The following is a 112,574-nucleotide window of genomic DNA, read 5'->3' on the forward strand; positions in this document are numbered from 1 at the left end:
CATGAACAAATTTTCCCCATTTGAGCCAATGACTTATTCAATAGGCGCGGTTGAAATGGGCAATCAATTTAATCAAATACCTGATAAATTAAGGTTTAAGGGTAGTGTTAGATTTTTTGACCGTAAAGAAGTAGGTTATAAATTTTACAGAGAATTCCAATCCCTTATTATAAATAAGGTAAAATCTCACAATTGTAGGGTGGTTTTTAATGAATACACCAGACCACATTTTCCAATAATTAATGATGAAAAATTGGCAAATCTTGCTAAAAATGTAATGACAGATGAGCTGGGTGAAGATTATATAGCAAATGCAAATCCATCTATGGGTTCAGATTCCTTTGCCATTTATACGGCCCAATGGCCAGGACTTTACCTGATGCTTGGAATAAAAAATGAAGAATTTGGATCAGGAGCAGCTCTTCACAGCAGCAAATTTGATTTGGATGAAAACGCATTAAAAAACGGAGTGGCAGCTACTGTTAGGTATGTGGTAGAATATCTAAATAGTGATATAAAACTAGAATATGGTCCTTATAAGAATAATATTAAAGGCTTATTTATAGAAGAAAATAGGTCACAAGAAGAAATTGAGGAGATTTATGACGACATCGCGTAAACGCACTTATGACTACAAATCAATAATTTATGCCATCATGGGTGGTGTAATGGTTGGTTTTGGTGGAACAGTTTTATTATCTGTAGATAACCCTTACTTAGGAGCGTTTTTATTTGCTGGAGCTCTTTTTATAATTTTAAGTTTAAAATATAGTTTATTTACAGGAATGGTAGGATATCTTTTCTACTATGATAAAAAAGAGTACACTAAAAAATTATTTATAGCTCTAATAGGAAATTTGATAGGAACCTTTGTAATAGCTATGCTCATTCGCCAGACAAGGTTTGGCCCGGCCTTAATAGCCCAGGCCCAGCTAAAAACCGGGGTAAAGTTAAACGATAGCCCCCAATCATTATTTATACTGGCATTTTTCTGTAATATGTTTGTTACAAACGCAGTTCACCAATTTAAATACAACCGCTACCAGGTAGGAAAATACTTAGCGATATTTATTTCAATCATGACCTTTGTACTATCAGGATTTGAACATAGTATTGCAGATAGCTTTTTCTTCTTTTTAGCAGGAGAATTTAACCTACTAGCCCTAAGAAATTTCTTTTTAATCCTATTAGCAAATATCCTAGGTGGCCTAGTCATACCGACCCTGTCACTTATGTATGATGAACCATTTAGCCTTGCTGGTTAGAAACAATTATTGAATAAAAATGCAAATAAAACTCATAGGTTAGAAATTAATCCTATGAGTTTTTTGTTTTTTATAATATTTTATAAACATCATATATAGTATGAAATCGCAGCTTGGTATGTGGATGAAAATCTATAAAGTATAGAGAAGAAAATTTATTTTAAGAAAATTGATTGACAAAGTTGATTTTTGGAGTATATCGTGTTATACTTTAATAAGTCAAGTATGGAAGGGAGTGTTATGCACTCCCTTTCATTATCTAAAATTAGTAAAAATTTTTAAAATTTGAAAAAGTTTGACAAAAAAGGAGTTAAGATGAGTGATGTAAGAGTAAGATTTGCTCCATCTCCAACCGGTTACCTACACATCGGTGGACTTAGAACTGCATTATTTAACTATTTATATGCAAGACACACAGATGGAACAATGATTTTAAGAATAGAAGATACCGATAGAACTAGATTTGTAGAAGGTGCTTTGGAAAATTTATTAAAGGCTCTTGACTGGTCAGGTGTCGAAATTGATGAAGGTGTAATGCTAGATGAGAATGGCAAAGTAACTGAAAAAGGTGAATACGGTCCATATATCCAATCTGAAAGGGTTGAAGCTGGCATTTACAACGAATACATTGAAAAATTAATCGAAGAAGACAAGGCTTACTACTGCTTCTGCTCTCAAGAAAGAGTTGATAAAGTACGTGACCAACAAAAAGCTGACGGTCTTACACCAAAATACGATGGACTTTGCAGATCTATACCACTAGAAGAAGCAAAACAAAGAGTTGCAAATGGTGAAGAGTACACAGTAAGACTAAAACTACCAAAAAATCGTGACATCTCTTTTGAAGATAGAATTAAGGGAAAAATTACCTTTAACACTGACGATATGGATGATCAAGTTCTTATCAAACGTGATGGATATCCAACATATCACTTTGCAGTAGTTGTAGATGACAATGCAATGAAAATCACTCACGTAGTACGTGGAGATGAATGGATCTCATCAACTCCAAAACACGTTTACCTATACGAAGCCTTTGGCTGGGATGCACCAGAATATATCCACCTACCAACAGTACTAAATGAAAATCACAAAAAATATTCAAAACGTAATGGGGATGGAATGGTAGAAGACTTCATAGAAGAAGGATATACACCAGAAGGACTTATAAACTTTTTGAGCTTATTAGGATGGTCACCAGACAGTGAAGAAGAAATATTCTCAATTGAAGAATTAGCAAAACAATTTGACTTTGATAGGGTAAATAAAACTGGTGCAGTTTTTGATAAAAGAAAATTAGACTGGGTAAACGGCCACTACGTTCGTGATCTATCAGTAGAAGAATTAGCTGAAAGAATCAAACCATTTATGGAAAAATCTGGACTAATTGATGAAAGTTATCCAGAAGAAGACTTAAAATTACTTGCAGAAACATGGCAATCAGCAGTTGATAAATTCTCAGATGCACCAAAACTATCTAAAAATTATTTCTTAGATGAAAGTGAAATAGAATGGGATGAAGAAGCAAGCCAAGTATTAAAAGAAGAAAATACTAAAAAATTAGTTGATGCATATTTAGAGAAACTAGGCGAAGCTGATGAAATCGACGAAGAATTTGCAAAAACTATTATGAAAACCCTACAAAAAGAAACAGGCATCAAGGGTAAAAACCTTTGGTTCCCAATCAGAGCAGCTATCACAGGATCAGTACACGGCCCAGACTTATCAAATGTAATGATTTTAATGGGAAAAGAAAAAATAGAAGAAAGATTAAATTACGTAAAGGAAAATTTTTAAATGAAAATTCATAACACGCTCACAAGAAAAACAGAAGAATTTGTACCAATAGAAGCAAATAAAATCAAAATGTATGTCTGTGGGCCCACTGTTTATGATTATATGCACATTGGAAATGCTAGACCTTTAGTAGTTTTTGATACCTTTAGAAGATATGTAAGATACCGTGGCTATGACATAACTTATGTAGTAAATTTTACAGATGTTGATGATAAAATTATCAAAAAATCTATTGAAGAAAATATATCTACAAAAGAAGTGACAGAAAGATATATAGCTGCATATATGGAAGATGCCAATGATTTAAACATCGATGAAGCAAACACAATTCACCCACGTGCCACAGAAGTGATGGATGATATTATCGAATTTGTAAGTGATCTTATAGAAAAAGGCGCAGCTTATGAATCAGACGGAGATGTGTACTTTAGAGTCGAAAAAGCGGATGATTATGGCAAACTTTCTGGCAAAAATGTAGAAGACTTAGTACACGGAGCAAGCAACAGATTAGATAGCAAAGAGGCTAGCAAAAAAGAAAACCCATTAGATTTTGCCCTTTGGAAAAAAACAAAGATTGATGGGGAAGTATCTTGGGATTCTCCATGGGGAGCAGGCCGACCAGGTTGGCATATAGAATGCTCAACTATGAATAAAAAAATACTCGGAGAAACAATCGACATTCACGCTGGTGGAGAAGACTTAGAATTTCCTCACCACGAAAATGAAATTGCCCAATCAGAAACACTAAACGAAAAAACTTTTGCAAATTATTGGATGCATAACGGCATGATCCAAGTAGACGGTACAAAAATGAGTAAGTCACTTGGAAACTTCTTTACCCTACACGATATTAAAAAAGAATATGACCTAATGGTAATTCGTTTTTGGCTACTAACAACAAATTACCGCCAGCCAATCAATTTTACTCGTCAGATCATAGAAGGTGCCAAAAATTCCTTGGATAGGATAAATACTGCTGTCTTTAGACTAGAAGATTTATTAGAAAATGCTAGTGAAAATGAATTGTTTGATGATGAAGAAAATCTATTAAATGAGCTAGCTGACTTTGAAAATAAATTTATCCAAGTAATGGATGATGATTTAAATACAGCAGATGCCATTACAGTTTTATTTGAATTAGTAAAATTTGCCAATACAAAAGTTTCATCTGAAAATACCAAGCAACTTATAAAAGCAGTTTTAGATAAAATTTTGGAACTAGAAGAAGTTTTAGGTATAGAAAACCGCCAAAAAGTAAATGCAGATGTTGATGAAGCAAAAATTTTAGAACTAATCGAGCAAAGAAATGCTGCCAAAAAAGAAAAAAACTTCGCAAAAGCAGATGCTATCCGTGATCAGCTAGCTGAAATGGGAGTAGCAATCAAAGATACCCGCGAAGGTGTAAAATGGGAGCTAATCTAATGGATAAGATATATGGCAGAAAACCAGTTTTAGAAACAATTGATGCTGGTCTTACCATTCATAAGGCCTACATCATGGATCAAAAAACTCCAATTGTAGGGAAAATTGTTGAAAAGCTTAGTAAAAATAATGTGCCTATTAAATACGTAGATAAAACTTTTTTTGAACATGTAGATATGAACCACCAAGGTGTTATGATTGAGGTGGATACCTACAAATATGCCAATCTCAATGATTTAGAAAATGCCAACAGGCTTATAATTTTAGATAAAATCGAAGACCCACACAATCTGGGAGCGATAATTCGTTCTGCAGAAAGCTTTGGATTTGACGGAGTAATCATCCCAGAGCACCGTTCAGCAAAGGTAAACCCAACGGTTTATAAAACAAGTGCCGGGGCTATAAATAATATAAAAGTAGTCATGGTAACAAATTTAAACCAAACTATGGCAAGCTTAAAAGAAAATGGTTTTTGGATCTATGGACTAGCTGGTGAAGCCAAAGAAACTATCGCCGATACAAATTTATCTGGCAAAGTTGCCCTAGTTGTGGGCAATGAAGGAGACGGACTAAGCAGACTAGTACGTGAAAATTGCGATGTCTTAGTCAAAATCCCAATGCTAGGCAAGGTGAATTCTCTAAATGCATCAGTTGCATCAGCTTTAAGCATGTATGAGGTTTTAAGGCAAAATGGCTTTAAATAGGAGAAATATCACAATAATTGATGGCTATAATGTAATAAACGCTTGGCCAAATTTATCTGATATTTCAAAAACCTCCCTTGAATCTGCCAGAGAAAATCTAATCGATGAGCTTGCTGAATATAAGTCAATGTCAGGTGAGGAAATCATAATTGTTTTTGATGCCTACAACCTAGATAGACCCAAGGAGACAATCTCTGAAAAGTTTGGTATGAAGATAGTTTTTACAAAAAGATACCAAACGGCAGATACCTATATAGAAAAGCAAATCCTAAAAATTTCCCAAAAACACAATCTAAAAGTTGTCACAGATGATGGGCAAATCCAAATTCTTGCCTCAAACAAGGGGGCCGCAAGAATGACATCGTCAGAGCTAAAGGCAGAAATATATAACAATAGAAGAAAAATAAATCGAAGAAAAAAACAAGACTTCAATAGAAATTTCGATTCATTTCCCTTATCCAAAGAAATGATAGAAAAAATTGACCAGATTAAAAATAATCTGGAAAAAAATTAAAATATACAAGGTAAAATAAATTCAAAATAAGGGTGACATATGGATAAAATAAATTTAAAAGATGAAAGGGTAGTCGAGAAGATACGCTCTTACTTCAACTCCCAGGATATGGGAAAGGAAGAAATTGCAAGTGTCCTAGAAGAACTATCTGATGAAGAAAAAGAAGAATTAATTGACTTCATCGATGATGAAGAAATCGAAGAAGACGAAGAATTTGAAGAAAAAGATGACATCGAAGAAATCGATGATATTGATGAAGATGAGGATGATGATGAGCCAAAAATAAAAAGAAGCGAGTCAACAGCCATCACACCAATTACCAGAAGCGATATGATGAAGATGTCTGATCTTACAAATGAGGAAATCGTAGAACAATTCCAAAAAGGCAATCAAAATGCTTTGGCAGCCCTAGTAGAAAAAAACCAAGGGCTAGTAAGATCTAGGGCCTCATATTTTTATAGGTCCCACGGAAATGATTTGGATTTAGAAGACTTAGTCCAATCAGGAATGCTAGGTATGATTCGTGCAGCAGAAAAATTTGACCTAACCCTAGGCTACAAATTTACAACCTATGCCTACAAATGGATTGATAAGGCAATTAGAAAAGCCATCAACAAAGAAGGCCACACAATCAGAATACCAGCAGGAAAATATTTAAAACTTAACAAATTAAAACAAATTCTAAAGGCAAATCCAGAAGCAAGCGATGAAGAAATTTATAAAATTTTGGAAAAAGAAGGCATAGATAAAAAACAAGCAGATGATTTGTTTTTAATCAACCGCAACCAAGTAAATTCTACATCACTAAATATAAACCTAGACAGCGAAGACTCAACAGGTGATGAGCTAATGGATATGGTGGGAGATGAATCAACACCAGTTGATATTTTAATCCTAGAACGTGATATGGAAAATTTCCTAATGAAAGCCCTAGACCAGCTTACAGAACGTGAAAAACAAATAATCATCTACCGATATGGCCTAGATAACGAAAAACCAAAAACCCTAGAAGAAATAGGTTCTATCTATGACTTATCCAGAGAGCGTATAAGGCAAATAGAAAACCAAGCTTTAGGAAAACTTAAAGAATATTCAGATGCTGAAAACTAGTAAGGTGCGATAAAATCGCATCTTTTTCTTATCAAAAAAACTATGGTAAATAGGCCTAGTCTTAGTATAGTAGAAAAAAGCGAGGAATTATGGAATACGAAAAACCTTTTTTATATATAGATACAAATTTTGCAAAAGATGAGGCCCTTATGACCTACATGGCCTTTAAATCTTTTGATTTTGAAATTCTTGGTATGTCTACAGCTGATGGAGAGATGAACCCAGTTTTGGCAGCAGAAAATATTGTAGGACTTTCGACTGAAGAGGATTTATTTTTACCAGTTGCTGCTGGAAAATCTTTTAGAGACTACCACCATTTGGATAAGGAAATTTTTTCTACAACTAAGGATTATATAGAAAAAATGCCGGCCTATGAAAATATCATTGATAAGGCAGAGGACTGTGGTAGACTTGATATAATTGCAACAAGTGGACTAACAAATATAGCTAGAGCATTGGAAGAAGCTCCAGAGATAGAAGATTTTATTTCTCATATTTTTATCTTAGGTGGAGAAACAGATGGAGAAGTTTCAGAAACTTTTATCGAAGACCCTGAATCTGTAGATAAAATACTAAATACAAGCATAGATTTATTTTTATTGCCATTTGAGATTGCAAATGAGCCGCTTCTTTCAGATGAGATGATTGCTAAACTTTATGGTAGAGATAAAAATCTAGACATTATTTTAGATGAATTTAAAAACTATCCTTTAGAAAAAAGATTTCTAGGGGCTCCGCTGCTTTTATACCTAACTCAGGCACCAGAAGCCTTTATATTTGAAGAGTCAGGCTTTGGAGTTATTACTAGCGACCTTGAAGGGGAAGTCGGTAGCCTTTATAGGACTAATAGCAGAAAGAAAAATTATAGGGTAAGTAGGGTAAATGAAGAAGCCTTTTATGATTTTCTTCTAGGTAGCCTATGAAAATAAAAGCTCCGGGACTAAGGATAGTTAAAACTTTTATTGCAGTGACCATTGCTATGATTATATCTGCCTATAGGCCGGGAGAAGGGTTGCCTTTTTATAGTGCAATAGCTGCAATCATCTGCCTAAAATCAGATGTAGAAGGCAGTAGGGAGATAGGAATTAACAGGATAATCGGAACCATTCTTGGAGGTCTGTGTGGCTTAATTTATCTTTTGCTAGTGCCAGCATATTATTTGCCCCAGGCTGTTGAGCTGGTTTTAATTAGCTTTTTATCCTCAATAATAATTTGGATTATGGCTATGGCCAATAAACCAAAGGCAATTTCAATTATGGCTATAGTTTTTCTATCAATTACAATTAACCATGGCAAGGAAGCAAATTTACCCTTCCTCTTTGCCTTTAACAGGACTTTTGATACTATGATTGGAGTAATTTCTGCAATCGTGGTCAATTGGTCTGACTTTACCTTTAGGGAAAAATACAAGAACACCGATAATTAATAAATTTTATTAACTCCCAAAATTGGGAGTTTTTTCTATATAAAAACTGAATAAAATAATTTTCACCGGGTATAAGGGTAATGAAGATTTTTGCAAGATAAAGTAAAAATCCTCAATATAGTGGCTATATAAAAGGAGAAGATTATGAAAAATATAAAAAAAATGGCAGCTCTAACCCTTGCCTTATCATTTTCATTTTTAGGGCAAGCAAGCCTTATAAATCCAGTAAATAGCTATGCAAAAGAAGAAAGCCAGGCTAGCCAAATCACTGATTTGGGGGTTGATAAGGGCAAAGGTGAGTATATCGAAGAAACTGTAAACTTAAAACAAAGCCAAGATGAAATAGAATATTTCCTTAATGAGATTAGGGATATCCGTTCTAAGCTTTGGGATTCAAATATCCCTTACGTTAGTGTAAGTCCAGATGGAACAAAAAGTGAAAGCAAAAATTTAAGAGAATCAGCAGAAAAATCTGGATATACAACTATGAAGGATTATGCATTTGGGCTAAAATGGAGAACGGATTTAGAAAAAATAGCCATTCAAAGGGCTTTTGAACAAAAATATAGTGATTCATCAGATACTAGACCAGACGGATCCAATTTTAAATCAGCAACCATAAATGGCATACACTCAGATGTGGAGATTGTATCCAAAACAAATCTTCATGGTAATAAGATGAAGGCTTCAAGTCAATGGTCATTTGCTAAAGATCAAACAAGTCAAAGCAAATATGATAAATTGCTTGCAGCAAATGGGAAATTAACTCCTGAAAGTTTTGAGCTACACACTCTACTAAATCCAGGGATAAAATACATTGGTTATGCTCAACTAGCAGATGAAGAAACCAACACCCTCTATGAAGTGGTGGAATTATCTTATGATATGAATTCAAAGATGGATTCAAGCAATGATCAGGTTACAAATTTAGTAGGTCCTTACACTTTATCAATAGGTGATAAAAACTACAAAGAAGACAAAGATAAAACACAAAAAGATAAGCTAGAAAAATTAAAAATCTCATACCAAAAAGCCCAAGAAATAATAAAGGGTGCAGAAATACTAAAAGAATCAATGCCAAACTTTTCAAATGAAAATAGCGCAAGAATCAATGAATTAGTAGAAAAACAAAAAGAAGTTATCAAAAAGGCTGAAAATGTATTAAAAGACAATGGCCTAATTTAGAAAAGAAAATAATAATTAAGACCTCAGCCCAAATTTGGGTTGGGGTTTTTTAGTGGCGTGAAATATATATAAAGTACAGTTTATTTATTCATTTCTGATATGATATACTCTTTGAAAAGGAGGAAGTAATGATTGAAGTCAAAGATTTTACAAAAAGATATAAGACTGGAAAAACTGCAGTCGATAATATTAATTTTGAAGTAAGGGATGGGGAAATATTTGGTTTTCTAGGACCAAATGGTGCAGGCAAATCATCTACCATCAAGGCCATAGTAGGCATAAACACTCCAACAAGTGGAGAAATTACTATAAATGGTATAGATATAAAAGATGACCAAATTACCTACAAAAAACAATTTTCCTATGTACCGGATAACCCTGAACTTTTTGAATCTTATTCGGGATATGAATACATAAATTTTCTGGCAGACATCTATGGGATAGATGAAGCTACTCGCAAGCAAAGACTTGATTATTATTTGGAATTTTTTGATATTAAGGATGCCATGGCAGATCAAATCGAAACTTACTCCCATGGAATGGCCCAAAGGCTTGCCCTAATTGGTGCCTTGATAAATGACCCAGAAGTTTTGATTTTAGATGAGCCAATGGTAGGCCTTGACGCAAAATCTGCCTACAATTTAAAACAAATTTTAAGGCAAAGAGTGGAAAATGGCAAATCAGTATTTTTCTCAACCCACGTTATGAGTGTTGCCCAAGAACTTTGCGATAGGATTGCAATTATAAATAGGGGCAAGATTATTGCCATGGGTACTTTTGATGAGATAAAATCCCAAGCAAATCATAAGGAAAATCTAGAAGCAGTTTTTTTGGAGCTTACTGATGAATAATATCAAAACTATTGCAAAATACTCTCTTTGGGAAGCATTTTTCCCATATATGAAAAGAAAAAAAGCAGCAAACTTGCCAGAAAATTATTTTTTAAGAGTTATTTACTTCATATTTACTTACATATTTTTATCCTATATGGTTTATATGATTATGAATATGGTGGGGTCTATTTTTCTTGGAAGGGAAAATGGAGATGTGCATTACTTTACCTATTTTGGCATAACCATGAGCCTTATGATAGTAATATTTTATATACCAACTATAATATCCAACTTTTTTTCAGATAAAAAAACAGAAGTTTATAAGACCTTGCCCATTAGTCAGGGTGAACTTTTTGTTGGAAAAATCATCGGAAATGTAATTTCCTATGTAGATTTTATATTGTTTTTCATAATAAGTCTTGTAGTTTACACAAATCATAAGGGTTTTGACATAAGTGTATTGGTATTTGGATTAATAAATTTTGTAAGCCTAATTTTGATAATTTATTCCTTACTTACATTTGTAATACTTTTGCTAATGCGTTTTACAAGCATAAATAGGCACAAAAAATTAATTAAAACCCTTGGATATATCCTACTTTTTTCAGTAATTGGCCTTGCCTATGCCTTGCCACTTATTAGAGGAGAAAATCAAATTGGTCAAGATCCGGGACAGATTAATAAGATTTTTGAAAACTTTTTGGGACTTAAAGACATATTCTTTAATGCCAAATTTTTTGGGCTTGCTGTAGGTGGCGACTTGAAAAATAAGTTGATTTTTACCTTGGTCTTACTTGCTATTTCAGCTTTGATTTTATATTTATCCTACAAGTTTGCTGATAAAAATTATTATAAGAGCTTAGAAGAGAAAACCACCCAAAAAACTGATAAAAAACAAGCTAAGAAAAATATAAGTTTCAATCAAAAATCCCAAGTTTGGGCTATATTTAAAAGGGATATAAGTAATCTATTTTCAAATATAGTTTTTCTAGCCGGTGGTATACCAATGCTAATTATCTTTGGATTTATGGGAGCTAGGATGGGCAAACAATTTAGTGATGAAATGGGTAGTATGGCTTTTTTTGATCCTCAAACTAGATTTTGGGTTTTAGTGATTGGATTTTTATTGAGCCTACTAATTTGGTGCAATTCAAATATCACATCAACCGCCCTTTCCCGTGAGCATACAAGTTTTTACCTCTTCCAAACCTTGCCAATAGACCCTAAAAAACATTATTTAGCAAGATTATTTGCAGGATTTTTTGCCTTTAGTATTTTTAATATTTTGCTGAGCTTAATATTTCTATATTTTGTTAGATTTGGAATTTCAAATGCTATCCTATTTTTCCTAGGACTTAGCCTTGGATCAGTTTTAGCAAGTGCTTTTGGACTGAGTCTTGGTAGCAAAAAAATTATTACAAATTGGAATAAACCTGAGGAACTTAGCAAGGGCGGAGTTATAAATATACTTTATTATTTTCTAAGCCTAATTATTGTGGCCCTAATGGTAGGTCTGGGGGTATTTTTGACCCAAATATTTGCAAAAAATATATTCATAGCCTATGCAATTATGATTATAATAATGCTTGCTATGACATTATTTGTAAACTCTAGGGCCCTTAATGCCTACAAAAAAGGATTTTACGATATAAATGATTAAAAATTAGATTTTCATAGAAGTTTTGTCAAGAATATGGTGTATAATATATATGTACGATATATATTATAGGAGTTATTATGAAAAATTTTAAAAAACTAGCCTTATCCCTAACTTTTTCTTTTGCAATTTTAGGTGCAAATCCTGTATTTGCAGCAAGTAGAGTAGATTTGGGTGTCAATACAGGAAATGTAGCCTTTAGCGAAGGAACATTTAATCTTAGCCAAGATGAAGCAAATAAAAATCAAGTTTTATCTGAAATACGTGCCATAAGATCTAGATTATGGGATGAAAATATTTTTTATACCCTTGAAGAATCAAATGCAAGGGGAGAACGCCTACAAGATGTAGCAAAAGCAAATGGATATAAAGACAAAAATGCTTATGTAAATGGTATTTCTTGGTCAAATGACTTGGAAAAAATTGCCATCCAAAGGGCGTATGAGCAAACTTTAACAGGACTTTCTCACAAAAGACCAGATGGAAGTAGCCAAAAAACTACAATAACAAAAAATGGAATCTACCCTGGTGCAGAAATTTTAGCATCAAGCACAGATCCAGAAAATCCAACTAAGGCCTTTGCCCAATGGTCTTTTGAACCATCAAAAAGAAAAAATAATAAATCAGAATACCAATTATTAAAAGAAGCAAAGGGTGTATCAAATGCTGAAAATGGCCACTTGCACATAATTCTTGACCCAGAATTAAAACACATTGGTTTTTCTGCATTAAATACAAATGACAAATGGAATTATGGGGTAGGAATTTTTGATTTTGAGATTGCAAATAATAACGAATCTTCAGTAAACCTAAGTGGTAACTACAATCTTTACTCAGGAGATATAAAAAATGCTCCAAAAACAGAAGAAAAAACTGCAAACCCAGTAAAATCAAATGAAATTTCACCTGCAAGCTTAGAAAAATTAAGAGAATCAATAAAAAAATCAAAGCAAACTATAGCTGGAGCTGAAATTTTAATGAGAACAATGCCACAATTTGCCAAAGAACACGGTCAAACAATTAATTCCTTAATTGCAAATGCTCAAAGCATTATTGTTAAAGCTGAGAAAATACTTGCAAATTATTAAAAGTAAAGGCAGAATCTATTCTGCCTTTATTAATATATGGATTTTTATCCTCAAAGGGGCAAATATTTATTAACTATAACAAATTAAAGGAGTATTTATGAAACTTAAAAAATTATTAGTATCAACATTATCAGTATCAATTTTATTTTCTGGACTTGCTAGCCCAGCTTTTGCAAGCAGTATCAATACAAATTCAGGTTTTTACAGGTCAAGAAGAACAAGAAATGCATACATAAATTTAACTGCTGGCCAAAGACAAGAACTTGATGCCATGAATACAAACAACAACAGCCAGCTAACTATAAAAGAAGTTAAAAATTATGGTAAATACAGATTGCCAATCGTAAAAGGCCAAAGCTACCTTTACCCATTTATGGATGATAGAAATAATAATGGCATGGTTGGTGAAAATGATAAAGATGCCATTAGTTCATCAAATACTGGTACAGTAGAAAATGTTGCCGCAATTGATGAGGAAATTACAAATAATGATGATCAAATAAATGAATTAGTAGATGATATGATCGAAGAAAACGAAATTGATGATTCAAATGAGCTAGAAAAAAATCCATCAGAAGAAAATATAGAAAGCCCAATAATCGATACAGGATTATCGGAAGAAAGCCTAGATAGACTAGAAGAATCAGTAAAAAATGCAAAACAAACCATAGCAGGTGCTGAAATTTTAGTACAAACTATGCCAAAATTTGCCAAAGAACACGGGGATGTTATAAACAAATTAATCCAAGAACAAATTAATAGGGTTGAACGAGGAGAATCTATTTTAAGAGCAAATGGCAGATAAAAAGCGGGATTATACCCGCTATTTTTTATTCGTTTTTTAAATATTCATCTATTTCTAGAGCATCTTCTGCATTCATCAAAACAGTTATTTTATCACCTAGTAAGATTTCATCATCAGCATTTGGCACAAATTCCTTGCCATCTCTTTCTATGGATATGATTAAAATATGTTTTGGAAATTTTATCTCCTTTAGTTTTTTACCAATCACATCTAGGCCATCAACCATGCTATATTCCAAAATAGAATAATTTCCCAAATCTCTTTCGTTAGGTACTAAAAGATTTTTATCTATTAATTGTCTTTCAAAAAGTGTTTCATAAATTGGTTCTACTTTTAAAACCTCTGCTACAAAATATGAAACCAATACTACTATGGATAGGGCTATTAAGTGCTCAAAGGTTGAAGTCATTTCTGAGACTAAAATTACAGACAGGATAGGACTTCTCACTACTGAAGCAAGGATACCACCCATGCCCAAAATTACAAAATTTATAAAATATGTATCTAAAATTATAAATTTTTCTAGGACTGCAAATACCAAAGCCCCACAACAACCACCAATTACTAGAACTGGCAGGAAAATCCCTCCTTGGACACCAGATCCATAGCAAAATGTTGTATAAAATAATTTTGCAATAAGTATGGCCAATATGTATTTTACAGCAAATCTATTTACAGCCATTTCTTCTAGTAGACCGTGTCCGCCGCCTGTCACCTCAAAAAATGAAAATCCAATTATAATTGTAACTCCCATTAATAGTCCATATTTTAAGAAGTTGGAATCTATTTTTCTAAACAAATTTTGGGACTTAACAATCATAACATTATAAAAACAACCTATAAGTCCGGTCAAAATCCCAATTAAAATTACAATCCATTCCAAATTCATTGGCAAGGATTTTGTAACTGCAAATGAGAATGAAGTTTCGGCTCCCATAAGGACAAAGGAAATGTAATTTGCAATAATTGATGCTATAAAGGCTGGCAAGAGCACGTATTTTGAATAAGTTTTATGCAGCTCTTCTATGGCAAATATACAACCAGCCATTGGGGCATTAAATGCTGCAGCAAGTCCTGCTGCCGCACCAGCTGTAATCATATATTTTATTTCATCTGGAGGTCTTTTTAATATTTTGCCAGCAAACTTACCAATAGCCCCGCCCATTTGTATGGATGGACCCTCGCGGCCCAGTGAAAATCCCATGAGATTTCCAAGTCCACCTCCTAAAATTTTTGAAATAATGGTTGGCCACTCTTGCATTTTAAATTTTCCAAGGATTTCTCCTCTTATTTGCGGAATCCCACTTCCCCCAGAAAGGGGAGCCCATTTTAATAATTTGCTTATAATAAAAGAAATTATTACAGCTAAGATTATTAAAATAAAGACAGATTTAAAATCAAGGTTGCTATATAAAAATTTTCTGGAAAGGTCCATTTTTGAAATTAAGAACCTATAAAAAACAGATAAAAGTCCAGCAAGGGTGCCGACTATTATGGAGTCGGCTAACATTCTAAATATTAATTTTTGCTTATTATTAAAATCATTTTTCATCTTAGATCATGTATTCTTTTGCTATAAGTGGGATTAGTTTTTTGGGAATATACGATAATTTATCCCATTTACCATTTCTACATCATAGGGACTGTCTGAAAAATATCCCCTTAAAAATTCATATCTATAATCATGATAGGATGAATTTTCACTTTTTAGATTAATATCTTCCTTGCTTGATACTTCAAAATTTTCGTGGTGGTCATGGTCGTGACCGCCTTCGCAAACATTGTCCCTTGCATCTTCTGGATTTATGTCTTGATTTTCATATTTGCTATGAAGATTTTTGTTTGTAATCAAATACAGACTGCCCATATCATCTATCTGAGCAGAAAGACCATTGTCACAAGGCATACCATCTAGTAGTAGCATATTTAAATCAGTAAATACACCATTAAAATCAGAAAAATCTTTGCCTTCTGCATTTATTTTTCCAAATTCATACAATTTTTCTTTTGTATTTGTACTATGGTTAAGGGCGTAGTTTAACCTTTTTTCCACAACATCTATTTTTGAATCAAGCCAACCATGTATATTTTCCTGATCAATTAAATTTTCTAGGGGTTCAGTGGATACTGGCTTATTTATTTTATCAACTTCACTTGTATCTCCATCTAATAAGTAGCTTGTTATTTTATCTTGAAATTTGATTTTGTCATACATCATAAAATGTATTGGACCTAAATTTTTACTCATAATATCACCTCCCTTTTATTTTACTGTATATATATGTGATATACTATTAATAGATTTAGGAGGATTTATGAAAAACTTAACCACAAAAAAACTTACATATATAGGGCTTTTCACAGCCTTGGCATTTTTGTCAAATTATTTACAGATTCCTTTAGTAACTCCCTTGGGCAATACTCGTTTTCATTTAGGAAATGTATTTTGCTTGCTGGCAGGGATTATTTTAGGACCACTTTATGGGGGCCTTGCTGGTGGACTTGGTGCAGCACTTTTTGATCTTTTTGATCCAGTTTATTTTACATCTGCCCCATCTACTTTTATCAACAAATTTATAATGGCAGCTATCGCTGGATATATTTTCCACAAAAAGTCTGGGGAAAATAACAAGCTAAGAATAGCAATTGCAGCTGCTTGCGGCCAATTAGCCTATATTTTGCTTTACTTATCTAAAACCTATATAGAAAATTATTTTATTCTAGATCTGACAAGAGAAGCGACAATGGTTGAGATTGTCCAAAAAGCTGGAGTTTCCCTTACAAACGGCGTTATTTCTATAATTTTTGCAACCATCCTTGCCATTCCTCTTTTAAAAGCGGTCAAATTTGAATAGTTAGCCTATTATTGGGTATCTATTTTTCTAAGAGGTGACTTTATGGATTATAAGAGATTTGATAAAAAAATAGTACTTAGATTAAAAAAAGGTGATAAGATTATAGAATCCCTTGAAAAACTAGCAATTGAGGAAAATATTACAGGCGCTCATTTTCAAGGCATAGGGGCAGTAAATGAATTAAAAATTGGAATTTTGCACTCAGGAGATGATGATTATCAATGGGATACTTACAATGAAGATTTAGAAATTACTTCCCTTATTGGTAATATAACAATATTTGATCAAAAACCAATTGTACACACCCACATTACCTGTGCAGGAGAAGGCTCAAAGGTAATTGGCGGGCATTTGGGAGAAGCTACTTGCTCTTTTACAGCAGAAATTTTTATAGACTTAATAGATGGTAAACTAGAAAAACAAGCTGACACAGATCTTGGAATCAATATTATAGAATTTTAGGTGGATTATGCAAACTAGAGAAAAAATATTTGGAATTACTTGCCCAGCTTGCGGCCAATCTTTTGAAAATGAAATGAACACTGCAGTTTTTTCTGCAACTGATGACAGAGAATTGATACTTCAAAACCAATTTGCCATCCAACATTGCCCAAATTGCAATCACGAATTTATTTTAAATTACAGATTTGCTTACACAGATGATGAAGTAAAATTTATGCTTGTAAATGACCCACAATTTGTGGATAAAAAAGCAAGACTTGCTTTTAAATCAAGTCTATCTTTGCTAGATAGATTTCACAAAGAAGAGCAAGAAAAATATCTAACAAGGATGACAAGTGATATAGAAGAAGTTAGAGAAAAAATTGTGATTTTTGAAAACTACCTGTCTGATAAGGCAGTAGAAATATTAAAATATATCTTACTAGAAAGTGATGAATTATTATTCAACCACGATGATGTCTTATCATTTAGACTAGTAGATGCAAATACATTTTTAATCAAAACTACTGATGGTCAGGAGTATACTCTTGGTTTTGTAAGGGAAGTTTATGATAAAATCGTCAGCCAATATGACGGATTATTTGATGCTGATAAGGCAGAAAAGATTGATAAAAACTGGGCCTATGAGTTTTTAAAATAGGAAAAAAATTGCTAGCCTTTTAGGCTAGTTTTTTTGTGTCTAAAATTAGAGAATGGTCTAATTTCTTGACTAGAAACTACAAAAACTATAAAGTATAAATATATTTTTATATAAATTCATTTATTTGGAGGTATTATGACAGATAAAACTAAAAAATCTCAGACTAAAGAATCAGGATTTTTAGCCTGGGTTGAAAGAGTAGGAAATGCCCTGCCCCACCCTGCTATGATTTTTGTAATAATGATAGCAATTCTAGCAGTTATAGCACAAATTTGTTATATGAATGGGGTTTCTGTAGACTTTTTTGATGCAAGAGAGGGAAAAGTAGTTGAAATTTCAGCAGCTCCTCTTTTAAATGCGGAAGGAATCAGACACATTTTTAGCACAGCTGTTACAAATTTCACTGGATTTGCACCACTGGGTACAGTTTTAGTGGCAATGCTTGGTGTAGGAGTGGCAGAATATGCAGGATTTTTTGATGCAGGTCTTAAAAAACTTTTATCAAATGTTCCATCACTTGTCCTAACTGCAACAGTAGTTTTTGTTGGAATCATTTCAAATATAGCATCTGATGCAGGTTATGTAGTTGTAATTCCACTTGGTGCTTTGATTTTCTTAACAGCTGGCAAACACCCACTTGCAGGGCTTGCTGCAGCCTTTGCTGGAGTATCTGGAGGATTTTCTGCTAACTTACTTTTCGGACCAACAGATGCCTTATTATCAGGACTTACAAATGAAGCCTTAAGAGCAGCAAGCATTGATGCAACAGTTGATGTTACAGGAAACTGGTTTTTCTTAATTTCCTCAACCATTTTTCTAACTTGTATAGGAACTTTGGTGACAGAACTTGTAGTTATACCAAAGTTAGGCCAATACAAATTAGCTGGCCAACACGAAGTAAAATCTGATGTAACAGAAGTAGAAAAAAAGGGATTAAGAAATGCACTTATTGCCTTATTAATTTATTTAATTATCCTTGGATTTTTGATGTTTCCTGAAAATGCGATTTTAAAAGAGCCAGACAAATATGGTGATGTAAATATCAACAATTTTTTGGCCAATGGTCTTATTCCAGCCTTATTTTTACTTTTCCTAATCCCAGGATTTGTCTATGGTAAAAGCGTGGGAACAATTAAAAATTCAAATGATTTAGTAAAAGCAATGTCAAAATCCATGGAGTCCATGGGTGGCTACCTAGTTTTAGCCTTCTTTGCTGCCCAATTCGTGGCATTTTTTGGATATACAAACTTAGGAACCATTCTTTCTGTGAACGGTGCAAATTTCTTAAATAATATTGGACTTACAGGTATCCCTCTAATTATAATATTTATTTTATTAACATCATTTTTAAACTTATTTATGGGATCAGCCTCAGCAAAATGGGCAATTATGGCGCCGATTTTTGTACCAATGTTCTTTGAAATGGGACTTTCACCAGAGTTAACACAAATGTCATATAGAATTGCTGATTCATCAACAAATATCATCAGCCCGCTTATGAGCTATTTTGCAATGATAGTAGTATTTATGCAAAAATATGATAAAGATAGTGGACTTGGAACACTAATTTCAACTATGCTGCCATATTCAATTTCGTTTTTAATATTTTGGACAGTTTGGCTAATAGTTTGGATGCTATTAGGATTACCACTAGGACCAGGCGCTGGGCTTTACGTTTAATAATCAAACAGGTTTTCAATTTTGAAGGCCTGTTTTTGCTTGCCCAAAAAAGTATAATTATTCCATGAAAATTTACCTAAGTGATGAGAATAAAAGAAAAATTGTATATGATATTTTAAATATTTTTTATGATGATAGGCAGATAAGCTTTGACCATGAGGGAGAAATAAAAATTTTAGATGATAAGATTATTTTTCAAGGCCAAACTTACCCTTATAAGGATAATTATGAATTAAAAGCTACATTGTATAAGCTATTAGTAGAAATAAATGATTATACGTCACCATGGGGGATGCTGACTGGATCAAAACCATCAAAGCTTTTACAAAAACAAAGTCCGAGTCAAATAAAAGAAAAATATTTTGTTTCAGATGAGAAAATTAATTTGCTAGTGTATATTAAAAACGAGCAAGAAAAATTAGATTTTGATAAAAATAATTTTAATTTATACATCAATATTCCATTTTGCCCAACTAGGTGCGATTATTGTTCTTATCCTACAATAATTGGACCCCACCATGACAAGAGCGAATATATTTCCTATTTAATAAAAGAAATTAATAATATAAATCTGCCAAAAAACTTAGACACAATATATATAGGTGGAGGGACTCCTTCATATGTCAGCCACAAGGATTTGGAAAAATTATTGGATACAATAAATTATAAATTTTCCTACCAAGAATTTACTTTCGAAGCAGGTCGTGAAGATACTTTGGATAAGAAAAAATTAGAAATTTTAAAGGCAAAGGGAGTTGACAGGATTTCCTTAAATCCTCAGACCTTTAATCAAAAAATTATAAAATCAGTTGGTAGAAATCAGGATATGGACCATTTTCTAAAAATCTATGAAAAAGCTGGTGAATTAGGATTTATAATTAATATGGACTTTATAGTTGGACTTGTTGGTGAAAATGCAGAAGCTTTTGCAAAAAATTTTGAAATTCTAAAAAAACTTCAGCCTGATAATATAACTTTCCATGCCCTAGCAACAAAATCTGGCAGCAAGTATAGGGAAGAAAATAAAAAGGGGTCTATAGGAGATGCTCTAACTATAAGTCAAGCTATAAAAGAATTTACTCAAAAAAATTCTTATAAAGCCTATTATCTCTATCGCCAAAAAAATATAATCAGCAATCTAGAAAATATAGGCTATCAAAAGGGAGACACAGCCCAAAGGTACAACATAATTATTAACGAAGAAATAGAAAATGTAATGGGCCTTGGTATGAATGCAAATAGCAAACTTATGAATGGGAAAAAATACAGAAACGACCGTAATATTCGTGACTATTACAATAATATAGATAAAAATATAAATGCTAAAAATAAATTAATTAATGAGTATAATAATTAAAAAAGGAGGCATTTATTATGGAAATTAAAGATTTAAAACCTGAACTAGTTTGGAAATTTTTTGGACAATTAAGTGAAATTCCAAGAGGTTCTGGGGATGAAAAGGCTGTTTCTGATTATTTGGTAAATTTTGCAAAAGAAAGAAATTTAGAAGTTCGCCAAGATGAAGCTTTAAATGTTATTTTCAAAAAAGATGCAAGTGCTGGATGCGAAGATAAGCCAACTATTGCCCTTCAAGGTCACATGGATATGGTTTGTGTAAAAGAAAATGATTCTGACCATGACTTTAGCAAAGACCCTATAAAATTAATTGTTGATGGAGAATGGGTAAGAGCTGATGGTACAACATTAGGTGCTGATGATGGTATGGGAGTTGCTTATATTTTAGCAATCTTTGATGATGAAGAAGTAGCTCACGGCCCACTTGAAGCTATAATTACAACTGGTGAAGAAACTTCAATGGTAGGAGCAAATGCCCTTGATGCATCTGATATTAATGCAAAATACTTAATAAATATAGATACTGAAGAAGATGGAATCCTTACAATAGGTTGTGCAGGTGGATGTGATTTAGAAATCAGCTTTAAAAAAGAAAAAGAAGCTGCTGAGGGAGATTTCTTAAAACTTGACCTAAGAGGATTTGAAGGTGGACATTCTGGTATGGAAATTGACAGAGGACGCCTAAATGCAATCAAAACTATTGGTAGACTTTTAGCAGACATTGAGGGAGTACAAATTGCATCTATCAATGGTGGGGTAAAAAGAAATGCCATCGCATCAACTGCAGAAGTAGTATTTGCAGTAGCAGATAAAGAAGCCGCAAAAAAAGAAATCGAATCAAGAATTGCTGATATATTAAATGAATCAAAAGATACAGATCCAAAAGGCCAAATAACTCTTGAAGATGCAAGTTTTGATGGAGAAGTTTTAACAAAAGATCTTTCAGAAAATATTATAAACACTCTTTATACCCTACCAGATGGTTTGGTTAAAAAACACCAAGGCGAAATCATAACTTCATCAAACCTAGGTATACTTGAAGAAGATGAAAACGAAGTGAGAATCGTTTGCATGATTAGATCTCAAATTGACTCTGCTAAATTTAATAGGGCAGCAATTGCTAAAAAAATTGCCCAACAATTTGAAGCTGATTGTGAAGTTACAAGTGCTTATACAGGCTGGCAAAGAGAAGAAACTAAACTAATTGATATTGCAAATGACATTTGGAAAGAACAAACTGGATCAGAAATGACAGTTGAAACCACTCACGGCGGTCTAGAATGTGGACTATTCAAGGGTGTAATGCCAGATGTAGAAATGCTTTCATTTGGTCCAACTATAGAAGGAGCTCACTCTCCAAGCGAACGAGTAAACATAGAATCAACAGAAAAAAATTACAAATTCCTAGTAGAATTGCTAAAAAGGGTCTAATAAGAAATCCGCCCCTGAGTGGGTGGATTTTTTATTTTAGCTAAGTTTACTTAAATTTAAAACAATTCTGGAAAATGTTTGCATTTTTATTTCTAATATTGTAATATGATAACAGGAAGAGAATTTACAAAAAGGAGGTACTATGTACGAGCAAAAAGTCATACTAACTAATGAGATTGGCTTGCATGCAAGACCTGCATCGATTTTTATCCGTGCTGCAGTAAAATATCCTTGCGACATAACAGTTGAAAAAAACGGTAGAAGCTACAATGCAAAGTCAATAATGTCAGTTCTTAGCATGAGTGCTTCTAATGGGGATGAATTAACTTTAAGAGCAGACGGAGATAAGGAAGAAGAAGCTATAAAAAATCTTGTTGATGTTGTTGAAAACAAAATAAACAACCAATAAATTTTATATAAATAAATCCACGAGCCTAGGCTCGTTTTTTTATTGGTCAAAAATGGTACAATATGTAAAGAATTATAATAATTGATAATTCCTAGTAAAGTAGTATATTTTAATTGAAAATTTATTACTAATTTTAAAAGAAGAGGTATATATGTCTGAGTTATTAAAAATAGAAAATCTCCACGTATCAGTTGAAGATACTGAGATTTTAAAAGGTATAGATTTAACAGTAAACAAGGGTGAAGTTCATGTTGTAATGGGATCAAATGGTTCTGGTAAGTCAACACTTATGAATACAATCATGGCAAATCCTGTTTATGAAGTAACAGAAGGTAAAATTTATTTTGAAGGTGATGACATCACAGAAGAATCTGTAGATAAACGTGCTCGCCGCGGAATATTTATGTCCTTCCAACACCCTGATGAAATTCCAGGTGTAAAATTAAACGACTTTTTAAGAATTTCTGAAGAACAAATTACTGGTGAAAAACCACAAATGCTTAAATTTAGCAGGCAATTAGCAACAGAAATGGAAAACTTAAATCTTTCTGAAGATTATGCTAGTAGATATGTAAATGTTGGTTTCTCAGGTGGTGAACGTAAAAAATCTGAAATTTTACAACTAAAAATGCTAAATCCAAAACTAGCTATGCTAGATGAAACTGATTCAGGACTAGATGTCGATGCTGTAAGAATAGTAAGTAAGGGTATAAAAGATTATCTCACAGAAGATAATGCAGTAATTATCATCACTCACCACAGAGAGTTATTAGAAAATATCGAAGCTGATTATGTTCACGTAATTAAAGATGGCAAAATCGCTCACGAGGGTGATGCAAGCCTAATGGATGAAATCGAAAAACGCGGATACGAATGGGTGTAAAATATGCCAAGTAATAATATAGAAGAAAAAATAAAAGAATTGGATCGAGGTTTTTACGACTTTATAGACGAATTTACCTACGATAAGATAACCGAAAAAGGAATCAATGCTGATATAGTAAACGAAATCTCTCGTGAAAAAGGCGAGCCAGATTGGATGAGAATTAGAAGATTAAAATCATTAGAAATCTTTAATCAACTAGAAAATCCAACTTGGGGACCGGATTTATCAGAGTTAAATGTAGATGACATTACAGCTTATGTAAAACCAAAAACAGATAAAAAATCAAATTGGGAAGCCTTACCAGAAGAAATCAAAGCAACCTTTGATAGATTAGGTATTCCACAGGCTGAACAAGAATCCTTAGCTGGTGTTGGTGCCCAATACGACTCTGAGGAAGTATATTTTTCAATCCAAAAACACTTGGAAGACCAAGGTGTTATCTTTATGGACTTTGCAACAGCTCTAAAAGAACACGAAGACCTTGTTAAAGAATATTTCCAAAGAGCAATTCCACCAACACTTCACAAATACGCAGCCCTACACGGTGCAGTATGGTCTGGTGGATCATTAATCTATGTGCCAGAGGGAGTAAAAGTAGATATTCCTCTACAATCATATTACAGATTAAATGCTCCTGGAGCTGGACAATTTGAACACACAATGATAATTGCAGAAGACAATGCAAAAGTACACTTTATCGAAGGATGCTCAGCACCTAGATATAACGTAGTAAACTTACACGCAGGGTCTGTAGAAATTTTCGTTGGTAAAAATGCTGAAGTAAGATTTTCAACCATAGAAAACTGGTCAAGAAATATGTATAACCTAAACACCAAACGTGCTATCGTTGATGCGGGCGGAAAAGTAATTTGGGTTTCAGGATCATTTGGATCAAAAGTTTCTATGCTTTACCCAACATCAGTTTTAGCTGGTGAAGGCGCAAGCGCAGAATACACAGGAATTACTTTTGCAGCTGATGGACAATACATTGACAATGGTTGCTCAATGATTCACCTTGCTCCAAACACATATTCAACAGCCCTTACAAAATCAATTACAGCTGGAACTGGTAAATCAATGACTAGATCTCTAGTTCAAATGAAGAAAAATGCAAAAGGCAGTCGTTCTACAGTTGACTGTGAAAACCTAATGCTAGGCGAAAATGCTCAATCAGATACAATTCCAGTATTAGACATTAGAAATGATGATGTAGACTGTGGTCACGAAGCTAAAATTGGTTCACTAAACCAATCACAAATATTTTATCTAATGAGCCGTGGTATTCCAGAAGATGAAGCAAAATCAATGATTGTTCGTGGATTTGCAGAACCAGTTAGCCGCGAGCTACCACTAGAATATGCAGTTGAAATGAACCGCCTAATAGATATGGAACTAGAAGGAGCAAATGGTTAATGAGTAGACTAAATGAAATGAGAATGTACACTTGGAATTCCCAAGGCCTAAATTATGTAGATGCAAATCTTGGCCTAAAAGAAAAACAAGAGTACTTTAAAAATAGCGAAGGCGAATCAATTAAAGACTTAGAAGATGCTTTTAAGGCATATGAATACGGCCTTTCTGATGAGACAAAAAAAGAAAACCAAGAATTTAGAAACTTTAGCATCTACCGTGATGTAGAGGGCAAAAAAGATTTTGAATCTATCGATCTAAAAGTAGATGATGAAAATAATATTTTGGTAGCAGGCATTGATATTAATGCCCGCGAAAATTCAGAATCTTCATTTTTAATTTCAGCCCTAGGTGAGGGAGAAAATTTATATTTAAATTCTCAAATAAGGGTAAATGTAGCTGATAATGCAAAGGTAAAATTAGTTGTAGTTACAAATTTTGGAGAAAACTCAACTAATTTACAATCAGTAACTACAATTGTAGGAGAAAATGCGCTTTTAGATATTTCCTATATTGAAATTGGGGCTGATTACTCAATTGTAAATATAAACAATATCCTAGCAGGCGATAGAGCTCATGTCATAGAAGATGGAATTTACTTTAAAGAAAAAGACCAATTCCTAGACATACTTGCAAACAATGATCATTACGGCAATGAAACTGATTCTGATGCTATGTTTAATGGTGCTCTAAAAGACAGTGCCCACAAAAATTGGAAGGGTGTAGTTGATCTAAAACACGGTTGCTTTGAAGCGGATGGTAAAATTGGGGATTACTCAATGATGTTTTCAGACAATGTAAAAAATAAAACTGCTCCAATCCTTCTTTGTGCAGAAAAAGAAGTAGCGGGTAACCACGCAGCAAGTGTTGGTAGACTAAATAAAGAAATGTTATTTTATATCATGAGCCGTGGTTTTGACAAAAAACAAGCAGAATCAATGATGCTAGAAGCAACATTCTCAAAAGCCCTTGATAAAATTGAAGATGAATCTTTAAGAGATGAACTAAAAGAAAGAGTTCATCAAATGAACACAAGGAATTAAAATGGATATAGAAAAAATTAGAGCTGATTTTCCTTACCTAGATAGCCAAAAAGTAGGTAAGGAAGTCATCTACCTTGATACAGGTGCAACAAGTCAAAAACCAAAACAAGTTATAGAAGCGGTTGACAAATACTATAAATATCAAAATGCCAATCCACACAGGGGAGCCCACTATTTAAGCTATGTAGCAACAGAAGCCTATGAGGGTGCGCGTGATAGAATCGCTTCATATATTGGAGCAAAAAATCGTGAAGAAGTAATTTTTACTAGAAATGCTACAGAAGCACTTAATCTAATTGCTTATTCATATGCTATGAACAATTTAAGTGCTGGTGATGAGATTTTAATTACAATCCTAGAACACCACGCAAACCTAGTGCCTTGGCAAATGGTGGCAAAACATACGGGTGCAAAGCTAGTTTATGCATATCTAAAGGATGATTATTCCCTAGATTATGATGATTTAAAATCAAAAATCAATGAGAATACAAAAATTGTTTCATTTACAGGTGCATCAAATGTGACAAGTGAAATAATCGATGTCAAAAAAATTACTAACTGGGCCCATGAAGTTGGGGCAATAGCAGTAGTTGATGCAGCCCAACTTATCCCTCATTTAAAAACAGATGTGACTGATTTAGATTGTGATTTTATGGTATTTTCTGGCCACAAAATGCTTGCGCCAATGGGAATTGGTGTCCTATACGGCAAAAAAGAATTGCTTGAAAACATGGATCCTTTCCTAACAGGTGGGGATATGATAGAATATGTTTACGAACAAGAGGTAACTTTTGCAGAACTTCCATACAAATTTGAGGCAGGAACTCAAGATGTTGGAGGAGTTTTGGGACTATCAGCAGCTATTGACTATATTGAAGAAATTGGCATAGATAATATTTACCAATACGAACACGACTTAACCCGCTATGCCTATGATTTGATAAAAGATATACCAAATATCAAAATTTTCTACCCAGAGAATGCAAAAACAGGAGCTGTTTTATCATTTACTTTTGAAGATATCCACCCACACGATATTGCATCTATCCTTGATAGTAAGGGAGTTGCAGTAAGAAGTGGCCACCACTGTGCTATGCCACTTCACAAGTATTTAGAAGTAAGCGCTACAACTCGTGCAAGCTTTGCCTTTTATAATACCAAGAAAGAGGCAGAGATCTTTGCCAAAGAGTTACTAAATGTTAGAAAGGTAATGGGTTTATAATATGAATATGGAAGAAATTTACTCACAAATTATCCTAGATCATTCTAGAAACCAAGCCAACAAACACGAATTAAAAGATGCTGATATAAAAGAACCTGGCCATAACCCTTCTTGTGGGGATGAGATAGTCCTAGAACTAAAAACAGATGGGGATAAGATTGTAGATGCAGCCTTTACAGGTGATGGATGTGCTATAAGCCAGGCAGCAACAAGCGTAATGTGCGATTCGATAAGAGGCAAATCCAAGGAAGAAGCCAAAAAAATGGCAGATATTTATATAAGAATGATTAAAAGAGAAGAAGTAAGCGATGAAGAACTAGATAGCCTAGGCGATGCAGTTGCTTTTATTAACATTCAAAATATGCCACAAAGGGTAAAATGCGCCCTACTTTCTTGGAAAACCTTAGACCAAGTTATTAAAGATGAATAAAAATAGCTTAGAGCAAATGGAATTTTTGACAAGTGCAATTACAAGCTTGCTACTTGCGGCACTAACATTTTTACAATATCAAAAAAACCGCCCATATTGGTGGCTAATCTTAATAGTAACCATACTTATGGGGGCAAATGCTTATACCAAGTATAAAAAAATGAATAAAATATGATAGATAAAAGAGATCTAAAAGTTAGAAAACATTAGATCTCTTTTTTAATTACTTATTATTTTCTTTTCTTTCTGTTTTAGAATTATCAATCAGCATATTTTTAAAACCACTATAAATTCTGTGAATAGAATATATAATTAATAAAGGTCTTATGGCAAGTATGGAATAGAAGTCACCATCTAAACTAAAGTAACTTACATTATTTACTTTCATTATAATATCACTTATGTACGATGAATTTATAAAGAAAAATGCAATTAAAAGTCCACTAACTCCAAACACAAAATCTAAGTGCATTAATTTCTTATAATCTATATCATTTACTTTATGCTCTTTCATATATCCTCCTTGGAATATGTTTACCTATGTTTATTATATCAGTAGAAATAATTAGAAATCAAGTTTAATATTTCTATGATTTGCTTAATTTCTTGCAAAATTTATTTAATAAAAAAGTGAAATACCAATATTGATAAAATTTAAACTAAATTTTTAGTTTTTATAGCAAATTTGATAAAAAATATTGGAAATCGTTTTATTTTATGTTATACTATGCTTAGGCAAAGGCCAAAAGAATTTTTAGGAGGAGTGTTAATAATAGGACTATTTTTTATTATTTCTTATAATATTTAAAAATATTTAAATCTAGCTAAAAATTATTTAACTAAGGCTTTTTATTTTTTTGAATATTTTTGTGATTTTTAAAAAATAACTATTAATTTTGGTTTTTGCAAATTATTATGATTCAATACCTGGGAAATATTTAACAAATGGGTAAGAATTTATAAAAGACGATAAAAGTCTTAAAATTTAAGCCAAATATTTTTCATGGCATCTGGAGGTAATTAACTTAATGGATATCAAAAAATACTCACAAGCATCGGTAGATGTTATTAATCATGCAAATAAAATTGCAATTAGATATAGCAATTCGGAAGTGTCTGACTTGCACTTACTATATGCAATTTTACAAAATCCCGATAATCAGATTGCAGAGTTTTTAAAAGAATCAGCTGTTAATTTCCAACAACTTAAGGATGACGTGGAAAATGCTCTGACAAAACTTAGAAGTGCAAAGGGTGTGACAAATCTTTATGTCAGCAGGTCTTATCAAAAAGTTTTGTTGGTTGCTGAAGAACTTACAAGAAATCTCTTTGAAGAAAAAATTAGACTAGAACATATTTTTCTTGCCTTATTAAAGGAGACTGAAACTACAAGTTCCAAAATTTTGGGCCAGCATAAGCTTGATTATGATGGATTTATGCAATTCGTTTCAAGAAAGTTTAATGAGCAATTTTTAAATGGTATTGCTAAAGAAACCATTGCAAATCTTGAAAAATATGGTCGAAACCTAACCAAGGAAGCTATTGAAGGAAAACTTGACCCCGTTATTGGCAGGGATGAGGAAACTCGTAGCGCTATCCGTGTTTTATCCCGTAGGATAAAAAACAATCCGATTTTAATTGGTGAGGCGGGTGTTGGTAAAACTGCTATTGTTGAAGGGATTGTCCAAAGGATTGTCCAAGGGGATGTGCCAGACAATCTAAAAAATAGGATGGTTTTTTCACTTGATATGACATCTCTGGTAGCAGGAACAAAATATAGGGGAGATTTTGAGGATAGATTAAAGAAAATCCTTGAGGTTGTAAGGGATTCTGAAGGCAAGATTATTTTATTTATCGATGAAATCCACAATATTATTGGTGCAGGAAATACATCAGGAACTATGGATACTGCAAATATCCTAAAACCAATGCTTGCCCGTGGTGAAATCTTAACAATAGGTGCAACAACTATCGAAGAATACAAAAAGTATATCGAACAAGATGGAGCCCTTGATCGTAGATTCCAAAAAATAATGGTAAATGAACCAAGTGTTGAAACATCAATCGCCATCCTGAGAGGTGTGAAAGGCAAATATGAAAAACATCATATGGTACAAATTTCGGATACTGCTTTAGTAGAAGCTGTTAAGCTTTCAAAAAGATTTTTATCCTACAGAAAACTACCAGATGTTGCCATAGATGTCATCGATGAGGCTGCGGCATTAACGCGAATGACCAAAGATCAAAAACCTGTCGAAATAGACAACTTAAACCGCGCGCTAATCCAAGCTGAAATGGAAAAAATAGCCTTAAAGGATGAAACAGACAATATATCACGTGATAGGATTGTCGAAAAAGAAACAGAGATAGAAAATTTAAAAAACTCTTTGGAAGAAAAAACCAAGTTATACGAGCTTGAAAAAGAAAGACAAGAGCAAATTTTACTTTACGAAAAAGAACTTGATGACATTTTAGCTGACATAGAAATAGCTCAAAATGAACACAACATTAGCGAATTAGACGAAAAAATCAAGTCTAAAAAATTAGTAGAAGCAAAACTTGATAAATTAAATGACCAAGAAGCCTACTATCCACTTTCAACTAGTGTGACAAGTTCTGAAGTAAAAGAGATTATTTCTAAATTATCAGGCATGCCAAAGGTAAAACTACAACTAAATAAAATCGAAAACCTCGATCAAATCAGGTCAAATATGAAAGAAGAATTTGTAGGCAATGACAAAATGATTGATAAAATCATAGATACCTACCTAATTTCTGAGGGTGGTTTGTTTGAAAGAAGCAAACCAATCGGTAGTTTTTTAATTGGCGGCAAGGGCGCTGGCAAAAGTTATATAGCAGAGCTAACTTCAAAATATCTTTTTGATGGGGAAACTAGTCTTTTAAGATTTGATATGGGTGAATTTACAGAAAAATCAGCCGTTACAAAACTTATTGGAGCTCCTCCAGGATATGTTGGCTATGAAGTAGGGGGCATCCTAACTGAGGCTATAAGGACAAAACCATATAGCGTAGTTGTATTTAACAATATCGAGAAGGCAAATGTTGAAATTCAAAGTCTAGTCTCACAAATTTTAAGTGCAGGCAAGTTAAAAGACAACAAGGGCCGCAATATAGATTTGAAAAATACAATGATTTTCTTAACCACTTCGGAAAATATTAATAATAATTTAGAAAATGATATATCGGGTATAACTAATGTAGTGGATTATGTTTTTTATCTAAACGAACTAGAAAAAGACTCAATTGATAAACTAATAAAAATTAATTTAAGCAAATTAGAAAATGATTTGGAAGATAATCGTATCAGCCTTAGCTATGATGATCAGTTTATAAAAAACCTATCAGCATTTGCAATTGAATATGATATGGACATCAGAGAAATCAAGAAATTTATCGAGCAAGAAGTCTATCTAGAAATTTCTAAAAAAATATTAGAAACCAAGTCAGATAATCCATTGCAAATAACATTAGCATTTGAAGATGAAAAACTAAATCTGACAGCACAAGAAAAAAATTGGAGGTAAAAATGGCTTTTCAAGTACCAGAATATGTTTGTCCAAACTTTTCAGATGAAAAGTTTAAAAACGCACAAGATGTAAAACTAGGTAAAGTTGAAAAAGATGGTGTAGCACCAGATAACTTTTATCTAACAACTTACATGCCAACTTACTACAAAAAAGATGGCGAATGGATCCTACCAGAACACACATCACTTAACTGTGTAGCAGTTGCTGAGGGTGATGACATAGTTATCAAAGAAATCAGAGACCTAAAATCAGGTGATGAAGTAGTTTTAAGAGGCGATGATGATGCTGAAAGCGGAATTTATGTAAACGCAGAAGGATTCCCAGAAGAAGTTTACTCAAGACCTGGAAAATCAGTAGAAACATCATTCTCAAATGACTATGACAAATTATTTGAATTAATGGAACATGAACGTGATAGCGAAGATGGATACATAGTTTGGGTTCTAGGACCAAGTGTAGTATTCGACTATGATACAAGAAATGCTTTAAACAAACTAGCAGAAAATGGTTACATTAACTCATTACTAGCAGGTAACGCTATGTGTACTCACGACCTAGAAGGTGGATTCTTACAAACAGCATTAGGTCAAAATATTTACACACAAGTTAACCAACCAATGGGTCACTACAACCACTTAGACTTATTAAACGAAGTAAGAGATGCTGGTTCTATCAAAGAATTTATTGCTGGTGGTAATGTAAAAGATGGTATCATCAAAACACTTTCTGATATGGATGTTCCATTTGTACTTTCAGGATCAATCAGAGATGACGGTCCACTTCCAGAAGTACACGGAGATACAGATGATGCACTAAATGCAACAAAAGAAGAACTTGATAAAGCAACAATGGTTATTTGTATAGCAACAATGCTTCACAGCTTATCAGTTGCAAACCTAGCATCAAGCTACAAAAAAAGAACAGATGGAACAGTTTCACCAGTTTATATGTACTCAATCGACGTTACAGAAAACGTAGTACACAAAGTAGGTGCAGCAAGAGAATACATGGGATTTGTACCAATGGTAACAAACGTACAAGACTTTGTAGTTAACTGTGAAAAAGCATTAGTTTCTCCAGCTCAAGGAGTACTTTCTGAAGATATGGAAATTCCAGAAACTGAACACGTACAAATAACAGGCCACAAAGAACAAAGCAAGGAGGAATTATAAGATGAAATTTGAAATGCCAAAATATCATCATCCTGATTTCGATCAAGATTTCTTAAAAAATGCACCAAATGTTAAACTTGAAGAAGTAACAGAAGAAGGCATCAGCCCACGTAACTACCACGCATTATCAGTATTCCCAGAATACTTCAAAGTTAATGACAAATGGGTACTTGCTACAGAATCAAGAATGGATACTGTTTGTGTAGTAAATGATACACCAGGTGAAGAAAGTGTCGACATCGTTGAATTTAGAAACCTAAAAGTAGGCGATAAAGTAGCAATCGGACGTACAGAAGATGCTTCAGAAGGTATCTATGTATGGACTCAAGGATTCTTAGAAGAAGGATCAGAAAAAGATACATTTGCTTTCCGTTCAGGTCGTTCAAGAGAAACAGCTTTCTCAATGGACTATGACAACCTATACGAAGTACTTAAACACGAAAAAGAAAACAACGGCTATGTAACAATAGTAGTTGGTTCTGCAATTGCCCTAGATAGAGACGCTAGGCTTGCTTTACAAAGACTAGTTGAAAATGGATATATCAACGCAATCTTCTGTGGTACTGAAACAGCAGCATTTGACCTTGAACGTGGATTATATGGTACATCTTGGGGACAAGAACACTTTGAAAAAGAACAAAACTCTACAAGAAACCTATACGAAACTATCAACTTAGCTCGTAAATACGGTTCAACAAAAGCATTAGTAGAATCTGGACAAGTAAAAGATGGTTTCATCAAAGCATGTGTTGAAAATGACGTAGATTTTGTAATCGCTGGTACAATCCGTGATAGATTTGGTCTTCCAGAAACAATCAACAATGTTTATGAAGCCCAAGATGCTATGAGAGCTCACTCAAGAAAAACTTCTACAATCATCATGCTTTCAGCAATCTTATTTACAATTGCAACAGGTAATATGACTCCATCATACAACGAATTTGATGGCGAAGTAAGACCAGTTTACATGTACACAGTAGATATCCAAGAATTCGCTGTAAACAAACTTTCTGACAGGGGTACAGTAACAGCTGTTACTATGGTAACAAATACACAAGACTTCATCAGAAACGTAGATAGAGCTTTAAATAACTAAAAATAATATAAGAGCAAAAGCTCGCAGAAAATAGAATAAATAAAATATTCATACTTTATGAGTATTTTATAAATTGATTCTAATAAATTAGGCTGATTTTTACACTTCTTTGTAGGATCAGCCTTTTTTTGGATAAAAATTAGAGAATAATAAAAAATCTTTGTATACATATGTATAATTATTAGTAAAGAACTAAGGATTATACAAAAGTCTCGTACTATGATAAAATAATATTGTAAAATGTCAATATAGCTACAAAATTATTTTAAAGTGTGGCTTTACTTATAGAAAGGATTTTTTATGGAAAAAACAGTAACAAGTATTAATGCAGAAAAAAAGGAAAAGTTAAATAGCATCATAAAAGAATTGCTAGATGAAAAATTTGTTTTAGCATTTTCTGGTGGTGTAGATAGTACACTTATCTTAAAACTAGCTTCAGAATTAAGAGAAAATCGTGATGACGTTGTTGCAATGACTTTTGTAACAGAGTTTTCGCCTAAAGATGAGCTAGATGAATGTATAAGACTTGCAAAAGAAATGGATGTAGAACTTCACGTTGCAAATGTAAGTATCATGGACAATGAAAAACTACTTAACAACGTAAACTACAGATGCTACCACTGTAAAGGTGGACTTTTTGAAAACTGCTTTAACTTAAAAGATGAACTTGGTTATGGATTTGTAGTTGATGGTACAAACCTAGATGACTACCAAGTATTTAGACCAGGTATCAAAGCACTAAAAGACTTGGGCGCAAGATCTCCGCTTTATGAAGCTGGACTAAGCAAGGCAGAAGTACGCGCTTATTCAAAAGAACTAGGTGTAGAAACTCACAAAAAACCTTCAAAACCATGTATGGCAACAAGATTCCCATATAATACAAGAATTGATATAGATAAATTCCCAATGATTGAAGAAGCTGAAAACTACTTAGAAAGCTTAGGTTTTGCGGTAAATAGAGTTAGAATTTACGGAGATAACACTAGAATTGAAGTAGAAAAAGAAAAACTAGGCCAAGTTTTTGAACACGCTGAAGAAATTGTAAAGAAATTCAAAGACTTAGGATTTAAATACGTAAATATCGACTTAGAAGGCTACAGATCTGGTTCTATGGATGAAGTTGTAGATGACAATTTAAAAACAGAAGTAAATCCATGGTTAGCTAATGAACAATAAAGAATTTTTAGAAAAAATAAAAAATAATGAAATATCTATAAATGAAGGTCTAGATTACCTAAAAGAATTTAACTATAAGGACTTAGACTTTGCAAAATTAGATTTCCAAAGAAAAGAACGCCGCGGATTTGGTGAGACAATTTTTTGTGAGGGCAAGGAGGACTTTGCCCTTGCAGAAATTTATAAATCTTTTAGCGAGCGTAAGGAATCAGTAATTGGCACAAGAGCTACTCCTAGCCAATATGAAAGAGTCCTTGAACTTGTACCAGAAGCAAAATATGATCCAACTGGAAGGATTATTTCTCTTGTTTATGAACAGAGTCCCAAAATAGGAAATATTGCCATTTGTACAGGTGGTACTGCAGATTTAAAGGTGGCTGAAGAAGCTAGGATAACTGCAGAATTTTTTGGTGCAAATGTTAGTAAATTTTATGATGTTGGAGTTTCAGGACTTCACAGACTAACTTCAAAAATTGATGAAATTTCAAAGGCCAATGTAATTATTGCAATTGCAGGTATGGAAGGTGCTCTTCCAACAGTTATTGGCGGTTTGGTAAATAAACCAATTATTGCTGTGCCAACATCTATCGGCTATGGAGCAAATTTTAAGGGTCTTTCAGCCCTACTTACCATGCTAAATACCTGTGCTGAGGGTGTCAATGTTGTAAATATAGACAATGGATATAGTGCATCCTACAATGCTTGTCAGATTAATAAATTGATTGAGGAGAAGTAAATGGATTTATATTTTGAAATGAACTCTGGAATTGCTGGGGATATGACAATTGCAGCACTTCTAGATCTTGGAGCTAGTAAGGAAAAGCTAGTTAAGGCTATCGAATCAATGGGCATAGATGGCTATGAATTGGTTTTTGATAGAAAAATTAAAAACAATATAGATGCAAATAACTTTGATGTTATTTTATCAAATCATGACCACGACCACCATCATGATCATGATCACGATCATAACCATGACCACACTCATGAACACGTGGATGAAAATGGCAATACTTACACACATTCCCATTCTGATGACCACCATGGCCATAGACATTTAAAAGAAATTACAGACTTAATCAACAAAGCAGATATTTCTCAAAGAGCGAAAAAAGATGCCCTTGGTATCTTTGAAATCATTGCTGATGCAGAAGCAAAAGCTCATGGGATTGAAAAATCAGCAGTTCACTTCCATGAAGTAGGAGCGGTTGATTCAATAATTGATATTATAGGCACAGCTGTCCTAATCGATGATTTGGGAGTGGAAAATATTTATTTTTCAGATCTTAGCGAGGGTTATGGCTACCAATATTCATCTCACGGGCAAATGCCAATACCAGTGCCAGCTGTCATAAATATCCTTGCAGGTTCTAATATAAATCTAAAACTTTTGGATGAAGAAGGCGAACACGTAACTCCAACTGGTGCTGCTATTGTAAGATATTATGATAATGGCGAAAAAATCAATAGTTTTAAAGTAAAAAATGTAGGACTTGGAGCTGGCAACAAAGACTTTGCAAAATACACAAATATCTTGCGAGTAATGGAAATTGAAAGCAGTAAAAAAAAACACTAGAAATACTGGAAACTAATATAGACGATAGTACAGGAGAGATTTTGGGTTTTATAGTAGATGAATGTATGAAATACGCCCTAGACGTCTTTTATACACCAATATTTATGAAAAAAAATCGCCCAGCCTATAAGCTTTCAATTATTTGCGATTTGGAAAATGAGAAAGCCATTGAAGATTTAATTTTCAAACATAGCACAAGCATTGGCATAAGAAAAATTCCAATTGAAAGGGACATCCTAGATCGCAAAAAAGAATCACTCACTTATGAGGGGAGTGAGTACGATTATAAAATTGTTAGTCACAATGGCGAAGAATATGTGTATCCGGAATTTGAATCAGCTAAGGACCTTGCAATTAAAAATGACATCGGCATAAAAACTGCCTTTGATTTGTTAAAAAAATTATATGTTAAGAAGGAAGATAAATGAAGTATTTCAAAGCATTATTACTATCTTTAATACTAATTTTAGCTGGATGTACAAACAATCAAGAAGCAAAAACTGATGAAAATACATCCACAGAAACAAAAGTAGAAGAAAATACAAGTGAGAAAGAAAAAACTGAGCTTTCTGAAAATAAAAAAGAAGACTTAAATAGTGAAGAAAAAACGGGTGGCAAAATAGTTGTAAGAGACCTAGATGGCAATGAAATTACTTTAGACAAGCCACTTGAAAAAGTAATTATCCAAGGCTCATCATCAGGTGGTCCATTTATGACAATGATGTATTTGGATAAGGATAATTTCCTATCAAAAATCGCAGCCATGGATGATAGTGTAAAACTTGATAGAAACGATTTCTATACTCGTTTAGCACAAGTAATGCCAGAAATCGAAGATGTGCCACGTATTGCAAACTTCATGGATAACGATTTTTCTTATGAAGCTATCCTAAATACAGATGCTGATGGGATAATTGCACCAATCGGATTTAAAAGCCAAATTGAAGCAATCCAAGAAAAAATCGACATCCCAGTATTTTATGTGGACTATCATTCACAAGAGTTTGATAAGCACATTGCTTCAACAAAATTGATTGCCCAAGTAACTGGACTTGATAAAAATTTGGATGAACTTATTGATTTTTACACATCAAAAGTAAGTCCAATCTTAGATAAAAAGTTTGAAGAAGATCAAAAACCAAAAGTTTATGTAGAACATGGTTACGAGGGTGAAAAAGAGTACGGAAACTCTTATGGATCTAACAAAATGTGGGGCAAAATAATAGAAGATTGTGGTGGCCACAATATAGGTTCAGATGCTCTAGGATCTGATGAAGCAATCCCTTTATCAAGTGAATTTGTTTTATCTGAAGATCCAGAAAAAATTATCCTAACAGGATCCCAATGGATAGAAAAACCACATTCTATGAAAATGGGCTATGACACAAGTACAGATCAAGTAAAAGAAAAAATTGATCTTTATAATTCTCGCTCAGGCTGGTCAGACTTAGAAGCTATGAGAAATAAAGAAATTTATGTTATTAGCCAACAGCTAGTACGTGATATGAGTGACTTTTATTCATATGAATATATAGCAAAGACCCTACATCCAGAAGAGTATAAGGATTTAGATCCAGAAAAAGATTTTGAAGAGTTTTACCAAAAATTTATGCCAATTGGCTTAGAAGGAACTTGGTCATATAAATATGAATAGAAATAAAAAAATAATTATTTCTACAATTTTATTAATAATCGCTGGTATAATTGATTTATTTATCGGTGATAGCAAAATTGCCCTTAGCGATTTGTCAAATCTAAGTCAGATTCAAAGAACAATTTTATTTGATATCCGCTTGCCTGAAGTAGCAACAGCAGGAATAGTTGGCTTGTCTTTGGGACTTGGTGGGGCAATTATGCAAACAATTTTAAATAATCCTCTGGCAGATCCCTTTACTCTAGGAATCTCATCAGCGGCAGGATTTGGTGCAAGCCTATTTTTGATTTTAGGCTTGTCACTTTCCTATGTTGCCTTTGGATCTATCATATTTTCACTAGTGTCCATGTTTTTTGTTTTTTACATATCAAAAAAGAAATCCATGAATACCGAAGATATGATCTTGGCAGGGATTGCTGTCAAATTCTTTTTTGACTCACTGACCTCGCTTTTGCAATATTTAGCAACCGATGAAGCCCTAGCATCCATTGTTTTTTGGCTATTTGGCAATGTTACAAAAACTACTAGCAAAGAAATTTTTATAATTTTAAGTGTTTTTCTAATTATAGTATTCTTTGCCCTAAAAGATGCCTGGAAGCTTACAGCCATGCGTTTTGGTGAGGACAGAGCAAGGGCTATGGGCGTTGATACAAAATTGCTAAAGATAAAAACTTTTATTTTAGTTTCGATTCTTGCCGCAGTTTCTGTATCCTATGTTGGAATTATTGGTTTTATCGGGATTTTGGCCCCACATTTTGCAAGAAGAATGGTGGGAGAAGACCAAAGATATTATCTAATTTTATCTGCAATTATCGGAGGAATTCTTTTAGTAATTTCATCTATGGTTACTAAAATGATAAAACCTGGAGTTGTTGTGCCAATTGGCATTATCTCATCGCTTATAGGACTTCCACTAATATTTGTAATGCTTTTTGGAGTCAAAAATGATTGATATAAAAAACCTTACAATAAACTATGAAAAAAATGTAATAGATGATATTAGTTTTTTTGCAGGTCCAGGCAAAGTCCACGTTCTTATGGGACGAAATGGTGCTGGAAAGTCCTCAATTTTAAATGCAATTAGCGGCTTGATAAATTACCATGGAGACATAAAAACAGATGGCAAAATCTCATATCTAAATCAAAATGTAAATACAAAAGTGAACTTTACCGTTTTTGAAACTATAATTTTGGGTAAAGTAAAAAGTCTTAATTTTAAACTAAGCGATCAAGACATAATGGATACCTATGAAATAATGGACCTACTAAATCTTAGAAAATTTGAAAATAAGAAAATTTCAAAAATGAGTGGGGGTGAAGTCCAAAAAGTCCTCATTGCCCAAGCCCTAATTAGCAAACCAGATATTTTATTGTTAGATGAACCAGTAAGTGCCCTTGATTTGCATAACCAATACGAAATACTAGCTATAATAAAAAATCTAACCCAAAAACTAAATCTTACAACCCTCATCACCCTCCACCAAATGGAATTAATCGAAAGATACGCTGATAATATAATTTTGATAAATGATAATAAAATTTATGGAGTAGGCGATAAATACCAAATATTCACAAAAGAAATGTTTGATGAGGTATACAACATAGATGCTAACATAAAAAAGATGGATGACAGCTTGTTGTTTTTATTTAATATGAATAATAATCAACAATTTTAAAAAAAATAAGTTTATAAAACATATGTTTTGGATATAAACTAGGTAGGAGGAATTATGACAGAAAAAACAAAAAAACGTGACTATAACAAACTTGCCAAATTGGGCTTGCTTATTACAGCCATTCTTTGGGGAAGTTCACTGACAGTAGTAAAGGGAGCAACAGATACTTTTAATCCAAACTTTATCCTTATGGTTAGGTTTGCTATTTCAGCAATATTACTTGCAATTATATTTAACAAAAAAGTTAGAAAAGCAACAAAAGATGACCTCAAAGCTGGATTTATAGTAGGATTTTTCTTATTTATTGCTTATTCATCTCAAACACTAGGTGTTACATACGCAGATCCAGGAAGAAGTGCCTTTCTTTCCGCATCCTATTGTGTAATAGTACCGTTCTTATCTTGGGCAATTACTAAACATAGACCTGATAAATATAATATGTGGGCAGCAGCCATTGCCATTGTAGGTATTTATCTAATTTCTAAATCAGGAGTAGAAAAGGGAACATCAATATTTAACGCAAGCAAAGAAATGCTATTAGGTGATGGACTTGCCTTACTAAGTGGTATCCTATTTGCAGCACATATAGTAGCAGTAAAATTGTTTACAAAAGGAAAAGACCCAATAGTAATGACTATTTTCCAATTTACATCAGCAGCAATTCTATCTGCAATAGTGACATTATTCTTTGAAGATAACTCAAATATGGTAATTAATTCTTCAAGACCAATTCTTGAACTTTTATACCTAGCTATCTTCTGTACAACAGTAGCACTATTACTACAAAACATTGGACAAAAATACACAGACGAATCCTCAGCAGCAATTATTCTAGGATTTGAATCAGTATTTGGAATTCTAATCCCAGTAATGCTAGGAATTGAAAGTCTAACACCAATGTCAATTGTAGGATTTGTTCTAATGTTTGCAGCAATAATGATTTCAGAAACTAAATTATCATTCCTAAACAAAGACAAAGCTCCATCGGCTTAAAAATAATAAAAAAAACCTCAAATTCATTTTGGATTTTGAGGTTTTTTTATTTTTTAAAACTAATTGACAATAATTGTTAAAGATGCTATCATATAGACAATTAAAACGTTTTAATGGTGGTGAAATGGCAAATATAAAAGATGTAGCAAAACTTGCGGGAGTATCAATAACAACTGTATCAATGGTTTTGAATAATACTAAAAATAAAATATCTGAGCCAACCAAGAAAAAAGTTTTGGATGCTGCGAAAAGTTTAAATTACAATGCCAATGGCTATGCCAAGGCCCTTGCCAGCCAAAAAAGCAATATAATTATGGTTGTTGTGCCGGATATAAATAATCCATTTTTTTCAGCACTGGTGAAGGAACTGACTCGATTTGCCCAAGAGTATTCGTATTTTTTGTATATTCATAACACTAACAACAAAAAAATTGGTAAGGATGAATTTTTAAATTTACTAGCAAATAATATTTTTGCAGCTACTCTGGTAGTTGACCGAAATGTCAATTCTTTAAATGAGGATGATCTAAGAAAGCACAATATTATTTTCCTAGATGAGGTAGATTTTGATAGTAGAAACACTCAAATTGTAACAGGAAATAATGAAATGGGCGGATATCTTGCTATGGAATATCTCATAAAAAGAGGATTTAAAAATATTGGTCTTTTGATTGGACCAAGGTCAACAGCAAATTCTTCCCGCAGACTTTCTGGTGCTATAAAGGCTGCTATGAACTATGATATTTACATTGACTATAAAAATATAGTTCATGGAGATTATTCATATGAAGAAGGCTATAAGGCTGGGAAATTTTTCAAAGAAAAAAATGTCGATGCAATTTTTTCTTTTGCAGATATGTCTTCATATGGTCTAATAAATTACTTTGCTGAAAATGACATAATAATCCCTGATGACATTTCACTAATAAGTTATGACAATCTATTTTTAAACAAAATCATCAGCCCAAGACTTACATCCCTTGATCAAAACCTAAAAGAAATCGCCAAAAACGCAATGAGAATGGCTGATAATTTAATTAGAAATAAGACAGTTCAGGAAAAAATAATGGTAGAGCCTAAAATTATTGAAAGAGAAAGTGTAGGTTTTAAAAAATGAAAATATTAAATTTTGGGTCTATAAATATAGATATTTTCTTTAGGGTAAATCACATCGCACGTCCTGGTGAAACAATTAGTGCCCAAAGTATTGAGAAAAGAGCCGGAGGTAAGGGCTTGAATCAATCGGTTGCTTTGGCAAAAAACTCTAATAGAGTTTATCATGCAGGAAGCCTTGGTAGTGATGGAGCTTTTTTAAAAGAATACTTAGCAGGTGAGGGAATTGATACAAGTTTTATAAGAGATTCAGATAATTCAACTGGAAATGCAATTATACAAGTTGATGACAATGGTGAAAACTCCATAGTTTTGTATAAGGGTGCAAATTTTGATATTGACAAAGACTTTATCGATGAGGTTCTGTCAAATTTTGATAAAAACGATATCCTTGTATTGCAAAACGAAATAAATAATCTGGATTACATAATTAAAAAGGGTTATGAAAAAGGAATGAAGATAGTTTTAAACCCCTCTCCAATTACAGATGAACTGAAAAATCTTGACTTTAAAAAAATTGACTTGCTAATGGTAAATGAAACTGAGAGCAAAGAAATATCTCTTTGTAATGATATAGAAGGCTGTATAGCTTATTTTAGAGAAAATTATCCAAATTTAAAGCTAGTTATAACTTTAGGTAGCAAAGGTTCTATATTTGTAGATAGGGATGATAAAATTTGCCAAAAAGCTTACAAGGTCAAGGCGGTAGACAGCACTGGAGCAGGAGATACATTTACTGGATTTTTTGTAGCTGAGTTTTATAAAAATACTGATGTTAAAAAATGTTTAGAACTTGCAACAAAAGCCTCAGCCCTATCTGTTAGAAAAAAGGGAGCAAGTATTTCTATACCAAATTTAGAAGATGTAGAAAAATTTATTGGAGAAGATTTATGAAGGAAAAAGGAATTTTAAATAGTGAAATTTCAAAACGATTATCGGATTTGGGTCACACAGATTTAATAGCTATTGGGGATTGTGGTTTGCCAATTGATCCAGATAAAAAAATTGATTTGGCCTTAAAGCTTGGTCAACCAAAGTTCATTGACGTCCTAGAAATTTTGTTAGAAGACTTCGGATGCGAACACTACATTTTAGCTAGCGAAATAAAGGATAAAAATCTAGACCAAGAAAATGCTATTAAAAAACTTTTGGATGGTGTAAGTTGCGAGTACATATGCCATGAAGATTTTAAGAAAAAACTAGAAGATGTAAAATTTGTCATAAGAACTGGAGAGAACACCCCATATTCTAATATAATCTTGCAGTCAAAAAATATTTTTTAGGAGCAATTATGAATATTGAAATGAAAGATATCTACAAGTCCTTTGGAAAAAATGATGTCTTAAAGGGTGTAGATTTTAATCTTGGCCAGGGAGAAATTCACGCTTTGGTTGGAGAAAATGGAGCTGGAAAATCAACTTTGATGAATATCTTGTCAGGAGTTTTGAACAAGGATTCTGGAGAAATTCTAATCGATGGCCAAAAGGTGGACATTGCTGATACAAATATTGCTAAAGAATATGGAATAAGTTTTATCCACCAAGAGCTTAGTGACTGGCCAGAATTAAGTGTTATGGACAATATATTTATGAATAACGAACTAAACAAAGGCTGGTTTTTGGATAGAAAATCCATGCGTCAAAAATGTGAGGATTTATTAAAACGATTTGATTTAAATATTGATCCAGATACTAAAGTAGCAAATTTATCAGTTGGGCAAAGGCAAATGATGGAAATAGCCAAGGCAAATTTAAATAAAATAAATGTTTTGATTTTGGATGAGCCAACAAGCGCTTTAACCAATAATGAAATTGATAAATTGTTTTTACTCATCAAAAAATTAAAAGATGAAAATGTATCCATGATATATATCTCCCACCGTATGGAGGAAATATTTGCTCTAACAGACAAGATTACAGTCATGCGTGATGGAAAATCAGTTGCAGTAATGGATACTAAGCAAACTAACGAAAAAGAAGTGGTTTCTCATATGGTTGGCAGGGACATTGGTGATTTTTATCCAGAAATGAATGCTAAAGTTTCAGATGTAAAAATAGAACTTAAAAATTTTTCAAAGGCTGATCTTTTTGAAAACATAAATATAAATGCAAAAAAAGGTGAAGTTTTGGGCATAGCTGGACTGATGGGAGCAGGTAGGACAGAAATAATGCGAGCTGTTTTTGGCCTAGATTCAAAAGATAGTGGGGAAATTTACATAGATGGCAAAAAAATTGAGATTACAAAACCAATGGATGCCATAAACAATAAAATCGGATTTGTTACTGAAAATAGGCAAGAAGAAGGCCTAGTCCTTGATGAATCCATCAGAGAAAATATTTCCTTGCTAAATTTTAACAAATTTACAGAAAAATCATTTATTGATAAGAAAAAAGAAAAAGACTTGTCAAATTCTCTTGTAGATTCTTTTAGGGTCAAAACCCAATCTGCAGAAAGTAAGGTGCGTGACTTATCAGGCGGAAATCAGCAAAAAGTTGTTTTTGCAAAATGGTATGCAATAGATCCAGAAATTTTAATCCTAGATGAGCCTACAAAGGGTGTGGATGTCGGTGCAAAAAGAGAAATTTACGATTTGATTAAGCAATTGACCCACAAGGGAGTATGTATAATATTAATTTCAAGCGATCTTCCTGAATTACTTTCTCTTTCAGACCGTATATATGTAATTCATGAAGGAGAAGTAAATGGAGAGCTTTTAAGGGAAGAAGCTAGTCAAGAAAAAGTAATGACCCTTGCAACAGGAGGAAAGCTATGAGCAATTTTAAAACAAAAATTAAAGAAAACCAGAATTTGGGCACTATCTTAGCACTAATTATCCTAATGGTTTTTGTTAGTATATTAAATCCAACATTCTTACAAGCAAACAATCTAATGAATCTGATGAGGCAATTAATCATAAACGGATTTATTGCCCTAGGAATGACCTTTGTAATCTTAACTGGCGGTATTGACCTATCAGTAGGTTCTACTCTAGCAGTAACATCTGCAATTTTTGCAGGTCTTTTACAAAATGGGATGAACACAATCCTAGCTATATTAATCGCCCTAGGTCTTGGGCTTATTTTAGGTTTGATAAATGGGTTTTTAATTACCAAAGGAAAACTTGCCCCATTTATAGTAACCCTAGCCACAATGACTATTTTTAGAGGGTTGACCCTAGTTTATACAGATGGGAGACCTATAGCTGGGCCAAAAGATAATTTTGCCTTCAAGTTTTTAGGAAAGGGCCAATTTTTTGGAGTTCCTTTCCAAGTAATCTTATTTGCCCTAGCATTTTTGATTTTGTGGACTATTTTAAATAAAACTGCCCTGGGTCGCAAAATATATGCTGTTGGGGGCAATGAAAAGGCAAGTTTTATTTCGGGGATTAATATAGATAAGGTAAAAATAAGCGTTTATGTAATATCATCACTTATGGCTGTATTATCAGGTTTGGTTTTAACTTCTAGATTAAACTCTGCCCAACCAACAGCGGGTGTTGCCTACGAAATGGATGCTATCGCTGCAGTTGTGCTTGGAGGGACAAGTATGACAGGTGGTAGTGGATCGCTAACTGGAACCCTAATTGGTATTTTGATTTTAGGTGTCCTTAACAATGGTCTTAATTTATTGGGAGTATCAAGTTTTTACCAGCAAATCGTAAAAGGGATTGTAATTTTAATTGCAGTTCTAATTGACCGCAAAAGAAACAAATAGGAGAGTTTTATGAAAACAATTAAAAAATATTTATCACTAGTCCTTGTTGCATTATTTGCATTTACTGCTTGTAGCTTAGAGGGACAAAGCAACAATGAATCAACAGAAAATAAAACAGAAACAAGCGAAACAGCAGAAAACACCAGTACAGATGGAAAAATGAAAGTAGGTGTTTCACTTTCGACACTTAACAATCCATTTTTCGTATCAATTAGAGAAGGTATTGAAGAGGGTGCGGGAGAAGACGTAGAAACTGTAATATCCGATGCACAAAACGATTCTTCAACACAAAGTAACCAAGTAGAAGACTTAATTACTCAGGGAGTTGATTTAATCATAATCAATCCGGTAGACTCAACAGCAATCGCACCATCAGTAGAAAAAGCAAATCAAGCAAATATTCCAGTTATCTGTGTCGACAGAGGAACAGATTCAGGAGAAATCGTAAGCTTTATTGCAAGCAACAACGTTGAAGGTGGTAAGATGGCAGGAGAATTTATCCTAGAGAAAGTTGGAGAAAATGCAGAAGTTATCCAACTAGAGGGAATCCCTGGAGCAAGTTCAACTCGTGAAAGAGGTGAAGGATTTAAAGAAGCTACAGATGGCAAAATTAATCTTTTAGCAAGCCAAACAGCTAACTTTGATAGGGCAGAAGGTCTTACAGTTATGGAAAACTTGTTGCAAGCTCACCCAGATGTAAAAGCAGTATTCTGTCAAAATGATGAAATGGCCCTAGGAGCTAGTGAAGCAATAAAAACAAGTGGAAAAGATATTGTAATAGTTGGTTTTGATGGAAATGATGATGCAATAAATGCAGTAAAAGATGGAACACTATCAGCAACTGTTGCTCAACAACCAAAAGAAATGGGTAAATTAGCTATACAAACAGCTATCAAATACCTAAAAGGTGAAACAATAGAAGAAGAAGTAGATTCACCACTTGAACTAATTAAATAACTTAAAAACAAAATCCCAATAAATCCCATAAAAAAGTTGCAGATACTTATCTGCAACTTTTGTTTTTATTTTTCAATTAATTCTTGGACAAAATCTACTTCTTTACCATCCACAACCCTAGATGGGATTCCTATTCTGGATTCTTCTCTTACTTCTTTGTAACCATCTAGATTATCACGGTATTTTAACAACCTTTTTAAATCAAGCAGGCTATCAGAAATATTTATTATTTCTACACCCTCATATTTTTCAGGATTTGCCTCATAGTCTTTAAAAACCCTTTGGCAATGTGGGCACTTGTCGCTTACAAAAATTTCAGTTTTACTCATTTTTTCCTCCTATAATTTACATAAGAAAACTTTATTCCGTTTTCCTCATATATTTGAGATTCACTTACAATCTCAAAATCTGGATCTTGGTCAAAATTATGCAAAAAGGTATCTGCATCTTTTATTGCATTTATTTTTGTGATTATGGCTTCATCAGCGTATGGTAAAAAAATATCAACTATCTCAGACCCGCCTATTACAAAAACTTCTTTTTTACTAGTTTTAACATAGTTTATAACCTCACTTGGATTATGAAAAACTTTTGCATTTTTTGCCTCATAATCGGGATTTTTTGATAAAATAATATTTTTCCTATCTGGCAAAGCATGACCAATTGATTCATAGGTATTCCTACCCATTATCACAATATTTCCCATAGTAATTTGTTTAAAATGTTTCAAATCTTTTTTGATGCGAAATAGCATGTCATTATCTTTTCCGATTGCCCAATTTTCATCAACTGCTAAAATAATTTTCATTTTTAAACTCCTATCCTTATAATACCCATCCAAAGCGGGTAAAATACTAGCAAAGGAGAGATTATGTTTTATACAGCTGATTATATTATTTTAGAAGATAAAGTTTTAGAAAATTATTATATGGAAGTAAAGAAAGGCAAAATAAAGTCATTTTCTAAAGAAGAACCAGAAACTTATGAATATTTGGGAGAAATTATTGCTCCAGGTCTGGTAGATACTCATATCCATGGCTATCATGGAGAAGACATCATGAATGCCAAAAAAGGTGCTCTGGAAATAATTTCTAAGGGACTTTTGGAAATGGGAGTTACAAGCTTTTTGCCAACAACACTTACAGATTCAACAGAGAGATTAAACCAAGCTTGCAAAGTGATCGGTCAAGAATATAAGGATGTGACTGGTGCAAAAATCCGTGGAGTTTTCCTAGAAGGCCCATTTTTTACAGAAAAATATAAGGGTGCCCAAAATGAAAAATATATGTCAGATCCAGATATAGAAAAACTAAAAAAATGGAAAGAATTATCAGATGGTTTGGTAAATAAAATTGCCATTGCCCCAGAAAGAGATGGAGTAATAGACTTTATCCATAAAGCAAATGCAATGGGGATTGCAGTTGCCTTAGGACATTCTGATGCCAGCTATGAACAGGCAATGGATGCAGTAGAAGAAGGGGCAAATATTTTTGTCCACACCTATAATGGCATGAGTGGACTCCACCACAGAAATCCAGGAATGGTAGGAGCAGCAATGAATTCAGATGCTATAAGTGAATTAATTTGCGATGGCCACCACGTAAGCCCAGCCAGTGCAAATGTTTTGATGAATGCAAAAGGCAGAGATAAAATCGCATTAATAACAGACTGTATGTCAGCAGGAGGCATGGCAGATGGAGATTACAAACTAGGAGAATTTGATGTAATTGTAGAAAATAGCACCGCAAGACTAAAAGAAGGCGGTAACCTAGCAGGGTCAATTTTAAAATTAAAAGACGCTGTAAAAAATGTAGTAGACTGGCAAATAGCAGACACCTTTGAAGCCATCCAAATGGCCAGCCTAATCCCAGCTAAATCTGTAGGTATAGATAATGTGTGCGGAAAATTAAAAGTAGGATTTGATGCTGATTTTATAGTTTTGGATGATGATTTGGATTTAAAAGCTACTTATTTAAACGGTGAGAAAGTTTTTGAATAGAAGAAAAATATAAAACACCCCCTTGGGGGTGTTTTTTTGTGGTGATTTATTGAAGATGATTATTACATTAGTAAAATATATTGACAAATGTAAAAATGTGGATATAATATTTGTGAAAACGTTGTTATAATATAGGAGGTAGATATGACTTTATATGGTCAATTATTAGAACGACAAAAAGAACAAGACTCTATCAGAGTAGGTGTAATCGGTGCTGGACAAATGGGAAGAGGAATGGTTGCTCAAATATCAACAATACCAGGTATGATTGTTACCGGTATCAGTGATTTAAATATTGATGCAGCAAACGCAGCGAAAGATGCATTCAATAGCTCATCTGAAGAAAAAGTTGAAATATTAACAACTACAGATTTTAAAGAAGTTATTAATAATGAAAATATAGATGTAATAGTAGAAGCAACTGGTGTTCCAGAAGTAGGAGCTAAGGTTTGTTTAGAATGCTTACTAGCACACAAAAATATAGTTTTGTTAAATGTAGAGATTGATATCACAATTGGATCTCTTATGCATAAACTATTTAAATCTGCTGGTCTAGTATATACAGGATCTGCTGGAGATGAGCCGGCTGAGGTAGTTTCTTTATATGAATTCGCAAAATCAATGGGAATGGAAGTATTGGTTGCAGGAAAAGGTAAAAATAATAAACTTAAAGTCCATGCCAATCCAGATACTGCAAAAGAAGAAGCTGAATCTAAAAATATGAATGCCCATATGCTTGCTGCATTCCAAGATGGTACAAAAACTATGGCTGAAATGAACTTATTATCTAATGCGATTGGTTTTAAGCCTGATATTAAGGGAATGCATGGAATTTCAGGGGACTTAGACTCTACGGTTGATCAATTAAGCACAAAAGAAGAAGGTGGAGTTTTAAGCCAATACGGAGTAGTAGAATACGTTGATGGTTTAGCACCTGGTGTATTTGTAATAGTAAAAGGACAAAATGAAGGTGTTGTTGAAGAGTTAAATTATCTTATGAAAAAAGGAGATAAAGATAGACATATTTTATACCGTCCATTCCATTTAGCATCACTAGAAACTCCATTAACTGTTGCAAAAGTTGCTTTAAACAATGATACTTCAATAGTTCCATTAGGGGTACCTGTATCTGATACAGTTGCATTTACAAAAAAAGACATCAAAAAAGGTGAAAAAATAGATGGTATAGGTGGTTATTGTGTAAGAGGTCTTTTAGAAACCCACGAGGAATGTTTAAAAGAAAACCATATACCTATTGGACTAATAGCCGGAAATACAATTGCAAAAGAAGATATACCTGCAGATTCATTCTTAACTTTGGATAATACAGAGCTCGATACAACAACTACTGTATATAAATTAAGAAAATTACAAGATGAATTTATTGGATAAAAATGATTAAAGAAGTCGTAATAATATTACTTTTTTTAGTCATATGCCAAGGGGTTTTAGGAATATATCAGTTAAAAAAATACGACAAATTTATAAAGAATCTACAAACCAAGTATCAAGGGTTGGATAGATATTACCTGCTTAGTGAAAGGGCAGGTGATAAATTCCAATCGTTAATCTTAATTGTAATAATGGATAGCTCATATAATATTATTGAAGCCTATTATTATTCAGGATATACAGTATTTTCAAGTTTTAAAAATATAAAAAGTATAGAAAATAAAAATATAAATGATCTTTTAAATAATAAAACGGGTTATAAAGATATAAGAAACTTAGACGTAGCCCTAGATAAAGTTAAGAACAAATATGATGTAATTTTAGGAGAGAAAGTTGTTAGTTAATTCAAAAAAAGCTTTAGAAATAGCGAAATTAGAAAAATTTGCAATACCATCAACAAACTTCATAGACAATAATTCAGCGAGGGTATATGTAAAAACAGCAGAAGAACAAAATCTACCATTGATACTATCTTATGCTCAATCACATGCTGATATACTATCATTAGAAGAAGCAGCTACATTTGGAAAATATTTAGCAGAAGCATCAAAAGCACCAGTAATACTACACCTAGATCATGGTCAAGATAAAGAGACTGTATTCAAAGCTATAGAACTAGGATTTAGTTCAGTAATGATAGATGCATCAAACGAAAGTTTTGAAGAAAATATAAAAATAACAAAAGAAATAGTAGACTACGCTCACAAACATGATATAACTGTAGAAGCAGAATTAGGTCATGTAGGTGCAAATGATACTTCAGAAGCGGCAGAAATAACAGATTCAATATACACAGAAGCAAAAGATGTAAAAGAATTTGTAGAAAAGACAGGCGTAGACTCATTAGCAATCTCAATAGGCACAGCCCATGGACTTTACAAAGGCGAACCAAAAATTAACTTTGAAAGACTAAAGGAGATAGATCAGCTTGTAGATATACCGCTGGTACTACACGGGGGTTCATCATCTGGAGATGAAAACTTAAACAGATGTGCCACAAATGGAATATCAAAAATAAATATTTACACAGACTTCATAACAGCAGCTTACAAAAAAATAAAAGAAGGAAACTTCGAAAACTATATTCAAATGAAAGAAGCCTCAGATAAGGCTATGAAAGAAGTCTTAGAGCACTATTACAAAGTATTCGAAACAAAAAGCATATGAGATAATAAGGAGAAATCAATGATTGAAAAAACAATAACAAAACCATTTTTCATCTTCAATCCAAAATCCTATCTATATGGGCAAGAACTATATGAACTCGTAGAAGTAGCCGAAGAATTAGCAGAAGAATACCAAGAAAAAATAACAATACTAGTAACAGGACCATTTGCAGACCTAGCAAACATGGTAAAAATAAGTAAAAAAGCAAAAATATCAGCCCAACATATGGATGGAATACAACTAGGTCGTGGCATGGGATATGTAACAGCAGAATCCCTATCAAATATAGGAGTAAAAGCAACATTCTTAAACCATGCAGAACACCAACAAAACCTAGCAGACCTAGCAAAATCCATAAAAAGAGCAAAAGAAAAACAAATATCAACCATAGTATGCGCTGACAGTCTAGAAGAAGCCAAAGCAATAGCAAAACTAAATCCAGACGTAATCCTATGTGAACCAACCGAATTGATAGGGACAGGCAAAGTAAGCGATGAAAGCTACATTAACCAAACCAACCAAGCAATAAGAGAAGTAAACAAAGACATCCTAGTAATGCAAGCAGCAGGAATCAGCACAGCAGAAGACGTATATAGAACAATAAAACTAGGAGCAGACGGAACAGGATGCACAAGTGGCATAGTAAAAGCCGAAAATCCAAAACAAATGCTAAAAGATATGGTAAAAGCATGTGTAAGAGCATACGAGGAGAGAAAATGACTTATATAAAAACACTAGAACTAAAGTCAACAGGAAAAGAAGCAAGCTACCTAAACATAACCGAAGAAGTAAAATCAGCAATATCAGAAAGCAAAATAGAAAACGGAATATGCGTAGTAGTAAGCCCTCACACAACCTGCTCAATCTTCTTTGAAGAATTCGCCCACGATAAGAATGAAAATGGTATCGAATCCCTACAAGAAGATTTAAACACAGTACTAAAAAAAATAATACCAGATCATGACAGCGCAGACATCTACGTATATCCAGGAGAAGAACACTACAAAGCAGTAGAATCATGGCCAAATGCATCAGATTATCTACCAAACGGAGACAGAACAGCCCTATGGAATGGAGATGCTCACTTAAAATCCACCATACTAGGATCAAGTGAGACATTTGTAGTAGAAAATGGCAAACTAGGAGTAGGGACTACAGGATACATCTATTTTGTAGACTTTGATACAACAAGATCTAGAGATAGAAAGTGTAAAGTTGTAATAATGGGTGATTAGTTCTCCCATTGTTCTAAAACGTAAGAAAACGTTATTTTAAGAAATGGAGCAAATATGAAATATATAGAATGGTTTGGGACCAACTTTATAGGTCTCTTTGAAGCAGGTGCAGAAGTTTTTAAAAGCTTCATGACAGGAATTATACCTTTATTAATCGTCTTGTTAACATTTACAAATGCGATCATCGCATTGATTGGGGCGGACAAGGTAGAAAATTGGGTTATTAAGAGATCTAATAATATATTTTTTAGATATACAATAATGCCAATATTAGCAGTCTTGCTATTAACAAACCCAATGTGTTATACATTTGGTAGATTTTTGAAAGAAGAACATAAGCCAGCATTTTATGATGCAACAGTAAGTTTTGTACATCCGGTTACTGGTATATTCCCTTATGCAAACGCTGGAGAGTTATTTGTATTCCTTGGTATTGCAGATGGAGTAGCAAAGGCAGGTTATAATCAGGGATCGCTTGCAGCTAGATACTTCATAGCTGGAATAATTGTAATATTTATTAGAGGAATTGTTACAGAAAGAATTACAAAATTTTTAACAAAAAGAAAAGTAGCTACTAGAGCTAGAGGTGTATAGTATGTCAAAATATAAATCAGTATTTGTAAATAAAGGACAAGGAGGTTGGGGTAAAGGACTAACTATAACTCCAACTGAGAATAAGAATAAAGTTATATCTGTAACTGGTGGAGGCATACATCCAACAGCAGCTAAAATAGCAGAATTATCTGGCGCGGAAGTAAGAGATGGATTTAAAGAATCAATTCCTGATGATGAAGTTATTTGTGCAGTAATAGACTGTGGAGGGACAGCAAGAATTGGTGTATATCCAATGAAAGGAATATTAACGGTCGATATACTTGCTTCATCACCTTCAGGTCCGTTAGCAAAACACATTAATGAAGAAAATTTTGTATCTGGTGTTAGACCACAGGATGTTAAAATTTTAGATACAGTTTCTAATGATGAAATAGATAGAAAAGAAAGCTACGAATCTAAAGATAATGAATCAATAAATAAAGAAAAATCCGAGATTTCTGAAGAAAAAACATTGTACACTAATAATAATCAAGGGAAAAAAGACTCTTTCATTCTTAGATTTTCTAAAGGCATAGGAAAAGTAATGGGAGTATTCTATCAAGCTGGTAGAGATACAATAGAAACAGTAATAAAAAATATCCTTCCTTTTATGGCATTTATTTCAATGCTTATAGGTATAATTAATTTTACAGGTTTAGGAGATGTAATTGCTAATCTAATAGCTCCTTTATCTAATTCTATATTAGGATTTTTAGTCATAGCATTTATTGCAAGCTTGCCATTTTTATCACCTATTTTAGGACCTGGTGCAGTTATAGCTCAGGTAGTAGGAGTATTAATAGGATCTCAAATAGCTACTGGAGCATTACCAGTTGGTTTTGCACTCCCAGCATTGTTTGCTATAAATGCACAAGTTGGTATGGACTTTATTCCAGTAGGTCTATCATTGGGTGAAGCAGAACCTGAAACAGTGGAAATTGGTGTTCCTGCTATACTTTACTCAAGACTAATAACCGGTGTTATTTCTGTTCTAATTGGATGGTTATTAAGTATCGGTATGTATTAAGACAAAAAAAGATGTTTAGTTTTCTAAACATCTTTTTAATTGTTTAAAAGCATGGCTAGACTATAGTCTATAATTAAATGATTTATGTAACCTTTTTCTAATAAAGGTAGTACAGATTCATATTTTTCTTCGCCAGATGCTACTACGACTACTTCATTAATTTTTTTAATATCTTCAATATTCAATCCGATAAACTTTTTAGTAAGGGGGGTCGTAATAGGGTTTAAATCTTTATCATAAAATGTAGTAACAATATCACCAACTGCCTTTTTTTCTTCTAATATTTTATCATCCTCAGCTTGTATATAATTTAGCCTCCTATATGTAGAACTTCTAATAGGATTACCAACTCCGATAAGAGCGATATCTACATTTTTTGCATTTTCTATTGATTGCCTAACCAATCTTGAATCCATTAATAGTTTTTTTTCATTTATATCCTCAGCTTTGACTGGAGAATAAAAGAACTTAGTTTTAGTAGAGTATTTTCTTGCAAGTGTAAAACATAGATGATTACAATGCAATGCTTCATTATCCATCTCAACCCCGCCTATTAGTGGAACTATTTCTTTAAAGTTAGTATTTATGTAGTTAGCATAATGTATAAATTCATACAGAGTTGTTCCAAAACCAAGTCCAATTGTTAAATTTTCTAATCTGCGATTTTCTATATATTGAGCACAAAGAATTCCTATTTCTTTTTTCGGATTGTCAGTTTGGGCGGGTGAAACAAACACGTTATCTAAATTATATTTTTTTTTAATGTTCATAGATAAAGAATGTGTATCGGAACCTAATTTTACTATTGATATTTTAACAATACCCTTATCTTTAGCTTCATTAAGCATACTAGCTATTGTAGGCCTAGATAAGTTTAATTCTCTAGCAATCTCAGTTTGAGTTAAATTTTCTTCGTAAAACATACTTGCAACTTTTATTAGTAAATCTATTCTGTGAGTCATAAATTACCTTTTCTCTTATTATAATTAATATTTTAACATACAAATTTATAAACATCAATTTAAAATTGTAAAATATATTTACAAATGTAAAAAAATGAAGTATTATAATATTAAAAGGAGAGTAATATGAAATTAAAAATTTTAGATATAGGGAAAATGGTTCCAGAATTTGAAGCTGAAAAACTATTTGTACTTTTTGGTAACTCAGCACCTCCAGAGCTTAGAGACATTAGTGTAATCATTGATTTTGAACGCAATGATGATGGCATCTATTTTAAGGAAGGTAGTAAGTTAATTATATCAAATCAAGAATATGAAATCACTGAAGTTGGTAATATGGCTAATTCAAACTTTCATGAATTAGGACATTTATCAATTTATTTAAACAAAGACATGGAAACGCTTCCTGGGGCTGTACATGCTGTTCCTGATGTATTTCCAGAGTTTAATGTTGGTGATGAAATAGAAATTATTTACTAACTCATTAAAGAATGAGTGTTATATACAGAAATAGCAAACTTAGTTTGTTTCTTAATAAGTGATCGTTCATCATATATCCATGGAGTTACTATAAATGTAGCCGGTGGAAAAACTAGGGGTTAATATGAATTTACTGATAGATGATGCAAATATAGAGAACATAAAATATCTATACGAATATTTTCCAGTATCTGGGGTTACAACTAATCCCAGTATACTTTTTAAAAATAAAAAAGACCCTATAGAAACTTTAACAGAAATTAGAGAATTTATTGGGGATGACCAGCTCCATATTCAAGCCTTATCTGACAAAGCTGATGATATTGTAAAAGAAGCTAGGCTTTTAAAAGAAAAATTTGGGGAAAATACTTTTATAAAAGTCCCTACTAATAAAGAAGGTTTAAAAGCTATGAGTCTATTGAAAAATGAAAATACTAAGATAACAGCAACAGCAATTTATAGCCCAACTCAGGCCTTTTTAGCATCTTTGGCTGGCGCGGATTACCTAGCACCATATGTAAATAGGATTGATAATTTAGGATATGATGGCATTGAAACAACGGTTAAAATTCAAAATATTTTAGATGAGACTAATCCAGATGCAAAAGTTCTAGCAGCTAGTTTTAAAAATACAAATCAAGTTTTAAAATTGGCAGAATATGGGATAGACACAGCAACTTGCTCTTATGAAGTGTTTGAGAAATTTATAGATGATAGCAATATCAATAAGGCTGTGGATGCTTTTGTAAATGATTTTAAATCAATAAATGAAAGCAAAATATCTTGGCTTGATTATTTTAAATAGATTGTTTACGTTTTCTTATAAATCCTATCATGGTATAATAATCATAGAATCTTTTTAAAGGAGTTTGATTATGAAATTTTTCTTAGATACTGCAAATGTTGATGAAATTAAAAGAATCAATGACCTTGGTCTTGTAGATGGGGTTACTACTAATCCGTCTTTAATCAAAAAAGAGGGGCGTGATTTTAAAGAGGTTATTTCTGAAATTACTGAATTAATTGATGGACCTGTTTCTGCTGAGGTAACTAGTTATGATTATGAAGGTATGGTAGAGCAAGCTCGTGATCTTGCTAAATGGGCGGATAATGTTGTCGTAAAAATTCCTATGACTGAAGATGGCCTAAAGGCTATCCATACTTTAAGCAAAGAGGGGATTAAAACTAACTGTACATTGATTTTCTCTGTTTCTCAAGGAATTATGGCTATGAAAGCTGGAGCTACTTTCATATCTCCATTTATGGGTAGAGTGGATGATATGGGTGAAGATGGGGCTCAGTTAATTGCTGAACTTCGTGATGTTATTGATATTTACGGTTATGAGTCAGAAATTATTGCTGCAAGTATCAGACACATCAACCACCTTGAAAAAGCTGCCCTAGCTGGTGCTCACATTGCGACTATCCCTGGTTCTCTATTTGAAAAATTATGGACACATCCACTTACAACTGCTGGAATTGATGCATTTGTAAAAGACTGGGATGCTTTTGAGGCTAGAAATAAATAAGAAATTTTGGGTGGGTCTTTTGGCCCTCCCTCTTTTTTATTTGACTACATAAGGGTATAAAGTTAGTAACTTGTATAAAGGAGAGATTATGTTTAATAAAAATGATGAACGTGCAATTAGTGCCATTCGTGCACTTTCTATAGCTCAAATTGAGGCTGCCAATAGTGGTCACCCAGGGCTTCCTATGGGGGCTGCTCCTATGGCTTATGTTTTATGGAATAAATTTTTAAAGGCAAATCCTAAAAATGCTAACTGGTTTAACCGTGATAGATTTGTTTTATCAGCAGGCCATGGTTCTTCTATGCTTTATTCTTTATTACATTTAGCAGGATATGATTTGAGTATTAATGATTTAAAAGACTTTAGGCAGTTAGGTGCAAAAGCAGCAGGTCACCCAGAGCGCGGACACATCGAAGGTGTGGAAGTAACTACAGGCCCACTTGGTCAAGGATTTGCCCAAGCTGTAGGTATTGCTATGGCAGAAAAACATTTGGCAGCAATATATAACAAGAATGATGCCCAAATTATTGACCATTACACTTACGTACTTTGTGGTGATGGCGACCTAATGGAAGGAATTTCTTATGAGTCAATGAGCCTTGCAGGTCATTTAAATCTTTCAAAATTAATCGTGCTTTACGATTCAAATGACATTTGCCTAGATGGAGCTACAAATACAACTTTCTCAGAAGATATTCAAAAACGTGCTGAGTCTTTAAATTGGAATTACATTAAGGTAGAAGATGGTAAGGATCTTGATCAGATTTATGAAGCTATAAGCCATGCTAAAGGCAATTTCCAAGGACCAACTCTTATCGAAGTAAAAACAATTATTGGATATGGTTCAACCAAGCAAGGAACAAACAAAGTTCACGGGGCGCCAATTGGTGAAGAAGATTTCCTAAAGGCAAAAGAAATCTACGAATGGACTGAAGATGACTTTAATGTTCCAGATGACATTTATGAAACTTTTGCTGATGGCATTGCTAGAACAGGTGAAGAAGAAAACCAAAAATGGGATGAGCTTTTAAAAACCTATGAAGAAAAATACCCAGAAGATCACAAAAATCTAATGGCTGGTATAAACCGCGAATTGCCTGAAAACTTTATGGATGAAGTTAAAAAATATTCTTCAGATGATAAAGCAATCGCAACTCGTGCCTCAAATGGGGAAATAATCCAAGACCTTGCAAAAATTAATCCAAACTTCTGGGGTGGATCTGCAGATTTATTCTCATCAAATAAAACAAATATCAAAGATACAGTAGCTTTTACAGACAGAACTCCAGAAGGACGCAATGTTTGGTATGGTGTGCGTGAATTTGCTATGGCAGCAATAGGAAATGGTATTATTGCCCACGGCGGAACATGGCATCACGTTTCAACATTCTTTGTATTTACAGATTATCTAAAACCAGCTATCAGATTATCTGCATTATCAAAACTACCACTAACCTATGTAATGACTCACGATTCAATAGCTGTTGGTGAAGATGGTCCAACCCATGAGCCAATCGAACAACTAGCTATGATTAGATCTATTCCAGATGCAATTATGCTAAGACCAGCAGATGCAAATGAAACAAGACTTGCTTGGAAACTTGCACTTGAGTCAAAAGAAAAACCAGTTGTAATGGCTCTTACTCGTCAAAATGTAGGAAACCTAAAAGAAACTGAAAATCTAACAGACATCAACAAGGGTGCATATGTAATCTCTGATAGTGAAGGAGATGCTGATGCAATAATTATTGCAACAGGTTCAGAAGTAGAACTTGCCCTAGAAGCTAAGAAATTATTAGCAGAAAATGGAAAAAACATCCGTGTAGTTTCAATGCCATCTATGGAATTATTTAGAGACCAAGATGAAGCTTACAAAGAAGAAGTTTTACCAAAAGAAGTTACAAACAGAATCTCTCTTGAAATGGGATCTACTTTTGGCTGGGCAGAATGGACTGGTACAGATGGATTAAATATCGGTATTGATAAATTTGGCCAATCTGGAAAAGGTGATGAAGTAACAGCAGAGTACGGATTTACTCCAGAAAAAGTAGTTCAAAAAATTAATGAAAAATATTTTAACTAGAAATATTAATTAATAAACTATATCCTCAAATTAATGCAATTTGGGGATTTTTTGTTTTATTTGCAAGTTTTTATGATATTATATTAATTAGATAAATAGAAATGAGGAATTGATGCAAAAAGAGAAAAATTTATGGGATTTATTTAAGTCAACCCTTTATCTATCAGCCTTTACCTTTGGTGGGGGATATGTGATTTTATCCCTAATGAAGGAAACTTTTGTAGAAAAATTAGGATGGATTAGCAAGGAAGAAATGCTAGATATGACAGCTATTGCCCAATCAGCACCAGGAGCAGTTGCGGTTAATGCTGCAGTTGTCGTAGGATTTGAAACACTTGGCTTACCGGGTATGCTTGTTGCAATCTTAGGAACAATTATCCCGCCACTTATAATAATTTCTTTAATATCAATAGCCTATCAAGCTTTTATAACAAATCGATATATTGCCTTGTTTTTAAAGGGTATGCAGGCTGGGGTGGGGGCTTTGATTATAAAAGTTGTAATCGATATGGCCAAAGATTTACTAAAGACAAAGTCAAAAATTATCCCACTTATAATGATCTTAGCATTTATTTTAGGATTTTTCTTTGATGTAAATGTTGTTTATATTATTGCAACTTTAATTGTAATTGGCGTAATTTATACATTTGTGAAAAGAGGTCAAGATGCTGATTAAATTATTTATAAGTTTTCTAAAAATTGGTCTTTTTTCTTTTGGTGGAGGCTACGCAGCCTTGCCCATAATCCAAGAAGAAGTAGTAGATTTAAATAATTGGCTGACCTTAAGTGAATTTAACGATCTTATTACCATCTCCCAAATGACACCGGGACCTATCGCAATAAATTCTGCAACTTTTGTCGGCACGAGATTGGCAGGATTTCCTGGAGCCTTGGCAGCAACCCTAGGATGTGTTTTGCCTTCAGCAATTATTGTCGGTACAATTTCCTATTTTTACAAAAAATATAAGAATCTCGATGCTATGACCAATATCCTTTATTTTTTAAGGCCTGCAATTGTCTCAATGATTTTGATAGCAGGTGTTCAAATCCTAAGAACTGCATTTTTTGATACAAATGCAATTGCCATTTCAAATTTGGATTATTTGATGCTAATCATTTTTGCTGCAGCACTTTTTGCTATGTATAAATTTAAAACTGACCCCATAAAAATAATGCTAGCAAGTGGGGCAGTCTACCTACTCATTTCTCTAGTGATTTTTTAAGGAGATTTTATGCTGGAAATATTTAAAGAAAAGAAAACTGCAATACTTTTTACCCTTTTTGCCATGCTTTTGTGGGGGTCAGCTGTTCCAACCATAAAAACAACCTATGCCGAAATGAATGTTAGCTCATCTGATACGGGTGCACAAATTTTGATAGCAGGCATAAGATTTTTCCTGGCAGGTCTTTTGGGTTTTGTATATTACCTGACAGTCAATAAAAATAGGGTAAATAAAAAAACAATCGATTGGAAGTATATTATTATTCTTTCCCTTATCCAAACCTTTGTACAATACTTGATTTATTATATAGGAATGATAAATACAAGTGGTATAAAAGCATCCATAATCCAGGCCATGAACTCATTCATAGTTGTAATCTTATCGGCAATTATGCTGCCAAGTGAAAAAATAAATAATACGACAATTTTTGCAATAGTTCTAGGAACTTTTGGAATTGTAATTGCAAATGGTGGATTTGGCAATATTGGCACTGGATTTACCCTACTTGGCGAAGGATTTATCCTAATAGCGACTACATTTAATGCACTTTCGGCAGTTTATGTCAGAAAATACGGGGCAAATCAAAATGAATTTTTTGTAACAGCAGCACAATTTGTAATGGGATCTATACCCCTAATCATAATTGGCCTGATGATGAATAAAACAAATCTTGTATTTACTCCCCTTGCAATAATTTTGCTAATCTATGGAGCCTTTATTTCAGCAACTGCCTATGTAATTTGGAACACTGTTTTAAAATACCATCCAGCTGGAGAAATGGGCATGTACAAATTATTCATCCCAATATTTGGATCTATGCTTTCGGTATTAATTCTAAATGAAAGCTTTACTATAAATCTTTTAATAGGTCTAATATTGGTGATTTTTGGATCACTAATTTTAAATATCAATAAAAAATACATCAGAAGAAAAAATTAGATTTTAAAAGCTCTACCTGGCAATATCAAGTAGAGCTTTATTTTTTTATTTTATAAAATCACTTAGTTTTACAAAAACAGGCATACCATTTTCATAATTTTGCTCAACACTTCCTTCTATTAAGGGTAGGGTGTAGGCTGTAATTTTTTCTGCCAAAGTTTTTTTATCAGCAAGCCAATCCTGTGGAACTTTCATTTCATTATTGGCAATTTTGTCTGGACTTACAGATTCGTAGTAAACTTCATATTCATTTGTATCTTTTCTTTTTAGTACAGGGACAAGATTTGTATTGTCTATGCCAAGTTTAGCGGCCATATATCCTAGTTTAAAGGCTTCATCTGCATCTGTTTTGCTAATTAGATTGCTTGTTCTTTGGACAATAGAAAGTTCTACTGCACGAGATTTGATTTCAAGTTTATTTCTGACCAAATCTGCTAGCCTACTAGCAACTCCTGATACGATTTTGTGGCCAAAGGCATCGTTTTGGTTGGAGAATCTTTCTTCATCTAATTTATTGTCTTTATCCCTAAAACCTTCTGCTAGGGCAACTATGAGGTTGTTTTCATATTTTAAAGCTTCTTTTATTTCATCAAATACTTGGTCCAAGGATTTTTTATCCTCTGGCATATAAACAAGATTTACAACTTTCTTGTCTATCCCATAATTTGCACTAAGGGCTGAAGCAGCAAGCCATCCAGCGTGCCTACCCATGATTTCTACAAAGGTAACTGATTTTAAATCATAAATGTCAACATCAGTTCTAAGAGTTCTTAAGGTTGTTCCTATGTATTTTGCTGCAGATCCAAATCCCGGAGAATGATCCATGCCCATTAGGTCATTGTCAATAGTCTTTGGGCAACCCATAATATTTATATCAGCGATGTTATTGTCTTTCATATAGTTATTAAGCTTCATAACCGTATCCATAGAGTCATTTCCACCTATGTAGACAAAAGTAGATATTTGATAAGCTTTCAAAGTTTCAAATATTTTCTCATAAATTTCATCATCAAAATTTGCTGGCAGCTTAAAACGGCAGGAACCTAAAATCGAAGATGGTCTAGCCATCAACTTTGCTTTTATATTTTCACTTGCATATTTATCCTTATCCACCTCAGCAATTTCACCATTAATTATCCCCTCAATGCCATGAAGACTTAAATAAATCTTATCAAAATCATTTTCAATCCCAGCAGAAATCACTCCAGCAAGGGAAGAATTAATAACACTAGTAGGACCACCAGACTGAGCAACTATAATATTCATTTATTATTCTCCTTATTTTCTAATACTATTACCTTACTATATTTTTTGTGTTTTATCTTAATAACTATTAAATCCATAAAAAAACTAGCTTATCAAGCTAGCTTTTATATTTGACTTAAAAAATCAAATATTTTTTCATAATAAATTTCTGCATCATAAAGTTTGCTTTCGGCATGTCCTGCGCCTTTTGCTATATGTATATCTTTTTTGCCATTGTGGGCTTGGTATAGTTTTTCGCACATTTTGACTGGGACTAGGCGGTCTTTTGCTCCGTTTATAAAGAGGGTGGGGATTTTTGTTTTTTGCATTGATTCTATATTTGATTTGAATAAATCGGCACCAATTACTGGTTTTATGAACAAATTTGCAAGAATACCTATGGGTTTGGTCAAAAATTTTAGTCTTTTTGGAAATTGGTTGGCATACATTTCAAAATAGCTGGTATAACCGCAATCTTCCACACAGGCGATGACATCTTTTGGATTCTCTCCTACTAAAAACATGGCACTTGCAGCTCCTAATGATTCGCCTTGCAAAACTATTTTGGCATCTGGAAAAGAAGATTTTATCCACTTTATCCGTGCTTTTATATCTTCTTTTTCCTTGATACCATAGGTTGTAAATATTCCCTCGCTATTTCCATGGCCCCTTAGATTTGGAGCAAGAATTGAAAATCCTCTTTTGTAATACTCGTCTGCTATGGTAAACATGGTTTTATTTGTTGCAGTGTATCCATGGATTAATATTGCCCAAAGATTTGTATTTTCTCCTAAAAGATAAGACCCGCCAAGTTTAGTATTGTCATATGATTTAATGAATACATCTTCCATGGAATTTGCATAGTCACTTAAGATTTTAAAAACCTTATCCCTATCTTCAAAATGGTGTTCGCCAGCGTGTTGGTCTATGTTTTCTTTTATATCTGGCCTATAGTCCATATTGCCCAACTTTGCATTTAGCCAAGTGTTTAATTTGGCAATATGGCTGGTGGTTACAAAAATTGCAGAAACTACAATAATTGCAAGTAATATTTTTATTATTTTCATAAGCCTCTCCCAAAGACTTAATTTAGTACAAATTTCTCCAAATAATCTGCTATCCCATCTTCATCATTGGATAAGGTAATATAGTCTGAGATTTCTTTTATTTTTTCTACTGCATTGCCCATGGCTACTCCTGTACCGGCAACTTCTATCATGGTTTCATCGTTTAGCTCATCACCAAAGGCAATTATATTTTCTTGGTCGATTCCATAATATTTTGCAATTTCTAAAAGACTAGCCCCTTTTGAAAGGCCTTTTGGCATGATTTCATAATAAAATCTTTGGCTTCTTACTTGGGCAGTGTGCTGTCCGTAAGTATCTATCAAAAATTCTAGGTGTTGTTCAAGTATTTCTGGATCATTGGCAAAAATAATTTTGTTTGGACCAAAATCTAAATTTTCGCGAAGTCCTTCTATTGCTTCTGTCTCAACTTTTAATAAATCTCTTTCAACATCCAAATATTTATTTTCAGAATCAGAAATAATCTTATCCCCACTTGGGATAATTATTTCAAGAGGCAAATCCTTGGTAGCGGCTAAAATTTCCTTTGCCAAATCTAAGTCCAATGTATGATTTGAAATAACTTCGCCAGTTTTAAAATTTGTTATGGATCCTCCATTATAGTTTGAAAGCAGTCCTCCATATTTTTCAAATTCTAATTCTTTTGCAAGATATCTTACTCCTGATGTTGGACGTCCAGAAACTATTGCCACTTTGTGGCCGGCTTCTCCAGCCCTTATCAAAGATTCTTTAGTTTTTGGGGAAATTTCATTTTTGCTATTTAAAAGCGTCCCATCTACATCTACTGCAATTAATTTCATATATTAACCTTATTTAGCTTCGATTAACTCATCACCATGATTTACATTGCCAGTTTTTAGGACAGAAATTTCATAATTATCTGGATTTGTAATTATAACTGGTGATTGGGTTGATTTTCCATTTGCTTTGATTTGTTCAATATCAAATCCTAAAAGTAAATCGCCTTTTTTGACATTTTGATCTTGGATAACTTTTACATCAAATGGTCCACCTTGAAGCTCAACTGTATCAAGGCCAATATGAATTAAAATTTCTAGGCCACTTGTAGATGTAATACCAAGTGCATGACCTGTATCAGCTACCATTGAAATATTTCCATCTACTGGTGCATAAAGTTTACCCTCAGATGGTATAATCATAGTCCCTTTACCTACAATTTCCTGAGCAAAAACTGGGTCTTCGCATTCGCTTATATTTTTTGCCTCACCTGTCATTGGTGCATAAACTATATTTTCATTTGTATTTGTGTTTTCGTTATTATTTGTCTTGAATATATCAAAAAGTCCCATAATTTCCTCCTTATGTGCTTAACTTTTTTATATTATACCCATTATTATTATAGGATTTATAGCATAAAAATATTGATTTGTAACATATGTTACCGATTTTTTAAAAAATCTATCCTATAATAGGATTGTAGGAAATACTAATACTTGAATTTCAAAAAGGAGTAATATATGTTTTGTTACCAATGTCAAGAAACAGCAAAAAATGAAGGATGTACTATCCAAGGTGTTTGTGGTAAAAAAGAAGATACTGCAAATAGCCAAGACTTATTAATATATGTAACAAAAGGACTTGCTGAAGTTGCTAATAGACTAGGCGAGGACAATGAAAAAGTTTATGAAAAAATTTCAAAAAACTTATTCGTAACAATTACAAATGCAAACTTTGATACAGAAGCTATCTTTAAAATAGTTAAAGAAACAATCAAAATGAAAGATGAACTTTTAGAAAAAATTGAAGATAAAGAAGGTCTATCAGACTTTGCTCTTTTCTCAACAATGGATGATAGCGAATTAGAAAAAAAAGCTATAGAAGTTGGCGTTTTAAATATCTTAAATGAAGACGAAAGATCTCTTACAGAACTAACTACATACGGTCTAAAAGGCATGGCTGCTTATAACCACCACGCAAATGTCCTAGGATATAAAGATGTGGAAGTTGATAGATTTATCGCTAAAGCACTTGAAGAAACAACAAAAGCTGATAAAGAAATTCCAAATCTAATCGATCTTGTAATGGCAACTGGTGAACACGGTGTAAAAGCTATGGCTCTTTTAGATAAGGCAAATACAACAAGCTACGGTCACCCAGAAATAACAGAAGTAGACTATTCTGCAGGCAATAAACCAGGAATCCTTATTTCAGGCCACGACTTACACGATATGAAAATGCTACTTGAACAAAGTAAGGATAGCGGGGTAGAAATCTATACTCACTCAGAAATGCTACCTGCAAACTACTATCCAGAATTTAAACAATACGACCACTTCCACGGAAATTATGGTTCATCTTGGTGGCACCAAAATGAAGAATTTGAAGCATTTAATGGTCCAATTCTTATGACAACAAACTGTATTGTACCAATGAAAAAAGACAATACTTACCAAGATAAGATGTTTACATCTGGCCAAGCAGGTTACCCAGGTTGCAAACACATCGAAGCTGATGAAAATGGCTACAAAGATTTTTCAGAAATTATCGAACTTGCTAAAACTTGTGAGGCTCCAACAAACCTTGAAGATTTAAAAGTAGTAGGTGGTTTTGCCCACAACCAAGTTATCCAATTAGCTGATAAAGTTGTAGAAGAAGTTAAAGCTGGAAATATCAAAAAATTCGTAGTAATGGGTGGATGTGACGGTAGATTTAAAGAAAGAAATTACTACTCAGAATTTGCCCAAGGTCTTCCAGAAGATCACGTAATTCTAACAGCTGGTTGTGCAAAATATAGATACAACAAATTAGGACTTGGAGATATAAATGGTATCCCAAGAGTACTTGATGCAGGTCAATGTAACGACTCATACTCACTAGTTCAAATTGCTCTTGCACTTAAAGATGCTTTTGGATTAGATGATATCAATGATTTACCAATCGAATACAATATTGCTTGGTATGAACAAAAAGCAGTAATAGTTTTACTAGCTTTACTAAGTCTAGGAGTAAAAAATATCCACCTAGGACCAACACTACCAGCATTTTTATCACCAACAGTTGTAGATTTCTTAGTAGAAAACTTTGGAATTTCACCAATTTCTACAGTAGAAGAAGACCTAGCAACAATGACAGCTTAATAAAATATATTAATCAGGTTCTAAAAAGGACCTGATTTTTTTATATATAAAAATTTTAAAAAATAATGTGCAACAAAATATGAAAACCTTTGCCATTTGTTAAAGATTTTACTATAATTAAAATGGAGGCGAAATTATGGATGATATGCAAAGGGAATTAATCAATATAGTTGGAGAAGATTCCACAAAGGCTATAGGATGCACAGAACCAGTGGCAGTTGCCTATGCAGCTAATATAGCTAGTGATTACATAAATAAAGAAGAAATTTCAAAAATAAATTTAAAAGTAAGTAAAAATATTTACAAAAATGGCAAAGCAGTAAAAATTCCAAATACGGGAGACCATGGCTTGGACCTAGCAGCTAGCCTTGGAGCCTTTACAAGCAAAACCGATAAGGCATTTTTGGTTTTTTCAAATCTAACTGATGATCAAATAAAAAAATCTAGAGAATTTGTAAATGCAAACAAAGTTAACTTAAATTACATAGACGATGTGCCAGACATCTACATAGAAGCAACAATTATTGCTAATAATGACCAAGTTACAAGTATCATTTCACATTCTCACTCCCATATAAGCAAAATAATCAAAAATGGCAATGTTATTTTGGATAATCCATTTATAAAAAATAAAAATTCTGAATTTTCTATTAAGAATATGACTTTTGCAGATTTAGAAAAAATTGTAAGAGACATGGACATAAATGAAATTGACTTTGTATTAGAAGGTGTGGATGTAAACCTAAAGGCAGCCGAAGAAGGCCTAAAGGGCTATGGCTTGGGTATTGGCAAAAAGTTAAATGAGCTTAAGGAAAATAAAATTTTGCCTGATAATTTTATAAGTGAAACTAGGATTTTAACTGCAGCTGCAGCTGATATGCGTATGGGTGGCGGCCCACTTCCAATTATGACATCAGGTGGTAGTGGCAATCAAGGTGTAGGAATTATTTTGCCAGTCTATATGGTTGCAAAACACGAAAATTTGGATGATGAAATTTTAGCACGAGGCTTGTTTTTTGCTCATATAATCAATCGTTATGTAAAAGAATACGCAGGAAAACTTTGTGGAATCTGTGGTTGTGCCATTGGTGCGGCTATTGGTTCATCGGCAGCCATTGCCTTTATGCTAGGTGGTGGACAAAAAGAAATTGCGGGGGCTTGTACAAATATTTTTGCAAATCTAACTGGCATGCTTTGTGATGGAGCCAAGGAATCTTGTTCTATGAAGCTATCTACCAGCGCAGAGGAAGCGATAATTGCAGCTTATCTTTCACTAAATGGTGTTGTAAGTGAAGCAAATGTTGGTGTAGTAGGAGAAAACATTGAACAGACCATTGCAAATATCGGCAAACTCGCCCACCAAGGTTTTAAGTCAGCAGACAAGACCATCCTTGAGATAATTGATAAATAAAATAAAAGACGCATTGAAAAATATTGCGTCTTTTTTTATACTTAAATTGAGGTGAAATATGAATTTAAGAGAAATATCTATATTTAAAGACTTATCCGATGAAGATTTAAAAAAAATAACTCAGAAAACAAGATTTGAAGAAAAAATATATCAAAAAGATTCACAAATATTTACCGTAGGCGAAGTAACAGGAGCAATGTATTACCTCCTAGAAGGTAGTATTTTAGTCTATAAAATCGATCCAAATGGCAAAAGATTTATAATTAGAAAATTTAATACGCCAGCCATATTTGGAGAAGTTTACTCGTATTTTGACGAGCCCTTTGATTTTTCTGCCCAAGCAGAAACTGACTCCAAAGTCCTAGTAATCCATGATTTTAAGAAACTTTTTACAGATGACACTCCCAAAGATTTTTTAATTGCCTATACCAATGTAGTTTCAAGAAAATGCTTGCAATTAAGTAGATCCAATCAAATTACCTCTCAGTCAACCCTAAGGCAAAAAATTGCTAAATATTTAATAACCAACGAAGAAAATGGACTTGTAAAAACAAATTTGTCTCGCGAAGAGTGGGCAGATATTTTGGCAACAACAAGACCCTCACTTTCTCGTGAACTTTCAAAAATGACAGATGATGGATTGATTGAAATTAAAAATAAGACAATCAAAATACTAAATAAATCTGATTTTGCAGATATTATTTAATAATTATTTAGAATAAAGATTTATTTATAGTTTTTTATCCTAGTAATAGGTGCGATTTAAGAATAAAAATAAAAAATTTTTTATTTTTAAAAATTGTAGTATAATTATCCCTGAATTGAAAAAAGGGAGAGTTTATGAAAAATAAAAAATATTTATCACTAGCTTTGATTTTAGCCTTATCTGCACCACTTGCAGCTTGTGGCAATACTCATACAGCAGAAGAAAAGCCAGCAAACGAAGCAAGCGAAGAAGTAAAAGAAGCTGAAAAAACAGAAGATGTAGCAGTAGAACCAGAACCAGCTAATGAAATAGAAAACAAAGAATCTGGAGACAAAGGCATCTATGATTTAGAATTTGGATATTTACCAGAAAACTTTGTAGAAAACTTCAAAGATGAAAAAAATGATTTAAGAACTGTAGAATATATGGCAGAAAACAATCCTGCTAAAAAAATTACAATTCAAATCACACCAAAAGATGAAAGATTAGAAGAAATTGTAACAATTCCAGATGATGCAGAGGAAATCACAATTGGCGAAAATACAGGCAAATTCTGGGATGATGGATCATTTAATTACATCGTAATCAAAGACGGCCAAAATCATATCTACACAAGAAGTACTCTTGAAAAAGAAGAAGCTGTAAAAGTTATTGAAGAAATAAAATAAAGTTGTAAAATTACTCTTAAGAAGCAATTCTTAGGAGTTTTTTATTAGGAGTTAATATGTTAAATGCTTATTATATAATTTATTTTTTTATATATGCAATAATTGGTTGGGCCATGGAAGTTACATATAATGGAATTCGTCAGGGAAAATATATCAACTGTGGAGTTTTAAATGGCCCTTGGTGTCCCATTTATGGATTTGCAGCCATTTCTATCTTATTTATGTTGGGAAAGGTAAATACATATAGCAAATTGTTTTTATTTTTTGCATCCATGCTTGTGGCCTCAGTTATTGAACTAGTTACAGGATTTATATTAGAGAAAGTTTTTCACAAAAAATGGTGGGACTACACAGACAAAAAGCTTAATATAGGTGGCTATATTTGTGCAGAATATTCACTAATTTGGGGAGCCCTATGCTTTATCCTCTATGAAGCAATCCACCCAATGATAGTAAAATTTGTATCAGCCTTTCCAGTGAAGATATTAATAATTGTAAATATTATTATTGCTATAATTTTCCTTATAGACCTAATAGCAACAGTAAATACTATCTTAGGCATCAATAAGAAATTTAGAGAGATTGAAAAGTCAAAACAAAGACTAGGAGAAGTTACAACAGATATTGGAGAAAAAATTGCTCAAAGAGGTATAGAAAGAGCAGAAAAAACTAGTGAAAAACGCAAAGAATTTGATGAACGCAGCCAAGAATTTAAAAATAACTTACAAAAATATGGAGAAAAACGTCTACTAAAGGCCTTCCCAAATTTAATCCATGATTTGGAAGATAGGGGATATGATTTTGAAAATTTGAAAAATAAAATAAGTAAGAAATAATAAGCCGCCTTATGGCGGTTTTATTTTTTGATTTTTAACTTATAATTATAGTTAAGAAAGCAGGTAATTATGGATCCTATAAAAGTATATGTAGTTGAAGATGATGATGTTATTTTAAAGGCCTTAAAAAAGTTTTTGCAAAATTGGTCCTATGAAGTCCACGTTGCTGATGACTTTTCCTCAGTTTATGAAAAATTTTTAAAAGTAAATCCAGACTTGGTTTTGCTTGATGTTTCCTTGCCTTTTTTTAATGGTTATTATTGGTGTGAGCAGATTCGAAAATCATCTAATGTCCCTATAATTTTTATCTCTTCTGCAGATGAAAATTTAAATAAAATTATGGCCATGAATATGGGGGCTGATGATTATATTACAAAACCCTTTGATTTGGAACTGCTCCTTGCAAAGATAAAGGCAATTTTAAGACGCACTTTTGAATATAGTGAGTCTACTAATAATATTTCCTACAAGGATGTAATTATTGACAGGGATAGGATGCTTTTAAAATTTGCTAATGAGGAAATATCTTTATCAAAAAATGAGTATTTAGTTTTAGAAATGATGTTTGAATACCCGGAAAAAGTTTTTAGGCGTGAAGAATTTATGGATAAGATTTGGCAGACTGATGAATTTATAGACGATAATACTTTGACTGTAAATATTATGAGACTAAGAAAAAAACTAGAAGATATTGGCCTTAAAAATTTTATAAAAACCAAGAAAAAGGTGGGATATTATATTGAAAGAGATGTCTAAGTTTATAAAATTTCATAGCCATAATTTTATAATTTTTTTAATTTATATCCTAGCCTTATACGCAAGTATCTGGTTTGGCATAGATAAAAATTATATCTTGTATATTATTTTATTTTCATTTTTGATGTTTGCAATTTCTATGGTCCTATCATATTTTAGATTTAAAAACACTATCCAAGATTTAAATGACTGGGCTAAGGATACTTCCATAAAGAAACCTTATTTGATTAGGGATACAAAATTTGCTGAAAGAATGATAAGTATCCAAGAAGAAAATAAGCAAATATCAAATGCCTTTGAATTAAAGATGAAAGATTTTAAAGAATACATAAGCATTTGGACCCATCAAATCAAAACTCCCTTGTTCTCCCTAGATTTGATTTTAAATGATCATCCAGTCGATAGTCATGCTGCAAAAAATGAAGTTTTTGAAATTGAGGAATACATAAATAGTCTTTTGTCTTATATGAGACTGGAGTCACTTTCTACAGATTTTGTTTTTGAGCAGACTAGCCTTGATGAGCTTATAAATTCTTCGATAAAAAAATATGCCAAAGTCTTTATCCGAAAGAAAAATAAGGTTGATTTTAAAGCTAGCAAGCTAAAACTTACCACAGATAAAAAATGGTTTGGATTAATTCTAGATCAAATTTTGTCAAATGCTAATAAATACACTGATAAGGGAGAAATTTCTATTTATATAGAAGGGGAAAATCTAATAATCGAGGATACTGGCATTGGCATTAGAAAAGAAGATTTGCCTAGGGTTTTTGATAAGTCCTATACGGGATATAACGGGCGCATTTACAAAAAATCTACTGGTATTGGTTTAAATTTAGTAAAAACTGCAGCAGAAAATTTGTCCATAGATGTTAGCATAGAATCAAAAGTAGATGTAGGAACAAAAGTAATATTAAATCTAAGCCGAGTTTTAAACTAACAAATTGTCACTTTAAGCTAAAAATTGTTATTTTAATCGAGGGATTTTTATTTTTTTATCTTGTAATATATAGACAAAGATAAGAAAGGAAAGTGATAATATGTTATTAGAAGTATCAAATTTAGAAAAAATATATAAAACACGATTATCAGATAATGAGGTGCTTGCCCTTAATAATGTAAATTTTTCGGTAGAAGAAGGAGAATACATAGCTATAATGGGTGAGTCCGGATCAGGAAAAACTACCTTGCTTAACCTATTAGCTCTCTTAGATAAGCCTAGTAAAGGGAATATAGTTTTAGAAGGTAAAGACTTATCGACCATAAGTGATTCTGAGATTTCAAAATTTAGACGTGACCACCTAGGATTTGTATTCCAAGATTTTAACTTACTCGATACCCTTACTTTAAAAGAGAATATCCTCTTGCCTCTAATACTAGCAGAAGATGACCCCAAAAATTTTGATAAAAAACTCTTGCAAGTGGCTAAGCCACTAAGGATAGATGACATATTAAACAAATATCCATATGAAGTATCTGGAGGGCAAAAACAACGCTGCGCAGTAGCAAGGGCCCTTATTACAAATCCAAAATTACTCCTAGCAGATGAACCAACTGGTGCTTTGGATTCTAACTCTTCTAGGGAATTGATGGAAGTTTTCAAATACTTAAATAAAAATGGACAAACTGTAATAATGGTAACCCATTCCATCCAAGCAGCCTCTGAAGCAAAGAGAGTATTGTTTATCAAAGACGGTAAAATATTCCATGAACTATATAATTCTGCATTTTCAAAATATGAAATGGGCGAAAAGATTGCTGATACTATGCAAATGCTTCAAAGGGGTGAGATCAGATGAAATCACTCTACCAAAGACTAGCCATAGATGGAATCAAAAGGCATAAAAGGCTCTATATACCATTTATAGGTACAACAGTATTTTTCATAGTTTTAATAAATATATGCCTATCAATAAGTGCAGATCCATTGACAAAAAACTTTTTCGGACAAACAACCATAAGAACTTTGATGAATTTGGGTTCTATAATATTGTTGATATTTGCACTATTAACAATTTTGACCAACTATAATTTTATACAGAAAAATAAAGCGGAAGAATCTGCCCTATATTTGACTTTGGGTATGGAAAAAAAGCATTTGGTAAAAATCTATATCTATGAGTTAATTAACCTATATATAAAGTCAATAATTATTGGAACTATAATTTCAGCTATTATATATAAACTAGTTTTTGCCGGATTTTTGCAAATGCTAGACACAGATATGAATGTTCTAGAAACTGGGATATTTCCTACAATCCAGCCCCTCTTACTCACAGCCCTTATATTTTTTATAATATTTGCCTTATTATTAGCTAGGCAAATATTTAAAAGTAGGAACTTTAGCCCTATGTCTTTCAGATACCAAGCAAAAGCAGGGCAAAAAACTCCAAAATATCCAATAGCTACAGGTATATTTGGAATTTTGTGCATAGGGGCAGGTTATTATATCAGCCTTACAACGCAAAATCCCATGGATGCTTTCAAACTATTTTTCCTTGCCGTAATGCTAGTAATTGTAGGAACCTACGCAGCATTTTCGGTTATAGTATCAGGTGTACTAAAACTCCTTCAAAAAAACAAGAACTTTTATTATAAAAAATCCAATTTTACGGCAGTTTCTGGTCTTATATATAGGGTAAGGAATAGTGCCAAAACCCTTGCAAGCATTGCTATACTATCTACTATGGTAATCATAGTATTAACATCTGGTTTCTCCCTTTACTTTGCAACAAGTGAAGTCCAAGAACAAATGTTTGCAACTGACTATAAGTTGTCATTTCCAAATACCAATGACATTGATTTATTTAGGGATGAAGTAGATAGGATTTTAAAAGAAAATAATAAAACAGGACATATATGGACCTACGAGAGTGCAGTACTTCCAGTTGATAGGGATGGAACAAGCATAAAAAAGAAAATCACAGATGACCAATCTATGGATGGCAGTCAGATTGATATGGTATTTTTTGTCCTAGATCACGATTCAGCTTATGACTTTAAAGACAATGATGTTATTTTTTTACAAAGTAATGACAAAAGACAAATAGAAAAAATAGAGGGCATGGATTTAAAGATAAAAAGAGAATTGGCAGAAAAATATCCTACTCCTATATCCATAGCTGATATATCTATCAATGACAAAGACCAGCTTATCTTTAAGGATCCTAAAATATTTGAAAAAGTCATACGTGACTTTACCCCAAAATGGTATGGTGGTGGCTATGAAACTGTAAATAATGTCAATTTTGATGTAGAGGGAAACTATGATCCGTATTTAAGAGATAAATTATGGGATGAACTAAAAGACAATATGGATAATGATTGGTTTTCCTTACAAGATAGCCAAGTTGATAGAAATGACCTTCTAGCAGTATATGCCGGCATATTCTTTGTGGGTATTATCCTAGGCCTAGGATTTTTGGTATCCACAGTTCTTGCCATATACTATAAGCAACTTTCAGAAGGTATAGAAGATAAGGCAAGATTTAAAACAATGAGACAACTAGGTATGACAGACAGGGAAGCTAAAAAGTCAATTTCAAAACAAATGGGTCTGGTATTTTTCTTACCCCTAATATTTGCCTTCGCCCATTCATTATTTGCTATCCCTATCATAACTAAGTTTTTACAAATACTAAGTTTAAATAATGTTAGATTATATCTAATGTGTTTAATTTCTGTATTTATAGCCTATATCATTTTTTACCTACTAACATTTAAATCGACAGAAAAAACTTATAATGAGATAGTTTTAGAATAAAAAACTGCAGGACTAACTTTCCTGCAGTTTTTCTTATATTGAATTTAAAATTAAAACCATAACTGGCATTAGAGCAACTGTCATTATTCCAGCTACGGCTATGGATAAGCCGGCCATGGCTCCTTGGACATTTCCCATATCACGGGCTTTTGTAGTCCCTAGAGCGTGGGCAGCTGTTCCAAGGCCAATTCCTTGGGCAACTGGATTGTAGATTTTAAATACTTTTATAATTATTGGAGCAATTATTATTCCAACTATGCCTCGAATAATAACCGCTATTGCTGCTAGAGCTGCAATGCCGCCGTATTCTTCGGCAAGGCCAACTGCAATTGCTGTGGTTACTGATTCTGGAAGCATGGTGATTATAATCATATCATCCACTCCCATTACTTTTGAAAGTAGGACAGTAACAAGCATAGAAACGAAACTACCTACAAAAATTCCTATCATAATGGCAGCAAAATTTTTCTTTAAAATATCAATGTTATCATAAAGGCTTACCATTAGAGCAACTGTTGCTGGCCCTATAAAAAATGAAACTAAAGACCCACCTTGGTTATAATCCTTATAAGAAATGCCAGCTGCGGATAAAATAATTGAAATAACTATAATTGAAATTAAAAGTGGATTAAAGATTGATCTTAAAATCCCGTTATGTATTTTATTTGTAAATTTTTTTGCTAATTGAAATACTACAAAAGATAAGACTATGCCAAAATATGAATTACTAAACATGTTTGCTCCTTTTTTGTATAAAGCTTACAACAAGCATGGTTACAGCCATGGCAATAGTACTTGCAACAATTGTCACCACAAACATTGCAACAAAATTTTGAGTAAACAAATCAAAATTTTCAATTATACCAACCCCAACAGGTACAAACAAAAAACTCATATTATCTAGTATGACATTAGAAGTTTTCCTTACTTGGTCAGGATTAAGCTTTTTGCTAACAAAAAGTAAAAATAAGATTAGCATCCCATAAATAGTTTCAGGAATCGGCAGGGGAATTAAGTACTTTAGAACGCTACCAGCTAGAAGGCAGGCGCATAAGATTACAAATTCTTTTAAGATTTTCATTATTGACCTCAAATTCTTTTTATTAATGATACAAGTTCTATTATAATTTAATAAAAATATTTTACAAATTTTTATTTGACATAGGTTATTTTGCCGGTATATTATTGGAACGTTACACAAGAAATGCTGAAAAATTAAGCTTTGTAAACAAGCTTTATAAATATTTATAAATTTATATAAATGTTTGTAAAATGTATACTTTACACTTGATTTTGTAGTGTTTTTGTTGTATTATATTATGGTGCTTTGAAGCAAGATGTTGCTTGTGACTTAGGCCAAAATCACAAGGGAACTTTTGCCTAGCAAGTTTAGAAATAATTCTAAGCGGTTTCCACACACATAAAACGCCCGGAGGCGTGGTAAAGAAAGAGAGAGGAAAAATGGCTAATCAACAAAAAATCAGAATTAGATTAAGAGCTTACGATCACGAAGTAATCGATAGCTCAGCAGAAAAAATCGTAGAAGCGGTTAAAAGAAGCGGAGCAGAAGTATCTGGACCAATTCCACTTCCAACAGAAGTAGAAAAAATCACAATTTTAAGAGCGGTTCATAAATACAAAGACTCTAGAGAACAGTTTGAACAAAGAACACACAAAAGATTAATCGATATCTTAGGCCCAAATGCCAAAACACTTGATGCACTTAAGAAATTAAACTTACCTGCAGGTGTTGATATCGAAATTAAGTTATAACAACTGTAATTAGAATGATTGGATAATCAATCCGCTGTAATTAAGGAGGTACTCATGAAGAGTATATTTACAACAAAAGTAGGCATGACTCAAGTCATCGATGAAGATGGAGTTATCACTCCAGTTACTGTTCTAAAAGCTGATGAAAATGTAGTTGTACAAATTAAAACAGACGAAACAGACGGTTACAACGCAGTTCAAATCGGTTATATGGACAAAAAAGAAAAAAATGTTAAAAAACCTATTAGAGGTCATTTTGACAAAGCAGGCGCATCTTACAAAAGATATTTAAAAGAAGTTAACTACGGAAATGACCCAATCGACTTAGTAGTTGGTGATAAAGTAGCAGTAGACATCTTTGAAGAAGGCGAAATCGTAGACGTTGTTGCAACAAGCAAGGGTAAGGGTACCCAAGGTGCTATCAAAAGATGGAACTATGGTAGAGGTCCACAATCTCACGGTTCTAAATCTCACAGAGTAGCAGGTGCTCGTTCAGCAGGTTCAGATCCAGCAAGAGTATTCAAAGGTAGAAAAGGCTCAGGAAAAATGGGAAATGAAAGAGTTACAATCCAAAATTTACAAGTAGTTAAAGTAAATACAGAAGACTCTTACATCCTAGTTAAAGGTGCGGTTCCAGGACCTAAAGGCGGACTTGTTCAAATCAAACAAGCAGTCAAAGGCCAAAACTAAGGAGGAGTTAGATGCCTAAAGTTAATGTTTTAAACATAAAAGGAGAAAATGTTGGAGAATTAGAGTTAAACGAAACTCTATTTAACACTGAAATTAGCGAACACGCTGTATATGAAGTAGTTAAAAACCAACTAGCAAATAAAAGACAAGGTACACAATCTGCTAAAACACGTGCTGAAGTACGTGGTGGTGGACGTAAACCATTTAGACAAAAAGGAACAGGTAGAGCTCGTCAAGGTTCAATTAGAGCACCACACTACACAGGCGGTGGAGTTGTATTTGCACCAAAACCAAGAGACTACAGCTATCAAGTTCCTAAAAAACTAAGAAGAAAAGCACTTTACTCAGTTCTTACTTCAAAAGTAAACGAAAATGAATTAATTGTTTTAGATAGCCTATCATTTGAAGCTCCTAAAACAAAAGAAGCAGCAAACATCTTAAATGCAATCGATGCTGGTAAAAAAGCTTATGTTGTAACAGCAGAAAATGACAAACTAGTTTATAGATCATTTAGAAATATCGAAGGTGTAGATGTATCAGCTGCAAACCTAATCAATGTTTATGACTTAGTAAGACACAACAAGCTAGTAATTACAAAAGATGCAATTGCTAAACTTGAGGAGGTATTTATATAATGAAATCACCTTATGAAATAATTAAAAGACCAATTATTACAGAAAAATCAATGAGCTTACTTGATGAAAACAAATACACTTTTGAAGTAGACAAAAATGCAAACAAACCAGAAATCAAAGCTGCAATCGAACAAATCTTTGATGGCGTAAAAGTTCAAAAAGTTAGAACAATGAATTACGAAGGTAAAAAAGTAAGAACACGTCATGGAATCGGTAAAAGAGCTGACTGGAAAAAAGCTGTAGTTACATTAACAGCAGACAGTGCAGAAATTGAATACTTCGAAGGTTTATAAGGAGGATTTAAATGCCTATTAGAAAATTAAAACCAACTTCAAACGGCCATAGAAATATGTCTGTTTCAACATTCGAAGAAATCACAACAAACAAACCTGAAAAATCACTTTTAACAGACCTTAAAAGCAAAGGTGGACGTAACAATACAGGTAGAACAACTGTTCGTTTTAGAGGCGGTGGAGTAAAAAGAAAATACAGAATCATCGACTTTAAAAGAAATAAAGATGATATTCCAGCAACAGTAAAAACTATCGAATACGATCCAAACAGATCAGCAAACATTGCTCTACTTGCATATGCAGATGGAGAAAAAAGATATATTCTTGCACCAAGAGGACTTAAAGTAAATGATAAAGTTATCTCTGGAGCAAATGCAGATATCAAACCTGGTAATGCACTAGAACTTAAAGATATCCCAGTAGGTACAACAGTACACAATATCGAAATGAGACCAGGCCAAGGCGGTATCCTAGTAAGATCAGCTGGAACTGGTGCACAACTTATGGCTAAAGAAGGTAACTTTGCAACACTAAGATTACCAAGTGGTGAAGTTAGATTAATCCACCTAAACTGTAAAGCTACAATAGGTGTTGTAGGAAACCAAGAACACGAATTAATCAGACTAGGAAAAGCTGGTAAATCAAGATACCTAGGACGTAGACCACACGTAAGAGGTTCTGTAATGAACCCAGTAGATCACCCACACGGTGGTGGTGAAGGTAGAACACCAATCGGTCGTCCATCACCAATGACACCATGGGGTAAAAAAGCTATCGGTGTTAAAACACGTAACAACAAAAAATCTTCTACACAATACATTGTAAGAAGAAGAGACGAAAAATAGGGGGATATAATGGCTAGATCACTTAAAAAAGGACCATTTGTCGATGATCATTTAATGAAAAAAATTGACGAATTAAATGAAAAAAATGAAAAAAAAGTTGTAAAAACTTGGTCAAGACGTTCTACAATATTCCCTGAATTTGTAGAACATACAATAGCAGTTCACGATGGTAGAAAACACGTGCCAATCTATATCACAGAAGATATGGTAGGACACAAACTAGGTGAATTTGTACCAACAAGAACATTCAGAGGCCACGCTAAAAAAGCTACTGAAATGAAATCAAAAATGCGTTAGGAGATGACAATGGAAGTAAAAGCAACAGCTAAATATCAAAGAATATCTCCTCTTAAAGTAAACTATATTTGTAAAGAAATTAGAGGTAAACAAGTAGACGAAGCACTAAATATCTTAAGATTTACAAACAAAAAAGGTGCAAGATTACTTGAAGATGTACTAAAAAGCGCAATCGCAAATGCAGAAAACAACAATGGACTTGATAGAGAAGACCTAATTGTAAAAAACGCATTTGCAAATGATGCTCCAACAATGAAAAGATGGCATCCAAAAGCTAAAGGTGCAGCTTACCCAATACTAAAAAGAAGCAGCCACATCGGTGTAGTTCTTGAGAATATAGAAGCATAGGAGGAAAAGATGGGCCAAAAAGTAAACCCAAAAGGATTTAGAGTTGGTGTTATTAAAGATTGGGATTCAAAATGGTTTGCAGACAAAGAAGAATTCTCAGATCTTTTAGTAGAAGACTATAACATCAGAAAAGTAATAAAAAAAGAAGTTTATGATGCAGGTATTGCAGATATCGAAATCGAAAGAGCTGTAAACAACCTAAAAATCACAATCTATGCTGGAAAACCAGGAATGGTAATCGGTAAAGGTGGAGCTGGAATCGAAGAACTTAAGAAAAAAATCGAAAAAGTTGCACCAGGCAAAAGAACAATCATAAACGTTGAAGAAATTAAATACCAAGACCTAAATGCACAACTAGTAGCAGAAAATATTGCATCAGCACTAGAAAACAGGGTTGCATTTAGACGTGCTATGAAACAACCAATCCAAAGAACAATGAGAGCTGGAGCAAAAGGTATCAAAACAATGGTATCTGGAAGACTTGGTGGAGCTGATATGGCTAGAAGCGAAGGATATTCTGAAGGAACAATTCCACTTCAAACACTAAGAGCAGACATTGACTATGGATTTGCAGAAGCAGATACAGAATATGGTAAAATTGGTTGTAAAGTTTGGATCTACAAAGGCGAAATCCTACCAGGAGAAAAGGCAGTTCGCGAACCAAAAATGAAACAAAGACCAAACAATAGAAACAACAAAAAAAGAAGAAACAATAACAGACGTCCTAACAGAAACACAAACGAAAATACTAACAACTAGTATTTGAATAAGGAGAAAAACTTATGTTAATGCCTAAAAGAGTTAAATATCGTAGACAACATAGGGGCAGAATGAAAGGTGAAGCTCAAAGAGGAAACCAACTAGCTTACGGTGAATACGGCTTACAAGCCCTAGAAGCTACTTGGATGACAGCTAACCAAATCGAGGCTGCTCGTCGTGCGATGACAAGATATATCAAAAGAGGTGGTCAAATCTGGATTAAAGTATTCCCAGATAAACCAGTATCTAAAAAACCTGCAGAAGTAAGAATGGGTTCTGGTAAAGGTTCCCCAGAATATTGGGTAGCAGTAGTAAAACCAGGCCGTGTACTATTTGAAATGAGTGGGGTTAGCGAAGAAATTGCAAGAGAAGCTATGAGACTTGCTGCGCAAAAACTTCCAATCAAAACCAAATTCATACAAAGACTTGAAGTTACAGGTACGGAGGAATAATAATGAAAGCAAAAGAAATCAGAAATTTATCAGACCATGATTTAGATAAACAATTATATGATTTACAAAGTGAGCTTTTTAATCTTCGTTTCAGACTTGCAACTGGACAATTAGAAAATCCATCAGCAATTGGAAATGTCAAAAAAGACATCGCAAGAGTTAAAACAATTCAAACTGAAAGAAAGCTTAATATAAATAGGGAGGCTTAAATTTCATGGAAAGAAACAGTAGAAGAGTAGAACGTGGTGTTGTAGTATCTGATGCGATGGATAAAACAATTACAGTTTTAGTTGAAGAAAAAATTTCACACCCAGTTTACAAAAAAAGAATCAACAGAAGTAAAAAATATAAAGCTCATGATGAGAAAAATGAAGCTAAAGTAGGCGATACAGTAGTAATTATGGAAACTCGTCCTCTATCAAAAACAAAAAGATGGAGACTAGTAAGAGTTGCCGAAGCTGCTGAAATTGTTTAATAAGTTAAGGAGATATTCATGATACAACAAGAAACTCGCATGAGAGTTGCAGATAACTCCGGAGCACGTGAATTATTAGTAATTAAAGTTCTAGGCGGAACTGGCAGTAGATATGCAAATATCGGTGATGTTGTAACTTGTTCAGTAAAAAGTGCAACACCCGGAGGAGCGGTAAAAAAAGGTGACGTTGTAAAAGCTGTAATCGTTAGAAGCAAAAGAGGATTAAAAAGAGCTGACGGATCAAAAATCAATTTTGATGAAAACGCAGCAGTAATCATCAAAGAAGACAAATCACCAGTAGGAACTCGTATATTTGGACCAGTAACTAGAGAATTAAGAGGGGAAGGATTCATGAGAATTATATCCCTAGCTCCAGAAGTATTATAGGAGGAAGTTATGCACGTTAAAAAAGGCGATAAAGTTCAAATAATATCAGGCTCATACAAGGGTCATGTTGGAGAAGTAATTGAAGCTTATCCAAAAGAAAATAAAGTAGTAGTTCAAGGTGCTAATGTTAGAATTAAACACCAAAAAGCAACACAAATGGGTGGCGAAAGCGGAAGAATCGAAAAAGAATGCCCAATTGATGCTTCAAAAGTACTTTTATACTCAGAAGAACTTAAAAAAGGTGTAAGAACTAGCAAAGTGCTTGAAGATGGCAGAAAAATCAGAGTAAGCCATAAAACAAACGAAAAATTCGACTGAGTTTAAGGAGAAATTATGGCAAACAGCAGACTAAAAGAAAAATACGAAAATGAAGTAGTAAAAGCATTAATAGAAAAATTTGGCTATGAAAATGTAATGCAAGTACCAAAACTTGAAAAAATCGTAATTAACGTTGGTCTTGGAGAAGCAAAAGATAACCAAAATCTATTAAATGCAGTTAAAAATGAGCTTGCATTAATTACAGGACAACAACCTATTGAAGCAAAAGCTAAAAAATCAGTAGCTAACTTCAAACTTAGAGAAGGTCAAGCAATTGGTGCAAAAGTAACATTAAGACGTGAAAAAATGTATGATTTCCTAGACAAACTAATCTCAATTTCACTACCACGTGTTAGAGACTTTAGAGGAATAAATCCAAATTCATTTGATGGACGTGGAAACTATTCACTAGGAATAAAAGAACAGTTAATTTTCCCAGAAATCAAATACGATAACGTAGATTTCCTACACGGAATGGATATAACAATAGTTACTACAGCAAAAACAGATGAAGAAGCTAAAGCATTCTTACAATTAATGGGAATGCCATTTACAAAATAAAGGAGCGCTTAATGGCTAAAAAGTCAATGATAGCTAAACAAAAAAAACATCACAAATATTCAACACAAGAATATAGCAGATGTAAAATTTGTGGTAGACCACATGGCTACCTTAGAAAATATGGAATTTGCCGTATTTGCTTTAGAGAATTAGCAAATGAAGGAAAAATTCCAGGAGTTAGAAAATCAAGCTGGTAATTAGGGAGGATATTAATTATGATGACAGATCCAATAGCGGATATGCTAACAAGAATTAGAAATGCAGTAAAAGCTAATCATAAACAAGTAAGCTTACCATCTTCTAATGAGAAAAAAGCTATTGCACAAATTCTTCTTGATGAAGGCTTCATAAACGGATTTAATGTTGAAGAAGACAACAAACAAGGAATTCTTACAATAGACTTAAAATATACAGAAAACGGCGAGAGAGTAATCTCAGGACTAAGAAGAATAAGTAAACCAGGCCTAAGAGTTTATGTAAAATCAAACGAAGTACCTAAAGTACTAAATGGTCTAGGAACAGCAATTATTTCAACATCAAAAGGACTTTTAACTGACAAAGCTGCAAGAGAAGAAAATGTAGGTGGCGAAGTTATTTGTTACGTATGGTAAGGAGAAATATATGTCAAGAATAGGTAAACAACCAATTGAAATACCAAATGGAGTTTCAGTTGTTATTGATGGACAAACTATCAGAGTAGAAGGACCAAAAGGTAACCTTACTCAAGATTTCCCAAAAACAATTGAAGTAGTTGAAGAAGATAATCAAATCCTAATCAACATTCCAGAAGATTATACAAAACAACAAAACATCGACCATGGTTTATTTAGATCACTTATTGCAAATATGGTATTAGGTGTAACAGAAGGATTTAGCAAAACACTTCAAATCGAAGGTACAGGTTACAGAGCACAAAAACAAGGAAATAACTTAGTTATGAACCTTGGTTTCTCACACCAAGTAACTATGGAAGACCCAGAAGGTATCGAAACTGAAACACCAAATGAAAGAACAATAATCGTAAAAGGTATCGATAAACAATTAGTAGGCTTACACGCAGCCAATATCAGAAAATGGAGAAAACCTGAACCATACAAGGGTAAAGGTATCAGATATGAAGGCGAATATGTAAGACGTAAAGTTGGTAAGACAGGTAAGTAGGAGATATAAATGGCTAAAGATAATAAAAGACAAAGACTTCAAACTCGTAAAAAAAGAGTTAGAGCAAAAATCAGCGGTACTCCTGAAAGACCAAGACTTTCCGTATACAAATCAAATGCTAACATTTACGCACAAATTATTGATGATGTAAATGGAGTGACACTAGCAAGTGCAAACACATTACAAAGTGATGTAGCAGATGGATTAGAAAGCAAATCAAACATCGAAGCTGCAAGCAAAGTTGGTGAAGCTATTGCTAAAAAAGCAATCGATGCTGGTATAAAAGAAGTTGCCTTTGATAGAAATGGTAATTTATACCACGGAAAAGTTAAAGCTTTAGCTGAGGCAGCAAGAGAAGCTGGTCTTAAGTTTTAATAGGAGGTATTAGATGAATTATTTATTAAGAAGTGAAGTAGAAAAACTAAACCTCGAAGATAGAGTAGTTGCTATTAACAGAGTTGCTAAAACTGTAAAAGGTGGACGTAACATGAGATTTGCAGCACTTGTAGTAGTAGGAGATTCTAACGGAGTAGTTGGAGTTGGAACAGGAAAAGCTACAGAAGTACCAGAAGCAATCAGAAAAGCAACAGAAGATGCAAAAAAACACATGATCAAGGTTCCACTAGTAGGAACAACTATCCCTCACAGAGTTGAAGGAGAAAGAGGAGCAGGTCATGTATTACTAATGCCAGCTGTAGAAGGTACAGGAGTTATCGCTGGAGGTCCAGTGCGTGCTATCTGTGAATTAGCTGGGTATAAAGACATTAGAGCTAAAAACCTAGGTTCAAGTAACCCTAGAAATATCATCAATGCATGTCTAGACGCATTTTCTAACATGAAAACTGTTGAAGATGTTGCTAAACTTCGTGGTAAATCGGTAGAAGAATTCGATTATTAAGGAGAGAGTATGGCACAATTAGAAATCAAACTTAAAAGATCTTTTATCGGTAGAAAAGATGATCAAATTGCAACAGCAAAAGCCCTTGGACTTAGAAAAATTGGCCAAAGCGTTGTAAAAGAAGATAATCCAGCAGTAAGAGGAATGATCAATAAAATTCCATTTATGCTAGAAGTAAAAGAATTAAACTAGGAGTGTAAGATGAAATTACATGAATTACAACCTAATGAACCACTAAAAAAGAAAAAGAGAAAAGGTAGAGGTCCAGGTTCAGGAAACGGTACTCGTGCAGGTCGTGGTCAAGATGGTCAAAACTCTAGAAGCGGCGGTGGCGTAAGACCAGGTTTCGAAGGTGGACAAATGCCACTTTACAGACGTCTTCCAAAAAGAGGATTTAAAAACTTCAACAAAAAACAATACGAAGTTATCAATGTTGAAACATTAAATGCTTTTGAAGATGGTACAGAAGTAACACCAGAATTACTATTTGAAAACAAAATACTAAACAAAAACAAAGCAAAAGATGGAGTTAAAATCCTAGGTGATGGAGAACTTACATCAAAACTTACAGTAAAAGCTCACAAATTCACAGCTAGCGCAAAAGAAAAAATTGAAGCAGCTGGTGGATCAGTAGAAGAAATTGAAGTTAAAAAATGGGTAAAACCATCTAAGAAAGAAACTACACAAGAAAATTAAGAAGGTGAGCAATGCTAGAAACAATAAAAAAAGCATCAAGAGAGCCAGAGATTAGGAAGAAATTTTGGTTTACTTTCCTAATGCTAGTAATCTATAGACTTGGAAACAATATTCCAATACCATTTATAGATCAAGAAGCTCTTAAAAATGCTTACTCATCTGTTGAAGGAACATTAGTTGACTACCTAAATATGCTAACAGGTGGTGGGCTATCAACCCTTTCAATATTTGCCCTAGGGGTACAACCTTACATTACTTCTTCTATCGTAATGCAGCTTTTAACAGTTGTAATACCAAGACTAGAAGAGTTGACACGTGAAGGTGAGCAAGGACGTAAACAAATCCAAAAATATACTAGATATTTAACAATTATCCTTGCAATCTTCCAAGCAGTAGCAGTAACAAATGGTTTATACGGAGCAGCCTTAGCAAATTCAACAGGCTTCCAAAAACTTGCAATGAATGTAATCCTAATCGGTGGAACAATGTTTGTAACTTGGATGGGTGAAACCATAACAGAAAAAGGTCTAGGAAATGGAACCAGTCTTTTAATCTTTATGGGTATTATAGCTTCATTTCCAAGAACAATTGGAAGATGGGGTGAACAAGTTCGCTATGGACTAGTAAACTACCTACCAATTATCATTATGGTTATACTAATAATCCTAATTGTTTTGGCAGTAGTACTTATTTCAGAAGGTGAACGTAAAATCCCAATTCAATATGCTAAAAGAGTAGTTGGACGCAAAATGTATGGTGGTCAATCAACTCACATCCCAGTAAAAGTAAACATGGGTGGAGTAATGCCAATAGTATTTGCATCAGCAGTACTTGCAATACCATCAACAGTTAGCCTATTCTTTGGAAATGGCGGCGAAAGCGGTATAAATAACTTCTTCCAAAATACAACTGGAGGATTTATCCTATACTTACTTATCCAATCAGCATTAATCTTGATATTTGCATATTTCTACAATCAAATCCAATTTAATACTGTAGAATATGCTAAGCAATTACAACAAAATGGTGGATTTATCCCAGGTATTAGACCAGGAAAACCAACCAGTGAATATTTAGCAAAAGTTGCAACAAGAATAACCTTTATAGGATCAATTGCACTAGCTCTACTAACAATCATTCCAGCAATTGCATCAAAATTATTAGGATTATCCCTATCATTTGGTGGTTCATCAGTAATCATCGTTGTAGGTGTAATAATCGAAACAATTAAGCAATTAGAGGCAATGATGACAATGAAACAATACAAAGGGTTTTTAAATAGGTAAAAGATGAATATTATATTGTTAGGACCCCCAGGAGCAGGTAAGGGTACACTTTCAAAAAAAATTATAGAAAACTTAAATGCAGTTCAAATTTCTACAGGAGACATTTTTAGATACAATATCAAAAATGAAACTCCTTTAGGACTAAAAGCAAAAGGATATATGGACAAGGGTGATCTTGTACCAGATGAAGTAACCATCGACCTACTTTGGGATTATTTTGATAAATTAGAAAATAAAGAAGAAGGCGAACTAATCGTATTATTTGATGGATTTCCTAGAACATTAAATCAAGCAAAATCACTTGATGATGGAATGGATCAAAGAAATCAAAAAATAGATGGAGTAATCTACTTTGATGTTGACTATGATACACTTATCAAAAGAACAACAGGTAGACGCGTATGTCCAAACTGTGGTGCAACTTATCATATAGAAAACCATCCTCCAAAAGTGGAAGGCATCTGTGATAACTGTGGCACAGAACTAATTCAAAGAAAAGACGATGAACTAGAAACAGTAAAAAACAGAATCGATGTTTACAACGAACAAACCTCTGTACTCATTGATTATTACACACAAAAAGGTATATTAAAGAGTATTGACGGCACAAAATCTGTTGATGAAATATTTGATGAATTTAACAATAAATTAGGAGAACTTAACTAATTTATGGTTAAAAAAAGAGAAGATAAAGAATCTCTTTAGGCCAATATGTCTTAAAAAAGAGATGAACGTTGCTAAACAAGACATATTAGATAAGATAAGGAGGTTCTATATATGTCAAAAAAAGATGCTATAGAAGTTACAGGAGTAGTAAAAGAAGCACTCCCAAATGCAATATTTAGAGTAGAACTAGAAAATGGACACGAAATCCAAGCCCATATCTCAGGAAAACTACGCATGAACAGCATAAGAATATTAGAAGGAGATAAGGTAACAGTAGAACTATCTCCATATGACCTTACACAGGGAAGAATTACTTGGCGACGCAAGTAGACAAGGAGAATTAAATGAAAGTTAGAGCATCAGTAAAAAAAATGTGCGATAAATGCAAAATTATCAAAAGAAACGGTAAAGTTATGGTAATTTGCGAAAATCCAAAACATAAACAAAGACAAGGTTAGGAGGGTTTAATGCCAAGATTAGCTGGTATAGATTTACCTAGAGAAAAAAGAGCAGAAATAGGCCTTACTTATATTTACGGAATCGGCCGTGCAACTGCTAATGAAATATTAAAAAACACAGGAATCAATCCTGATACAAAAATGAAAGATCTTACTGAAGAAGAATTAGGTCAAATTCGCGAACAACTAAACAAATATACAATCGAAGGTGATTTACGTCGTGAAACATCAATGAATATTAGAGCTCTTCGCGAAATCAACTCATACAGAGGAAACAGACACAAAGCAGGACTTCCAGTAAGAGGACAAAATACAAAAAATAACGCAAGAACAAGAAAAGGAAGAAAGGGTTAAGGAGAATAAATGGCAACAAAAGGCAAACAAACTTCTAGAAGAAGAAGAGTTAAGAAAAATGTTGAACGTGGCCAAGCTCACATTAACTCAACATTCAACAACACTATGGTGACAATTACTGATATGCAAGGTAATGCATTATCATGGGCTTCAGCTGGTCAATTAGGATTTAGAGGAAGCAGAAAATCTACACCATTTGCAGCTCAAGAAGCAGCAGAAACAGCAGCTAAAAAAGCTATCGACCAAGGTCTAAAAACTGTAGAAGTATACGTAAAAGGACCAGGTAGCGGACGTGAATCAGCTATCAGAAGCTTACAAGCTGCAGGACTTGAAGTAACAATGATTAAAGATGTTACACCAATTCCTCACAATGGATGTAGACCACCAAAAAGAAGAAGAGTTTAATAAGGAGAAATTATGGCAGTATCAAAAGATCCAGTTTATAAAAGAGCAAGAGCTTTAGGAATTTCTCCAGCATACCTTGGTTATACAGGCGAATCAAAAAGACAACTACCACAAAGACGTGGCAAAATGTCAGATTATGGTATGCAACAAAGAGAAAAACAAAAAGCTAAATTCATCTATGGTGTATCTGAAAAACAATTTAGAGGCTACTATGAAAAAGCTACTAAAATGTCAGGACAAACAGGTGAACAATTAATCGTTCTTTGCGAAAGAAGACTTGATAACATTGCATTTAGATCAGGCCTTGCAAGAACAAGAAGAGAAGCAAGACAAATTGTAACTCACGGACACTTATTAGTAAATGGTAAACAAGTAGACATCCCATCATACCTAGTAGAAGTTGGTGATGTTATCGAAGTACGTGAAAAATCTAGAAGCAAAACTTTATTTAAAACAATCAAAGAAACAAATGCAACATTTGGAGTAGTTGATTGGATGAGCTCAGATCTAGAAAACTTAAAAGTAACTATTGACAGACTTCCAACAAGAGAAGAAATTGATATCCCAGTAGAAGAACGTATGATCGTAGAGTTCTACTCTAAATAATTAATAACTAAAAAGTTAGAACTAAGGAGTTACCATGATCGAAAAATTAGATACAAATATAGAAATACTCGATATAAACGAAGAGGATCACTACGGCAAATTTGCCCTATATCCACTCGAACGAGGCTATGGTACAACCATTGGAAACAGTATAAGAAGGGTGCTTTTATCATCCTTACCTGGTTCTAGCGTCTCAAAAATTCTAATTGAAGGAGTCCTTCATGAATTTTCCACTATTGATGGAGTAGTAGAAGACGTTCCTGAAATAATTTTAAATATAAAAGGCCTTGATATCAAAAAAATCGGTGAAGAAGATGTAACCCTATTTTTAGATATCCAAGGACCTAAAATTGTAACAGCAAAGGATATTAGCAAAGATAGCTCTATTGAAATTGCAAACCCAGATCACTACATTGCAACAGTAAATGATAAGGCAAATCTATTTATCTCACTTGAAGTTACAGACGGCAAGGGATACCAATTATCAGACCAAAACAAATCTGAATCAGATCCAATAGGAACTATTGCAATAGATTCATCATTTACACCAGTAGAAAAAGTAAACTACTATGTAGAAAATACTAGAGTAGGAGAAGCTACTGACTATGATAAACTAATCATAGAAGTGTGGACAAATGGAACTATATCACCACAAGAAGCTCTTTCTGAAGGAGCAAATATCATCATTAACGACTTTAAATACTTTAGAGACCTTCCAAATGTGTTATTCGTAGAAGAAGAAGTTAAAAAAGAGCAAGCAGAAGAAGTTGTTGAAGATAACACAGATCAACAACTAGAAAAAACTATCGAAGAAATGGACCTATCCCTACGTTCATTCAACTGCCTAAAAAGAGCAGGATTTGATACAGTTAGTGATATAGTAGAAAAATCTGAAGCAGAACTAAAAACAATTAAAAACTTTGGTAAAAAATCACTAGAAGAAGTAAAAGACAAGGTTCATGAAATGGGACTAAGTCTTAAAGATGAATAGGAGGTAAAAATGGCTAATAAAAGAAAACTTGGCAGAAGAACTGACCATAGAAATGCCATGCTTAGAAACCAAGTGACTTCTTTATTCGAAAACGGTAGAATCGAAACTACAGTTACAAGAGCTAAAGAAACACAAAAAATGGCTGAAAAAATGATCACTCTTGGCAAAGATGGCTCACTTCATGCAAGAAGACAAGCAGCTAGCTACATTTACAAACCATCTACAGTTCAAAAATTATTTGATGAAATAGCACCAGAATATGAAGAACGTAACGGTGGTTACACAAGAGTACTAAAAATGGGACCAAGAAGAGGCGACGGCTCAGAAAGAGCTATACTTGAATTAGTTTAATAAAAAAATTAAACAAAAACAAAGCCTATTGGCACGTTTTAAAATGCAAATATTTACAATTTAAAACTTAAGCATCTTTAAAGAGGTGCTTTTTTTGTGTCCATTTTTGGGTACATTGTTTATAAGGAGTAAAAATGAAATACAAACTAGTGATATTTGATATGGATGGCCTAATCTTTGATACAGAAAAATTTTATTATGATTCGTGGTTTAGCTTTACAGATGAATATAATTTCACCTATAATCTTGAAAAAAGAAAAAAATTAGCAGGCCTAAATGGTCCAGCTATAAAAGAAATCATAGCTAAAGAATTAGGAAGTGCAACCAAAGCAAGTGAATTGCGTAAAAAATTAGAAGATTATAGGTCAGAATATTTAAAAAACCTTACTGATGATTTAAAAAAAGAAGGGCTTATAGAGCTTTTAGACTTTTTAAAAGCAAATAATATAATGGCGGTAGTTGCATCCTCAAGCTCCAGAGAAAAAATTGAATATCTACTAAAAAATCAAAAAGTAGACCATTATTTTAGCTACCTTGTGTCAGGACATGAGATAGAAAATGGAAAACCGAATCCAGATATTTTCTTACAAGCTTTAGACCAATCTGGTTTTGATAAAAACGAAGCCCTCATTTTAGAAGACTCCCACAACGGATACTTGGCAGCCAAAGCAAGCGGTATAGATTACTTTATTATCCATGATACAAGTTTTGAAAAAGACTTTGATGCCGAATTTGAAGCTAAAGATTTAAGAGAAATAATTAATTATTTGAAATAATCATTTTAATATTGAAATTATAAGCTAAAATAAATGTTTAAATTTAAAAGATATGGGAAGTCCCTTATCTTTTTTTGTTTCCTAAATTAGAATATATTGTTAATAAACGTTTAAATTTCAATACTCTTTACTTTTAAATATATTTGCCAATTAAATAATAAAATGATATAGTTATAAGAAAGAAAGTTGAAATTAATAAACAACAAGGGATGGATTTATGGAAAAAGCACTTGTAGATAAACTTAGAAAAACTTATTTTCCAGTGTTAAACTCGATGGATGATTGGGTTCGCATTGTCGATCCTAGCGGTGAGACTATTTATATCAATCAAACATTATCTGAGGCAAAAGAAAAGTCTAAAGAATTAGAAATATATTTAAATGAAAATCTTCCCCTTAATTTATCTTCCGAAAATGAGGCTATCAGAGATACAACAGTTGTTGAGGAAAAATTAATTTCCGACAGATATTATAGTATCAAGGCTTCTCCTATTTTTATGGATGACATTTATACCGGCATTGTAGAGGTGTTCCGTGATATTACCCGCGAAACGATGATGAAAATCGAGCTTTTTGATGCAAATAGGTCTATGCTTGATGATATTAGATTTGTTAGAAAAGTCCAATCATCAATCTTGCCTAAGGATAAAATATACGGTAATATCGACCTTTCGGGTATCTATATTCCAAGTGCAAATGTTTCTGGTGATTTATATGATATTGTAAAAGTCGATGATGACAAATATGCATTTTATATTGCAGATGTCATGGGCCATGGGGTCAAATCATCAATATTGACTATGTTTATTAAGGTATCTGTATTTTCGATTTTTGATAAGCATCCAGATTTTTCACCATCTGAGGCTCTTTTAAGACTTCGTAAGAGGTTTTATGAACTAGAAATGGATTCATCACAATATTTTACTGCTTGGCTAGGTATTTTTGACTTTAAAGAAAACACCTTAACTTATTCAAATGCAGGTCATAATTGTCCGCCTATGATTTTTAAAAATCACAATAGCGAATGCGCATATTTGCATGGCAATGGTAGGATGATTTCAAATATTATTGAACCTGATGTTTACAACGAAATAAATATAAAATTAAAAAATGACGATAAAATTTTATTTTTCACAGATGGGGCTATAGAAGCAACTAATGAAGATAAAAAAGAATTTGGATTAGCTAGACTCGAAGAATCTTTCTGTAAGCACAGGGATTTAAAAAAGGTTTACGAGGACATCGAAGAATTTACCTGGGGCGAGCAGCAAGATGATATTACTCTAGCTATGATTTCTTATAAGGAGAACTAAATGCAATTAAATAAACTAATTGACCATACAAATTTAAAGGCAGATGCAACCAAAGCTGATATTAAAAAACTTGTAGATGAAGCAGTAGAACACGATTTTTTTAGTGTTTGTGTCAATTCATCTTTTGTAAAATTTATCAAAGAATATAACGACCAAGTAACCATTGCTACAGTGGTAGGTTTTCCATTAGGAGCAATGTCTACACGTGCAAAGGCCTATGAAACAAAATGCGCTATCGAAGATGGGGCAAGTGAAATTGACATGGTTATAGAAATTGGCCGCCTAAAAGAGGGCGACTATGACTATGTTTTAGAAGATATAAAAGCTGTTAAAGAAGCTTGTGGGGATAATATTTTAAAGGTAATTATTGAAACTTGTTTGTTAACAGAAAAAGAAATTGTAAAGGCTTGTGAACTATCAGTAGAAGCTGGGGCAGAATTTGTAAAAACATCTACAGGATTTTCAACAGGCGGAGCAAAAGCTTCAGATATAGCCCTAATGAGAAAAACTGTAGGACCAGATATTGGAGTAAAAGCATCTGGTGGCATCCACACAAAAGAAGAAGCCCTTGAAATGGTAGAAAATGGCGCAACAAGAATAGGTGCCAGCAAATCAATAGATATTTGTAAATAGGAAAATTATGGCAAATGAAGTCATGATGCAATCCTTCGAGTGGGATACTTGGGGTGATGGCAGTTTTTATAAAAATTTAAGAAAAAATGCAAAAAAATTAAAGGAAAATGGTATAGATGCTCTTTGGCTACCACCAATGACCAAGGGTGGATCAGATATGGATGTGGGCTATGGTGCCTATGACCTTTGGGATTTGGGCGAGTTTGACCAAAAAGGAACTATTCGTACCAAATACGGCACCAAAGAAGAGCTCCACCAAGCAATAGATGCCCTCCATGAAGCAGGCATTAAATGCTATGCCGATGTTGTTTTAAATCACAAGGGAAATGGAGATGAAAAAGAAAAATTCCAAGCGGTTATGGTAGATCAAAACAACCGTACAATAGATGTTTCTGATGCCCATGACATTGAAGCTTGGACTCATTTTACATTTTCTGGACGAGCTGGCAAATATTCTGAAATGCAATGGCACTGGTATCATTTTACTGGTGTTGACTATGATGATTTATCAGGAACATCTGCGGTTTTTAGGATAGTTGGAGATGGCAAATACTGGGATGATAAGGTTTCAAATGAAAAAGGCAACTTTGATTATTTGATGAATAATGACATCGACCACGATCACCCAGAAGTGCGCGAAGAATTATTTAAATGGGCTGATTGGTTTATTGATGAAACAAAAGTAGATGGCTTCCGATACGATGCCCTAAAACATATCTCTGAAGAATTTATCCGTGATTTATCCTGCCACATTACAGATGAACGCGGAATTGATAACTTTTATTTATTTGGCGAGTTTTGGCAATACTCTAAAGAATCTATGGAAGAATATCTAAAATCCACGGCCTACCAAGTAGATTTATTTGATGTGCCCTTACATTTTCATTTGGAAGAAGCCAGCAAGTCTATGGGCAATTACGATATGAGAAAAATATTTGATAATACAATTGTAAAAGATTTCCCAGAGCAAGCTGTAACCTTTGTAGACAACCACGACAGCCAACCTGGCCAAGGCTTAGAATCTTGGGTAGAAGATTGGTTTAAAGAAATTGCCTACGCACTAATATTATTTAGAAAAGATGGTTATCCTTGTATTTTTGCAGGTGATTACTATGGTCTATGTGGGCCGGTAAAAACTGATCCATTAGAAGAAATGATAAATAATATGATAAGTGTCCGCAAAAATTACAATTACGGTGACCAAGATGATTATTTTGATGACCCAGCTGTAATTGGATGGGTAAGACGTGGTGATGATGAACACAAACCACTTGCTGTTTTGATTTCCATTAAGGATATGGCGGAAAAACAAATGCATGTTGGAAAATCTGAGGCAGGAGCAAGCTACGTTGACTTATCTGGAAAAAATGAAGATGTTATAATAGATGAAGGCGGAAACGGAGTATTCACAGTTGGCCCAGGACAAGTAACATATTGGGTAAACAAAGAAACATTATGAAATATTACGCAGTAAAAAAAGGCAGAAATCCTGGGATATACACATCCTGGGATTCTTGTTTAGAAGAAGTAAAAGGATATAGTGGGGCGATTTACAAATCCTTTAAGACCCTAGAAGATGCAAATGAATTTATGACAGGGATTAAAGAAGAAATAGAAATTGGTCCAAACTCAGTAATAGCCTATGTTGACGGATCCTACAATCAAAAGTTAAAGACCTATGGGGCAGGTGTAGTTTACATTACAGAAGGTGAAGAAATAGAGTTGATGAAATCATTTGATGATTCATATCATACCCACAGGAATGTAGCAGGTGAAGTAAAAGCAAGCGAACTTGCAATAACAAAGGCTATAGAAGATAAAAAAAATCAAATAATAATCTACCACGATTATCAAGGCATAGCATCATGGGCAACGGGAGACTGGAAAACAAACAATGATTTAACCAAGTCCTACAAAAAATTTATAGATGAAGCTAGAAAAAATATTGGAATTGACTTTGTAAAAGTAAAGGGACATTCCAATGATAAATATAATGATAGGGCTGATAGTTTGGCAAAAACAGCCTGTGGTATACAGTAAAAATGGAGAGGAACTGGTCCTCTCCATTTTTTATATTTTTATATGGATATAAAAATAATATACTAGTTTATAACTTATAATTATGTAATTCTTTGTTTTCTAAGCTTTTTTACATTTCATTTGACTTTCAAATCAAGATTAATTTTTTGGTTGATATGTAAGCAAAAATCATCTGCAATCATAAAATCATAAATACTAAATGAGCTGCTATTCCTGCAACTAGTCCACCGATTGTGTGACATAAAATAGCAGGCCCTGTAAGTTCTTTTGAACCTATGGCATCCATCATTGCCACGTGAGTAGAAAGGTAACCAGACCAGCACATACATATGGATGTGAATACAGCTATATCATTGGCTGTAGCAAGGTTGTTTTCTACTAGAGTTTTCACAAGTCCCATAGCTGCACCAGCAGATCCTAGGGCAGTAATAGGTACGGCTATAGATTCAGATGATGAAAAACCAAAAAGTGGATTTAGGATAAAAGATAATTTATTTCCTAACCATGGAAGAACTGGAACACCTTCATTTGCAGCGCCTGTATAAACGCCATTAGGTCCAGCAGAGTTGGTAAGTAGCATTATGATAGTACAAATACCTATAACTCCAGGAATTATAGAAAGTCCCATATCTACCCCAATTTTTCCACCATCTAGTAGGGCTTCTATAAATCTACCGCCAGCAGATCCTTTTCTAATCAACCTAGTATCTTTTGGAATATCTTTTAAAGCTTTTACTTCCACCATCTCTTCGATACCAAAAGCTTTTTTTGTAAAAATTTGCATCAATCTAACACTAACTATAGAACCTATAAAAGCACCAAAAACACCTATTAAGGCAGCCCTACCAGCTCCTTCTAGAGGAAGAGAACCAATAGTTGTTGTAACAATTAGTCCCATACCAAAAGATGTACCAAGGTTTGTCAAAGATGGTAATTGAAATTTTTTGAACAAGGCCTTGAAGTTGTCTTCGTGAGCTAGAGGTAGTATAGATGGGTTGTCAGATAGATAGCAGTTAATGATACCAAGAGATGCTGCACCAGGTAGATTATAGATTGGCTTCATTATTTTAGATAATATTACATTAATCAATGCTATAAAACCAAATTCTGCAAAGATAGAAGATAATGCACCGGTCAAAACTGAAATAGCCATGATAAAGAAACAAGTATTCATCAACAAATCAAATGAACTATTCATTATTGTCGATAGCATATTTGAAACGCCCATTACCCTACCAATTGGAATAAAGAAACCAAAAAACAATATAACAAATATCCAGTTCTCGACTCCAATCGATTTCACATATTTTTTATTCATTTTATTCTCCTTATAATTTATAAGTTGAATAAACTACTATATATCTAATTATAAATGATTGTGAATACATTGTCAAATATAATTTGATTTTTAACTAACAATTGGTATAATAATGTTCAATTGGAAATGAAGTTCTTCCATGAATTAATTCAAAACCGCTACATGCTGATGACTTCTGCTTTTGCAGGAGCCACCAGCTTTTTTTATTGGTATCTTATAAGGAGAAAATATGTTAACTGATCTTGCAATAATTTTTATCTTTGGGATTTTTATGGCCCTTATTTTTGAGAAAATTGGCCTAGCACCTATCATTGGCATGCTTATAGCAGGCATAATTATTAGTCCAAATCAAATGAATTTGGTTAGTGAAAACATCTTTAATCTATCTAATGACCTTAGGCAAATTGCCCTTGTGGTTATATTAAGTCGAGCCGGACTTACTTTAAATTTTGAAAAGCTAAAAAAAGTTGGCAGACCAGCTATTCTACTGAGTTTTCTGCCAGCTACTATTGAAATGCTTGCTATTATATTTCTTGCTCAAAGATTTTTTACCCTTGATGTGATTGATGCTGGAATTATGGCGGCAGTCCTTGCTGCAGTGAGTCCTGCCATTGTAGTTCCTCGTATGATAAAACTAATAGATGAGGGTTATGGGGCAGATAAAAATATTCCTGAGATGATTTTGGCTGGTGCAAGTGTTGATGATGTTTTTGTAATTGTATTTTTCTCATCATTTTTGGCCTTAAAAACTGGAGGACAATTGTCGGCTATGAGCTTTATAAATATTCCAATTTCAATTATAACTGGCGTAATTTTTGGGATTATAATTGGAAAAGTTTTTGCATTTATCTTTAAAAAAATTGATATAAATGAGATTTATAAGGCTATGATTTTTATAAGTATTGGATTTTTTAGCTTAGAATTACAAAAAATAATTGAAACTAAGATAGGATTTGCCGCTTTAATATCAATTATGGCAGCAGGAATGGCTATAAATAAAGAAAATCCAAAACTAGCCAATGAATTATTATTTTCATATAACCGCTTATGGAAGGTATTTGAATTGCTATTATTTGTATTAGTTGGGATTTCTGTGGACTTGGCCTATGTAAAAGAAGCAGGATTTTTGGCAGTAATTTTAATTATAATTGGCCTAATTTTTAGAATGCTTGGGGTAAATATATCACTTATAAAAACAAATTTAAATAAAAAAGAAAGGCTTTTTACATCTTTTGCATATATGCCAAAAGCAACTGTCCAAGCAGCCATAGGTCCAGTTGCCCTACAAATGGGACTAGCAAGTGGAAATTTAATCCTATCTGTATCAGTAATTGCAATCCTAATTACAGCGCCCATCGGGGCGATTTTGACTGATAAGTCTTATAAAAAATTATTGACTAGGCCTTAGTTTTTACTAAGGTTTTGCAAATTTTAATCTAATTGACCAATAAAAATAAAAATCATATAGTAATATAAGAAAGAATTTCTCAAAGCTTAGGCTTAATTTATAGAAAGGTTTATCTTATGGCAAAAAGAATAATGACCCGACCAGAAGCCCTTGTTTTGCTTTTACTCATAATTGGTCTTATTATCACTAATTCAATTTATTTAAATCTTGGAACAGGCTTGTCTGTTTTATCAGCTGCCATACTTTTATCCATATATACTATGTGTTTTTTAAAAGTTTCTTGGGATGAAATTATGGATCATATATTAAAGGTATTTCAGACAGGAATGGGAGCAATTTTAATTTTATTGATGGTTGGCCTTATAGGCTCATCATGGATTGTAAGTGGAACTGTGCCAATGCTTATAGATTATGGGCTAAAATTTATATCCCCTGGAGCCTTCCTTGTAGTATCTTATATTTTTTGTGCAATTCTTGGAATCGCTACTGGTTCCGCCTGGGCCATTATAGGATCTGTTGGTCTAGCTCTAATGGGTGTTGGTCAAAGCTTAGGTGTTCCCACAGCCCAAGCTGGGGCAGCCATTGCTATGGGAGCATACATTGGTGATATGTGGAGCCCATTTTCAGATGTTCCAAATCTTACTGCAGCTGCTACCGAGGGGATAGCTTTGTTATATTTAAAGTATTAGCGCCCATACTAATCCCATCAATACTTATCTCGATTATTTTTTTTGCAATACTTGGATATAAGGGATCTTTTCATACAAGCTTTGATATGCAAGCTATAATTGAAATCCAAAACGCCCTTTCATCTGTATATAATTGGAACATATTATTATTACTCCCACCAATAATCGTTATCGCCGGTGCTATAATGAAATATCCCGCTATACCAGTCTTAACCCTATCTGCCCTAGTTGCAGTCTTTGAAGCAGTCTTTATACAAAATGTACCCTTTGGTCAGGCTTTTAATACACTCTATGTAGGGAATACTTCAAATATTGGTAATGACGCTATTGACAAGCTATTAACAGGAGGTGGCCTAGTTAATATGATGGACTTAGTGTTGATTATTTTTTGTGCCTTTATATTTGCAGGTGTTTTAGAAAGCTCAGGTTTGCTTGATGTTTTATTAAAAGATTTATCAAAGAGAGTTAAAAACAAGTCTACAGTTATTATATCTAGTCTTCTGACATCTATACTTAGTGTTTATTTAACAGCTAGTGTTTATGTTGCCGTTATTGTCAATGCTAGCCTTTGGAATGAAATATATATTGATAAGAAGATGAGCAGTCTAAACAATGCTAGAGTCCTAGCGGCTGGAATGTCTAACTGGGGACTAATGGTGCCTTGGTCAGGAGGTGCGGCTATTATGATGTCTACCTTCGGTCTATCATGGCATCAATATTTGCCTTATATGATTACTACTTATGCCAGTATGGCAATCATAATAATATTTGCCCTAGCTGATAAATTTATTATTCCAGTTCAGGATGATGAATTGGCTAATAATTAGGATAAAAAAAGAGTTAGCTTTTTACTAACTCTTAATTATTTTCACTCTCAACTCTTTTAATTTCATCGGATAATTGCAAATAGTATCCCTTTGCTACCTCTAGCTCAAATAGGCTTGAGTCATCGAAATAGGCTTGCATTTCATCTATTAATTTTGCAAGTTTTTTATCTTCTCCGTGTTTTTCTTTTAGCTCTGCTGCCCTTTCTACTAATCCATTTATTTTGTGGATTAGGCCCATCATTTTGCCTTCACGGTCATTTTCTATTAGCAATTCTCTAAGGGTCCATCTTACGTTATTTTCGGTTTCTCCAGCCTTATGTTGGATTGACAGACCATTTTCTCTCATTTGGTCAAGGAAATTAAAAAGTTGATCACGTTCGAAATTTACAAACATGATAAATGGAAAATCTAAACTTGGATCTTCTTCTAATTTTGCATCTCTTTTTTCAAACCCTTCATAACCTAGCAAATATCCCACATATTGGTCACTATCTTCTTTACCTGCATGGATGATTTGCACTTTATTTTGCATTGCTAAGAGTTCAAATTTTTCTAGGTCATAATCTTCTTTAATATTGTATAATAAAACTTTTGCCATAATTCCTCACTTTTTTAATCACTATACTAAATATTTACTTGATAAACAAACTTATCTTTTGGGTATAAATGTTAAAAATAGATAGCGAATTAATCGTAGACGGAGGATTTATGGCAATCAAAACTACAAATCTTTATGAAAGAGAAGATTATAAATTAAAATTAAATCAAGTTGAAGATTTACTAAGACAAGCTAAGGATGTTGAAAATCTATTGGCTAGAGCTGAAAGTAAAATAAATGGCAAATATGATTTTTCATCACACCAAATCTTAAGAGGGAATTTCTTAGGTAATTTGCTAAGAGGCAATAAAGTTAGTGCGGTAAATAATAACATCGACCGTGCCCAACAAGCCCTTTTAGATTTTCATGCAAGTATTTTGTTATTTGATGAAAAATTAGCAAATAAAATTTCCCTGCCAAGCAAAATGAGCGAATTTTCTTCTGCAAATGGCAAGGGCTCTGACATTGCGATTAGAACAAATATGCGTTTAAAAGAATTTGATATTACTAAGGCAAAACGAACTATGCAAACAATTATTAGAAGACTTGAAAGTGAAAGAAAAAAAGCTGCTTACGAGATTTCTAAGGAAAAAGAATTATTCGAATACGAAAAAGATAAAAATAAGGGTGCACTATAGAAAAAACTGCAAGGATTTCTTGCAGTTTTTATTTGTATATTTCTAAATTATTAGACAATAACCTTTCAATAGCATATCCAACTCCAGATTGTAAATTATTTTTAGTTATAAAATCAGCATGGATTTTAAGTTCTGGAACTGCATTTGCCATGGCTACTGCAAATCCTGCTTGCTCTAGCATAGGTATATCATTTCTTTCATTGCCAATGCTCATTATTTCTTCTTGGCCAACTCCAAGATCCTTGGCCATAACGGAAATCGCATAGCCTTTGTTTGTGCTTTTGTTCATAACCTCTATTAAAAATGGAGCAGTTCTTACAGCATAATAGTTTTCAACCAATTCCTTAGGCATATTTTTGTAAAGCCTATCCATTTCAGATTTTCTGCCCATAATTAAAATCCTACCAAAAGTTTTATCTTCTGGAAAGTCATCATATTGGATAACTTGTAGGGGGAGTCTTGAGATTTTTGCATCTATTTTTGTATAGATATTAGGCTTTTCATGGCGGCTATAAAAGCTTTCATGGTCCATAGCTGAGATTTGAATATCAAAATTTTTTAGCAAATCATCAATTATTTTTAGATCAATAGGATTTTGAAAGGTCCCAGATAGGGGTTTGTGGGTAAAATTATCAAAAATGTAAGATCCGTTTTGGCAAACAGTAAAATTGCCCTCTTGATTTAATTTTAGTCTCTCAACCAAGGGTTGCATGCCTGAATATGGCCTGCCAGATGCCAAGGCTATATGAACACCTGCTTTTTTTGCTTTTTCAATGGCTATAATATTAGATTTTGTTAGTCTTTTTAGTGGGGTAAGCAAAGTGCCATCCACATCAATGGTTATAAGTTTAATCATAAAATTATTATATTATATTATTTAATTTAGTAAATGGTAAAAGTTGGCCTATATATAAAAAATGGTAAATTTTATGTAAATAAAACTTTACATATGAATACTATTTCCTAAAAAAATTATTTTATAGCATTGGCTAAATTATCGCATATTAAAAGTTAATTTAGATTTTTTGAAATAAATGTTTGACAACGATTTGCAAACGATTTATAATATACATAGAGATACAAAAGAAAAAAGAAAATTGCGATTTGTATCTGTATTTTTGCGAATATATAGGAGGAAATTTTATGATTATTGGAGTACCTACAGAGATTAAAAATAACGAAAACCGTGTTTCTGCAACACCAGGAGCAGTATCAGAATTCGTTAAAAACAATCACGAAGTTTATGTACAAAAAGGTGCAGGACTAGGTTCTGGTATTACAGATGAAGAATTCGTAGAAGCAGGAGCAACAATCCTAGACACAGCTGAAGAAGTTTGGGAAAAAGCTGAAATGATCTACAAAGTTAAAGAACCAATTGAAAGCGAATACAAATATTTCAAAGAAGGTCAAATCATCTACACATACCTACACTTATCAGCTGACCCAGAATTAACAAAACACTTAGTAGAAAAAAAAGTAACAGGTATTGCATTTGAAACAGTACAAGTTGGTCGTACACTTCCACTACTTAAACCAATGTCAGAAGTAGCTGGTAGAATGGCTGTTCAAGAAGGTGCAAAATTCCTATTAAAATCAAACGGTGGTAAAGGTAAATTACTAAACGGTGTACCAGGAGTAGCTCCAGCATACGTAGTAGTTATCGGTGCAGGTACAGTAGGATCTGCAGCTACAAAAATTGCCGTAGGTATGGGAGCTCGTGTTAAAGTTCTAGATGTAAATATCGATGCACTTGGAAAACTTGAAGAAATCCACGGATCAAAAATTGAAACAGAATACTCAAACCCACTAAACATAGAAAAAGCAGTTAAAGATGCTGACTTAGTAGTTTCTACAGTACTTATCCCAGGACGTAAAGCTCCACAACTAGTAAAAGAATACATGGTTGAAGAAATGGAAGCAGGTTCTGTAATCGTAGACGTTGCAATCGACCAAGGTGGTTCTACAGACCTTACAAAAGGTAGACCAACAACACACGATGAACCAACATTCGTAGAACACGATGTAATCCACTACTCAGTAGCAAACATGCCAGGAGCAGCTGCACTTACATCAACATATGCATTATCAAACGCTACAACAAGATACGGTGTACAAATCGCAAACTTAGGTGCGCTTGAAGCAGCTAAAAAATTCCCAGAACTAATCCCAGGAATCAACACACACGACGGACACGTAACACTTCAAGGTGTAGCTGAAGACCTTGGTTACGAATACAAAGATCTTGGTTTAAACTAAGAATTTTGAAAATAACTTAGCAAAACAAAAGACACGCTTAAGCCGTGTCTTTTGTGCTAAGTAGCTTTAAATAAAAGTTTAACAAAATATTATAGGAGATTATATGAAAACGTTTATCGATATAGTTGGTTCGCTAAGTGATTTTCTATGGGGTATCCCAATGATTATCGTAATGTTACTTGGTGGATCATATTTAGTATATAGGACTCGAGCCTGGGTTTTTAAGAACTTTGGATATATATTTAAAAACACATTTGGAAAATTATTTGAAAAATCAGAAGCAACTGAAGCAGATGAGAAATCGATTTCTCCAGTCCAAGCTGTATCTACTGCCTTAGCCGGAACAATTGGTGCAGGTAATATAGTTGGGGTTGCAACAGCAATCAAGCTTGGAGGGCCAGGTGCAATTTTCTGGCTATGGGTAGCAGCCTTAGTAAATATGACTACAAAGTTTGCCGAAATTACTTTAGCAGTTGCAACTCGTGAAAAAAATGAAAAAGGAGAATTTTCTGGTGGACCTATGTACTATCTAGAAAATGGTCTTAATATGAGATGGCTGGCAATTATGTTCTCTGTTTTTGGCGCAATAGCTATACTAGGAACAGGATCGCTTGTTCAATCAAACGCAATGGCAAACTCGATTCATACCATGACTGGTATAGATCTTAGGATAATAGGAATTGTTATTATGATTCTTATGATAGTTATCATTATTGGTGGTATCAAAAGAATAGGAGCCTTTGCAGAAAAAGTTGTTCCACTAATGAGTGTTTTATATCTTGGTGCAACAATAGTTATTTTAGTAATTTATAGAAATGAATTACTTCCAACCCTTGGATACATAGTAAGGGATGCTTTTCAACCAACCGCAGCTGTTGGTGGATTTGCAGGAGCGACAGTGCTAATTACTATCCGCCACGGGCTTGCAAGAGGTATTTTCTCAAATGAAGCAGGACTAGGTTCTGCACCAATGGCGCACGCCGCAGCACATACCGACCACCCTGTACGCCAAGGGATGTGGGGAGCAATAGAAGTATTTGTTTCATCAATTTTAATTTGTACTATGACAGCTCTTGTAATAATTTGTTCAGGCTTATGGTCAGATGCAAATGTAGATGCAAATAAATTAACAGCAGCAGCTTTTGAAAAAGCACTACCAGTTGGTGGGGAAATGCTAGTTAGTATAGGCCTAATGTTCTTTGCATTTACAACTTTAGTTTCTTGGTATTACTATGGAGACAAATGTATATCTTACATTACCAAATCAAAAACTATCCGTAATATATATAAAGCTGTCTATATTATATTTTCAGTAGTAGGATCCCTAGGTGGACTTAAATTTGTATGGTCAATCTCAGATGTGGCTAATGCTCTGATGGTAGTACCAAACTTTATTGGTTTGATATTACTTTCAAAGCAGTTAGTATGGCTTGTACGCGACTTTAATAAAAACTATAAAGATACTGGCAAACTCGGTAATTACAATTGGACCTTTGATAACCACTGGGGTGCAGTATTTGAAAAACGTAAGAAAAAAGAAAATCAAGTATTTGAAGAATACGATTATGACAACTAGGGTATAGTCTCCCTATGGAGCTTAATAAAAAAAGATATAGGGATTTAGATACTTATTATAAAATTAAATACAATAAAAAAATTATTAAACTCCCACTCGATGGCGGCTTTACCTGTCCCAATCGAGATGGGAGTTTGTCATTTAAAGGCTGTATCTATTGCTCAGACAATGGTGCAGGAGAATGGACTTATAAATCAGCAGGGGCTATTAAAAATCAAATAGCTTTTCAAAAAAATAAGCTATCAAAACCAGGTCGAGAAGAAGCCTATATAGCATATTTTCAAAATTTTACCAATACTTATGGTGATATTGAACATATGCGAGAAATGTTCTTTGCGGCCATAAATGAACCAGATGTTGTAGGTTTATCAATAGCAACAAGAGCAGACTGCTTGCCTGATGAAGTTTTAAATTTGCTAGATCAATTAAATCAGATTACAGACCTTACAGTAGAACTAGGTATGCAAAGCGTAAATGAAAAGACTTTAGAATTTATAAACCGAGGCTATGACCACAGAACATTTGACCAAGGAGTAGATAAATTAAATAGATTAGCTATAAAAGCAATTGCCCATATCATAGTAGGATTTCCAAATGAAAATGAAGCTGACTATATAAATAATATTTTATATATAAACCAAAAAAACTTTTGGGGAGTCAAAATTCACAATTTGTATATAGAAAATGACAGCTACTTAAAATACTATTACGAAAAAAATAAAATAGAATATACCATGAGTAAGGATGGTTATGCTAATACAGTCGTAAAAATGCTTAGGCATCTAAATCCTAACACAGTAGTAAATAGGCTAACAGGGGATGGTATAAAGCAAAATATAGCTTACCCAGATTGGTCAAAGAATAAGGCGGCAGTGCTATCGACAATAGATAAGATTATGAAAGCTAAAGATTTTAGTCAAGGGGACTTATTTAGTTAAACTAGATAAGTTTCTTTTTTTTCATTTAATAATTAGGTGCACCTAAAATAATACTTTACAAATTAGAAATAAAGTATTATAATACTCTTAAAATAATTTAAGGAGGGCTTAATGTACAAAAAAATATTATTATTTATGATTGCATTGCTAAGCTTTACAGCATGTAGTGCTAACAAAGAAGTAAGCGAAACTGAAAATGTCAGTAAAAATGAAGTAGAAAGTAAGGATGATAATAAGAAAACTATCACAGTTACAACAACTTTTATAGAAGATATGGTCCATGAGCTAATTGGAAACGATAAAGCAAATATTGAACTAATAATCCCAGCCGGTGAGGACCCACATATTTACGTACCAAAGCCAGAAGATTTCAACAAGATTACAGAAGCAGATCTAGTTTTATACCATGGTATCCACTTTGAAGGAAAGATGGTAGATGCCTTAGAAGGGGTAGGCTATGCTGTAACTGAAACTTTTGACAAAAATGATATAGGTGAAATGGAAGATGCAGAAGATGATTCTAGTATGGTAGAAGACCCTCATTTCTGGTTTGACCTAGACCTTTATGCTGAGGCTTTTAAAAATGCAGCAAACAAACTAAAAGAACTTTATGCTGATGATAGTGAAATGATTGGCCTAATCGATGAAAATCTTGATAAATACCTAAATGAGTTAGAAGATCTGGACGCGTATATAACTGACAGAATAGAAGAAATACCTGCTGGTCAAAGGTATCTAATCACCCCACATGATGCCTTCAACTACTTTGCTAGAAGCTACGATATGGAAGTTTTGGCTCCTCAAGGGGTCAGTACAGATTCAGAAGTAGCCAACAAAGACCTAGAAAGTACAGCAGACTTCATCGCCGATAAGAAAGTCAAAGCTATATTTGCAGAATCAACTACCAATCCTGAAAGAATGGAAAAACTTAAAGATATTGTAAAATCTAAGGGTTTTGAAACCGAAGTAATAAGTGGACATGGCAAAGAACTTTTATCAGATTCCCTAGCAGATCCAGGTGAAGCTGGCGACAATTTTATAGATATGTACAAACACAATGTCGACCTCATTGTAGATAATCTAAAGTAGGTGAGCTATGGAATATGCAATTAAAGTTAAGGACTTAAATGTCTCATACGGGGATAATTTAGTCTTAGAAAAAGTAAATTTACAAATTCCAATTAACACTAGAACAGCCATCATTGGAGCCAACGGGGCAGGCAAATCTACTCTAATCAAGGCGATTTTAAACTTAATCAAAAAAGATAGGGGAGAAGTAAAGATTTTTGGCAAGCCCTTAGAGGAAGTCAAGACCAATATAGCCTATGTACCCCAAAAAGATAGTGTCAATTGGAATTTTCCTACCACAGTTTATGATGTAGTCATGATGGGCCGCTACCCTTATATAAAAAAATTCAGCTCTCCCTCTGATAGAGACAAGGACAAGGTACAGGCCGCCCTTAATGAAATGGGCATCAGAGATTTGTCAGATAGGCAGATCAACAACCTATCTGGCGGGCAAAAGCAGAGGGTCTTTCTGGCCCGTGCCCTTGCCCAAGATGTCGACTTATATATATTAGATGAACCACTAACGGGCGTTGATATAAAAACTGAGGACATCATAGCCGATGAGTTTAAGAGATTGGAGGACTTAGGCAAGACTGTTATAGCTGTCCACCACAATATTTACACCTTGGATAAGTATTTTGATAATGTAGTTGTCCTAAACAAGGATGTCAAATATTCTGGTAGCTTATACAAAGATGATATAGATGTTGAAATTAACAAGGGCTTTAGGGGGTAGGCATGAGAGAATTATTATCGATGTATTCTTTTCAAATAGTCCTTATAGGAACAGTTTTGCTTGCTATAGTAGCTAGCATAATTGGTACTATCAATGTCTATAAAAACCAATCCCTAATAGGAGATGCCCTAGGCCACTCAACTCTACCTGGCATAGTCCTTGCCTTTATGATAACACGCCAAAGAGACCCAGCTATTTTGCTTATAGGAGCTATGGCAACAGCAGCCCTATCGTATTTTTTGATCCACTATTGCACAAAAAACAGCAAGATAGGAGCAGATGCCAATATGGCAATATTCTTATCTGGATTTTTTGGTCTAGGACTAGTCTTAAAGTCCTTTATCCAAGGCAATCCCAGCTATAGTGGCTCAGCTAGAGCAGGACTAGATAACTATATATTTGGCCAAGCAGCTTATCTACTAAGGCGTGACATAGACTTATTACTTATAGCCACAATCATATGTCTAGTAATAGTTGCTATAAACTTTAGAGATATAAAAGCTTATTTATTTGATAATGAGTTTTCCTATATGATAGGAGTTAAACAAAAATTATTAGATTACTTGATATTATTTATGACAATACTTGTGATAGGGGTTGGCATTAAGGCAGTGGGGGTAATCCTCATTAGTTCACTACTTATAATCCCAACTATTACAGCAAGTTATTTAACCAATGAATTTATGGGAGTAATGGCCCTATCAGCTCTTTTATCAACGATTGCTTCCCTTGCAGGTTGTGTAATCTCTACCATCTTTCCTGGATTTTCAACAGGACCTACTATAATCTTGTTTCAGGGAATGATTGCGCTACTTGTTATAGTTATTACAAAAATCACTCAGAAAGGAGCGAGAATATGACAAATTCCCTTATAGTTTTAATATTAACAGCAATTTCTTGCTCTCTGCTGGGTGTTTTTCTAGTCCTTAGAAATTTATCGATGCTAACAGATGCCATCAGCCACACAGTACTTTTGGGCATAGTCTTAGCATTTTTTATAGTACAAGACTTAGATAGTCCAGTTTTAATAGTTGGGGCATCACTGATGGGACTTTTGACAGTGTATTTAATAGAAACAATAGGTAACAAAGGAATTAGTAAATATGACGATGCCATAGGCATGGTATTTCCAGTACTTTTTGCTCTAGCTGTCATACTTATCAGCAAATTTTTTAGAAATGTCCATTTGGACTTAGATGTGGTTTTGATGGGAGAAGTCTTGTTTTCTTCACTTGTTAAAACTACTGTCTTTGGGATTGAAATTTCTAAAGCAGTTTTATACGGGCTTATCCTCTTGGCTTTAATCTTAGTATTTATCATAAGTCAATACAAAAAGCTTAAGATTTCGACCTTCGATAGGGAATTTGCCTATCTAATAGGAATACCTACAACAGCTATTTTCTATCTTTTGATGACTTTGACATCAGTAGCGGCGGTTGTGTCCTTCGATAGTGTAGGTGCTATACTTGTGATTTCATTTTTTATAGCCCCATCTGCCACAGCCCTAGCTTTTGCCAAGAGCCTTAAAACAAGCCTCCTATCGACAGCCCTAATAGCAACTATAAATTCAATAGTCGGTTTTGCCCTAGCCCTTAAGCTAAATGTTTCAATTGCTGGGGCGGTTGCAACTTGTAATATGCTTATTTATCTAGCTATGCTTATCCTAAAGAAGTATACTTCTAATAAAGCAAGCAACAAAGATGATGATAAGGAAAAAGCAAGAGATGACCAATTTGAATCCACAGAAGGAAGACTACTTAATCACCATATTTAAGCTAATGGGTGAGGGAGAGAAGGTTACCAATAAATCAATATCAACCCACCTAAACCTAGCCCCACCTTCTGTTACAGAAATGCTAAAAAAATTGAAAAAAGAAGGCCTGGTAACAGATGATAAAGAAAATCAGCTGACAGAAGAAGGGATAAAAGTAACTAAAAAACTCCTATCCAAGCACAGACTCTGGGAATATTTCCTAGAAAATGAACTGGGATTTTCCTGGAAAGATATCCATCCAATCGCAAATGATCTCCAGTCAGTAACTAATGATGATCTCCTAGATAAGCTAAATGCCTACCTAGGCTATCCAGACTATTGCCCGCATGGGTCAATAATTTTTATAAACAATGAAGAAACTCCCAAAGACCTATTAAAAATGAGTGAGGCAATTCCAGGTAAAGCATATATAATCAGAAGAATTAGGGATGACAAAGATTTGTTAACCTACTGCGAATCAATGGGGATAAACATAGCTGATAAAATTCAGTTTATTGACTTTGATAACTTTGACAAAACAGCTATAATTAGGATAGATTCAATTGAAAAAAGAATATCACCAAAGGCATGTGGCGATATTTACCTAAAAGAAGTTTAGATTTAAATAGAAAGGGACTTATGCAAAGAAAATTAGATGACAAATATTTTGTAAATTCTTTTGATGAAGAAAGCGGCATTTATAGCAATAAAAAAAACACACTTTTGTTAATTGTAGATGAACAACCAAGATTAATGAAAGCCCTAGAAAATGGAGAAGAGGCAATACTAAATACTCTTATATTAATCGAAGCCTTTAACAAATACCAAATGCCAATAATTGCAACCGAACAATATCCAAAGGGGCTTGGCGATACAGATGATAGAATTTTAGAAAAAATAAACAAAGATAATATTTTCGAAAAAACTATATTTGATGCAGCAATAGCTGAAGTTTTAGAATTTATAGAACAAAATGATATTAAAAAAGTTGTAATAACAGGAGCTGAAGCTCACATCTGTGTTTACCAAACAACAAGAAGCCTATTAAATTTAGGTATAGATGTATTTTTAGCAAAAGATGCCCTAGCAAGCTTTAAAGAAAGCCAAAAAGAAGAAGCATTGAAGACTCTAAGAGAAATGGGAGCAGTAAGAACAGAAACAGAAACAATCCTATTTGACCTAGCAAGAGACTCAAAAGATTCGAACTTTAAATTTATATCAGGTCTTGTTAAGGAAATGAGAGCAAGATAAAAAAGAGCCTTTGGGCTCTTTTTTTATTATACTAAATTTTTAGCTACTATTTATTTATTTTATAAAAAATCATTCTTATCAGTGCTCCACTATTATCGTTGTTATGGTAATTACCCAATTTGAATTCTCCATTATTAGCTTTTAGAAGCTCATCTACCATAGCTAAGCCAAGTCCGTGGTTTTTTTTATCTTTTTTTGTGGTTAGGTACTTTTTGGGAGCTTGGTTTAGGATTTCTTGTTTAAAGCCAGTACCTTGGTCTTTTATTGTTACTTGGTAGAAATTTTCTTTGTTTTCAAATGTTAGATAAATATTACTATTTTTTGGACTATACTCTATAGCGTTTACTATTATATTTTGAATAGCTACTGCGATTTGTTCTTTATCTAACTTTATTGTTGCTGGTTCTAATTTTGTAACTATTAGATTTATATTTGCATTCTTGCATATAGAACTTGCAATGTTTAGCCAATAATTAATTACATTTTCATCTACTAATTGTGGATTATTTGCCATATTTTTTGAGAAATTGGTTAACTTTTCAATATAAATATCTAAGCGCTCTATACCAGTTTCTATATCATTTATATATTCTACTTGGTCAGGGTTGATTTCTTCTTTTAAAAGCTCCGTATTTCCTTTTATTAGGGTGATAGGTGTGCGAATGTCGTGGGTTATTGATTCTATTAAATTTTTTTGCTTATTTTCTATCTGCCATTGCTCACGCAAAGATTCTCTTAAGTCTCCTGCCATCTGATCGATTGAGTCTAGAACTTCATTTATTTCAGCGTAGGCAGATGCTTTTCGCCTATAATCCAAGTTTTTATTTTTAATCTCCATATTTGTCTGGGTAATTTTATCAATCTCTCTTCTAATTATCCTTATAGATTTTCTAACTATCAGCATAAAACCAATTAACCAAATGGCTAATGTTATGACTATATAAGGTGTTTCTATGTTTGGAAAGCTCCTATATAAGTCTGAGTTTGAAAGTATAGGTTTTACCCTGTAGGTTAGAATCAACGTTTCTCTGTTATTTTCTAGCACCGTAATATAGATTGGATCAAAAAGACTACTAGTCATATTTGTTTGTTCTTTGATAGCTTCTCTTACTTCATCCCTATCTTTCTCATCTATAGTATATTTCTTAATCTTCCCATCTACCTTATAAATATAGTCGTAGTAGTAAGGGATTTTGCTTGTTTCAAAGTCATCCCCATAAAATACATCTTCAACTCTTGATATGTTGTGTTCTGCAAAATTTGCTGGATAAACATATCCATTATATATTAATAGGGTTGATATAATGTATGAAATTAGGAGGATGAAGAATGTGTAAATTATCTCCAAAATTGCATATTTTGTTATAAGTCTACCTAAAGATTTTCTATTTCCCATTTATATCCCACTCCCCAAATAGTTTTTATAGGGTTTACCTTGTATTTTCTAAATTTATTTCTAATTAGTTTTATGCGTTCAGTTATTGAAGTTTGACTATCACCATCAGCATCATAGCCATAGATAGATGTATAGATATTTTCTTTTGTAAAAACTTGGTCTTTATTTTTTATAAGTAACTGGCATATGTCATACTCACTCTTTGTTAGATGTATTTCATCTTCGTAGCAGTAAAATTTTTTTGCTAGTAAATCACAAGAAACAGGAAAATCTAGCAGGCGATTATGTTTTTCTCTTTTTTCTCGTCTTATATGCGCTCCTACCCTTGCTCGCAGTTCATTTATTGAAAATGGTTTTGTTATATAATCATCTGCGCCAAGGGCAAATCCTTCTAGTTTATCATTTTCAAAGTCCTTGGCTGTTAACAAGATGATTGGAACATCAATCATACCCCTATATTTTTCTAAAAACTCAAAACCGTTCATATTTGGCATCATTATATCCAGGATAAGTAAGTTAAAATTTGTAAAAATATTTGGATTAATGGTCGATGCATCGTTACAAACCTCTATTTCATAATCTTTTTTTAATGTGTTTTTTATTAAATTTGTAAGATCTTTATCATCATCGATAAGTAAGATTTTCATTTAATCCTCCATTTTTGCGTACACATCCCATTTATTGAACCAGTTTGCGACAATGATTAGAAAAATAATGCTAATAATTATTCCAAGGCCTATAAATATTAGGCAATTATTTAAATAAACTGCTTCCTGGGCTAGTAAATATATTAATTTTATAGGCCACACAAAGGGCAGAAATTTCCAAATTAAAGCTCCTAGACCGGTTGTACCAAGTAAAATTGACCCTAAGGTTAAAAAAACACCCAGCATAATCGATCCGCTTTGGCCATGTTTTAAATTTAAATATTGGTAGATTGGAATAAGGGGGATGGTTGTAAAAAATACTAGGCCAATTAATATTAAATATTCACCTAAATTTATAGATTTATTTTTAAATGCAATCCAAAATCCTAGAAAAATAACACTTGCTATTAAAATAATTAAAGCATACAACAACGCAATTAGCAAAA

At 33.4% G+C, this 112,574-nt stretch carries 134 protein-coding genes and 1 riboswitch (2 of these 135 only partly in view); of the genes, 116 read left to right on the plus strand and 18 right to left on the minus strand.

Annotated elements, in window-relative coordinates; translation table 11 throughout:
* From OC526_RS00775 to OC526_RS00840, 14 genes are all read left to right on the plus strand, one after another.
* A protein-coding gene (locus tag OC526_RS00775; RefSeq protein WP_262121314.1) for a M20 family metallopeptidase crosses the window boundary here: on the plus strand, positions 1-619 show its end. The gene continues 683 nt to the left of window position 1, outside the view; 619 of the gene's 1,302 nt are visible here — the last part of the coding sequence; the start codon falls outside the window, past its left edge; its stop codon occupies positions 617-619.
* Complete coding sequence (locus tag OC526_RS00780; protein WP_262121317.1) at positions 603-1,265, plus strand: formate/nitrite transporter family protein; 663 nt, start codon at positions 603-605, stop codon at positions 1,263-1,265. Before OC526_RS00775 ends, OC526_RS00780 begins: the two co-directional genes overlap by 17 nt.
* 315 nt (positions 1,266-1,580) lie before the next feature.
* Complete coding sequence (gltX, locus tag OC526_RS00785; RefSeq protein WP_262121320.1) at positions 1,581-3,062, plus strand: glutamate--tRNA ligase; 1,482 nt, start codon at positions 1,581-1,583, stop codon at positions 3,060-3,062.
* Positions 3,063-4,484 (plus strand): cysteine--tRNA ligase, encoded by a 1,422-nt coding sequence (gene cysS / locus OC526_RS00790; protein ID WP_262121322.1) that lies wholly within the window; start codon positions 3,063-3,065, stop codon positions 4,482-4,484.
* Positions 4,484-5,188, plus strand: coding sequence for a 23S rRNA (guanosine(2251)-2'-O)-methyltransferase RlmB (rlmB, locus tag OC526_RS00795; RefSeq protein ID WP_262121326.1), 705 nt, complete (start codon positions 4,484-4,486; stop codon positions 5,186-5,188). Before cysS ends, rlmB begins: the two co-directional genes overlap by 1 nt.
* Positions 5,175-5,702: an NYN domain-containing protein gene (locus OC526_RS00800; protein WP_262121328.1), complete on the plus strand. Its 528-nt coding sequence runs from the start codon at positions 5,175-5,177 to the stop codon at positions 5,700-5,702. The genes rlmB and OC526_RS00800 overlap by 14 nt, the downstream gene beginning before the upstream one ends.
* A gap of 39 nt (positions 5,703-5,741) precedes the next feature.
* Positions 5,742-6,812, plus strand: coding sequence for an RNA polymerase sigma factor RpoD/SigA (locus OC526_RS00805; protein ID WP_262121330.1), 1,071 nt, complete (start codon positions 5,742-5,744; stop codon positions 6,810-6,812).
* Positions 6,813-6,901: 89 nt separating this feature from the next.
* Positions 6,902-7,735 carry a nucleoside hydrolase gene (locus OC526_RS00810; protein WP_262121332.1) on the plus strand — a complete coding sequence of 278 codons (834 nt, stop codon included), beginning with the start codon at positions 6,902-6,904 and terminating at the stop codon, positions 7,733-7,735.
* Positions 7,732-8,238: an FUSC family protein gene (locus tag OC526_RS00815; RefSeq protein WP_262121334.1), complete on the plus strand. Its 507-nt coding sequence runs from the start codon at positions 7,732-7,734 to the stop codon at positions 8,236-8,238. The genes OC526_RS00810 and OC526_RS00815 overlap by 4 nt, the downstream gene beginning before the upstream one ends.
* A gap of 144 nt (positions 8,239-8,382) precedes the next feature.
* Positions 8,383-9,423 carry a hypothetical protein gene (locus OC526_RS00820; protein WP_262121336.1) on the plus strand — a complete coding sequence of 347 codons (1,041 nt, stop codon included), beginning with the start codon at positions 8,383-8,385 and terminating at the stop codon, positions 9,421-9,423.
* A gap of 128 nt (positions 9,424-9,551) precedes the next feature.
* Positions 9,552-10,274 (plus strand): ABC transporter ATP-binding protein, encoded by a 723-nt coding sequence (locus tag OC526_RS00825; protein WP_262121339.1) that lies wholly within the window; start codon positions 9,552-9,554, stop codon positions 10,272-10,274.
* Entirely contained in the window at positions 10,267-11,916 is a 1,650-nt protein-coding gene (locus tag OC526_RS00830; protein WP_262121341.1) for a hypothetical protein, read from the plus strand. The genes OC526_RS00825 and OC526_RS00830 overlap by 8 nt, the downstream gene beginning before the upstream one ends.
* A 77-nt stretch (positions 11,917-11,993) precedes the next feature.
* Complete coding sequence (locus OC526_RS00835; RefSeq protein WP_262121344.1) at positions 11,994-13,001, plus strand: CAP domain-containing protein; 1,008 nt, start codon at positions 11,994-11,996, stop codon at positions 12,999-13,001.
* 97 nt (positions 13,002-13,098) lie between these two features.
* Positions 13,099-13,806: a hypothetical protein gene (locus tag OC526_RS00840; RefSeq protein ID WP_262121346.1), complete on the plus strand. Its 708-nt coding sequence runs from the start codon at positions 13,099-13,101 to the stop codon at positions 13,804-13,806.
* Between the two features lie 25 nt (positions 13,807-13,831).
* On the opposite strand, the gene OC526_RS00845 is transcribed toward OC526_RS00840, so the two are convergent.
* Together OC526_RS00845 and OC526_RS00850 are read right to left on the minus strand one after the other, a co-directional pair.
* Positions 13,832-15,358 carry a ClC family H(+)/Cl(-) exchange transporter gene (locus OC526_RS00845; protein ID WP_262121349.1) on the minus strand — a complete coding sequence of 509 codons (1,527 nt, stop codon included), beginning with the start codon at positions 15,356-15,358 and terminating at the stop codon, positions 13,832-13,834.
* A gap of 33 nt (positions 15,359-15,391) precedes the next feature.
* Complete coding sequence (locus OC526_RS00850; RefSeq protein ID WP_262121351.1) at positions 15,392-16,054, minus strand: hypothetical protein; 663 nt, start codon at positions 16,052-16,054, stop codon at positions 15,392-15,394.
* A 67-nt stretch (positions 16,055-16,121) separates the two neighbouring features.
* Between OC526_RS00850 and OC526_RS00855 the strand changes: the two genes are divergently transcribed.
* The 13 genes from OC526_RS00855 to OC526_RS00915 all read left to right on the plus strand — a co-directional run bounded on the left by OC526_RS00855 (position 16,122) and on the right by OC526_RS00915 (position 27,805).
* Positions 16,122-16,661 (plus strand): ECF transporter S component, encoded by a 540-nt coding sequence (locus tag OC526_RS00855; RefSeq protein ID WP_262121355.1) that lies wholly within the window; start codon positions 16,122-16,124, stop codon positions 16,659-16,661.
* 42 nt (positions 16,662-16,703) lie between these two features.
* Positions 16,704-17,123, plus strand: coding sequence for a PPC domain-containing DNA-binding protein (locus OC526_RS00860; protein WP_262121357.1), 420 nt, complete (start codon positions 16,704-16,706; stop codon positions 17,121-17,123).
* A gap of 7 nt (positions 17,124-17,130) precedes the next feature.
* A complete protein-coding gene (locus OC526_RS00865) occupies positions 17,131-17,763 on the plus strand; it encodes a CpXC domain-containing protein (RefSeq protein ID WP_262121360.1) in 633 nt (210 codons plus the stop codon).
* A 135-nt stretch (positions 17,764-17,898) separates the two neighbouring features.
* Positions 17,899-19,443, plus strand: coding sequence for an AbgT family transporter (locus tag OC526_RS00870; RefSeq protein WP_262121362.1), 1,545 nt, complete (start codon positions 17,899-17,901; stop codon positions 19,441-19,443).
* A gap of 64 nt (positions 19,444-19,507) precedes the next feature.
* Positions 19,508-20,800: a coproporphyrinogen dehydrogenase HemZ gene (gene hemZ / locus OC526_RS00875; RefSeq protein ID WP_262121364.1), complete on the plus strand. Its 1,293-nt coding sequence runs from the start codon at positions 19,508-19,510 to the stop codon at positions 20,798-20,800.
* A 17-nt stretch (positions 20,801-20,817) separates the two neighbouring features.
* The gene (locus tag OC526_RS00880; protein ID WP_262121367.1) at positions 20,818-22,230 is read left to right on the plus strand and encodes an aminoacyl-histidine dipeptidase; all 1,413 of its coding nucleotides are present in this window, start codon (positions 20,818-20,820) and stop codon (positions 22,228-22,230) included.
* A gap of 142 nt (positions 22,231-22,372) precedes the next feature.
* Positions 22,373-22,639, plus strand: a complete 267-nt coding sequence (locus OC526_RS00885) for an HPr family phosphocarrier protein (RefSeq protein ID WP_262121370.1) — start codon at positions 22,373-22,375, stop codon at positions 22,637-22,639.
* A 151-nt stretch (positions 22,640-22,790) separates the two neighbouring features.
* The gene (gene sufC / locus OC526_RS00890) at positions 22,791-23,522 is read left to right on the plus strand and encodes a Fe-S cluster assembly ATPase SufC (RefSeq protein WP_262121373.1); all 732 of its coding nucleotides are present in this window, start codon (positions 22,791-22,793) and stop codon (positions 23,520-23,522) included.
* 3 nt (positions 23,523-23,525) lie between these two features.
* Entirely contained in the window at positions 23,526-24,938 is a 1,413-nt protein-coding gene (gene sufB, locus OC526_RS00895) for a Fe-S cluster assembly protein SufB (RefSeq protein WP_262121376.1), read from the plus strand.
* Positions 24,938-25,978 (plus strand): SufD family Fe-S cluster assembly protein, encoded by a 1,041-nt coding sequence (locus OC526_RS00900; RefSeq protein WP_262121378.1) that lies wholly within the window; start codon positions 24,938-24,940, stop codon positions 25,976-25,978. Before sufB ends, OC526_RS00900 begins: the two co-directional genes overlap by 1 nt.
* Before the next feature lies 1 nt (position 25,979).
* The gene (locus tag OC526_RS00905) at positions 25,980-27,200 is read left to right on the plus strand and encodes an aminotransferase class V-fold PLP-dependent enzyme (protein WP_262121381.1); all 1,221 of its coding nucleotides are present in this window, start codon (positions 25,980-25,982) and stop codon (positions 27,198-27,200) included.
* A 1-nt stretch (position 27,201) separates the two neighbouring features.
* A complete protein-coding gene (gene sufU, locus OC526_RS00910; protein ID WP_262121383.1) occupies positions 27,202-27,630 on the plus strand; it encodes a Fe-S cluster assembly sulfur transfer protein SufU in 429 nt (142 codons plus the stop codon).
* Positions 27,623-27,805: a hypothetical protein gene (locus OC526_RS00915; protein WP_262121386.1), complete on the plus strand. Its 183-nt coding sequence runs from the start codon at positions 27,623-27,625 to the stop codon at positions 27,803-27,805. The genes sufU and OC526_RS00915 overlap by 8 nt, the downstream gene beginning before the upstream one ends.
* A 48-nt stretch (positions 27,806-27,853) precedes the next feature.
* Here OC526_RS00915 and OC526_RS00920 read toward each other — a convergent pair whose 3' ends face one another.
* The gene (locus tag OC526_RS00920; protein ID WP_262121389.1) at positions 27,854-28,144 is read right to left on the minus strand and encodes a hypothetical protein; all 291 of its coding nucleotides are present in this window, start codon (positions 28,142-28,144) and stop codon (positions 27,854-27,856) included.
* Between the two features lie 514 nt (positions 28,145-28,658).
* On the opposite strand from OC526_RS00920, the gene OC526_RS00925 reads away from it, so the two are divergent.
* The 17 genes from OC526_RS00925 (at position 28,659) to rbsB (ending at position 46,305) form a co-directional block, all read left to right on the plus strand.
* On the plus strand, positions 28,659-31,175 hold the full coding sequence (locus OC526_RS00925) for an ATP-dependent Clp protease ATP-binding subunit (RefSeq protein ID WP_262121391.1): 2,517 nt from the start codon (positions 28,659-28,661) through the stop codon (positions 31,173-31,175).
* 2 nt (positions 31,176-31,177) lie between these two features.
* A complete protein-coding gene (locus OC526_RS00930) occupies positions 31,178-32,350 on the plus strand; it encodes a hypothetical protein (RefSeq protein WP_262121394.1) in 1,173 nt (390 codons plus the stop codon).
* A gap of 1 nt (position 32,351) precedes the next feature.
* On the plus strand, positions 32,352-33,446 hold the full coding sequence (locus OC526_RS00935; protein ID WP_262121397.1) for a hypothetical protein: 1,095 nt from the start codon (positions 32,352-32,354) through the stop codon (positions 33,444-33,446).
* 300 nt (positions 33,447-33,746) lie between these two features.
* Positions 33,747-34,622 (plus strand): ATP-dependent sacrificial sulfur transferase LarE, encoded by an 876-nt coding sequence (gene larE, locus OC526_RS00940; protein WP_262121400.1) that lies wholly within the window; start codon positions 33,747-33,749, stop codon positions 34,620-34,622.
* Positions 34,612-35,358 (plus strand): nickel pincer cofactor biosynthesis protein LarB, encoded by a 747-nt coding sequence (gene larB, locus OC526_RS00945; RefSeq protein ID WP_262121404.1) that lies wholly within the window; start codon positions 34,612-34,614, stop codon positions 35,356-35,358. The genes larE and larB overlap by 11 nt, the downstream gene beginning before the upstream one ends.
* Positions 35,359-36,198, plus strand: coding sequence for a LarC family nickel insertion protein (locus OC526_RS00950; protein WP_262121407.1), 840 nt, complete (start codon positions 35,359-35,361; stop codon positions 36,196-36,198).
* Between the two features lie 41 nt (positions 36,199-36,239).
* The gene (locus OC526_RS00955) at positions 36,240-36,626 is read left to right on the plus strand and encodes a LarC family nickel insertion protein (protein WP_262121410.1); all 387 of its coding nucleotides are present in this window, start codon (positions 36,240-36,242) and stop codon (positions 36,624-36,626) included.
* Complete coding sequence (locus tag OC526_RS00960) at positions 36,623-37,852, plus strand: ABC transporter substrate-binding protein (protein WP_262121413.1); 1,230 nt, start codon at positions 36,623-36,625, stop codon at positions 37,850-37,852. Before OC526_RS00955 ends, OC526_RS00960 begins: the two co-directional genes overlap by 4 nt.
* Positions 37,845-38,804: a FecCD family ABC transporter permease gene (locus OC526_RS00965; protein ID WP_262121415.1), complete on the plus strand. Its 960-nt coding sequence runs from the start codon at positions 37,845-37,847 to the stop codon at positions 38,802-38,804. Before OC526_RS00960 ends, OC526_RS00965 begins: the two co-directional genes overlap by 8 nt.
* A complete protein-coding gene (locus OC526_RS00970; RefSeq protein ID WP_262121416.1) occupies positions 38,797-39,528 on the plus strand; it encodes an ABC transporter ATP-binding protein in 732 nt (243 codons plus the stop codon). Before OC526_RS00965 ends, OC526_RS00970 begins: the two co-directional genes overlap by 8 nt.
* Before the next feature lie 54 nt (positions 39,529-39,582).
* Positions 39,583-40,521 (plus strand): DMT family transporter, encoded by a 939-nt coding sequence (locus tag OC526_RS00975; RefSeq protein WP_262121417.1) that lies wholly within the window; start codon positions 39,583-39,585, stop codon positions 40,519-40,521.
* Between the two features lie 124 nt (positions 40,522-40,645).
* Positions 40,646-41,638 (plus strand): LacI family DNA-binding transcriptional regulator, encoded by a 993-nt coding sequence (locus OC526_RS00980; RefSeq protein ID WP_262121420.1) that lies wholly within the window; start codon positions 40,646-40,648, stop codon positions 41,636-41,638.
* Positions 41,635-42,528, plus strand: a complete 894-nt coding sequence (locus tag OC526_RS00985; RefSeq protein WP_262121421.1) for a ribokinase — start codon at positions 41,635-41,637, stop codon at positions 42,526-42,528. Before OC526_RS00980 ends, OC526_RS00985 begins: the two co-directional genes overlap by 4 nt.
* A complete protein-coding gene (gene rbsD, locus OC526_RS00990) occupies positions 42,525-42,917 on the plus strand; it encodes a D-ribose pyranase (RefSeq protein WP_262121423.1) in 393 nt (130 codons plus the stop codon). Before OC526_RS00985 ends, rbsD begins: the two co-directional genes overlap by 4 nt.
* 8 nt (positions 42,918-42,925) lie before the next feature.
* Complete coding sequence (locus OC526_RS00995; protein ID WP_262121424.1) at positions 42,926-44,407, plus strand: sugar ABC transporter ATP-binding protein; 1,482 nt, start codon at positions 42,926-42,928, stop codon at positions 44,405-44,407.
* Entirely contained in the window at positions 44,404-45,348 is a 945-nt protein-coding gene (locus tag OC526_RS01000; protein WP_262121425.1) for an ABC transporter permease, read from the plus strand. The genes OC526_RS00995 and OC526_RS01000 overlap by 4 nt, the downstream gene beginning before the upstream one ends.
* A gap of 9 nt (positions 45,349-45,357) precedes the next feature.
* Entirely contained in the window at positions 45,358-46,305 is a 948-nt protein-coding gene (gene rbsB, locus OC526_RS01005) for a ribose ABC transporter substrate-binding protein RbsB (protein WP_262121427.1), read from the plus strand.
* Between the two features lie 65 nt (positions 46,306-46,370).
* Here the strand turns inward: rbsB and OC526_RS01010 are convergent, their stop codons facing one another.
* Both OC526_RS01010 and OC526_RS01015 read right to left on the minus strand, forming a co-directional pair.
* Positions 46,371-46,634 (minus strand): hypothetical protein, encoded by a 264-nt coding sequence (locus OC526_RS01010; RefSeq protein WP_262121428.1) that lies wholly within the window; start codon positions 46,632-46,634, stop codon positions 46,371-46,373.
* Entirely contained in the window at positions 46,631-47,113 is a 483-nt protein-coding gene (locus OC526_RS01015; protein WP_262121429.1) for a dihydrofolate reductase, read from the minus strand. The genes OC526_RS01010 and OC526_RS01015 overlap by 4 nt, the downstream gene beginning before the upstream one ends.
* A 63-nt stretch (positions 47,114-47,176) precedes the next feature.
* Here OC526_RS01015 and nagA point away from each other — a divergent pair, with 63 nt between their 5' ends.
* From nagA to OC526_RS01055, 8 genes are all read left to right on the plus strand, one after another.
* The gene (gene nagA, locus OC526_RS01020; protein ID WP_262121431.1) at positions 47,177-48,304 is read left to right on the plus strand and encodes an N-acetylglucosamine-6-phosphate deacetylase; all 1,128 of its coding nucleotides are present in this window, start codon (positions 47,177-47,179) and stop codon (positions 48,302-48,304) included.
* A 144-nt stretch (positions 48,305-48,448) separates the two neighbouring features.
* Entirely contained in the window at positions 48,449-49,696 is a 1,248-nt protein-coding gene (locus OC526_RS01025) for an NAD(P)H-dependent oxidoreductase (RefSeq protein ID WP_262121432.1), read from the plus strand.
* A 2-nt stretch (positions 49,697-49,698) separates the two neighbouring features.
* The gene (locus OC526_RS01030; protein WP_262121434.1) at positions 49,699-50,100 is read left to right on the plus strand and encodes a transcriptional regulator GutM; all 402 of its coding nucleotides are present in this window, start codon (positions 49,699-49,701) and stop codon (positions 50,098-50,100) included.
* Positions 50,090-50,923 (plus strand): ketose-bisphosphate aldolase, encoded by an 834-nt coding sequence (locus OC526_RS01035; protein WP_262121436.1) that lies wholly within the window; start codon positions 50,090-50,092, stop codon positions 50,921-50,923. Before OC526_RS01030 ends, OC526_RS01035 begins: the two co-directional genes overlap by 11 nt.
* 18 nt (positions 50,924-50,941) lie before the next feature.
* Positions 50,942-51,643: a triose-phosphate isomerase gene (locus OC526_RS01040; RefSeq protein WP_262121439.1), complete on the plus strand. Its 702-nt coding sequence runs from the start codon at positions 50,942-50,944 to the stop codon at positions 51,641-51,643.
* On the plus strand, positions 51,640-52,158 hold the full coding sequence (locus OC526_RS01045) for a YjbQ family protein (RefSeq protein WP_262121441.1): 519 nt from the start codon (positions 51,640-51,642) through the stop codon (positions 52,156-52,158). The genes OC526_RS01040 and OC526_RS01045 overlap by 4 nt, the downstream gene beginning before the upstream one ends.
* Positions 52,159-52,212: 54 nt before the next feature.
* Entirely contained in the window at positions 52,213-52,752 is a 540-nt protein-coding gene (locus OC526_RS01050) for a PTS glucitol/sorbitol transporter subunit IIC (protein WP_262121443.1), read from the plus strand.
* Position 52,753: 1 nt separating this feature from the next.
* The gene (locus OC526_RS01055; RefSeq protein ID WP_262121445.1) at positions 52,754-53,779 is read left to right on the plus strand and encodes a PTS glucitol/sorbitol transporter subunit IIB; all 1,026 of its coding nucleotides are present in this window, start codon (positions 52,754-52,756) and stop codon (positions 53,777-53,779) included.
* Between the two features lie 35 nt (positions 53,780-53,814).
* Here OC526_RS01055 and OC526_RS01060 read toward each other — a convergent pair whose 3' ends face one another.
* Positions 53,815-54,741 carry a sugar-binding transcriptional regulator gene (locus tag OC526_RS01060; protein WP_262121447.1) on the minus strand — a complete coding sequence of 309 codons (927 nt, stop codon included), beginning with the start codon at positions 54,739-54,741 and terminating at the stop codon, positions 53,815-53,817.
* Between the two features lie 126 nt (positions 54,742-54,867).
* Here OC526_RS01060 and OC526_RS01065 point away from each other — a divergent pair, with 126 nt between their 5' ends.
* The 7 genes from OC526_RS01065 to OC526_RS01095 all read left to right on the plus strand — a co-directional run bounded on the left by OC526_RS01065 (position 54,868) and on the right by OC526_RS01095 (position 60,995).
* Positions 54,868-55,221: a PTS glucitol/sorbitol transporter subunit IIA gene (locus OC526_RS01065; RefSeq protein ID WP_262121449.1), complete on the plus strand. Its 354-nt coding sequence runs from the start codon at positions 54,868-54,870 to the stop codon at positions 55,219-55,221.
* Between the two features lie 124 nt (positions 55,222-55,345).
* Positions 55,346-56,026, plus strand: a complete 681-nt coding sequence (locus tag OC526_RS01070; protein ID WP_262121451.1) for a transaldolase family protein — start codon at positions 55,346-55,348, stop codon at positions 56,024-56,026.
* A 70-nt stretch (positions 56,027-56,096) separates the two neighbouring features.
* Positions 56,097-56,750, plus strand: a complete 654-nt coding sequence (fsa, locus tag OC526_RS01075) for a fructose-6-phosphate aldolase (protein ID WP_262121453.1) — start codon at positions 56,097-56,099, stop codon at positions 56,748-56,750.
* Positions 56,751-56,838: 88 nt separating this feature from the next.
* Positions 56,839-58,833 carry a transketolase gene (tkt, locus tag OC526_RS01080; protein ID WP_262121456.1) on the plus strand — a complete coding sequence of 665 codons (1,995 nt, stop codon included), beginning with the start codon at positions 56,839-56,841 and terminating at the stop codon, positions 58,831-58,833.
* A gap of 112 nt (positions 58,834-58,945) precedes the next feature.
* The gene (locus OC526_RS01085; protein WP_262121458.1) at positions 58,946-59,509 is read left to right on the plus strand and encodes a chromate transporter; all 564 of its coding nucleotides are present in this window, start codon (positions 58,946-58,948) and stop codon (positions 59,507-59,509) included.
* Positions 59,499-60,056: a chromate transporter gene (locus tag OC526_RS01090; RefSeq protein ID WP_262121460.1), complete on the plus strand. Its 558-nt coding sequence runs from the start codon at positions 59,499-59,501 to the stop codon at positions 60,054-60,056. Before OC526_RS01085 ends, OC526_RS01090 begins: the two co-directional genes overlap by 11 nt.
* A gap of 9 nt (positions 60,057-60,065) precedes the next feature.
* On the plus strand, positions 60,066-60,995 hold the full coding sequence (locus OC526_RS01095; RefSeq protein ID WP_316043762.1) for a DMT family transporter: 930 nt from the start codon (positions 60,066-60,068) through the stop codon (positions 60,993-60,995).
* Positions 60,996-61,040: 45 nt separating this feature from the next.
* Here OC526_RS01095 and OC526_RS01100 read toward each other — a convergent pair whose 3' ends face one another.
* The 4 genes from OC526_RS01100 to OC526_RS01115 all read right to left on the minus strand — a co-directional run bounded on the left by OC526_RS01100 (position 61,041) and on the right by OC526_RS01115 (position 64,635).
* A complete protein-coding gene (locus OC526_RS01100; protein ID WP_262121462.1) occupies positions 61,041-62,261 on the minus strand; it encodes a diphosphate--fructose-6-phosphate 1-phosphotransferase in 1,221 nt (406 codons plus the stop codon).
* A 104-nt stretch (positions 62,262-62,365) separates the two neighbouring features.
* Positions 62,366-63,307: an alpha/beta hydrolase gene (locus OC526_RS01105; RefSeq protein WP_262121464.1), complete on the minus strand. Its 942-nt coding sequence runs from the start codon at positions 63,305-63,307 to the stop codon at positions 62,366-62,368.
* Positions 63,308-63,324: 17 nt separating this feature from the next.
* The gene (locus tag OC526_RS01110) at positions 63,325-64,125 is read right to left on the minus strand and encodes a Cof-type HAD-IIB family hydrolase (protein ID WP_262121466.1); all 801 of its coding nucleotides are present in this window, start codon (positions 64,123-64,125) and stop codon (positions 63,325-63,327) included.
* A gap of 9 nt (positions 64,126-64,134) precedes the next feature.
* The gene (locus tag OC526_RS01115; RefSeq protein ID WP_262121468.1) at positions 64,135-64,635 is read right to left on the minus strand and encodes a PTS glucose transporter subunit IIA; all 501 of its coding nucleotides are present in this window, start codon (positions 64,633-64,635) and stop codon (positions 64,135-64,137) included.
* A 168-nt stretch (positions 64,636-64,803) separates the two neighbouring features.
* Here OC526_RS01115 and hcp point away from each other — a divergent pair, with 168 nt between their 5' ends.
* The 9 genes from hcp (at position 64,804) to OC526_RS01160 (ending at position 74,563) form a co-directional block, all read left to right on the plus strand.
* Entirely contained in the window at positions 64,804-66,423 is a 1,620-nt protein-coding gene (gene hcp / locus OC526_RS01120) for a hydroxylamine reductase (RefSeq protein ID WP_262121470.1), read from the plus strand.
* A gap of 136 nt (positions 66,424-66,559) precedes the next feature.
* Entirely contained in the window at positions 66,560-67,834 is a 1,275-nt protein-coding gene (locus tag OC526_RS01125; protein WP_262121472.1) for a serine dehydratase subunit alpha family protein, read from the plus strand.
* A 58-nt stretch (positions 67,835-67,892) separates the two neighbouring features.
* Entirely contained in the window at positions 67,893-68,540 is a 648-nt protein-coding gene (locus OC526_RS01130) for a Crp/Fnr family transcriptional regulator (RefSeq protein ID WP_262121474.1), read from the plus strand.
* A 134-nt stretch (positions 68,541-68,674) separates the two neighbouring features.
* Positions 68,675-69,208, plus strand: a complete 534-nt coding sequence (locus tag OC526_RS01135; RefSeq protein WP_262121476.1) for a DUF4367 domain-containing protein — start codon at positions 68,675-68,677, stop codon at positions 69,206-69,208.
* Positions 69,209-69,264: 56 nt separating this feature from the next.
* On the plus strand, positions 69,265-70,044 hold the full coding sequence (locus OC526_RS01140) for a putative ABC transporter permease (protein WP_262121477.1): 780 nt from the start codon (positions 69,265-69,267) through the stop codon (positions 70,042-70,044).
* Positions 70,045-70,113: 69 nt separating this feature from the next.
* Positions 70,114-70,800, plus strand: coding sequence for a response regulator transcription factor (locus tag OC526_RS01145; protein ID WP_262121479.1), 687 nt, complete (start codon positions 70,114-70,116; stop codon positions 70,798-70,800).
* Positions 70,793-71,740, plus strand: a complete 948-nt coding sequence (locus OC526_RS01150) for a sensor histidine kinase (RefSeq protein ID WP_262121962.1) — start codon at positions 70,793-70,795, stop codon at positions 71,738-71,740. The genes OC526_RS01145 and OC526_RS01150 overlap by 8 nt, the downstream gene beginning before the upstream one ends.
* 100 nt (positions 71,741-71,840) lie before the next feature.
* Positions 71,841-72,599, plus strand: coding sequence for an ABC transporter ATP-binding protein (locus OC526_RS01155; RefSeq protein WP_262121480.1), 759 nt, complete (start codon positions 71,841-71,843; stop codon positions 72,597-72,599).
* Positions 72,596-74,563 carry an ABC transporter permease gene (locus OC526_RS01160; RefSeq protein WP_262121482.1) on the plus strand — a complete coding sequence of 656 codons (1,968 nt, stop codon included), beginning with the start codon at positions 72,596-72,598 and terminating at the stop codon, positions 74,561-74,563. The genes OC526_RS01155 and OC526_RS01160 overlap by 4 nt, the downstream gene beginning before the upstream one ends.
* A 33-nt stretch (positions 74,564-74,596) precedes the next feature.
* Here the strand turns inward: OC526_RS01160 and OC526_RS01165 are convergent, their stop codons facing one another.
* On the minus strand, positions 74,597-75,298 hold the full coding sequence (locus OC526_RS01165; protein WP_262121484.1) for an LrgB family protein: 702 nt from the start codon (positions 75,296-75,298) through the stop codon (positions 74,597-74,599).
* The gene (locus OC526_RS01170; protein ID WP_262121486.1) at positions 75,291-75,644 is read right to left on the minus strand and encodes a CidA/LrgA family protein; all 354 of its coding nucleotides are present in this window, start codon (positions 75,642-75,644) and stop codon (positions 75,291-75,293) included. Before OC526_RS01170 ends, OC526_RS01165 begins: the two co-directional genes overlap by 8 nt.
* Before the next feature lie 380 nt (positions 75,645-76,024).
* Between OC526_RS01170 and rpsJ the strand changes: the two genes are divergently transcribed.
* The 35 genes from rpsJ to OC526_RS01345 all read left to right on the plus strand — a co-directional run bounded on the left by rpsJ (position 76,025) and on the right by OC526_RS01345 (position 95,029).
* A complete protein-coding gene (gene rpsJ, locus OC526_RS01175; RefSeq protein ID WP_203126077.1) occupies positions 76,025-76,336 on the plus strand; it encodes a 30S ribosomal protein S10 in 312 nt (103 codons plus the stop codon).
* A 54-nt stretch (positions 76,337-76,390) separates the two neighbouring features.
* Positions 76,391-77,026: a 50S ribosomal protein L3 gene (gene rplC, locus OC526_RS01180; protein ID WP_262121488.1), complete on the plus strand. Its 636-nt coding sequence runs from the start codon at positions 76,391-76,393 to the stop codon at positions 77,024-77,026.
* Positions 77,027-77,037: 11 nt separating this feature from the next.
* Positions 77,038-77,661, plus strand: coding sequence for a 50S ribosomal protein L4 (gene rplD / locus OC526_RS01185; RefSeq protein ID WP_262121490.1), 624 nt, complete (start codon positions 77,038-77,040; stop codon positions 77,659-77,661).
* A complete protein-coding gene (gene rplW / locus OC526_RS01190; protein ID WP_262121492.1) occupies positions 77,661-77,954 on the plus strand; it encodes a 50S ribosomal protein L23 in 294 nt (97 codons plus the stop codon). The genes rplD and rplW overlap by 1 nt, the downstream gene beginning before the upstream one ends.
* Positions 77,955-77,965: 11 nt before the next feature.
* Complete coding sequence (gene rplB / locus OC526_RS01195) at positions 77,966-78,799, plus strand: 50S ribosomal protein L2 (RefSeq protein ID WP_262121493.1); 834 nt, start codon at positions 77,966-77,968, stop codon at positions 78,797-78,799.
* 9 nt (positions 78,800-78,808) lie between these two features.
* Entirely contained in the window at positions 78,809-79,096 is a 288-nt protein-coding gene (rpsS, locus tag OC526_RS01200; protein WP_203126086.1) for a 30S ribosomal protein S19, read from the plus strand.
* A gap of 9 nt (positions 79,097-79,105) precedes the next feature.
* Positions 79,106-79,444, plus strand: coding sequence for a 50S ribosomal protein L22 (gene rplV, locus OC526_RS01205; RefSeq protein ID WP_262121496.1), 339 nt, complete (start codon positions 79,106-79,108; stop codon positions 79,442-79,444).
* A gap of 9 nt (positions 79,445-79,453) precedes the next feature.
* On the plus strand, positions 79,454-80,203 hold the full coding sequence (gene rpsC / locus OC526_RS01210; protein WP_262121498.1) for a 30S ribosomal protein S3: 750 nt from the start codon (positions 79,454-79,456) through the stop codon (positions 80,201-80,203).
* A 23-nt stretch (positions 80,204-80,226) separates the two neighbouring features.
* The gene (rplP, locus tag OC526_RS01215; RefSeq protein WP_262121500.1) at positions 80,227-80,655 is read left to right on the plus strand and encodes a 50S ribosomal protein L16; all 429 of its coding nucleotides are present in this window, start codon (positions 80,227-80,229) and stop codon (positions 80,653-80,655) included.
* Positions 80,656-80,657: 2 nt separating this feature from the next.
* On the plus strand, positions 80,658-80,864 hold the full coding sequence (gene rpmC / locus OC526_RS01220) for a 50S ribosomal protein L29 (protein ID WP_101539544.1): 207 nt from the start codon (positions 80,658-80,660) through the stop codon (positions 80,862-80,864).
* A gap of 5 nt (positions 80,865-80,869) precedes the next feature.
* The gene (gene rpsQ / locus OC526_RS01225; RefSeq protein WP_203126092.1) at positions 80,870-81,130 is read left to right on the plus strand and encodes a 30S ribosomal protein S17; all 261 of its coding nucleotides are present in this window, start codon (positions 80,870-80,872) and stop codon (positions 81,128-81,130) included.
* 18 nt (positions 81,131-81,148) lie between these two features.
* Positions 81,149-81,517 carry a 50S ribosomal protein L14 gene (gene rplN, locus OC526_RS01230; RefSeq protein WP_203126094.1) on the plus strand — a complete coding sequence of 123 codons (369 nt, stop codon included), beginning with the start codon at positions 81,149-81,151 and terminating at the stop codon, positions 81,515-81,517.
* Positions 81,518-81,526: 9 nt separating this feature from the next.
* Positions 81,527-81,835 (plus strand): 50S ribosomal protein L24, encoded by a 309-nt coding sequence (gene rplX, locus OC526_RS01235; RefSeq protein ID WP_262121505.1) that lies wholly within the window; start codon positions 81,527-81,529, stop codon positions 81,833-81,835.
* 15 nt (positions 81,836-81,850) lie between these two features.
* Positions 81,851-82,396 carry a 50S ribosomal protein L5 gene (gene rplE, locus OC526_RS01240; protein ID WP_262121508.1) on the plus strand — a complete coding sequence of 182 codons (546 nt, stop codon included), beginning with the start codon at positions 81,851-81,853 and terminating at the stop codon, positions 82,394-82,396.
* Between the two features lie 11 nt (positions 82,397-82,407).
* Entirely contained in the window at positions 82,408-82,593 is a 186-nt protein-coding gene (locus tag OC526_RS01245; RefSeq protein WP_262121511.1) for a type Z 30S ribosomal protein S14, read from the plus strand.
* An 18-nt stretch (positions 82,594-82,611) separates the two neighbouring features.
* Positions 82,612-83,007: a 30S ribosomal protein S8 gene (rpsH, locus tag OC526_RS01250; protein WP_262121514.1), complete on the plus strand. Its 396-nt coding sequence runs from the start codon at positions 82,612-82,614 to the stop codon at positions 83,005-83,007.
* A gap of 10 nt (positions 83,008-83,017) precedes the next feature.
* Positions 83,018-83,557: a 50S ribosomal protein L6 gene (rplF, locus tag OC526_RS01255; protein ID WP_262121517.1), complete on the plus strand. Its 540-nt coding sequence runs from the start codon at positions 83,018-83,020 to the stop codon at positions 83,555-83,557.
* A gap of 9 nt (positions 83,558-83,566) precedes the next feature.
* Positions 83,567-83,932 carry a 50S ribosomal protein L18 gene (gene rplR, locus OC526_RS01260; RefSeq protein WP_262121518.1) on the plus strand — a complete coding sequence of 122 codons (366 nt, stop codon included), beginning with the start codon at positions 83,567-83,569 and terminating at the stop codon, positions 83,930-83,932.
* Between the two features lie 13 nt (positions 83,933-83,945).
* Positions 83,946-84,455, plus strand: a complete 510-nt coding sequence (rpsE, locus tag OC526_RS01265; RefSeq protein ID WP_262121520.1) for a 30S ribosomal protein S5 — start codon at positions 83,946-83,948, stop codon at positions 84,453-84,455.
* A gap of 9 nt (positions 84,456-84,464) precedes the next feature.
* Positions 84,465-84,647, plus strand: coding sequence for a 50S ribosomal protein L30 (gene rpmD / locus OC526_RS01270; protein WP_262121522.1), 183 nt, complete (start codon positions 84,465-84,467; stop codon positions 84,645-84,647).
* 9 nt (positions 84,648-84,656) lie between these two features.
* Positions 84,657-85,151: a 50S ribosomal protein L15 gene (gene rplO, locus OC526_RS01275; protein ID WP_262121525.1), complete on the plus strand. Its 495-nt coding sequence runs from the start codon at positions 84,657-84,659 to the stop codon at positions 85,149-85,151.
* Positions 85,152-85,162: 11 nt separating this feature from the next.
* A complete protein-coding gene (gene secY, locus OC526_RS01280) occupies positions 85,163-86,437 on the plus strand; it encodes a preprotein translocase subunit SecY (RefSeq protein WP_262121528.1) in 1,275 nt (424 codons plus the stop codon).
* A gap of 3 nt (positions 86,438-86,440) precedes the next feature.
* A complete protein-coding gene (locus tag OC526_RS01285; RefSeq protein ID WP_262121529.1) occupies positions 86,441-87,103 on the plus strand; it encodes an adenylate kinase in 663 nt (220 codons plus the stop codon).
* 111 nt (positions 87,104-87,214) lie between these two features.
* Complete coding sequence (gene infA, locus OC526_RS01290; protein WP_262121530.1) at positions 87,215-87,433, plus strand: translation initiation factor IF-1; 219 nt, start codon at positions 87,215-87,217, stop codon at positions 87,431-87,433.
* Positions 87,434-87,447: 14 nt separating this feature from the next.
* A complete protein-coding gene (gene rpmJ, locus OC526_RS01295) occupies positions 87,448-87,561 on the plus strand; it encodes a 50S ribosomal protein L36 (RefSeq protein WP_004818043.1) in 114 nt (37 codons plus the stop codon).
* Between the two features lie 9 nt (positions 87,562-87,570).
* Positions 87,571-87,915 (plus strand): 30S ribosomal protein S13, encoded by a 345-nt coding sequence (gene rpsM / locus OC526_RS01300; protein WP_262121534.1) that lies wholly within the window; start codon positions 87,571-87,573, stop codon positions 87,913-87,915.
* A gap of 9 nt (positions 87,916-87,924) precedes the next feature.
* The gene (gene rpsK, locus OC526_RS01305) at positions 87,925-88,320 is read left to right on the plus strand and encodes a 30S ribosomal protein S11 (protein WP_262121537.1); all 396 of its coding nucleotides are present in this window, start codon (positions 87,925-87,927) and stop codon (positions 88,318-88,320) included.
* Positions 88,321-88,332: 12 nt separating this feature from the next.
* A complete protein-coding gene (rpsD, locus tag OC526_RS01310; protein WP_262121538.1) occupies positions 88,333-88,926 on the plus strand; it encodes a 30S ribosomal protein S4 in 594 nt (197 codons plus the stop codon).
* A 34-nt stretch (positions 88,927-88,960) separates the two neighbouring features.
* Entirely contained in the window at positions 88,961-89,917 is a 957-nt protein-coding gene (locus OC526_RS01315) for a DNA-directed RNA polymerase subunit alpha (protein ID WP_262121540.1), read from the plus strand.
* A gap of 9 nt (positions 89,918-89,926) precedes the next feature.
* The gene (gene rplQ, locus OC526_RS01320; RefSeq protein WP_203126138.1) at positions 89,927-90,268 is read left to right on the plus strand and encodes a 50S ribosomal protein L17; all 342 of its coding nucleotides are present in this window, start codon (positions 89,927-89,929) and stop codon (positions 90,266-90,268) included.
* 134 nt (positions 90,269-90,402) lie between these two features.
* Complete coding sequence (locus OC526_RS01325) at positions 90,403-91,044, plus strand: HAD family hydrolase (protein WP_262121543.1); 642 nt, start codon at positions 90,403-90,405, stop codon at positions 91,042-91,044.
* Between the two features lie 217 nt (positions 91,045-91,261).
* Positions 91,262-92,356: a SpoIIE family protein phosphatase gene (locus tag OC526_RS01330; protein WP_262121544.1), complete on the plus strand. Its 1,095-nt coding sequence runs from the start codon at positions 91,262-91,264 to the stop codon at positions 92,354-92,356.
* Entirely contained in the window at positions 92,357-92,989 is a 633-nt protein-coding gene (gene deoC / locus OC526_RS01335) for a deoxyribose-phosphate aldolase (RefSeq protein ID WP_262121546.1), read from the plus strand. It begins immediately after the preceding gene.
* 7 nt (positions 92,990-92,996) lie between these two features.
* Positions 92,997-94,448 (plus strand): alpha-amylase, encoded by a 1,452-nt coding sequence (locus OC526_RS01340; RefSeq protein WP_262121547.1) that lies wholly within the window; start codon positions 92,997-92,999, stop codon positions 94,446-94,448.
* Positions 94,445-95,029: a ribonuclease H family protein gene (locus tag OC526_RS01345; protein WP_262121548.1), complete on the plus strand. Its 585-nt coding sequence runs from the start codon at positions 94,445-94,447 to the stop codon at positions 95,027-95,029. Before OC526_RS01340 ends, OC526_RS01345 begins: the two co-directional genes overlap by 4 nt.
* 178 nt (positions 95,030-95,207) lie before the next feature.
* On the opposite strand, the gene OC526_RS01350 is transcribed toward OC526_RS01345, so the two are convergent.
* Positions 95,208-96,347, minus strand: a complete 1,140-nt coding sequence (locus OC526_RS01350; RefSeq protein WP_262121549.1) for a hypothetical protein — start codon at positions 96,345-96,347, stop codon at positions 95,208-95,210.
* A 113-nt stretch (positions 96,348-96,460) separates the two neighbouring features.
* A riboswitch (Fluoride riboswitch) is annotated at positions 96,461-96,532 on the plus strand.
* Between the two features lie 44 nt (positions 96,533-96,576).
* Between OC526_RS01350 and OC526_RS01355 the strand changes: the two genes are divergently transcribed.
* The 3 genes from OC526_RS01355 (at position 96,577) to OC526_RS01365 (ending at position 99,271) form a co-directional block, all read left to right on the plus strand.
* The gene (locus tag OC526_RS01355) at positions 96,577-97,755 is read left to right on the plus strand and encodes a cation:proton antiporter (RefSeq protein ID WP_262121551.1); all 1,179 of its coding nucleotides are present in this window, start codon (positions 96,577-96,579) and stop codon (positions 97,753-97,755) included.
* A 116-nt stretch (positions 97,756-97,871) separates the two neighbouring features.
* Positions 97,872-98,444: a hypothetical protein gene (locus tag OC526_RS01360; RefSeq protein ID WP_262121554.1), complete on the plus strand. Its 573-nt coding sequence runs from the start codon at positions 97,872-97,874 to the stop codon at positions 98,442-98,444.
* Positions 98,366-99,271 (plus strand): Na+/H+ antiporter NhaC family protein, encoded by a 906-nt coding sequence (locus OC526_RS01365; protein WP_262121557.1) that lies wholly within the window; start codon positions 98,366-98,368, stop codon positions 99,269-99,271. Before OC526_RS01360 ends, OC526_RS01365 begins: the two co-directional genes overlap by 79 nt.
* Positions 99,272-99,302: 31 nt before the next feature.
* On the opposite strand, the gene OC526_RS01370 is transcribed toward OC526_RS01365, so the two are convergent.
* Positions 99,303-99,869: a DUF3783 domain-containing protein gene (locus OC526_RS01370; RefSeq protein ID WP_262121560.1), complete on the minus strand. Its 567-nt coding sequence runs from the start codon at positions 99,867-99,869 to the stop codon at positions 99,303-99,305.
* A gap of 68 nt (positions 99,870-99,937) precedes the next feature.
* Here OC526_RS01370 and OC526_RS01375 point away from each other — a divergent pair, with 68 nt between their 5' ends.
* On the plus strand, positions 99,938-100,507 hold the full coding sequence (locus tag OC526_RS01375; protein WP_262121562.1) for a hypothetical protein: 570 nt from the start codon (positions 99,938-99,940) through the stop codon (positions 100,505-100,507).
* A 28-nt stretch (positions 100,508-100,535) separates the two neighbouring features.
* Here OC526_RS01375 and OC526_RS01380 read toward each other — a convergent pair whose 3' ends face one another.
* A complete protein-coding gene (locus tag OC526_RS01380) occupies positions 100,536-101,363 on the minus strand; it encodes a Cof-type HAD-IIB family hydrolase (protein ID WP_262121564.1) in 828 nt (275 codons plus the stop codon).
* A gap of 287 nt (positions 101,364-101,650) precedes the next feature.
* Here OC526_RS01380 and ald point away from each other — a divergent pair, with 287 nt between their 5' ends.
* From ald to OC526_RS01425, 9 genes are all read left to right on the plus strand, one after another.
* Complete coding sequence (ald, locus tag OC526_RS01385; RefSeq protein ID WP_262121567.1) at positions 101,651-102,763, plus strand: alanine dehydrogenase; 1,113 nt, start codon at positions 101,651-101,653, stop codon at positions 102,761-102,763.
* 103 nt (positions 102,764-102,866) lie between these two features.
* Positions 102,867-104,339 (plus strand): alanine/glycine:cation symporter family protein, encoded by a 1,473-nt coding sequence (locus OC526_RS01390; protein WP_262121569.1) that lies wholly within the window; start codon positions 102,867-102,869, stop codon positions 104,337-104,339.
* Positions 104,340-104,353: 14 nt separating this feature from the next.
* Positions 104,354-105,277, plus strand: coding sequence for a TIGR01212 family radical SAM protein (locus OC526_RS01395; RefSeq protein WP_262121571.1), 924 nt, complete (start codon positions 104,354-104,356; stop codon positions 105,275-105,277).
* A gap of 111 nt (positions 105,278-105,388) precedes the next feature.
* Positions 105,389-106,366 (plus strand): metal ABC transporter solute-binding protein, Zn/Mn family, encoded by a 978-nt coding sequence (locus OC526_RS01400; protein WP_262121572.1) that lies wholly within the window; start codon positions 105,389-105,391, stop codon positions 106,364-106,366.
* Between the two features lie 7 nt (positions 106,367-106,373).
* The gene (locus OC526_RS01405) at positions 106,374-107,081 is read left to right on the plus strand and encodes a metal ABC transporter ATP-binding protein (RefSeq protein WP_262121574.1); all 708 of its coding nucleotides are present in this window, start codon (positions 106,374-106,376) and stop codon (positions 107,079-107,081) included.
* 2 nt (positions 107,082-107,083) lie between these two features.
* Entirely contained in the window at positions 107,084-107,941 is an 858-nt protein-coding gene (locus tag OC526_RS01410) for a metal ABC transporter permease (protein ID WP_262121576.1), read from the plus strand.
* Positions 107,938-108,855, plus strand: coding sequence for a metal ABC transporter permease (locus OC526_RS01415; RefSeq protein WP_262121579.1), 918 nt, complete (start codon positions 107,938-107,940; stop codon positions 108,853-108,855). The genes OC526_RS01410 and OC526_RS01415 overlap by 4 nt, the downstream gene beginning before the upstream one ends.
* The gene (locus OC526_RS01420; protein ID WP_262121581.1) at positions 108,806-109,453 is read left to right on the plus strand and encodes a metal-dependent transcriptional regulator; all 648 of its coding nucleotides are present in this window, start codon (positions 108,806-108,808) and stop codon (positions 109,451-109,453) included. Before OC526_RS01415 ends, OC526_RS01420 begins: the two co-directional genes overlap by 50 nt.
* A gap of 20 nt (positions 109,454-109,473) precedes the next feature.
* Positions 109,474-110,085: an isochorismatase family protein gene (locus OC526_RS01425; RefSeq protein ID WP_262121583.1), complete on the plus strand. Its 612-nt coding sequence runs from the start codon at positions 109,474-109,476 to the stop codon at positions 110,083-110,085.
* A 46-nt stretch (positions 110,086-110,131) separates the two neighbouring features.
* Here OC526_RS01425 and OC526_RS01430 read toward each other — a convergent pair whose 3' ends face one another.
* The 3 genes in view from OC526_RS01430 to OC526_RS01440 are tightly spaced (each overlapping or abutting the next) and all read right to left on the minus strand, a layout consistent with a single transcriptional unit that may run on beyond the window.
* Entirely contained in the window at positions 110,132-111,481 is a 1,350-nt protein-coding gene (locus OC526_RS01430) for a sensor histidine kinase (RefSeq protein ID WP_262121585.1), read from the minus strand.
* A complete protein-coding gene (locus OC526_RS01435; protein WP_262121587.1) occupies positions 111,460-112,128 on the minus strand; it encodes a response regulator transcription factor in 669 nt (222 codons plus the stop codon). The genes OC526_RS01430 and OC526_RS01435 overlap by 22 nt, the downstream gene beginning before the upstream one ends.
* Positions 112,129-112,574: the 3' portion of a lantibiotic ABC transporter permease gene (locus OC526_RS01440; protein WP_262121589.1), read on the minus strand. It continues 289 nt past the right edge of the window; 446 of the gene's 735 nt are visible here — the last part of the coding sequence; its start codon lies beyond the right edge, outside the window — the gene reads right to left on this strand; it ends in the stop codon at positions 112,129-112,131.

It is taken from the genome of Anaerococcus sp. Marseille-Q5996, assembly GCF_946893725.1.
Taxonomy (GTDB): domain Bacteria; phylum Bacillota; class Clostridia; order Tissierellales; family Peptoniphilaceae; genus Anaerococcus; species Anaerococcus martiniensis.

What these genes read in the sequence shown, in the direction of transcription:
- OC526_RS00780 (WP_262121317.1), top strand. Translation starts at nt 603, where the DNA reads ATGACGACATCGCGTAAACGCACTTATGACTACAAATCAATAATTTAT.
- gltX (WP_262121320.1), top strand. Translation starts at nt 1,581, where the DNA reads ATGAGTGATGTAAGAGTAAGATTTGCTCCATCTCCAACCGGTTACCTA.
- cysS (WP_262121322.1), top strand. Translation starts at nt 3,063, where the DNA reads ATGAAAATTCATAACACGCTCACAAGAAAAACAGAAGAATTTGTACCA.
- rlmB (WP_262121326.1), top strand. Translation starts at nt 4,484, where the DNA reads ATGGATAAGATATATGGCAGAAAACCAGTTTTAGAAACAATTGATGCT.
- OC526_RS00800 (WP_262121328.1), top strand. Translation starts at nt 5,175, where the DNA reads ATGGCTTTAAATAGGAGAAATATCACAATAATTGATGGCTATAATGTA.
- OC526_RS00805 (WP_262121330.1), top strand. Translation starts at nt 5,742, where the DNA reads ATGGATAAAATAAATTTAAAAGATGAAAGGGTAGTCGAGAAGATACGC.
- OC526_RS00810 (WP_262121332.1), top strand. Translation starts at nt 6,902, where the DNA reads ATGGAATACGAAAAACCTTTTTTATATATAGATACAAATTTTGCAAAA.
- OC526_RS00815 (WP_262121334.1), top strand. Translation starts at nt 7,732, where the DNA reads ATGAAAATAAAAGCTCCGGGACTAAGGATAGTTAAAACTTTTATTGCA.
- OC526_RS00820 (WP_262121336.1), top strand. Translation starts at nt 8,383, where the DNA reads ATGAAAAATATAAAAAAAATGGCAGCTCTAACCCTTGCCTTATCATTT.
- OC526_RS00825 (WP_262121339.1), top strand. Translation starts at nt 9,552, where the DNA reads ATGATTGAAGTCAAAGATTTTACAAAAAGATATAAGACTGGAAAAACT.
- OC526_RS00830 (WP_262121341.1), top strand. Translation starts at nt 10,267, where the DNA reads ATGAATAATATCAAAACTATTGCAAAATACTCTCTTTGGGAAGCATTT.
- OC526_RS00835 (WP_262121344.1), top strand. Translation starts at nt 11,994, where the DNA reads ATGAAAAATTTTAAAAAACTAGCCTTATCCCTAACTTTTTCTTTTGCA.
- OC526_RS00840 (WP_262121346.1), top strand. Translation starts at nt 13,099, where the DNA reads ATGAAACTTAAAAAATTATTAGTATCAACATTATCAGTATCAATTTTA.
- OC526_RS00845 (WP_262121349.1), bottom strand. Translation starts at nt 15,358, where the DNA reads ATGAAAAATGATTTTAATAATAAGCAAAAATTAATATTTAGAATGTTA.
- OC526_RS00850 (WP_262121351.1), bottom strand. Translation starts at nt 16,054, where the DNA reads ATGAGTAAAAATTTAGGTCCAATACATTTTATGATGTATGACAAAATC.
- OC526_RS00855 (WP_262121355.1), top strand. Translation starts at nt 16,122, where the DNA reads ATGAAAAACTTAACCACAAAAAAACTTACATATATAGGGCTTTTCACA.
- OC526_RS00860 (WP_262121357.1), top strand. Translation starts at nt 16,704, where the DNA reads ATGGATTATAAGAGATTTGATAAAAAAATAGTACTTAGATTAAAAAAA.
- OC526_RS00865 (WP_262121360.1), top strand. Translation starts at nt 17,131, where the DNA reads ATGCAAACTAGAGAAAAAATATTTGGAATTACTTGCCCAGCTTGCGGC.
- OC526_RS00870 (WP_262121362.1), top strand. Translation starts at nt 17,899, where the DNA reads ATGACAGATAAAACTAAAAAATCTCAGACTAAAGAATCAGGATTTTTA.
- hemZ (WP_262121364.1), top strand. Translation starts at nt 19,508, where the DNA reads ATGAAAATTTACCTAAGTGATGAGAATAAAAGAAAAATTGTATATGAT.
- OC526_RS00880 (WP_262121367.1), top strand. Translation starts at nt 20,818, where the DNA reads ATGGAAATTAAAGATTTAAAACCTGAACTAGTTTGGAAATTTTTTGGA.
- OC526_RS00885 (WP_262121370.1), top strand. Translation starts at nt 22,373, where the DNA reads ATGTACGAGCAAAAAGTCATACTAACTAATGAGATTGGCTTGCATGCA.
- sufC (WP_262121373.1), top strand. Translation starts at nt 22,791, where the DNA reads ATGTCTGAGTTATTAAAAATAGAAAATCTCCACGTATCAGTTGAAGAT.
- sufB (WP_262121376.1), top strand. Translation starts at nt 23,526, where the DNA reads ATGCCAAGTAATAATATAGAAGAAAAAATAAAAGAATTGGATCGAGGT.
- OC526_RS00900 (WP_262121378.1), top strand. Translation starts at nt 24,938, where the DNA reads ATGAGTAGACTAAATGAAATGAGAATGTACACTTGGAATTCCCAAGGC.
- OC526_RS00905 (WP_262121381.1), top strand. Translation starts at nt 25,980, where the DNA reads ATGGATATAGAAAAAATTAGAGCTGATTTTCCTTACCTAGATAGCCAA.
- sufU (WP_262121383.1), top strand. Translation starts at nt 27,202, where the DNA reads ATGAATATGGAAGAAATTTACTCACAAATTATCCTAGATCATTCTAGA.
- OC526_RS00915 (WP_262121386.1), top strand. Translation starts at nt 27,623, where the DNA reads ATGAATAAAAATAGCTTAGAGCAAATGGAATTTTTGACAAGTGCAATT.
- OC526_RS00920 (WP_262121389.1), bottom strand. Translation starts at nt 28,144, where the DNA reads ATGAAAGAGCATAAAGTAAATGATATAGATTATAAGAAATTAATGCAC.
- OC526_RS00925 (WP_262121391.1), top strand. Translation starts at nt 28,659, where the DNA reads ATGGATATCAAAAAATACTCACAAGCATCGGTAGATGTTATTAATCAT.
- OC526_RS00930 (WP_262121394.1), top strand. Translation starts at nt 31,178, where the DNA reads ATGGCTTTTCAAGTACCAGAATATGTTTGTCCAAACTTTTCAGATGAA.
- OC526_RS00935 (WP_262121397.1), top strand. Translation starts at nt 32,352, where the DNA reads ATGAAATTTGAAATGCCAAAATATCATCATCCTGATTTCGATCAAGAT.
- larE (WP_262121400.1), top strand. Translation starts at nt 33,747, where the DNA reads ATGGAAAAAACAGTAACAAGTATTAATGCAGAAAAAAAGGAAAAGTTA.
- larB (WP_262121404.1), top strand. Translation starts at nt 34,612, where the DNA reads ATGAACAATAAAGAATTTTTAGAAAAAATAAAAAATAATGAAATATCT.
- OC526_RS00950 (WP_262121407.1), top strand. Translation starts at nt 35,359, where the DNA reads ATGGATTTATATTTTGAAATGAACTCTGGAATTGCTGGGGATATGACA.
- OC526_RS00960 (WP_262121413.1), top strand. Translation starts at nt 36,623, where the DNA reads ATGAAGTATTTCAAAGCATTATTACTATCTTTAATACTAATTTTAGCT.
- OC526_RS00965 (WP_262121415.1), top strand. Translation starts at nt 37,845, where the DNA reads ATGAATAGAAATAAAAAAATAATTATTTCTACAATTTTATTAATAATC.
- OC526_RS00970 (WP_262121416.1), top strand. Translation starts at nt 38,797, where the DNA reads ATGATTGATATAAAAAACCTTACAATAAACTATGAAAAAAATGTAATA.
- OC526_RS00975 (WP_262121417.1), top strand. Translation starts at nt 39,583, where the DNA reads ATGACAGAAAAAACAAAAAAACGTGACTATAACAAACTTGCCAAATTG.
- OC526_RS00980 (WP_262121420.1), top strand. Translation starts at nt 40,646, where the DNA reads ATGGCAAATATAAAAGATGTAGCAAAACTTGCGGGAGTATCAATAACA.
- OC526_RS00985 (WP_262121421.1), top strand. Translation starts at nt 41,635, where the DNA reads ATGAAAATATTAAATTTTGGGTCTATAAATATAGATATTTTCTTTAGG.
- rbsD (WP_262121423.1), top strand. Translation starts at nt 42,525, where the DNA reads ATGAAGGAAAAAGGAATTTTAAATAGTGAAATTTCAAAACGATTATCG.
- OC526_RS00995 (WP_262121424.1), top strand. Translation starts at nt 42,926, where the DNA reads ATGAATATTGAAATGAAAGATATCTACAAGTCCTTTGGAAAAAATGAT.
- OC526_RS01000 (WP_262121425.1), top strand. Translation starts at nt 44,404, where the DNA reads ATGAGCAATTTTAAAACAAAAATTAAAGAAAACCAGAATTTGGGCACT.
- rbsB (WP_262121427.1), top strand. Translation starts at nt 45,358, where the DNA reads ATGAAAACAATTAAAAAATATTTATCACTAGTCCTTGTTGCATTATTT.
- OC526_RS01010 (WP_262121428.1), bottom strand. Translation starts at nt 46,634, where the DNA reads ATGAGTAAAACTGAAATTTTTGTAAGCGACAAGTGCCCACATTGCCAA.
- OC526_RS01015 (WP_262121429.1), bottom strand. Translation starts at nt 47,113, where the DNA reads ATGAAAATTATTTTAGCAGTTGATGAAAATTGGGCAATCGGAAAAGAT.
- nagA (WP_262121431.1), top strand. Translation starts at nt 47,177, where the DNA reads ATGTTTTATACAGCTGATTATATTATTTTAGAAGATAAAGTTTTAGAA.
- OC526_RS01025 (WP_262121432.1), top strand. Translation starts at nt 48,449, where the DNA reads ATGACTTTATATGGTCAATTATTAGAACGACAAAAAGAACAAGACTCT.
- OC526_RS01030 (WP_262121434.1), top strand. Translation starts at nt 49,699, where the DNA reads ATGATTAAAGAAGTCGTAATAATATTACTTTTTTTAGTCATATGCCAA.
- OC526_RS01040 (WP_262121439.1), top strand. Translation starts at nt 50,942, where the DNA reads ATGATTGAAAAAACAATAACAAAACCATTTTTCATCTTCAATCCAAAA.
- OC526_RS01045 (WP_262121441.1), top strand. Translation starts at nt 51,640, where the DNA reads ATGACTTATATAAAAACACTAGAACTAAAGTCAACAGGAAAAGAAGCA.
- OC526_RS01050 (WP_262121443.1), top strand. Translation starts at nt 52,213, where the DNA reads ATGAAATATATAGAATGGTTTGGGACCAACTTTATAGGTCTCTTTGAA.
- OC526_RS01055 (WP_262121445.1), top strand. Translation starts at nt 52,754, where the DNA reads ATGTCAAAATATAAATCAGTATTTGTAAATAAAGGACAAGGAGGTTGG.
- OC526_RS01060 (WP_262121447.1), bottom strand. Translation starts at nt 54,741, where the DNA reads ATGACTCACAGAATAGATTTACTAATAAAAGTTGCAAGTATGTTTTAC.
- OC526_RS01065 (WP_262121449.1), top strand. Translation starts at nt 54,868, where the DNA reads ATGAAATTAAAAATTTTAGATATAGGGAAAATGGTTCCAGAATTTGAA.
- OC526_RS01070 (WP_262121451.1), top strand. Translation starts at nt 55,346, where the DNA reads ATGAATTTACTGATAGATGATGCAAATATAGAGAACATAAAATATCTA.
- fsa (WP_262121453.1), top strand. Translation starts at nt 56,097, where the DNA reads ATGAAATTTTTCTTAGATACTGCAAATGTTGATGAAATTAAAAGAATC.
- tkt (WP_262121456.1), top strand. Translation starts at nt 56,839, where the DNA reads ATGTTTAATAAAAATGATGAACGTGCAATTAGTGCCATTCGTGCACTT.
- OC526_RS01085 (WP_262121458.1), top strand. Translation starts at nt 58,946, where the DNA reads ATGCAAAAAGAGAAAAATTTATGGGATTTATTTAAGTCAACCCTTTAT.
- OC526_RS01090 (WP_262121460.1), top strand. Translation starts at nt 59,499, where the DNA reads ATGCTGATTAAATTATTTATAAGTTTTCTAAAAATTGGTCTTTTTTCT.
- OC526_RS01095 (WP_316043762.1), top strand. Translation starts at nt 60,066, where the DNA reads ATGCTGGAAATATTTAAAGAAAAGAAAACTGCAATACTTTTTACCCTT.
- OC526_RS01100 (WP_262121462.1), bottom strand. Translation starts at nt 62,261, where the DNA reads ATGAATATTATAGTTGCTCAGTCTGGTGGTCCTACTAGTGTTATTAAT.
- OC526_RS01105 (WP_262121464.1), bottom strand. Translation starts at nt 63,307, where the DNA reads ATGAAAATAATAAAAATATTACTTGCAATTATTGTAGTTTCTGCAATT.
- OC526_RS01110 (WP_262121466.1), bottom strand. Translation starts at nt 64,125, where the DNA reads ATGAAATTAATTGCAGTAGATGTAGATGGGACGCTTTTAAATAGCAAA.
- OC526_RS01115 (WP_262121468.1), bottom strand. Translation starts at nt 64,635, where the DNA reads ATGGGACTTTTTGATATATTCAAGACAAATAATAACGAAAACACAAAT.
- hcp (WP_262121470.1), top strand. Translation starts at nt 64,804, where the DNA reads ATGTTTTGTTACCAATGTCAAGAAACAGCAAAAAATGAAGGATGTACT.
- OC526_RS01125 (WP_262121472.1), top strand. Translation starts at nt 66,560, where the DNA reads ATGGATGATATGCAAAGGGAATTAATCAATATAGTTGGAGAAGATTCC.
- OC526_RS01130 (WP_262121474.1), top strand. Translation starts at nt 67,893, where the DNA reads ATGAATTTAAGAGAAATATCTATATTTAAAGACTTATCCGATGAAGAT.
- OC526_RS01135 (WP_262121476.1), top strand. Translation starts at nt 68,675, where the DNA reads ATGAAAAATAAAAAATATTTATCACTAGCTTTGATTTTAGCCTTATCT.
- OC526_RS01140 (WP_262121477.1), top strand. Translation starts at nt 69,265, where the DNA reads ATGTTAAATGCTTATTATATAATTTATTTTTTTATATATGCAATAATT.
- OC526_RS01145 (WP_262121479.1), top strand. Translation starts at nt 70,114, where the DNA reads ATGGATCCTATAAAAGTATATGTAGTTGAAGATGATGATGTTATTTTA.
- OC526_RS01150 (WP_262121962.1), top strand. Translation starts at nt 70,793, where the DNA reads ATGTCTAAGTTTATAAAATTTCATAGCCATAATTTTATAATTTTTTTA.
- OC526_RS01155 (WP_262121480.1), top strand. Translation starts at nt 71,841, where the DNA reads ATGTTATTAGAAGTATCAAATTTAGAAAAAATATATAAAACACGATTA.
- OC526_RS01160 (WP_262121482.1), top strand. Translation starts at nt 72,596, where the DNA reads ATGAAATCACTCTACCAAAGACTAGCCATAGATGGAATCAAAAGGCAT.
- OC526_RS01165 (WP_262121484.1), bottom strand. Translation starts at nt 75,298, where the DNA reads ATGTTTAGTAATTCATATTTTGGCATAGTCTTATCTTTTGTAGTATTT.
- OC526_RS01170 (WP_262121486.1), bottom strand. Translation starts at nt 75,644, where the DNA reads ATGAAAATCTTAAAAGAATTTGTAATCTTATGCGCCTGCCTTCTAGCT.
- rpsJ (WP_203126077.1), top strand. Translation starts at nt 76,025, where the DNA reads ATGGCTAATCAACAAAAAATCAGAATTAGATTAAGAGCTTACGATCAC.
- rplC (WP_262121488.1), top strand. Translation starts at nt 76,391, where the DNA reads ATGAAGAGTATATTTACAACAAAAGTAGGCATGACTCAAGTCATCGAT.
- rplD (WP_262121490.1), top strand. Translation starts at nt 77,038, where the DNA reads ATGCCTAAAGTTAATGTTTTAAACATAAAAGGAGAAAATGTTGGAGAA.
- rplW (WP_262121492.1), top strand. Translation starts at nt 77,661, where the DNA reads ATGAAATCACCTTATGAAATAATTAAAAGACCAATTATTACAGAAAAA.
- rplB (WP_262121493.1), top strand. Translation starts at nt 77,966, where the DNA reads ATGCCTATTAGAAAATTAAAACCAACTTCAAACGGCCATAGAAATATG.
- rpsS (WP_203126086.1), top strand. Translation starts at nt 78,809, where the DNA reads ATGGCTAGATCACTTAAAAAAGGACCATTTGTCGATGATCATTTAATG.
- rplV (WP_262121496.1), top strand. Translation starts at nt 79,106, where the DNA reads ATGGAAGTAAAAGCAACAGCTAAATATCAAAGAATATCTCCTCTTAAA.
- rpsC (WP_262121498.1), top strand. Translation starts at nt 79,454, where the DNA reads ATGGGCCAAAAAGTAAACCCAAAAGGATTTAGAGTTGGTGTTATTAAA.
- rplP (WP_262121500.1), top strand. Translation starts at nt 80,227, where the DNA reads ATGTTAATGCCTAAAAGAGTTAAATATCGTAGACAACATAGGGGCAGA.
- rpmC (WP_101539544.1), top strand. Translation starts at nt 80,658, where the DNA reads ATGAAAGCAAAAGAAATCAGAAATTTATCAGACCATGATTTAGATAAA.
- rpsQ (WP_203126092.1), top strand. Translation starts at nt 80,870, where the DNA reads ATGGAAAGAAACAGTAGAAGAGTAGAACGTGGTGTTGTAGTATCTGAT.
- rplN (WP_203126094.1), top strand. Translation starts at nt 81,149, where the DNA reads ATGATACAACAAGAAACTCGCATGAGAGTTGCAGATAACTCCGGAGCA.
- rplX (WP_262121505.1), top strand. Translation starts at nt 81,527, where the DNA reads ATGCACGTTAAAAAAGGCGATAAAGTTCAAATAATATCAGGCTCATAC.
- rplE (WP_262121508.1), top strand. Translation starts at nt 81,851, where the DNA reads ATGGCAAACAGCAGACTAAAAGAAAAATACGAAAATGAAGTAGTAAAA.
- OC526_RS01245 (WP_262121511.1), top strand. Translation starts at nt 82,408, where the DNA reads ATGGCTAAAAAGTCAATGATAGCTAAACAAAAAAAACATCACAAATAT.
- rpsH (WP_262121514.1), top strand. Translation starts at nt 82,612, where the DNA reads ATGATGACAGATCCAATAGCGGATATGCTAACAAGAATTAGAAATGCA.
- rplF (WP_262121517.1), top strand. Translation starts at nt 83,018, where the DNA reads ATGTCAAGAATAGGTAAACAACCAATTGAAATACCAAATGGAGTTTCA.
- rplR (WP_262121518.1), top strand. Translation starts at nt 83,567, where the DNA reads ATGGCTAAAGATAATAAAAGACAAAGACTTCAAACTCGTAAAAAAAGA.
- rpsE (WP_262121520.1), top strand. Translation starts at nt 83,946, where the DNA reads ATGAATTATTTATTAAGAAGTGAAGTAGAAAAACTAAACCTCGAAGAT.
- rpmD (WP_262121522.1), top strand. Translation starts at nt 84,465, where the DNA reads ATGGCACAATTAGAAATCAAACTTAAAAGATCTTTTATCGGTAGAAAA.
- rplO (WP_262121525.1), top strand. Translation starts at nt 84,657, where the DNA reads ATGAAATTACATGAATTACAACCTAATGAACCACTAAAAAAGAAAAAG.
- secY (WP_262121528.1), top strand. Translation starts at nt 85,163, where the DNA reads ATGCTAGAAACAATAAAAAAAGCATCAAGAGAGCCAGAGATTAGGAAG.
- OC526_RS01285 (WP_262121529.1), top strand. Translation starts at nt 86,441, where the DNA reads ATGAATATTATATTGTTAGGACCCCCAGGAGCAGGTAAGGGTACACTT.
- infA (WP_262121530.1), top strand. Translation starts at nt 87,215, where the DNA reads ATGTCAAAAAAAGATGCTATAGAAGTTACAGGAGTAGTAAAAGAAGCA.
- rpmJ (WP_004818043.1), top strand. Translation starts at nt 87,448, where the DNA reads ATGAAAGTTAGAGCATCAGTAAAAAAAATGTGCGATAAATGCAAAATT.
- rpsM (WP_262121534.1), top strand. Translation starts at nt 87,571, where the DNA reads ATGCCAAGATTAGCTGGTATAGATTTACCTAGAGAAAAAAGAGCAGAA.
- rpsK (WP_262121537.1), top strand. Translation starts at nt 87,925, where the DNA reads ATGGCAACAAAAGGCAAACAAACTTCTAGAAGAAGAAGAGTTAAGAAA.
- rpsD (WP_262121538.1), top strand. Translation starts at nt 88,333, where the DNA reads ATGGCAGTATCAAAAGATCCAGTTTATAAAAGAGCAAGAGCTTTAGGA.
- OC526_RS01315 (WP_262121540.1), top strand. Translation starts at nt 88,961, where the DNA reads ATGATCGAAAAATTAGATACAAATATAGAAATACTCGATATAAACGAA.
- rplQ (WP_203126138.1), top strand. Translation starts at nt 89,927, where the DNA reads ATGGCTAATAAAAGAAAACTTGGCAGAAGAACTGACCATAGAAATGCC.
- OC526_RS01325 (WP_262121543.1), top strand. Translation starts at nt 90,403, where the DNA reads ATGAAATACAAACTAGTGATATTTGATATGGATGGCCTAATCTTTGAT.
- OC526_RS01330 (WP_262121544.1), top strand. Translation starts at nt 91,262, where the DNA reads ATGGAAAAAGCACTTGTAGATAAACTTAGAAAAACTTATTTTCCAGTG.
- deoC (WP_262121546.1), top strand. Translation starts at nt 92,357, where the DNA reads ATGCAATTAAATAAACTAATTGACCATACAAATTTAAAGGCAGATGCA.
- OC526_RS01340 (WP_262121547.1), top strand. Translation starts at nt 92,997, where the DNA reads ATGGCAAATGAAGTCATGATGCAATCCTTCGAGTGGGATACTTGGGGT.
- OC526_RS01345 (WP_262121548.1), top strand. Translation starts at nt 94,445, where the DNA reads ATGAAATATTACGCAGTAAAAAAAGGCAGAAATCCTGGGATATACACA.
- OC526_RS01350 (WP_262121549.1), bottom strand. Translation starts at nt 96,347, where the DNA reads ATGAATAAAAAATATGTGAAATCGATTGGAGTCGAGAACTGGATATTT.
- OC526_RS01355 (WP_262121551.1), top strand. Translation starts at nt 96,577, where the DNA reads ATGTTAACTGATCTTGCAATAATTTTTATCTTTGGGATTTTTATGGCC.
- OC526_RS01360 (WP_262121554.1), top strand. Translation starts at nt 97,872, where the DNA reads ATGGCAAAAAGAATAATGACCCGACCAGAAGCCCTTGTTTTGCTTTTA.
- OC526_RS01370 (WP_262121560.1), bottom strand. Translation starts at nt 99,869, where the DNA reads ATGGCAAAAGTTTTATTATACAATATTAAAGAAGATTATGACCTAGAA.
- OC526_RS01375 (WP_262121562.1), top strand. Translation starts at nt 99,938, where the DNA reads ATGTTAAAAATAGATAGCGAATTAATCGTAGACGGAGGATTTATGGCA.
- OC526_RS01380 (WP_262121564.1), bottom strand. Translation starts at nt 101,363, where the DNA reads ATGATTAAACTTATAACCATTGATGTGGATGGCACTTTGCTTACCCCA.
- ald (WP_262121567.1), top strand. Translation starts at nt 101,651, where the DNA reads ATGATTATTGGAGTACCTACAGAGATTAAAAATAACGAAAACCGTGTT.
- OC526_RS01390 (WP_262121569.1), top strand. Translation starts at nt 102,867, where the DNA reads ATGAAAACGTTTATCGATATAGTTGGTTCGCTAAGTGATTTTCTATGG.
- OC526_RS01395 (WP_262121571.1), top strand. Translation starts at nt 104,354, where the DNA reads ATGGAGCTTAATAAAAAAAGATATAGGGATTTAGATACTTATTATAAA.
- OC526_RS01400 (WP_262121572.1), top strand. Translation starts at nt 105,389, where the DNA reads ATGTACAAAAAAATATTATTATTTATGATTGCATTGCTAAGCTTTACA.
- OC526_RS01405 (WP_262121574.1), top strand. Translation starts at nt 106,374, where the DNA reads ATGGAATATGCAATTAAAGTTAAGGACTTAAATGTCTCATACGGGGAT.
- OC526_RS01410 (WP_262121576.1), top strand. Translation starts at nt 107,084, where the DNA reads ATGAGAGAATTATTATCGATGTATTCTTTTCAAATAGTCCTTATAGGA.
- OC526_RS01415 (WP_262121579.1), top strand. Translation starts at nt 107,938, where the DNA reads ATGACAAATTCCCTTATAGTTTTAATATTAACAGCAATTTCTTGCTCT.
- OC526_RS01420 (WP_262121581.1), top strand. Translation starts at nt 108,806, where the DNA reads ATGACCAATTTGAATCCACAGAAGGAAGACTACTTAATCACCATATTT.
- OC526_RS01425 (WP_262121583.1), top strand. Translation starts at nt 109,474, where the DNA reads ATGCAAAGAAAATTAGATGACAAATATTTTGTAAATTCTTTTGATGAA.
- OC526_RS01430 (WP_262121585.1), bottom strand. Translation starts at nt 111,481, where the DNA reads ATGGGAAATAGAAAATCTTTAGGTAGACTTATAACAAAATATGCAATT.
- OC526_RS01435 (WP_262121587.1), bottom strand. Translation starts at nt 112,128, where the DNA reads ATGAAAATCTTACTTATCGATGATGATAAAGATCTTACAAATTTAATA.